At 67.7% G+C, this 112,757-nt stretch carries 97 protein-coding genes, 4 tRNA genes, 1 pseudogene and 1 riboswitch (2 of these 103 only partly in view); of the genes and pseudogenes, 56 read left to right on the top strand and 46 right to left on the bottom strand.

Annotation, left to right across the window (positions count from 1 at the left end; translation table 11 throughout):
- The 4 genes from AC3IMC_RS13540 to AC3IMC_RS13525 form a co-directional block, all read right to left on the bottom strand.
- Positions 1-1,159 carry the 5' portion of a carbon starvation CstA family protein gene (locus tag AC3IMC_RS13540; RefSeq protein WP_490919054.1) on the bottom strand. 1,139 nt of this gene lie to the left of the window's left edge, so the window shows 1,159 of its 2,298 coding nt (coding positions 1-1,159); it begins with the start codon at positions 1,157-1,159; the stop codon falls past the left edge of the window.
- 231 nt (positions 1,160-1,390) lie between these two features.
- Complete coding sequence (locus tag AC3IMC_RS13535) at positions 1,391-1,675, bottom strand: DUF1540 domain-containing protein (RefSeq protein WP_490919053.1); 285 nt, start codon at positions 1,673-1,675, stop codon at positions 1,391-1,393.
- A 100-nt stretch (positions 1,676-1,775) separates the two neighbouring features.
- On the bottom strand, positions 1,776-2,309 hold the full coding sequence (locus AC3IMC_RS13530) for a PadR family transcriptional regulator (protein ID WP_490919052.1): 534 nt from the start codon (positions 2,307-2,309) through the stop codon (positions 1,776-1,778).
- Positions 2,310-2,420: 111 nt separating this feature from the next.
- Entirely contained in the window at positions 2,421-3,404 is a 984-nt protein-coding gene (locus AC3IMC_RS13525) for an NAD(P)H-quinone oxidoreductase (RefSeq protein WP_490919051.1), read from the bottom strand.
- 111 nt (positions 3,405-3,515) lie between these two features.
- On the opposite strand from AC3IMC_RS13525, the gene AC3IMC_RS13520 reads away from it, so the two are divergent.
- Positions 3,516-3,603 (top strand) — tRNA-Ser (locus AC3IMC_RS13520).
- Between the two features lie 146 nt (positions 3,604-3,749).
- Entirely contained in the window at positions 3,750-4,538 is a 789-nt protein-coding gene (locus tag AC3IMC_RS13515; RefSeq protein WP_490919050.1) for a VOC family protein, read from the top strand.
- 82 nt (positions 4,539-4,620) lie between these two features.
- On the opposite strand, the gene AC3IMC_RS13510 is transcribed toward AC3IMC_RS13515, so the two are convergent.
- Complete coding sequence (locus tag AC3IMC_RS13510; RefSeq protein WP_490919049.1) at positions 4,621-6,561, bottom strand: FAD/NAD(P)-binding protein; 1,941 nt, start codon at positions 6,559-6,561, stop codon at positions 4,621-4,623.
- A gap of 84 nt (positions 6,562-6,645) precedes the next feature.
- Here AC3IMC_RS13510 and AC3IMC_RS13505 point away from each other — a divergent pair, with 84 nt between their 5' ends.
- The 4 genes from AC3IMC_RS13505 to AC3IMC_RS13490 all read left to right on the top strand — a co-directional run bounded on the left by AC3IMC_RS13505 (position 6,646) and on the right by AC3IMC_RS13490 (position 11,559).
- The gene (locus AC3IMC_RS13505; protein WP_490919048.1) at positions 6,646-8,913 is read left to right on the top strand and encodes a prolyl oligopeptidase family serine peptidase; all 2,268 of its coding nucleotides are present in this window, start codon (positions 6,646-6,648) and stop codon (positions 8,911-8,913) included.
- 101 nt (positions 8,914-9,014) lie between these two features.
- Complete coding sequence (locus AC3IMC_RS13500; protein WP_490919047.1) at positions 9,015-9,449, top strand: GNAT family N-acetyltransferase; 435 nt, start codon at positions 9,015-9,017, stop codon at positions 9,447-9,449.
- A 100-nt stretch (positions 9,450-9,549) separates the two neighbouring features.
- Positions 9,550-9,638, top strand: a tRNA-Ser gene (locus tag AC3IMC_RS13495).
- A gap of 274 nt (positions 9,639-9,912) precedes the next feature.
- Positions 9,913-11,559: an MFS transporter gene (locus tag AC3IMC_RS13490; protein ID WP_490919046.1), complete on the top strand. Its 1,647-nt coding sequence runs from the start codon at positions 9,913-9,915 to the stop codon at positions 11,557-11,559.
- Here the strand turns inward: AC3IMC_RS13490 and AC3IMC_RS13485 are convergent.
- Positions 11,483-13,687 (bottom strand): RecQ family ATP-dependent DNA helicase, encoded by a 2,205-nt coding sequence (locus tag AC3IMC_RS13485; RefSeq protein WP_490919045.1) that lies wholly within the window; start codon positions 13,685-13,687, stop codon positions 11,483-11,485. The genes AC3IMC_RS13490 and AC3IMC_RS13485 overlap by 77 nt on opposite strands.
- A gap of 164 nt (positions 13,688-13,851) precedes the next feature.
- Between AC3IMC_RS13485 and AC3IMC_RS13480 the strand changes: the two genes are divergently transcribed.
- From AC3IMC_RS13480 to AC3IMC_RS13465, 4 genes are all read left to right on the top strand, one after another.
- Positions 13,852-15,270: a phosphomannomutase/phosphoglucomutase gene (locus tag AC3IMC_RS13480; RefSeq protein WP_490919044.1), complete on the top strand. Its 1,419-nt coding sequence runs from the start codon at positions 13,852-13,854 to the stop codon at positions 15,268-15,270.
- A 6-nt stretch (positions 15,271-15,276) separates the two neighbouring features.
- Entirely contained in the window at positions 15,277-15,771 is a 495-nt protein-coding gene (locus tag AC3IMC_RS13475; RefSeq protein ID WP_490919043.1) for a hypothetical protein, read from the top strand.
- A 13-nt stretch (positions 15,772-15,784) separates the two neighbouring features.
- Positions 15,785-16,234: an RrF2 family transcriptional regulator gene (locus AC3IMC_RS13470; RefSeq protein WP_490919042.1), complete on the top strand. Its 450-nt coding sequence runs from the start codon at positions 15,785-15,787 to the stop codon at positions 16,232-16,234.
- 140 nt (positions 16,235-16,374) lie between these two features.
- The gene (locus AC3IMC_RS13465) at positions 16,375-17,535 is read left to right on the top strand and encodes a globin domain-containing protein (protein WP_490919041.1); all 1,161 of its coding nucleotides are present in this window, start codon (positions 16,375-16,377) and stop codon (positions 17,533-17,535) included.
- A gap of 84 nt (positions 17,536-17,619) precedes the next feature.
- On the opposite strand, the gene AC3IMC_RS13460 is transcribed toward AC3IMC_RS13465, so the two are convergent.
- Positions 17,620-19,452 (bottom strand): phosphoenolpyruvate carboxykinase (GTP), encoded by a 1,833-nt coding sequence (locus tag AC3IMC_RS13460; protein ID WP_490919040.1) that lies wholly within the window; start codon positions 19,450-19,452, stop codon positions 17,620-17,622.
- 277 nt (positions 19,453-19,729) lie between these two features.
- Here AC3IMC_RS13460 and AC3IMC_RS13455 point away from each other — a divergent pair.
- The 5 genes from AC3IMC_RS13455 to AC3IMC_RS13435 all read left to right on the top strand — a co-directional run bounded on the left by AC3IMC_RS13455 (position 19,730) and on the right by AC3IMC_RS13435 (position 24,828).
- Positions 19,730-19,806 (top strand) — tRNA-Arg (locus AC3IMC_RS13455).
- 74 nt (positions 19,807-19,880) lie between these two features.
- Positions 19,881-21,335, top strand: coding sequence for a dihydrolipoyl dehydrogenase family protein (locus AC3IMC_RS13450; RefSeq protein ID WP_490919039.1), 1,455 nt, complete (start codon positions 19,881-19,883; stop codon positions 21,333-21,335).
- A 66-nt stretch (positions 21,336-21,401) separates the two neighbouring features.
- Positions 21,402-22,133, top strand: coding sequence for an ABC transporter ATP-binding protein (locus tag AC3IMC_RS13445; protein WP_490919038.1), 732 nt, complete (start codon positions 21,402-21,404; stop codon positions 22,131-22,133).
- Positions 22,130-24,166, top strand: coding sequence for a YhgE/Pip family protein (locus AC3IMC_RS13440; protein WP_490919037.1), 2,037 nt, complete (start codon positions 22,130-22,132; stop codon positions 24,164-24,166). Before AC3IMC_RS13445 ends, AC3IMC_RS13440 begins: the two co-directional genes overlap by 4 nt.
- Positions 24,163-24,828, top strand: coding sequence for a TetR/AcrR family transcriptional regulator (locus AC3IMC_RS13435; protein ID WP_490919036.1), 666 nt, complete (start codon positions 24,163-24,165; stop codon positions 24,826-24,828). Before AC3IMC_RS13440 ends, AC3IMC_RS13435 begins: the two co-directional genes overlap by 4 nt.
- Before the next feature lie 586 nt (positions 24,829-25,414).
- Here AC3IMC_RS13435 and AC3IMC_RS13430 read toward each other — a convergent pair.
- On the bottom strand, positions 25,415-26,434 hold the full coding sequence (locus AC3IMC_RS13430) for an EamA family transporter (RefSeq protein ID WP_490919035.1): 1,020 nt from the start codon (positions 26,432-26,434) through the stop codon (positions 25,415-25,417).
- A 69-nt stretch (positions 26,435-26,503) separates the two neighbouring features.
- Here AC3IMC_RS13430 and AC3IMC_RS13425 point away from each other — a divergent pair.
- Positions 26,504-26,828, top strand: a pseudogene (locus AC3IMC_RS13425) (LysR substrate-binding domain-containing protein); the annotation flags it as partial.
- On the opposite strand, the gene AC3IMC_RS13420 reads toward AC3IMC_RS13425, so the two are convergent.
- The 3 genes from AC3IMC_RS13420 to AC3IMC_RS13410 form a co-directional block, all read right to left on the bottom strand.
- Positions 26,806-27,333 (bottom strand): SixA phosphatase family protein, encoded by a 528-nt coding sequence (locus tag AC3IMC_RS13420; protein ID WP_221385536.1) that lies wholly within the window; start codon positions 27,331-27,333, stop codon positions 26,806-26,808. The pseudogene AC3IMC_RS13425 and the gene AC3IMC_RS13420 sit on opposite strands and share 23 nt — an antisense overlap.
- Before the next feature lie 89 nt (positions 27,334-27,422).
- Positions 27,423-28,289 (bottom strand): winged helix-turn-helix domain-containing protein, encoded by an 867-nt coding sequence (locus tag AC3IMC_RS13415; protein WP_454484955.1) that lies wholly within the window; start codon positions 28,287-28,289, stop codon positions 27,423-27,425.
- Positions 28,290-28,899: 610 nt separating this feature from the next.
- Positions 28,900-29,691, bottom strand: coding sequence for a hypothetical protein (locus tag AC3IMC_RS13410; RefSeq protein WP_490919034.1), 792 nt, complete (start codon positions 29,689-29,691; stop codon positions 28,900-28,902).
- Positions 29,692-29,915: 224 nt separating this feature from the next.
- On the opposite strand from AC3IMC_RS13410, the gene AC3IMC_RS13405 reads away from it, so the two are divergent.
- The 5 genes from AC3IMC_RS13405 to AC3IMC_RS13385 all read left to right on the top strand — a co-directional run bounded on the left by AC3IMC_RS13405 (position 29,916) and on the right by AC3IMC_RS13385 (position 36,766).
- Positions 29,916-30,656 (top strand): response regulator transcription factor, encoded by a 741-nt coding sequence (locus AC3IMC_RS13405; RefSeq protein WP_490919033.1) that lies wholly within the window; start codon positions 29,916-29,918, stop codon positions 30,654-30,656.
- A gap of 12 nt (positions 30,657-30,668) precedes the next feature.
- A complete protein-coding gene (locus AC3IMC_RS13400) occupies positions 30,669-32,162 on the top strand; it encodes a sensor histidine kinase (RefSeq protein ID WP_490919032.1) in 1,494 nt (497 codons plus the stop codon).
- A 140-nt stretch (positions 32,163-32,302) separates the two neighbouring features.
- Complete coding sequence (locus AC3IMC_RS13395) at positions 32,303-33,649, top strand: bifunctional glycosyltransferase family 2/GtrA family protein (protein ID WP_490919031.1); 1,347 nt, start codon at positions 32,303-32,305, stop codon at positions 33,647-33,649.
- Entirely contained in the window at positions 33,646-35,733 is a 2,088-nt protein-coding gene (locus tag AC3IMC_RS13390) for a glycosyltransferase family 39 protein (RefSeq protein ID WP_490919030.1), read from the top strand. Before AC3IMC_RS13395 ends, AC3IMC_RS13390 begins: the two co-directional genes overlap by 4 nt.
- 163 nt (positions 35,734-35,896) lie before the next feature.
- Positions 35,897-36,056, top strand: a riboswitch (cyclic di-AMP (ydaO/yuaA leader).
- 5 nt (positions 36,057-36,061) lie between these two features.
- Positions 36,062-36,766 (top strand): aggregation-promoting factor C-terminal-like domain-containing protein, encoded by a 705-nt coding sequence (locus AC3IMC_RS13385; protein ID WP_490919029.1) that lies wholly within the window; start codon positions 36,062-36,064, stop codon positions 36,764-36,766.
- Between the two features lie 78 nt (positions 36,767-36,844).
- Here AC3IMC_RS13385 and AC3IMC_RS13380 read toward each other — a convergent pair whose 3' ends face one another.
- Genes AC3IMC_RS13380 through AC3IMC_RS13370 form a run of 3 tightly spaced genes read right to left on the bottom strand, consistent with a single transcriptional unit; the run spans position 36,845 to position 38,749 of the window.
- Positions 36,845-37,252: a glyoxalase superfamily protein gene (locus AC3IMC_RS13380; protein WP_490919028.1), complete on the bottom strand. Its 408-nt coding sequence runs from the start codon at positions 37,250-37,252 to the stop codon at positions 36,845-36,847.
- Positions 37,253-37,297: 45 nt separating this feature from the next.
- Positions 37,298-37,933, bottom strand: a complete 636-nt coding sequence (gene upp / locus AC3IMC_RS13375) for a uracil phosphoribosyltransferase (protein WP_221385530.1) — start codon at positions 37,931-37,933, stop codon at positions 37,298-37,300.
- Between the two features lie 12 nt (positions 37,934-37,945).
- Positions 37,946-38,749 carry a phosphatase PAP2 family protein gene (locus AC3IMC_RS13370; protein ID WP_490919027.1) on the bottom strand — a complete coding sequence of 268 codons (804 nt, stop codon included), beginning with the start codon at positions 38,747-38,749 and terminating at the stop codon, positions 37,946-37,948.
- A gap of 55 nt (positions 38,750-38,804) precedes the next feature.
- Here AC3IMC_RS13370 and AC3IMC_RS13365 point away from each other — a divergent pair, with 55 nt between their 5' ends.
- A complete protein-coding gene (locus tag AC3IMC_RS13365; protein ID WP_490919026.1) occupies positions 38,805-39,311 on the top strand; it encodes a nucleoside deaminase in 507 nt (168 codons plus the stop codon).
- Here AC3IMC_RS13365 and AC3IMC_RS13360 read toward each other — a convergent pair.
- The 4 genes from AC3IMC_RS13360 to AC3IMC_RS13345 form a co-directional block, all read right to left on the bottom strand.
- The gene (locus tag AC3IMC_RS13360) at positions 39,308-40,399 is read right to left on the bottom strand and encodes a glycosyltransferase family 4 protein (RefSeq protein ID WP_490919025.1); all 1,092 of its coding nucleotides are present in this window, start codon (positions 40,397-40,399) and stop codon (positions 39,308-39,310) included. The two genes, AC3IMC_RS13365 and AC3IMC_RS13360, sit on opposite strands and share 4 nt — an antisense overlap.
- A 2-nt stretch (positions 40,400-40,401) precedes the next feature.
- Positions 40,402-40,797: a 6-pyruvoyl trahydropterin synthase family protein gene (locus AC3IMC_RS13355; RefSeq protein WP_490919024.1), complete on the bottom strand. Its 396-nt coding sequence runs from the start codon at positions 40,795-40,797 to the stop codon at positions 40,402-40,404.
- Between the two features lie 2 nt (positions 40,798-40,799).
- Positions 40,800-41,846, bottom strand: coding sequence for a zinc-dependent alcohol dehydrogenase (locus AC3IMC_RS13350; RefSeq protein WP_490919023.1), 1,047 nt, complete (start codon positions 41,844-41,846; stop codon positions 40,800-40,802).
- Positions 41,847-42,021: 175 nt separating this feature from the next.
- The gene (locus AC3IMC_RS13345) at positions 42,022-43,602 is read right to left on the bottom strand and encodes an HNH endonuclease signature motif containing protein (protein ID WP_490919022.1); all 1,581 of its coding nucleotides are present in this window, start codon (positions 43,600-43,602) and stop codon (positions 42,022-42,024) included.
- Positions 43,603-43,699: 97 nt separating this feature from the next.
- Here AC3IMC_RS13345 and AC3IMC_RS13340 point away from each other — a divergent pair.
- Positions 43,700-43,789, top strand: a tRNA-Ser gene (locus AC3IMC_RS13340).
- Between the two features lie 721 nt (positions 43,790-44,510).
- Here AC3IMC_RS13340 and AC3IMC_RS13335 read toward each other — a convergent pair.
- Positions 44,511-44,687: an SOS response-associated peptidase family protein gene (locus AC3IMC_RS13335; RefSeq protein ID WP_490919021.1), complete on the bottom strand. Its 177-nt coding sequence runs from the start codon at positions 44,685-44,687 to the stop codon at positions 44,511-44,513.
- Positions 44,688-44,951: 264 nt separating this feature from the next.
- Between AC3IMC_RS13335 and AC3IMC_RS13330 the strand changes: the two genes are divergently transcribed.
- The 3 genes from AC3IMC_RS13330 (at position 44,952) to AC3IMC_RS13320 (ending at position 47,061) form a co-directional block, all read left to right on the top strand.
- Positions 44,952-45,293, top strand: coding sequence for a YciI family protein (locus AC3IMC_RS13330; RefSeq protein ID WP_490919086.1), 342 nt, complete (start codon positions 44,952-44,954; stop codon positions 45,291-45,293).
- Between the two features lie 128 nt (positions 45,294-45,421).
- Complete coding sequence (locus tag AC3IMC_RS13325) at positions 45,422-46,297, top strand: CPBP family intramembrane glutamic endopeptidase (RefSeq protein ID WP_490919020.1); 876 nt, start codon at positions 45,422-45,424, stop codon at positions 46,295-46,297.
- Positions 46,298-46,440: 143 nt separating this feature from the next.
- Entirely contained in the window at positions 46,441-47,061 is a 621-nt protein-coding gene (locus AC3IMC_RS13320; RefSeq protein ID WP_490919019.1) for a Rho termination factor N-terminal domain-containing protein, read from the top strand.
- Between the two features lie 71 nt (positions 47,062-47,132).
- Here AC3IMC_RS13320 and AC3IMC_RS13315 read toward each other — a convergent pair whose 3' ends face one another.
- Genes AC3IMC_RS13315 through AC3IMC_RS13270 form a run of 10 tightly spaced genes read right to left on the bottom strand, consistent with a single transcriptional unit; the run spans position 47,133 to position 59,781 of the window.
- The gene (locus AC3IMC_RS13315) at positions 47,133-49,427 is read right to left on the bottom strand and encodes a gluconokinase, GntK/IdnK-type (RefSeq protein WP_490919018.1); all 2,295 of its coding nucleotides are present in this window, start codon (positions 49,425-49,427) and stop codon (positions 47,133-47,135) included.
- Positions 49,428-49,473: 46 nt separating this feature from the next.
- Positions 49,474-50,703, bottom strand: a complete 1,230-nt coding sequence (gene manD / locus AC3IMC_RS13310; protein WP_454486551.1) for a D-mannonate dehydratase ManD — start codon at positions 50,701-50,703, stop codon at positions 49,474-49,476.
- A 36-nt stretch (positions 50,704-50,739) separates the two neighbouring features.
- Positions 50,740-52,158, bottom strand: a complete 1,419-nt coding sequence (locus tag AC3IMC_RS13305; protein ID WP_490919017.1) for a mannitol dehydrogenase family protein — start codon at positions 52,156-52,158, stop codon at positions 50,740-50,742.
- A complete protein-coding gene (gene uxaC / locus AC3IMC_RS13300; RefSeq protein WP_490919016.1) occupies positions 52,155-53,558 on the bottom strand; it encodes a glucuronate isomerase in 1,404 nt (467 codons plus the stop codon). The genes AC3IMC_RS13305 and uxaC overlap by 4 nt, the downstream gene beginning before the upstream one ends.
- 3 nt (positions 53,559-53,561) lie before the next feature.
- Entirely contained in the window at positions 53,562-54,467 is a 906-nt protein-coding gene (locus AC3IMC_RS13295) for a sugar phosphate isomerase/epimerase family protein (protein ID WP_490919015.1), read from the bottom strand.
- A 4-nt stretch (positions 54,468-54,471) separates the two neighbouring features.
- Positions 54,472-55,635 carry a Gfo/Idh/MocA family protein gene (locus AC3IMC_RS13290; protein WP_490919014.1) on the bottom strand — a complete coding sequence of 388 codons (1,164 nt, stop codon included), beginning with the start codon at positions 55,633-55,635 and terminating at the stop codon, positions 54,472-54,474.
- The gene (locus AC3IMC_RS13285) at positions 55,632-56,480 is read right to left on the bottom strand and encodes a sugar phosphate isomerase/epimerase family protein (RefSeq protein ID WP_490919013.1); all 849 of its coding nucleotides are present in this window, start codon (positions 56,478-56,480) and stop codon (positions 55,632-55,634) included. Before AC3IMC_RS13285 ends, AC3IMC_RS13290 begins: the two co-directional genes overlap by 4 nt.
- Positions 56,481-56,482: 2 nt before the next feature.
- A complete protein-coding gene (locus AC3IMC_RS13280; RefSeq protein ID WP_490919012.1) occupies positions 56,483-57,406 on the bottom strand; it encodes a carbohydrate ABC transporter permease in 924 nt (307 codons plus the stop codon).
- Entirely contained in the window at positions 57,403-58,410 is a 1,008-nt protein-coding gene (locus tag AC3IMC_RS13275) for a carbohydrate ABC transporter permease (protein ID WP_490919011.1), read from the bottom strand. Before AC3IMC_RS13275 ends, AC3IMC_RS13280 begins: the two co-directional genes overlap by 4 nt.
- A 6-nt stretch (positions 58,411-58,416) precedes the next feature.
- The gene (locus AC3IMC_RS13270; RefSeq protein WP_221385513.1) at positions 58,417-59,781 is read right to left on the bottom strand and encodes an ABC transporter substrate-binding protein; all 1,365 of its coding nucleotides are present in this window, start codon (positions 59,779-59,781) and stop codon (positions 58,417-58,419) included.
- 220 nt (positions 59,782-60,001) lie between these two features.
- On the opposite strand from AC3IMC_RS13270, the gene AC3IMC_RS13265 reads away from it, so the two are divergent.
- The 3 genes from AC3IMC_RS13265 (at position 60,002) to AC3IMC_RS13255 (ending at position 62,924) form a co-directional block, all read left to right on the top strand.
- The gene (locus AC3IMC_RS13265; RefSeq protein WP_490919010.1) at positions 60,002-61,057 is read left to right on the top strand and encodes a LacI family DNA-binding transcriptional regulator; all 1,056 of its coding nucleotides are present in this window, start codon (positions 60,002-60,004) and stop codon (positions 61,055-61,057) included.
- 95 nt (positions 61,058-61,152) lie between these two features.
- Positions 61,153-62,586, top strand: coding sequence for a glycosyltransferase family 2 protein (locus AC3IMC_RS13260; RefSeq protein ID WP_490919009.1), 1,434 nt, complete (start codon positions 61,153-61,155; stop codon positions 62,584-62,586).
- Positions 62,583-62,924 (top strand): hypothetical protein, encoded by a 342-nt coding sequence (locus AC3IMC_RS13255; protein WP_490919008.1) that lies wholly within the window; start codon positions 62,583-62,585, stop codon positions 62,922-62,924. Before AC3IMC_RS13260 ends, AC3IMC_RS13255 begins: the two co-directional genes overlap by 4 nt.
- Before the next feature lie 90 nt (positions 62,925-63,014).
- On the opposite strand, the gene AC3IMC_RS13250 is transcribed toward AC3IMC_RS13255, so the two are convergent.
- Positions 63,015-64,274: an FAD-dependent oxidoreductase gene (locus tag AC3IMC_RS13250; protein ID WP_490919007.1), complete on the bottom strand. Its 1,260-nt coding sequence runs from the start codon at positions 64,272-64,274 to the stop codon at positions 63,015-63,017.
- Positions 64,267-65,550: an MFS transporter gene (locus AC3IMC_RS13245; RefSeq protein ID WP_490919006.1), complete on the bottom strand. Its 1,284-nt coding sequence runs from the start codon at positions 65,548-65,550 to the stop codon at positions 64,267-64,269. Before AC3IMC_RS13245 ends, AC3IMC_RS13250 begins: the two co-directional genes overlap by 8 nt.
- A 48-nt stretch (positions 65,551-65,598) precedes the next feature.
- On the opposite strand from AC3IMC_RS13245, the gene AC3IMC_RS13240 reads away from it, so the two are divergent.
- The 11 genes from AC3IMC_RS13240 to AC3IMC_RS13190 all read left to right on the top strand — a co-directional run bounded on the left by AC3IMC_RS13240 (position 65,599) and on the right by AC3IMC_RS13190 (position 78,749).
- The gene (locus AC3IMC_RS13240; protein WP_490919005.1) at positions 65,599-66,414 is read left to right on the top strand and encodes an IclR family transcriptional regulator; all 816 of its coding nucleotides are present in this window, start codon (positions 65,599-65,601) and stop codon (positions 66,412-66,414) included.
- Between the two features lie 102 nt (positions 66,415-66,516).
- Positions 66,517-67,647 (top strand): cupin domain-containing protein, encoded by a 1,131-nt coding sequence (locus AC3IMC_RS13235; protein WP_490919004.1) that lies wholly within the window; start codon positions 66,517-66,519, stop codon positions 67,645-67,647.
- Positions 67,647-68,489: a fumarylacetoacetate hydrolase family protein gene (locus AC3IMC_RS13230; RefSeq protein ID WP_490919003.1), complete on the top strand. Its 843-nt coding sequence runs from the start codon at positions 67,647-67,649 to the stop codon at positions 68,487-68,489. Before AC3IMC_RS13235 ends, AC3IMC_RS13230 begins: the two co-directional genes overlap by 1 nt.
- Positions 68,489-69,247 (top strand): maleylpyruvate isomerase family mycothiol-dependent enzyme, encoded by a 759-nt coding sequence (locus AC3IMC_RS13225; RefSeq protein WP_490919002.1) that lies wholly within the window; start codon positions 68,489-68,491, stop codon positions 69,245-69,247. The genes AC3IMC_RS13230 and AC3IMC_RS13225 overlap by 1 nt, the downstream gene beginning before the upstream one ends.
- A 171-nt stretch (positions 69,248-69,418) precedes the next feature.
- Positions 69,419-71,011 carry a PucR family transcriptional regulator gene (locus AC3IMC_RS13220; protein WP_490919001.1) on the top strand — a complete coding sequence of 531 codons (1,593 nt, stop codon included), beginning with the start codon at positions 69,419-69,421 and terminating at the stop codon, positions 71,009-71,011.
- Positions 71,008-71,961 carry a glutaminase gene (locus AC3IMC_RS13215; RefSeq protein ID WP_490919000.1) on the top strand — a complete coding sequence of 318 codons (954 nt, stop codon included), beginning with the start codon at positions 71,008-71,010 and terminating at the stop codon, positions 71,959-71,961. The genes AC3IMC_RS13220 and AC3IMC_RS13215 overlap by 4 nt, the downstream gene beginning before the upstream one ends.
- A 42-nt stretch (positions 71,962-72,003) precedes the next feature.
- Positions 72,004-73,752 carry a thiamine pyrophosphate-dependent enzyme gene (locus AC3IMC_RS13210; RefSeq protein WP_490918999.1) on the top strand — a complete coding sequence of 583 codons (1,749 nt, stop codon included), beginning with the start codon at positions 72,004-72,006 and terminating at the stop codon, positions 73,750-73,752.
- Between the two features lie 102 nt (positions 73,753-73,854).
- Positions 73,855-74,613 carry a LamB/YcsF family protein gene (locus AC3IMC_RS13205; RefSeq protein WP_490918998.1) on the top strand — a complete coding sequence of 253 codons (759 nt, stop codon included), beginning with the start codon at positions 73,855-73,857 and terminating at the stop codon, positions 74,611-74,613.
- Entirely contained in the window at positions 74,610-76,250 is a 1,641-nt protein-coding gene (locus AC3IMC_RS13200; protein ID WP_490918997.1) for a 5-oxoprolinase subunit B/C family protein, read from the top strand. The genes AC3IMC_RS13205 and AC3IMC_RS13200 overlap by 4 nt, the downstream gene beginning before the upstream one ends.
- Positions 76,251-76,261: 11 nt before the next feature.
- On the top strand, positions 76,262-78,001 hold the full coding sequence (locus AC3IMC_RS13195; protein WP_490918996.1) for an acetyl/propionyl/methylcrotonyl-CoA carboxylase subunit alpha: 1,740 nt from the start codon (positions 76,262-76,264) through the stop codon (positions 77,999-78,001).
- Positions 78,002-78,062: 61 nt separating this feature from the next.
- Positions 78,063-78,749: a GntR family transcriptional regulator gene (locus AC3IMC_RS13190; RefSeq protein ID WP_490918995.1), complete on the top strand. Its 687-nt coding sequence runs from the start codon at positions 78,063-78,065 to the stop codon at positions 78,747-78,749.
- A gap of 94 nt (positions 78,750-78,843) precedes the next feature.
- Here the strand turns inward: AC3IMC_RS13190 and AC3IMC_RS13185 are convergent, their stop codons facing one another.
- The 3 genes from AC3IMC_RS13185 to AC3IMC_RS13175 all read right to left on the bottom strand — a co-directional run bounded on the left by AC3IMC_RS13185 (position 78,844) and on the right by AC3IMC_RS13175 (position 81,383).
- The gene (locus tag AC3IMC_RS13185) at positions 78,844-79,629 is read right to left on the bottom strand and encodes a putative hydro-lyase (RefSeq protein WP_490918994.1); all 786 of its coding nucleotides are present in this window, start codon (positions 79,627-79,629) and stop codon (positions 78,844-78,846) included.
- Entirely contained in the window at positions 79,626-80,843 is a 1,218-nt protein-coding gene (locus AC3IMC_RS13180) for an NRAMP family divalent metal transporter (protein ID WP_490918993.1), read from the bottom strand. Before AC3IMC_RS13180 ends, AC3IMC_RS13185 begins: the two co-directional genes overlap by 4 nt.
- 195 nt (positions 80,844-81,038) lie before the next feature.
- The gene (locus AC3IMC_RS13175; protein ID WP_221385497.1) at positions 81,039-81,383 is read right to left on the bottom strand and encodes a hypothetical protein; all 345 of its coding nucleotides are present in this window, start codon (positions 81,381-81,383) and stop codon (positions 81,039-81,041) included.
- A 184-nt stretch (positions 81,384-81,567) separates the two neighbouring features.
- Here AC3IMC_RS13175 and AC3IMC_RS13170 point away from each other — a divergent pair, with 184 nt between their 5' ends.
- The 4 genes from AC3IMC_RS13170 to AC3IMC_RS13155 all read left to right on the top strand — a co-directional run bounded on the left by AC3IMC_RS13170 (position 81,568) and on the right by AC3IMC_RS13155 (position 84,189).
- Positions 81,568-81,774: a hypothetical protein gene (locus tag AC3IMC_RS13170; protein ID WP_490919085.1), complete on the top strand. Its 207-nt coding sequence runs from the start codon at positions 81,568-81,570 to the stop codon at positions 81,772-81,774.
- Between the two features lie 155 nt (positions 81,775-81,929).
- On the top strand, positions 81,930-82,556 hold the full coding sequence (locus AC3IMC_RS13165) for a hypothetical protein (RefSeq protein WP_490918992.1): 627 nt from the start codon (positions 81,930-81,932) through the stop codon (positions 82,554-82,556).
- An 87-nt stretch (positions 82,557-82,643) separates the two neighbouring features.
- Entirely contained in the window at positions 82,644-83,435 is a 792-nt protein-coding gene (locus AC3IMC_RS13160; protein ID WP_490918991.1) for a YcnI family copper-binding membrane protein, read from the top strand.
- A 133-nt stretch (positions 83,436-83,568) separates the two neighbouring features.
- On the top strand, positions 83,569-84,189 hold the full coding sequence (locus AC3IMC_RS13155; protein WP_490918990.1) for a DUF4232 domain-containing protein: 621 nt from the start codon (positions 83,569-83,571) through the stop codon (positions 84,187-84,189).
- 129 nt (positions 84,190-84,318) lie between these two features.
- Here AC3IMC_RS13155 and AC3IMC_RS13150 read toward each other — a convergent pair whose 3' ends face one another.
- Positions 84,319-84,777, bottom strand: coding sequence for a DUF4383 domain-containing protein (locus AC3IMC_RS13150; protein WP_490919084.1), 459 nt, complete (start codon positions 84,775-84,777; stop codon positions 84,319-84,321).
- Positions 84,778-84,971: 194 nt separating this feature from the next.
- Between AC3IMC_RS13150 and AC3IMC_RS13145 the strand changes: the two genes are divergently transcribed.
- From AC3IMC_RS13145 to AC3IMC_RS13135, 3 genes are all read left to right on the top strand, one after another.
- Complete coding sequence (locus AC3IMC_RS13145) at positions 84,972-86,522, top strand: FAD-dependent oxidoreductase (RefSeq protein ID WP_490918989.1); 1,551 nt, start codon at positions 84,972-84,974, stop codon at positions 86,520-86,522.
- Between the two features lie 79 nt (positions 86,523-86,601).
- Positions 86,602-91,764 carry an Lhr family helicase gene (locus tag AC3IMC_RS13140; protein ID WP_490918988.1) on the top strand — a complete coding sequence of 1,721 codons (5,163 nt, stop codon included), beginning with the start codon at positions 86,602-86,604 and terminating at the stop codon, positions 91,762-91,764.
- Entirely contained in the window at positions 91,757-92,587 is an 831-nt protein-coding gene (locus tag AC3IMC_RS13135; RefSeq protein WP_490918987.1) for an Fpg/Nei family DNA glycosylase, read from the top strand. Before AC3IMC_RS13140 ends, AC3IMC_RS13135 begins: the two co-directional genes overlap by 8 nt.
- A gap of 24 nt (positions 92,588-92,611) precedes the next feature.
- Here AC3IMC_RS13135 and yczE read toward each other — a convergent pair whose 3' ends face one another.
- Positions 92,612-93,232 carry a membrane protein YczE gene (yczE, locus tag AC3IMC_RS13130; RefSeq protein ID WP_490918986.1) on the bottom strand — a complete coding sequence of 207 codons (621 nt, stop codon included), beginning with the start codon at positions 93,230-93,232 and terminating at the stop codon, positions 92,612-92,614.
- Positions 93,233-93,292: 60 nt separating this feature from the next.
- Between yczE and yczR the strand changes: the two genes are divergently transcribed.
- The gene (gene yczR, locus AC3IMC_RS13125) at positions 93,293-94,801 is read left to right on the top strand and encodes a MocR-like transcription factor YczR (RefSeq protein ID WP_490918985.1); all 1,509 of its coding nucleotides are present in this window, start codon (positions 93,293-93,295) and stop codon (positions 94,799-94,801) included.
- 26 nt (positions 94,802-94,827) lie between these two features.
- On the opposite strand, the gene AC3IMC_RS13120 is transcribed toward yczR, so the two are convergent.
- Both AC3IMC_RS13120 and AC3IMC_RS13115 read right to left on the bottom strand, forming a co-directional pair.
- A complete protein-coding gene (locus tag AC3IMC_RS13120; RefSeq protein WP_490918984.1) occupies positions 94,828-95,520 on the bottom strand; it encodes an SRPBCC family protein in 693 nt (230 codons plus the stop codon).
- On the bottom strand, positions 95,513-96,136 hold the full coding sequence (locus tag AC3IMC_RS13115; protein WP_490918983.1) for a helix-turn-helix domain-containing protein: 624 nt from the start codon (positions 96,134-96,136) through the stop codon (positions 95,513-95,515). Before AC3IMC_RS13115 ends, AC3IMC_RS13120 begins: the two co-directional genes overlap by 8 nt.
- 128 nt (positions 96,137-96,264) lie before the next feature.
- Between AC3IMC_RS13115 and AC3IMC_RS13110 the strand changes: the two genes are divergently transcribed.
- Positions 96,265-97,233 carry an RluA family pseudouridine synthase gene (locus AC3IMC_RS13110; protein WP_490919083.1) on the top strand — a complete coding sequence of 323 codons (969 nt, stop codon included), beginning with the start codon at positions 96,265-96,267 and terminating at the stop codon, positions 97,231-97,233.
- Here AC3IMC_RS13110 and AC3IMC_RS13105 read toward each other — a convergent pair.
- Positions 97,230-97,754 (bottom strand): O-acetyl-ADP-ribose deacetylase, encoded by a 525-nt coding sequence (locus AC3IMC_RS13105; protein WP_490918982.1) that lies wholly within the window; start codon positions 97,752-97,754, stop codon positions 97,230-97,232. The two genes, AC3IMC_RS13110 and AC3IMC_RS13105, sit on opposite strands and share 4 nt — an antisense overlap.
- 70 nt (positions 97,755-97,824) lie before the next feature.
- Here AC3IMC_RS13105 and AC3IMC_RS13100 point away from each other — a divergent pair, with 70 nt between their 5' ends.
- Positions 97,825-98,436: a DedA family protein gene (locus AC3IMC_RS13100; RefSeq protein WP_490918981.1), complete on the top strand. Its 612-nt coding sequence runs from the start codon at positions 97,825-97,827 to the stop codon at positions 98,434-98,436.
- A gap of 21 nt (positions 98,437-98,457) precedes the next feature.
- Here the strand turns inward: AC3IMC_RS13100 and AC3IMC_RS13095 are convergent, their stop codons facing one another.
- Together AC3IMC_RS13095 and ppc are read right to left on the bottom strand one after the other, a co-directional pair.
- Positions 98,458-98,763, bottom strand: coding sequence for a hypothetical protein (locus AC3IMC_RS13095; RefSeq protein WP_490918980.1), 306 nt, complete (start codon positions 98,761-98,763; stop codon positions 98,458-98,460).
- Positions 98,764-98,803: 40 nt separating this feature from the next.
- Positions 98,804-101,620, bottom strand: coding sequence for a phosphoenolpyruvate carboxylase (gene ppc / locus AC3IMC_RS13090; protein WP_490918979.1), 2,817 nt, complete (start codon positions 101,618-101,620; stop codon positions 98,804-98,806).
- A 189-nt stretch (positions 101,621-101,809) separates the two neighbouring features.
- On the opposite strand from ppc, the gene AC3IMC_RS13085 reads away from it, so the two are divergent.
- Positions 101,810-102,631 (top strand): DUF1684 domain-containing protein, encoded by an 822-nt coding sequence (locus AC3IMC_RS13085; RefSeq protein ID WP_490918978.1) that lies wholly within the window; start codon positions 101,810-101,812, stop codon positions 102,629-102,631.
- A 14-nt stretch (positions 102,632-102,645) separates the two neighbouring features.
- On the opposite strand, the gene AC3IMC_RS13080 is transcribed toward AC3IMC_RS13085, so the two are convergent.
- From AC3IMC_RS13080 to AC3IMC_RS13070, 3 genes are all read right to left on the bottom strand, one after another.
- Positions 102,646-104,073: an HNH endonuclease gene (locus AC3IMC_RS13080; RefSeq protein ID WP_490918977.1), complete on the bottom strand. Its 1,428-nt coding sequence runs from the start codon at positions 104,071-104,073 to the stop codon at positions 102,646-102,648.
- Between the two features lie 168 nt (positions 104,074-104,241).
- Positions 104,242-105,447, bottom strand: coding sequence for an acyl-CoA dehydrogenase family protein (locus tag AC3IMC_RS13075; protein ID WP_490918976.1), 1,206 nt, complete (start codon positions 105,445-105,447; stop codon positions 104,242-104,244).
- Positions 105,444-106,238 (bottom strand): 3-hydroxyacyl-CoA dehydrogenase, encoded by a 795-nt coding sequence (locus AC3IMC_RS13070; protein ID WP_490918975.1) that lies wholly within the window; start codon positions 106,236-106,238, stop codon positions 105,444-105,446. Before AC3IMC_RS13070 ends, AC3IMC_RS13075 begins: the two co-directional genes overlap by 4 nt.
- 104 nt (positions 106,239-106,342) lie before the next feature.
- On the opposite strand from AC3IMC_RS13070, the gene AC3IMC_RS13065 reads away from it, so the two are divergent.
- Positions 106,343-107,533: a glycoside hydrolase family 76 protein gene (locus AC3IMC_RS13065; protein ID WP_490918974.1), complete on the top strand. Its 1,191-nt coding sequence runs from the start codon at positions 106,343-106,345 to the stop codon at positions 107,531-107,533.
- A 15-nt stretch (positions 107,534-107,548) separates the two neighbouring features.
- Here the strand turns inward: AC3IMC_RS13065 and AC3IMC_RS13060 are convergent, their stop codons facing one another.
- Together AC3IMC_RS13060 and AC3IMC_RS13055 are read right to left on the bottom strand one after the other, a co-directional pair.
- Complete coding sequence (locus tag AC3IMC_RS13060; RefSeq protein WP_490918973.1) at positions 107,549-109,240, bottom strand: glycoside hydrolase family 32 protein; 1,692 nt, start codon at positions 109,238-109,240, stop codon at positions 107,549-107,551.
- Between the two features lie 122 nt (positions 109,241-109,362).
- The gene (locus tag AC3IMC_RS13055; RefSeq protein WP_490918972.1) at positions 109,363-109,974 is read right to left on the bottom strand and encodes a YdeI/OmpD-associated family protein; all 612 of its coding nucleotides are present in this window, start codon (positions 109,972-109,974) and stop codon (positions 109,363-109,365) included.
- A 108-nt stretch (positions 109,975-110,082) separates the two neighbouring features.
- On the opposite strand from AC3IMC_RS13055, the gene AC3IMC_RS13050 reads away from it, so the two are divergent.
- From AC3IMC_RS13050 to AC3IMC_RS13035, 4 genes are all read left to right on the top strand, one after another.
- Positions 110,083-110,826, top strand: a complete 744-nt coding sequence (locus AC3IMC_RS13050; RefSeq protein WP_490919082.1) for a VOC family protein — start codon at positions 110,083-110,085, stop codon at positions 110,824-110,826.
- A 9-nt stretch (positions 110,827-110,835) separates the two neighbouring features.
- Complete coding sequence (locus AC3IMC_RS13045) at positions 110,836-111,375, top strand: NUDIX hydrolase family protein (protein WP_490918971.1); 540 nt, start codon at positions 110,836-110,838, stop codon at positions 111,373-111,375.
- Positions 111,376-111,463: 88 nt separating this feature from the next.
- Positions 111,464-112,495 (top strand): DUF6707 family protein, encoded by a 1,032-nt coding sequence (locus AC3IMC_RS13040; protein ID WP_490918970.1) that lies wholly within the window; start codon positions 111,464-111,466, stop codon positions 112,493-112,495.
- Between the two features lie 72 nt (positions 112,496-112,567).
- Positions 112,568-112,757 carry the 5' portion of an SRPBCC family protein gene (locus tag AC3IMC_RS13035; protein ID WP_490918969.1) on the top strand. 539 nt of this gene lie beyond the right edge of the window, so only the first 190 of its 729 coding nucleotides appear in the window; its start codon is at positions 112,568-112,570; the stop codon falls past the right edge of the window.

Below are 112,757 nucleotides of genomic sequence, written 5' to 3'. Positions count from 1 at the left end.
AGGAGATCAGGGCGTGGAACCCGGACAGGGCGCCGCAGGCGATGGTGACGAACAGGAACGGGAACAGCGCACCCGAGAACACCGGCCCGTTCTCGCGGCTGGCGAATTCGCTGAAGGCCGGGACGCTGACCTCGGGCCGGACCACGACGATGGCCAGCGCGAGCATGACGATCACGCCAATCTTCATGAAGGTGGAGAGGTAGTCACGCGGTGCCAGCAGCAGCCAGACGGGCAGGATGGCGGCGATGAAGCCATAGATGATCAGGCCCCAGGCGATGGTCACCTTGTCCAGGTGGAACACGGTGGCGCCCCACTCGGTCTGGGCCACCATTCCGCCGCCGATGATGGCTGCCATCAGCAGGACGAAGCCGATGATCGAGACCTCCATGACCTTGCCCGGCCGCAGGAAGCGCAGGTAGACACCCATGAACAGGGCGATGGGGATGGTCATGCCCACCGAGAACACGCCCCACGGGCTTTCCCCCAGGGCATTGACGACGACGAGCGCCAGGATGGCCACGATGATCACCATAATGAGGAGCGTCGCAATGAGAGCGGCGGTGCCGCCGATGACGCCGAGTTCCTCGCGGGCCATCTGGCCCAGGGACCGGCCGCCGCGGCGCATGGAGAAGAACATCACCAGGTAGTCCTGCACAGCGCCGGCAAAGACGACACCCACGATGATCCAGATGGTGCCGGGCAGGTAGCCCATCTGGGCGGCGATGACCGGGCCCACCAGCGGGCCCGCCCCGGCGATGGCGGCGAAGTGGTGGCCGAACAGGACGTTCCGGTCAGTGCGGACGTAGTCCTTGCCGTCCGCCTTGTACTCGGCAGGGGTGGCACGGCGGTCATCAGGCCTGGTGATGTACCGCTCGATCACCTTGGAGTAGAAGCGGTAGCCGATCAGGTAGGTGCAGACCGAGGCGAAGACGAACCAGATGGCGTTGACGGTTTCACCGCGGACGATCGCCAGCATGAACCAGGCGACGCCGCCCAGCAGGGCAATGGCAGCCCACAGGGCGATCTTGCCCGGCGTCCATTTCCGGTCTTCGGCTTCAAGCCTTGCTTCGTCCACGGCGGCCGGGGGAAGGTTCGGGTCTGTGGCCAGCCCGCCCTCCGCCCGGGATCCGTTCTTCCGTTGGTCAGGCACTCCGGCCATGTCTCCTCCTTGAGAGTTTTCCCACTTCTGCTATCCGGCACCCTACCAACGGGTAGCCTTGCGGAAACCCCAAAGGCGGCGTGGCGCCGGGCCCTTGCGGTGAACGGCGGCGGGGCGTCGACGAATGAGGTCGCGGACGGATGTCAATGACGACGGCGGTGGCGGCAAGCGGAAGGCTCCCGTCCGGTGTTCCGAACGGGAGCCTTGGTATCCACCCCAGCCCAGGCGATGTCAGGCGTGGGCGTAGGTGAGGCAGTCCGCGTTGTCGGCGCCCGGCCCAACATGGACCTCGGGCGCATTGCACATCAGGTGGTCGTTGTGGACGCACTCGGCGCGCTGGCAGGCCCCGACGTCGGCCAGCACCTTGGGCAGGCCGCCGTGGATTCCGGTTTCGATAAAGGTGGCGCAGTGCGCGTGGTTCTCGGCGCCGCTCACCGTAATGGCGGCCGCGTTGCAGTTGGTGTGGTCATTGAACGAGCAGTTCGTGACACTGCAGTCAGCAACATGGGTTGTCATGAACGTTCCTCCGTAGGTTCCGCCACCCGGCGGGCGGCTTCTGCACCCACCGTAGGCCTGATCCTGGCCATCAAAAAGACCCAATTTTGTGACGTAATGCCTACCCGGACTGTGCTTGCTGGACCATCCGGGCCTCGCACAGGTCCAGCCAGCGGACCTCCGCCTCAGTCTGGAAAATCAGGGAATCCAGGACCAGCAGCCACGCGGTTTCGGCCGCACGCTGGTTTCCCGCCAAGTCCCTGCGGGCCTTGGTGTAATCCTGCAGGGCCCGGATGGATGCCACGCGCTGCGACTGGATGATGGCCTGGACGTCCGCGCCGGGAATCGTGACGGCGAGCGCGAGCTTGATGGCGAGTTCGTTGCGCGGCGGGTTGTTCCGCTCCACGGGGGCGGCGAACCAATTCTGCACCTCCGCTTTGCCGGCGGCAGTGATGCTGTAGACCACGTGCCCCTCGCCGTCGTCGCCCTTCTTTGCGACAAGGCCGTCCCGCTCCAGCCGGTCCAGCGTGGTGTAGACCTGGCCGATGTTCAGGGGCCAGGTGGCCCCGGTCCGGCTCTCGAACTCGACCCGCAACTGGTAGCCGTATCGCGGCTGGTCCTGCAGCAGGGCGAGGAGGCTGTGGCGAATCGACATATGGCTCCCCCGGGCTTAGCCGTTACCGGCATGCACAGGCACCCAAGACCTGTGCATACCGCGTATGGACAAGCGTAGCCTGCAAGGAAGCAGGACGCCAATACTGAGTATCTACATGACCAGCAGGATCTTGCCCACGTGGTCCCCGCTGTCGAAGTAGCGGTGCGCCGCACGGACCTGGTCCAAGGGAAAAGTCTTGGCCACCAATGGACGGATAGTGCCGTCGGCCACCAACGGCCAGACGCCATCCCGCACCGCAGCCATGATCGCACCCTTTTCCGCCACCGGCCGGGGACGGAGGGCCGTGGCCACTACGGCCGCCCGCTTCTTCAGCAGCAGCCCCAGGTCCAGCTCGCCCTTGGTGCCTCCCTGCAGGCCAATCACCACCAGGCGGCCATACTCGGCCAAAGCATCCACGTTTTGCGGCAGGTACTTGGCCCCCACCACGTCCAGGATCACGTCCGCGCCCTTGCCGCCATTCTGGCGGCGCAAACTTTCGGGGAAGCTCTCCTCGGCATAGTTGATGGCGATGTCCGCCCCCAGGAACGCCTTGGCTGTGCTGACCTTTTCGTCGGAGCCGGCGGTAGCGGCCACCCTGGCACCGAGCGCTTTGGCCAACTGGATGGCCATCGTGCCGATACCGCCCGTGGCCCCATGGATGAGCACGGTCTCGCCGGGCTGCAGCTGGGCAGTCATCACGAGGTTGGAATAGACGGTTGCCGCCACCTCGGGAAGCGATGCCGCCGTCACCAGGTCAACCCCGTCGGGAACCCGCAGCACCTGCTCCGCAGGCACAGCCACCTGCTGGGCGTAACCACCGCCGGCCAGCAGTGCGACAACCTTGTCCCCGATTGAGAAAGGCTTGCTCACACCCGGCCCAAAACCCGCGATCCGCCCGGATACCTCCAGGCCGGGGATTTCGGAGGCGCCCGGCGGGGGCGGATAGAAACCCCGGCGCTGCTGGACGTCGGCGCGGTTCAGGCCTGCCGCCACCACATCAATCAGCACTTCGCCCTGGCCGGGGACCGGGGCGTCAACGTCCCGGACTTCCAGGACTTCCGGGCCGCCCGGCTCTGTTATATAGACGGCTTTCATGGATCTCTCCCGTTCCTGACTCAAACTGCCGGCCTGCAACCAGCGTGTACCGGACACCTTCAGTGGGCCTGTTTTGTTGCAGGCAAGTGCCTATGAAACACTACTAGCTGAGGAAGGTTGTCCGAGCGGCCGAAGGAGCTGGTCTTGAAAACCAGTGTGCGGTAACCCCGTACCAAGAGTTCGAATCTCTTACCTTCCGCGCAGGAAACCCCCGGCAGCCAGCACTTGGCCGCCGGGGGTTTTGTTTTTCCCGCACCCCTTGAAAGTGTCAGACCCGGTCAATAGGGTCAGGGTGTTTCATCCCGAAGGCCACCGCACGCCCGCGCACACTACGAGGAGACTTCCATGCCCAGCCCCGTACCCACTCCCGGCGCACCCTGCTGGATCGACCTCATGACTACGGACGTTGCCGGCGCACGGCGGTTCTACGCCGAGCTGTTCGGCTGGGAGTACGAGACCGGCGACGACGAAAAGTACGGTGGCTACGTCACGGCCACGAAAGACGGGCGCCCTGTCGCCGGGATGATGAAGAAGGACGATTCCCAGGCCGGCGCGCCGGACGCCTGGTCCACCTACCTTCGGGTGGACGACGCCGCGGCCACCGCCAAAGCAGTTGAGGCCAACGGCGGGCAGATCTACGTACCTCCGATGGATGTCCCCGAGCAGGGTCAGATGGCCATCTTCGGCGATGCCACCGGCGCCGCCGTAGGTGTCTGGCAGCCGCGCGAAATGCTCGGCTACGAGCTCGTGGCCGAACCCGGCGCCGCCGCCTGGCACGAACTCCATGCCAGGGACTACGACGCCGCCGTCCGGTTCTACAAGGACGTGTTCGGCTGGGAAACCGAGGTACTGAGCGACACCCCGGAATTCCGTTACACCACCATGGGCTCAGGCATGACGGCACAGGCCGGCATCATGGACGCATCGGGCTACCTGCCGGAAAACATCCCCTCGCACTGGCTGGTCTACTTTGCGGTGGAGGACACGGATGCCACGGTCAAAAGGGCCACGGCCATGGGTGCTGCCCTGCAGGACGGCCCCTCGGACTCGGACTTCGGCCGGGTCGCCCAGCTCGCCGACCCCACCGGTGCCATCTTCAGGATCATCCAGCCTGTGCCCGAACAGGGCAAGTAGGGCGGACGCCTCATTCCCTGGTGCAGCGCACATACCGCGGCGTCAGGGAATGGACGGATTGCGCGTCGGGAAGCGGCCGACGTCACTGGGCGAGAATGGCGGCGGCGATCTCGTCGGCGTCGCGGAGGGTGCGCTGGCCGCTGCGGTACACCGGGCTGCCCGGCTGGATGGCCTCGGCTGCAATGGCGGTCCCCCACTGCGATGAGGACAGCTGCAGTCCCAGCACGTACAGGTTTTCCGTGACAGACCCGTTGCTCCCTACCGGGCGGTACGGGTGGGGCAGCACGTCCAGGCCGGTGGACTGCACGGGGGCACCCTCGGCCGTCATCATGAGCCGCGGCCGCACCAGGCCGTCCGCCAGCAACTGTTCCAGGACGGGAGAATCGTTGGCCGAGACCCGGTTGCCCGGCGCGAGGGCCTCCACCATGGTCCGGGCGGTCACCGGCGGACCGGCAACCCATGGCGAGGACGCTGTAAACATCCTTGCCTTCCGGTCCACGGCGAATTTTGGATCAGGCCCCACAAAGCTGACAACCCCTGCCCGTGCCAGTGCGGCGAGCTGCTCGGAGCGCAGCGCCGGCGGCCCGCTGGCCAGGCCCTCAACGAATGACTCGAACCAGCCACGCAGGCCGGCGACCCATGATTCGTCGGTGATGCCGCCGTCGGCCACTGCCGTCTTGAGGACGGCACGTCCGTGGTGCAGGGCGCCGATGGCCATCTTGACGGGATCATCCTCGCCGAGCGCGGAGCGCCGGGCGTCGTCGAGCAGGAACTCTACTACCGCGGCGTCGTGCTCGCCGCGCGAGGCGAAGGTGCGGCCGGCAAGGGGAGCGGCCAGGCCCGGCAGGTCCAGGCGGTGCCGGGGGCCGACGTGGACGGCCAGGACGCTTTCGACGCCGTCCTCCCAGTTGGCGGCGCTGTGCGCATGCGGGTGCAACGCTTCTTCCAGGGCGGCCAGGAACGCAGGTGCGTCCGGCACCGCTCCAGGCTGCGAGCGCACCAGGGTGGAGTAGTAGGCCCAGAGCGCGTCACGGTGCAGCAGCGGCCACAGGTCGTGGTCGAACGAGGGCCGAATCCCGGCGGTGGCCAGCCGTTCCAGGGCCGCCTCCGTGAGGTATCGCAGGGTGAGCGAAGAAGCGTAGTAGCCAGCTTGTTCCGCCTTGGCCCGGTACGGTGTTCCCCGCCGGGAAGCGGCGACGATGCGGGGCTCCTGGCCGGACGGTTCGTACTCGAGCCGATTGCCCTTGGCGACGAACTTTCCGCCACGGCCCTCCGTCAGCTGCCCCATCGTGTCGAAGAAATTCAGCCCCATTCCCCGGACCAGGACCGGTTCGCCCGCAGGAATCCGGGCCCAGTCCACATCCGCGGGGACTGCAGGGGGAAAGTACTGCAGTCCCAGCTGGCCGCCGGCGGCCTGCAGCTCGCGCTGTTCGGGGTTAAGCCGGGACGGGATGTGGCCCAGGGCGAGCACTACGGAATCGGCGCGGATCGCGGCTCCGGTGGGCAGGCCGACGTCGAACGTTCCGTCCGGGAGCCGGCGCACCGATTCAGCGGTCGTTTCGTGGAAGTCGATGCTGACGCCGTCGGGCGCCTTTTCGAGCAGGTCCGCCAGCGTGGACTGGAGATAGCGGCCGTACAGCGCGCGGCTGGGGAAATCATTGGACTGCAGCACGGCCAGCTCTGCCAGCTCATCGGCAGTGAGGGACGGCAGGGGCTCGCGCTGCTGGCGTTCCCGCCACTGGTCGAACGGGGTGCCGGCAACCGGTGCGGGCAGCGCGGGGTCCTGCGGAACCAGCGTGGGGTAGAAGGACTGGGTGTTCATCAGGAACAGCCTGGATTGCCCGGGCTGCCACACATGCCCGGGACCCGCAGGGTAGGGATCCACGACGTCGACATGGAGAGTGGCCTGCCGGGCAGCGGATGCGTTGGCCGCAGCCATGTGGGCGAGCAGCCGCTCCAGCACGCTGGTGCCGCGGGGGCCGGCGCCGATGATGACGGCCCGGATGCTCTGCGTTAATTCCACGGCATCCAGCGTACGGGCTGGAGGCGGCCGATGCGCCCGGGGCTTGACTTGCCAGCCCCAGGCGGAGTTGTTTGGATGGGGCGCATGACCACCACTGCAGCTGATTCAGCGTCCAGCCCCGTTCCCGGCCAGGACACGTCCGGCACCGCTTCCACCGGGACGGCTCCGGAACCGGTGGATGAGAACGTCTGGCTGGAGGAGATCTACGGCGAAGAGCAGCTGGCCTGGGTCAGGGAACAAAACTCACGCACCGAGGACCTGCTCGTGGACGCCGAGTACGCGGGCCTGGAAAACAGCATCCTCGAGGTGCTGGACTCCACCGACCGGATCGCCATGGTGGGCAAACGCGGCGACTGGTACTACAACTTCTGGAAGGACCGGCAGAACCCCAAGGGCCTGTGGCGCCGGACCACGTGGGAAAGCTACTGCACAGACTCCCCGGAGTGGGACGTCCTGCTGGACGTCGACGCGCTGTCGGCTGAGGAAGGCCAAGAGTGGGTCTTCCACGGGGCCACCTTCCTGCGGCCAGTCGCCGGCGAGCCCTACCGGCGTGCGCTGATTGCCCTCTCCCCCGACGGCGGCGACGCAAACCGTTACCGGGAGTTCGAGGTCGAAGCGCGCGGCTTCGTTGACCCCGCGCAGGGCGGCTTCGACCTGCCGACGGCGAAGGGCAACGTGTCGTGGCTGGATGCGGACACGCTGCTGGTCGCCTCCACCGCCGACGGGCTGCCCAAAACGGCGTCCTCCTACGCCCGCACCGCGGTTACGCTGAAGCGCGGTGAAGCGCTCGCCGGGGCGCCGCTGCTCTTCGAAGTGCCCGAGAACCACATGATGGCCGCGGTGGCACACGACTCCACGCCGGGCTTCGAGCGCACCTTTGCCGTGGACTACATCGACTTCTTCAACCGCACCAACTTCGTCCTCCGCGACGGCTCCTGGGTGGCCATCGACGTCCCCACGGACGTGAACGCCAGCGCCCACCGGGAGTGGCTGCTGTTCCGGCCGCAGCAGGACTGGGCGCTGGACGGCACCACCTACCCTGCAGGGTCACTGCTCGCCGCGAACTTCGAGGACTACCTTGCCGGCAACCGGGACATCAAGGTGCTCTTCACTCCGGACCGCGCCACGTCCTTGCAGTCCTGGAGCTGGACCCGGAACTTCCTGCTGCTGAACCTGCTCAAAGACGTCTCCTCCGAGATCCGCGTCCTGGATCCAGACACCTCCTCCGGCACCCCGGGCGGTTCGGGCAGCGCCTGGGATTCTACTGTCCTGGACGCGTGCCCGCCGCTGCATGATGTGAACGCCTATGCCGTGGACGACGAGGATGAGGCTCCGGCCGATGGCGGCGCGGGTGACGACTTCTGGCTGGTTGCCACAGGCTTCACCACGCCCACCACCCTTATGCGGGGAACCCTCGAGCGGGACGGCCTGCAGCAGGACGGCGCCGGGACGTCCGGCGTGGTGAGCCGGCACGCCGTGGTGAAGACGTCGCCGTCGTTCTTCGCGGACGGCAACTACGAGGTGGAGCAGCACTTCGCCGTTTCCGACGACGGGACCCGGGTCCCGTACTTCCAGATCGCCCCCCGTGGCCTTGCCTTGGACGGCCAGAACCCCACCCAGCTGTCCGGCTACGGCGGGTTCGAAGTCTCCCGGACCCCGGCCTACAGCGGCACCATTGGCAGGGCGTGGCTGGAACGGCGGACCACGTTATCCGATGGCAGCGACGGGAAGGCTCCGCACTCGCGCGGCGGCGTGTACGTGGTGGCGAACATCCGCGGCGGTGGTGAATACGGGCCGGCGTGGCACCGTGCCGCGCTGAAGGAGAACCGGCACAAGGCGTACGAGGACTTCGCGGCTGTGGCCCGCGACCTGATCGCGCGCGGGGTCACGTCGCCGCGGCGGCTGGGCTGCGTGGGCGGATCCAACGGAGGGCTCCTGGTAGGGAACATGCTCACCCGGTATCCGGAACTGTTCAGGGCGGTCTCCTGCGGAGTGCCGCTGCTGGACATGCGCCGCTATACCCGGCTTTCGGCAGGGCACTCGTGGATCGCGGAGTACGGCGACCCCGACGTTCCCGCGGAGTGGGAGTACATCCGGACGTTCTCGCCTTATCACCTGCTGAAGGATGCGGTCGAGTATCCGGAAACGTTCATTTGGACGGCGACCTCCGACGACAGGGTGGGCCCGGTCCAGGCGCGCAAAATGGCAGCCCGGATGCTGGCCATGGGCATCCCGAACGTCTGGTTCCATGAAGCCCTCGAAGGGGGCCATGCGGGGGCATCGGACAACCGGCAGGCGGCGGCGCTGCAGGCCCGCAGCCAGCACTTCCTGTGGAAGGCCCTGGCGGGCTGACGGCGATGGGTTCCCGGCTGGAAATCCGGCGTGCACGGCCGGCGGATGCAGAGGCAGTGGCCCGCGTGCATTACCAGTGCTGGCAGGAGACGTACCGGGGGATGCTGTCAGACGGTTTCCTTGCCGCCGTGGACCCTGCGGATCGGCTGGCGCTTTGGCGCCGGCTGCTGGACGCGCCGCAACCGGCCGAGGCGTGGGTGGCGTGCGACGACGGCGCTCCAGTGGGGTTTGCCGGCGTGCGGCTGCTGCCCGGGCCGGGCTCGCCGGAGGGGCACCCACCGCCGTCGTCAGGAAACGTGGAGCTCTGGGGGCTGTATTTGCTGGCATCGCACCAGGGCCTCGGCCTGGGGCGCCGGCTCCTGGAGGCCGCCCTGGACAACAGTCCGGCGAGTCTGTGGGTGGCTGCCGGCAACAGCAAGGCTATCGATTTCTACCGCCACTTTGGTTTTGTTGCCGACGGCGCCGAGGACGTCCTGGCGGACTGGGAGGGCCTGCCGGTGATCCGCATGGTCCGCGCCGAACAGCAACCCGCGTAGGCCGATCGGACCGCCGGCGCGGGGCTGCGGACTTTTCGGGTGACCGTTTTGCACTGCATGGCCGGATCTGCGTATCCTTGGTGGGCTAGTAATAGCAATTGGAGACGTGCCAGAGCGGCCGAATGGACTTCACTGCTAATGAAGGGTCGGGGTTAAACTCGACCGGGGGTTCAAATCCCCCCGTCTCCGCGTTTGGCCCCGGTCCTTGACCGGGGCCTTTTGCGTTCCCCGCCACCGGCGCCCGTATGCCCCGGAAACGCCCCGCCACCTCCCGCCCGCCGGTGAGGCCTGCATCCTGGTGACGGGACGCACCAAACGGCGCAGGAACTGATGGCGGGGTACAGAAAACACTGCAGGAGCTGATGGCGGGTTATAGAAAAGACCACAGGGCCTGCTTGGAATGCGCTGTCCAGCAAACGGACAGGAAGGGCGTCTGCCCATCCTGCGGTGGCAGGATTAACAAATGGCGGCAAGCAGCAATTTGGACCAACGGGACGGCACCGTGGCGGCGTGGGACCCGCGACTGGCACTCCTGGTAGCGGCAACGTTCTTCATGGAATTCCTGGACGGAACGGTCCTCACCACCGCCATTCCCAGCATTTCCACTGACTTCGCCGTCCCTGCCGCCGACGTCAACGTCACCATGACGGCGTACCTGCTCACTGTGGCCGTCGGCATTCCCCTCAGCGGCTGGCTGGCGGAACGGTTCGGAGCACGCCGGGTCTTTTGCCTGGCCATCGCAGTATTCACGCTCGCTTCCCTGGCCTGCGCGGCCAGCCAGGACCTGGCCACTTTGACCCTCAGCCGCATCGCCCAGGGAGCCGGCGGCGCGATGATGGTTCCCGTGGGAACGCTGGTGGTCCTTCGCGGAACGCCAAAATCCGACCTGCTGCGCGCCACCGCCTTCCTGGTCTGGCCAGGGCTCCTGGCACCTGTCCTCGCGCCCCTTGTGGGCGGCGCACTCACCACGTACCTGTCCTGGCACTGGATCTTCCTGGTCAACGTTCCACTGGGTGCCGCAGCGTTTATCGCCGCACTGCGACTGGTCCCGGTGGCGCCCGGAGACCCCGGGCGGCGGCTGGACTGGCCCGGCATGGTGCTGACCACCCTGGGCGTGGGGGCCCTGGTGGTCGGCCTCGAGCTTGCCAGCAGCCACCCCGACGGCCCCTGGCCAGCCCTCAGCGCAGCGGCAGGCGTGGCCGCGCTGGCCGCTGCTGTGCTCTGGATGCGCCGCACCCCGCATCCATTGTTCAACCTCCAGGTCTTCCGCACCCGCACGTTCCGCGCCATGGCCACCGGCGGGTTCGTTTACCGGGTAACCATCAGTTCCGTCCCGTTCCTGCTGCCCCTGATGCTCCAGGCCGGGTTCGGCTGGTCCCCGCTGCATGCCGGGGTCCTGGTGGCGGCGGTGTTCGTCGGAAACATCGGCATCAAGCCGGCCACCACCCCGCTGATCCGGCGGTTCGGCTTCAAGGCGGTGCTGGTGTTCGCTTCGCTTGCATCGGCGGCAACTTTCGCCCTGTGCGCCTTCCTGACACCAGAGACCCCCGAAGCGCTGATGTTCGTCCTGCTGGTCTGCAGCGGGGCCTTCCGCTCCATTGGTTTTTCGGCCTACGCGTCAGTCCAGTACGCGGACATTCCGCCCGCGCAACTGACCTCTGCCAACACGGTCTCCGCCACACTGGTGCAGCTGGGAACGGGTTCGGGAATCGCCGTGGCGGCCCTGCTGATCCGGAGCTTCGAGACGGTGGCGCCCCTGTCCCAGGATCCTGCCGGGCCCTTCCGCGGCGCGTTCATGGCCATGGCAATCCTGATGCTGGCCAGCACTGCGGACAGCATCCTGCTGCCACGGCACGCGGGTGCAGCAGTCGCCCAAGGCAGCCGAAAGCAGCCGCGCCCCGGCCAGCCGGCCGCCGCGCAGCCTGCGCCCGCAGAGCCTGGCGGCTCCGGGGGTTCGCCCGCGCAGCCCGGCGGCTCCGGGGGTGCGGCCGGCCTGGATGGGAGTCCTGATCGTGTGCGCAGCGAGCCTGGGGTTACCCGGCCTGTGCCAGGACCAAGGGAAGTACCGCTCCCGCGCCCGCCTGGCGGAGGGCGCGCCCCGCAACGGTGAGCGTCCACCGGCTGTCGGCCAGATCGTCGATCAGCATCACTGTCTGGCCCGGGGCCGACTGCAGCGCGGCTTCAAGCTCGGGGCCCACCACCAGCCGGTCCCACACCCCGGCCAGCCGGTAGGCACTGTTGCCGCCGCGGCCGCCCGTGGGCCCGCCATGGGCCAGCTGGAGCTGGCCCAGGTAAGGGATGCGCCCGATCCCGGAGATGCCCTGCGCAAGGGAGTCCACCAGCTGGGGCTTGTTCCGGGACGGAACGCCCACAATGGCGGCCGGCCTGCCCGCGCCGCTCCACCCCGGGTTGCGGCCGTCGCCAGTCCCCCACTCCCGCAGGACCTGAACGCAGGCCTGCAGCATCGCAGGGTCCACGGGCCGGTCCTCCGCCCCGGCGGCAAACAACTCCCGTAACGCCCCGCCCCACCCCAAGTCCGTCAAGCGCGCCAGGACGCGTCCTTCCGCAACGCCCTCGCCCGGCTTGAGTTTCCCCTTCACAGGTACCCCCAGCCGATCCATGCCGCTGGGCCATTGCAGGCGCGGCTCCAGGACGCCGCCAGCCCTGCTGAGGGTCTGGCTGGCCGCAGCGGTAGCGTCTGCAGCCACGTCGGCGGGGAACCAGCGGCCGGCGCAGTTGTCACACCGTCCGCAGGGACTGGCCGTCTCGTCATCAAGGACTGACGTGATGTACTCCATCCGGCAGCCCGCCGTGTCCTGGTAGATCACCATGGAGTCCTGCTCATCCACGCGGGCCTCGGCGATTCGCCGATAGCGCTCCGCGTCATACACCCAGGGCTGGCCCGTCGACCGCCAGCCACCGCCGACCCGCTCCACCGCCCCGTCCACGGACAGGACCTTCAGCAGCAGTTCGAGCGGGGTGCGGCGCAAGTCCACCCTCGCTTCCAGCGCCACCGTTGACAGCGCGCTCCCGGCCTCGGTCAGGGCGGTGAGCACGGCCGCGGCCTTCTCCTCCGAGGGCATCGACGCGGTGGCGAAGTACTGCCAGATTTCACGGTCCTCGGAGCCGGGAAGCAGCAGGACATCGGCGTTTGCCGCACCACGGCCGGCACGTCCCACCTGCTGGTAGTACGCCACGGGCGACGATGGTGCGCCGAGGTGGACCACGAAGCCAAGGTCCGGCTTGTCGAAGCCCATTCCCAGCGCAGAGGTGGCCACCAGCGCCTTGACCTGGTTGTCCTTCAGCAATTGCTCGGCGCGTTCCCGGTCGGCCGGGTCCGTCCGGCCGGTGTAAGCGAGGACGTCATGTCCTGCCTCGGCCAGGAGCCGGGCAGTGTCCTCGGCAGCCGAAACCGTCAGCGTGTAAATGATCCCGCTGCCCGGAAGGTCGGACAGGTGCGTCAGCAGCCAGCCCAGGCGCTGTTTGGAATCGGGCAGGGACAGCACGCCCAGCCTGAGCGAGTCGCGGCCCAGTGAGCCCCGGATGGTCAGGACGCCGGCGCCGAGCTGCTCTTCGATGTCGTGCACCACCCGGGAATTGGCTGTGGCGGTGGTGGCCAGCACCGGGATGGACTCCGGCAGGCGGGAGATGAGGTCTGCGATCCTCCGGTAGTCGGGGCGGAAGTCGTGGCCCCAGTCGGAGATGCAGTGGGCTTCATCGATGACCAGCAGGCCGGTGCGCCTGAGCAGTTCGGGCAGCTGGTTTTCCCGGAAGGCCGGATTGGTGAGCCGTTCCGGGGAGACCAGCAGTACGTCGACTTCGTCGGCGGCCAGCTGTTCCCGGACCGTGTCCCACTCCAGCTGGTTGGCGGAGTTGATGGCAACGGCACGCACCCCCGCACGGGCGGCAGCAGCGACCTGGTCCCGCATCAGGGCAAGCAGCGGCGAGACGATCAGCGTGGGACCATGGCCGCGACGACGCAAAAGGAGGGATGCCACGAAGTACACGGCCGACTTTCCCCAGCCGGTGCGCTGGACCACCAACGCCCGCCGCCCGTCATCGACCAGTGCCTCAATGGCCTCAAACTGCCCGTCATGAAAGACCGCCCCAGGGTGCCCGACCAACCCGCGCAGGACGTCGAGGGCTTCGGCGTGCGTGCCGGTCCCCGCTGCCTCCGGGCGTCCCGGGGCTGCGGCTGCTGTAGCGGTAATCGTGGAAGCGTACTGGTTATCGGCCATTGATTCAGTATCCCAGCACCCTCCGACAGGCTGCACGGCGGGGTGTTGGTATGTGGATAGAGCTGCATGTGGAAAGGCGCAAAGTGCGCCGCAATGCCGCAGCTGTTGCCAATGTGGCGCCAAAACTCCCTGGCCGCTGCCGCCGCCCACGTAAGATAAAGCCCGTGACTAGCGAACAGACAACGACATTTGATCTCTCGGCATCCTTCAAGGCCTACGACGTCCGTGGGATTGTGGGCGAGTCCATCACCGCCGAAATCGTCGAAGCAGTGGGGGCAGCGTTCGTGGATGTCCTTCAGCTCGAAGGCCAGACCATCGTCGTGGGCGGGGACATGCGCCCCTCCTCGCCGGAGTTCACCAAGGCCTTCGCGAACGGTGCTGCAGCCCGCGGCGCCAACGTGGAACTGCTGGACCTGATCTCCACCGATGAACTGTATTTCGCCTGCGGTTTCCTCAACCGCGCGGGCGCCACGTTCACCGCCAGTCACAACCCTGCCGCCTACAACGGGATCAAGATGGCCAAGGCCGGCGCCGTCCCCATCTCCTCCGAAACAGGCCTCAAGGACATCCAGGCGCGCGCGGAGCAGTACCTCAACGAAGGCACCATCCCCGCCGCCGCAACCCGGGGGGCCATCAGCGTCCGGGACGTGCTCAAGGACTACTCGGAGTACCTCCGCAAGCTGGTTGACCTTTCCGCGTCACGCCCGCTGAAGGTGGTAGTGGACGCAGGCAACGGCATGGCCGGCCTGACCACCCCCGCTGTCTTGGGTGACACCCTGCTGCCCAAGCTGCCCTTCGACATCGTTCCGCTGTACTTCGAACTGGACGGCTCCTTCCCCAACCACCCCGCCAACCCGCTGGAGCCGGAAAACCTTCGCGACCTGCAGGCCGCAGTCATCGAACACGGTGCCGACATCGGCCTGGCCTTCGACGGCGACGCCGACCGCTGCTTCGTCATCGATGAAAAGGGCGAGCCCGTGTCGCCGTCTGCCATCACCGGCATGGTGGCACGCCGTGAGATTGCCCGCGCCAAGGCCCAGGGCGAGGAAAAACCCACCATCATCCACAACCTGCTCACGTCCCGCGCCGTCGCCGAACTGGTGGAGCACGACGGCGGACGCGCCGTGCGCACGCGCGTAGGCCACTCCTTCATCAAGGCAGTCATGGCTGAGGAAGGTGCGGTGTTTGGCGGTGAGCACTCCGCCCACTTCTACTTCCGCGACTTCTGGAACGCTGACACCGGCATGCTGGCCGCCATGCACGTCCTGGCAGCGCTCGGCGAGCAGTCCGGCCCGCTGTCCGAACTGGCCCGCGAATACGAGCCCTACGTCAGCTCCGGCGAAATCAACTCCGAGGTGGAGGACAAGCCGGCAGCGGTGGAGCGCGTGCGCCAGGCCTTCTCCGATGAGGACCTCGCCATCGACACCCTGGACGGCAGCACGTTCACGGCCAACGATGGCAGCTACTGGTTCAACCTGCGCCCCTCCAACACCGAGCCGTTCCTGCGGCTCAACGCCGAGGCCACGGACCGCGCCACCATGGAGCGCATCCGCGACCGCGTCCTCGAACTCGTACGGGCCTAGCACGGGATGGCTGGTGAGGCACGGACCCCGGACGGGAGCGGCGGGCAGGAGGGCTGGCGCGACTCCGTAGCGGAAGGCACGGCAACGGACCTGGAAAACCTCCTGGGCACAGGCGTCAGCGCCGCCCAGGAGCAGCTCCAGCGCAACGGCGGGTTCCTGCCCTTTGCGCTGACCGTGCAGAACGACGGCGAGGTGCGGCTGGTTGCCGTCTCCCCGGCGGATGCCGAAGAGGGCACCGACGGCGACTTTGATGCCGACGCCATGATCCGGGACCTGCATGCCCTTCTGCGGCAGAACCGGGACGATTTCCGCGCGGCGGCAGTGGTCTGCGACATCCTGCTGGTTGAGGAAGACTCGGACGCCATCCACGTGGCGGCCGAGCACCGCGACGGGTCCCTTTTCGCGGCGGTCCTGCCTTATGCGGCCAACGCAACCACCCAGACCTGGGAGTTTGGCGAGCTGGGTGCCGATGCCAGCGAGCCCGCCATCTGGGTGGACTAGACCGGGCAGCCCGATGAAAATCAACGCCTTCGCCGATGTCAGCCTGCGCGCGCTCATGGTCCTTGCGGCGGTTCCGGGGGGCACGCTGCTCACCACGCAGAGCATCGCCGACTCAGTCGGGACTCCCTACAACCATGTCAGCAAGGCCATGGCGCGGCTGCGGAGCATGGGGCTGATCGAGGTGGTCCGTGGCCGCGCGGGCGGGTCGCGGCTCAGCCCCGCCGGGCGCAAGGCCACGGTAGGGCAGATCCTGCGGGAGCTCGATACGCGCTCCGATCCCGCCGACTGCGTGGCTCCGGCCGGCAACTGCCCGCTGATCAACGAGTGCAAGCTCCGCGGCGCCCTGGCCCGGGCGCGCGAGGCGTTCTACGCCGAACTCGATTCCGTGGTGATCGCGGACCTGCCTGGAACACGCCAGATGGCACCGGTCTTCCAGATGATCGGCCTTCGCCCCGGGCTGTAGACAGCCCTTATCCGGGCGCTTACTCCCGGTTTGATTTCAAACTTCTACAAGGTGTAGAACTGAGGCAGAAATACTTGTATTTCAAATATGAGTTTTCCTCCGGCCGGACGAAGGCCCCGGCCATAACCTCAGGAGTACAGATGCTCTCGGACAAGTCCCGCCCCGTCATTGAGGCCACCCTGCCGCTGGTCGGTTCCCGGATCGGATCCATCACCCCCAAGTTCTACGCCCGCCTCTTCGCAGCGCACCCTGAACTGATGGATGGCCTGTTCAGCCGCTCCAACCAGCGCTCCGGCGACCAGCAGCAGGCCCTCGCCGGGAGCATCGCCGCGTTCGCCACCCACCTTGTGAACAACCCCGGCACGCTGCCCGAGACGGTCCTTTCACGCATCGCCCACCGGCACGCCTCCCTGGGCATCACGGAGCCTCAGTACAAGGTGGTCTACGAGCACCTGTTCGCAGCCATCGCCGAGGACCTTGCCGAAGTCATCACGCCGGAAATCGCCGAAGCCTGGACCGAGGTGTACTGGCTCATGGCGGACGCCCTGATCAAGCTCGAAAAGGGCCTGTACGCAGCCCAGGCCAACGGCAAGATGTGGATGCCGTGGCGCGTAGCGGCCAAGGCCCCCGCCGGAACCGGATCCATGACCTTCACCCTGGAGCCCGCCGACGACACCCCGGTGACCGAGGCACTCCCCGGACAGTACATCAGCGTTAAGGTGACGCTGCCGGACGGGCTGCGCCAGGTGCGCCAATACTCCCTCTCCGGCGATGCGGGCACCAGCCGCAGCTTCACCACCAAGCTGGACGACGGCGGCGAGGTTTCCCCCGTCCTGCACAACACGGTCCAGGTGGGCGACATCCTGGACATCTCCAACCCCTACGGCGAAATCACCCTCAAGGACGGCGAAGGCCCCGTGGTCCTGGCCTCCGCCGGCATCGGCTGCACCCCCACCGCTTCCATCCTGCGCTCGCTCGCTGACAGCGGCTCCGACCGCCAGGTGCTGGTGCTGCATGCCGAAAGCACCCTGGACAGCTGGGCGCTGCGCGGCCAGATGACGGACGACGTCGAGCGCCTGGACGGCGCCGAGCTGCAGCTCTGGCTGGAGAAGCCGGCGGCCGGGGCCAAGGAAGGCTTTATGTCCCTGCGGGAAGTGGACCTGCCCGCCGACGCGTCCCTGTACCTGTGCGGGCCCCTGCCGTTCATGAAGAACATCCGGAATGAGGCCATCAACGCCGGCATCCCGGCCACCCGGATCCACTACGAGGTCTTCGGCCCGGACATCTGGCTGGCCAGCTGATCCCACCGCCTCACCTGCAATACGACGGCGGCCCCGCACCTTTTCGAAAGGGTGCGGGGCCGCCGTCGTTGGAACGTTTGCCGGCTAGTGCGCGGACATCCGTTCCTTCAGGGAGTCCAGCTCGGCGCGCAGGGCGTCCGGCAGTGAGTCGCCGAACTTCGCGTACCACTCCTCGATGGAGGCGAGCTCCGCGTCCCACTCCTCGCGGTCGACGCGGACGGCGTCCTCAACATGGGCGTGGGTCATGTCCAGGCCGGTGAGGTCCAGGGAGTGGCCTGCAGGGACGTATCCGATGGGGGTCTCAACGGCGTCAGCCTTGCCCTCGATGCGCTCGATGGCCCACTTGAGGACGCGGGCGTTGTCGCCGAATCCGGGCCATGCAAAGCCTCCGTCGGCGGTGCGGCGGAACCAGTTAACCAGGAAGATGTGCGGCAGCCGTTCCGGGTTGGCTTTGCCCGAGACGCTGATCCAGTGCTTCAGGTAGTCACCGGCGTCGTAGCCGATGAACGGCAGCATGGCCATGGGGTCGCGGCGGAGTACGCCGACCTGGCCGGCGGCCGCGGCGGTGGTTTCGGAGGACAGCGTGGAGCCCATGAAGATGCCGTTGGTCCAGCTGCGGGCCTGGGTGACCAGCGGAACGGTGGTCTTGCGGCGTCCGCCGAAGAGAATGGCGGAAAGTTCCACGCCCTCCGGGCTGTAGTACTCCTCGGCAAGCATGTCGATCTGCGCGATCGGCGTGCAGAAGCGGGAGTTCGGGTGTGCGGCGGGCTTGTCCGAGTCGGGGGTCCAGGAGTTGCCCTGCCAGTCGGTCAGGTGCGCCGGAACCTCGTCCGTCATGCCTTCCCACCACACGCCGCCGTCATCGGTGAGGGCAACGTTGGTGAAAATGCTGTGGCCCTTGGCGATGGCGCGCATGGCGTTGGGGTTGGTACCCCAGCCAGTGCCGGGGGCTACGCCAAAGAGGCCGGCTTCCGGGTTGGTGGCGCGCAGTTCGCCTTCCTTGCCGATCCGCATCCAGGTGATGTCGTCACCCAGGGTCTCAACTTCCCAGCCCTCGATGGTCGGGTCCAGCAGGGCGAGGTTGGTCTTTCCACACGCCGATGGGAAGGCCGCGGAAACGTAGTAGTTCTTCTTCTCGGGGGACGTCAGCTTAAGGATGAGCATGTGCTCGGCGAGCCAGCCCTCATCCCGCGCCATCACGGAGGCGATGCGCAGGGCGTAGCACTTCTTGCCCAGCAGCGCGTTGCCGCCGTAGCCCGAACCAAAGGACCAGATGGAGCGCTCTTCGGGGAAGTGGACGATCCACTTGTCCGGGTTGCACGGCCAGGAGACGTCATCCTGGCCCGGTTCCAGCGGAGCACCGACGGAGTGCAGGGCCGGGACGAAGAAGGCATTGGTGCGCGTGATCTTATCCAGCACGGCCGTGCCGATGTTGGCCATGATCCGCATGGAGGCAACGACGTAGGCGCTGTCAGTGATCTCCACACCGAATTTGGGGTCCTCGGCGTCGAGGTGGCCCATCACGAACGGGATGACGTACATGGTGCGGCCGCGCATGGAACCGGCGAAGAGCCCGCGCAGCTTGTCCTTCATCTCGCGGGGGTCCATCCAGTTATTGGTGAAGCCCGCATCGCGCTTGTTCTCGGAGCAGATGAAGGTCTGCTCTTCGACACGGGCGACGTCCGCAGGATCGGAGAACGCGGCGAAGGAATTCGGGAACAGGTCCTGGTTCAGCCGGGTGAGGGTTCCGGCAGCGACCAGTTCGTCGGTGAGACGGGTGTTTTCCTCTTCGGACCCGTCAACCCAGTAGATGCGGTCCGGCTGCGTAAGCTCAGCAACCTCTTCGACCCATGCCAGCAGGCCGGCATGTGTGGTGGGTGCTTTCTCAAGCAGCGGCTTCTGCGCCAGATCGCCCATTGCAGTTCCCTTCCTCGGGTTCATCGGTGTGTCCTAAATGCTATGGTCCGGACCACTGGGCTTTTCGGGGAGCTTGACTGACAAATCCGGCCACCGAAAGTGAATTCCGCGGAAATTCAGGGAATTGTTGCCTGCAAAGCAGCGATTAAGTGACGAAGGTCACCTATACCGGTATAGTCGCGCACATTACACGCCTTCCGATTTGGAACTGCGCCCGGACTCGCGTAAAGTAATTCGAGGTTCGGGGAGAGCGGTTCTTCTCCCAGGAACACGAGATGCGCCCATAGCTCAGCTGGATAGAGCGTCTGTCTACGGAACAGAAGGTCAGGGGTTCGAATCCCTTTGGGCGCACCAACGAGGTCCGCACCGGTTCGCCGGTGCGGACCTTTTTTGTGCCCGCCCGCGCAATCCCCGGCTAGGCTGTCCACATGAAGCCCGATGCCCTGGAGCGCGAATTCGACGTTGTTGTTATCGGCGCAGGCGCCGCAGGCGAGAACGTGGCCGACCGGGTGGTCCAGGGCGGCCTTTCTGCCGCGCTCGTGGAAGCGGAACTGGTGGGCGGCGAGTGCTCATACTGGGCCTGCATGCCCTCCAAAGCGCTCCTGAGGCCTGGAACAGCCCTGCACGGAGCCCAGACCTCACCAGGTGCCAAGGAAGCGGTGACCCTGACCCTCGATGCAGCTGCCGTCCTGCGGCACAGGAACTACTTCACATCCAACTGGCAGGACGACAGCCAGGTTGATTGGGTCAAGGAGGCGGGCATCGAGCTGGTTCGTGGCCATGCCTGGCTGACCGGCACCAGGGAAGTTGAAGTTGCCGGCACGGACGGCACGCGGCACCGGCTCCAGGCAAGGCATGCCGTCGTGCTCGCCACGGGCTCCACCCCCAACATGCCCCCCATCGAGGGCCTGCAGCACGTCCAGGTATGGGGCACGCGGGAAGCGACTTCCGCGGACGAGGTTCCGGAACGGCTGGCGGTGCTGGGCGGCGGCGTTGCCGGGGCTGAGCTTGCCCAGGCCTTCGCCCGGCTGGGGTCGGCAGTAACCCTGGTTGCGCGCAGCGGGCTGCTGGGCAATTTTCCAGCGGAGGCCGCCGCGCTGGTTGCGGCCGGGCTGCGGGCTGACGGCGTTGAGCTGCGGCTTCATACGGCAACAGAACGCATCAGCGAAAACGACGACGGAACCCTCACCTTGGCACTTGGCGACGGCAGCATTGTTACGGCCGAGAAAGTCTTGGTCTCAACCGGCCGGCACCCTGCCCTCGAGGGCCTGGGCCTGGAGAGCGTCGGCGTCCGCACGAACGGGTCGGGGCACCTGTCCCTCACTACCGACACAACGGGACTGGTCCAGGAAGTGGCCGGCGACGAACCATGGCTTTACGCCGTGGGGGACGCAGCCGGCAGGAACCTGTACACCCACCAGGGAAAATACGAAGCCCGCGCCACCGGGGACGCCATCGCCGCGCGGGCCAAGGGCGAACTCAAGGGACGCCCTGCGGACTGGACCCGCTACGCCCAGACCGCCAACCAGCACGCGGTTCCCGGCGTCGTCTTCACCGATCCCGAACTGGCGAGCGTCGGCCGCACCCTGCAGGCCGCGCGGAAGGAAGGCTACAACGCTTCCTCCGTTGAACTCCCCATCCAAGTGGCCGGGTCATCCCTTCACTCGGAGAACTATGAGGGATGGGCCCAGCTTGTGGTGGACGAGGACCGCAAAGTCCTTCTGGGCGCAACCTTCGCCGGCCCGGATGTGTCCGAGCTGCTGCACGCGGCAACAGTCGCCGTCGTGGGGGAAGTGCCGCTGGATCGGCTCTGGCACGCGGTCCCCTCGTACCCGACCATCAGCGAGGTCTGGCTCCGACTCCTGGAAAAGTACGGCCTTTAGCTTCTATTTGAACTGACCAGTCAGTTCGGTTAGCCTTAATGCAGCACCTCCTGCGAAAGGCCCTTCTTGCTTTCAGCACACCAGCTCCACGCCAAAGGACGCCGGGACCCGCTGCTTCCACACACCACCCTTGCCGTTGCCCGCGGCGAACTGATGCTCGTCGCCGGCGACCGCCAGGACCAGCGCACCGCACTTGCCTTGCTGCTCAGCGGCCGGATGAAGCCCACGGCCGGACGGGTCACCTGGGACAACAGCGCGCGGACCAAGCAGCTTCGCCTGGCGTCGGCGCTGGTGGACTCCCCCGGCGTCAATGAGCCCGAGGAACACCTGAGCGTCCGCGACCTGGTGACAGAGGACCTCGCGCTGATCCCCCGCCGCTACCGGGGCGCCCTGCTCAGCGGCCCGTGGCTGAAGGTGAACCGCTTTGAGGACCTCGCAGCCCTGTGGACCGAGCAGCTGGAGCCCGGGCGCCGGCTGGAACTGCTGACCGCCCTGGCCTTGGCCAACCCGCGGACGGACCTGCTGGTGGTGGATTCCCCGGACCGGCACAGCGCGGACCATGCCACCTGGCTGCCCAGGCTCCAGGAGTTGGCGTCCGACGCCGGGCGGCCGCTCGCCGTCGTGGCGGCAGTCAGCGCCGTCCCCGCGTCGTGGGACGGGCCGGTGGCGGTGATCGGCAACGCGGAACCCGCAGCGGGACCGGCGGAGGCGGAGCCGGCAGAAACCGGGCAGGACCCGGAAGACCAGGAATCCACGCAAAACCAGGAATCCACACTCGAAACCGAGGTTGCCAAGTGACTGTCCTGCGGCTGGCCCGCTCCGAACTCAAGCGCATGACCGGCGGGCTGCTGCCCAAGCTGACGATCCTGGCGTTGACCATGGTTCCACTGCTCTACGGAGCGGTCTACCTCTACGCGAACTGGGACCCCTACGGGCATCTCAACAACCTCGACGCCGCCCTGGTGGTGGAGGATTCGGGCGCAACCGCAGCTGACGGTACCCGCCTGGACGCCGGGCATAAGGTGGCCGACAGCCTCGTGGAAAGCAACATCTTCCACTGGGTTCCGGTGGCCAGCTCAACGGAAGCGGATGCGGGAGTCAGCAGCGGCCAATACGCCTTTGCGCTGAAGATCCCCCGGGATTTCTCGGCCAACCTGGTCTCCCCCGGCAGCTTCGATTCGGCGAGCCAGGCCATGCTGAATGTCACCACGAATGACGCCAACAACTACCTCCTCAGCACCATCGTGGACAAGCTGACTACCGCCGTTCACACCACGGTGGCCAAGGAAGTCGGCGAGGAAACAGCAAACCAGCTGCTCACGGGTTTTGGCACCATCCATAACCGGATGGTCCAGGCAGCGGGCGGCGCTTCCCAGCTTGCCGACGGCGTCGCCACCCTGCGGGACGGAACGGTCACCCTCCATGAAGGAACGTCGGCGCTGAGCAGCGGCGCCGACCAGCTGTACGCCGGCCAGCTCAAGCTGCGGGACGGCGCCAACCAGCTGACCGACGGCGCTGGCCAGCTGAGCAGTGGCCTGTCCGTCCTCAAGGACAAGACCGCCACGCTGCCCACCGACACCCAAACGCTCGCAACCGGGGCCGCACAGGTGGCCGCGGGGAACGCCCAGCTCAACGCCAAGGTGCAGGACGTGGCAGCCCAGCTGGAGGCCGCCGACCAGGGCATGAGGACCCGCGTAGCGGATTCCAACGCCAGGCTGGTCGCGTCGGGCGTGCTCACGCAGGAGCAGGCGGACAGGATCCTCGCCGATTTCGACGCCACCGCTGCGTCCAGCCCCGTTGCCGCGGCGAAGACCAAGATCCAGACGGACGCCGAACAGGTGCAGCAGCTGGCCAACGGATCGGAGGCCGTCAGCGTGGGCGCCTCCCAGCTGGCCGCCGGCACGCCGGCACTGAAGGAAGGCATCGCGCAGGCATCGGCCGGTGCAGACCAGTTGCACACGGGCGCGGCCACCCTGGCCACCGGTGAGCAGACCGCCGTCGACGGTGCAGCAGGGCTCGTGGACGGGGCACGGAGGGTCGACGCCGGTGCAGCGCAGGTAGCGGACGGTGCAGGCCAGGCCGCCACCGGATCCCGTACGCTCGCGGACGAGATCGGAAAGGGCGCGGGCCAGGTGCCCAACCCGGACGACGCCCAGAAGAACAACCTGTCCCAGGTAATGGCTGATCCCGTGGCCGTCAGCAACGTTTCGCAGGCGAAGGCGGGGTCCTACGGAGCCGGGCTGGCACCGTTCTTCCTGACGCTTGCCTTGTGGATCGGGATCTTCATGCTGGTCCAGGCCATGCGGCCCATCACCCAGCGGGCGCTGGCGTCCAACGCTCCCTCGTGGAAGATCGCCCTGGGCGGCTGGCTTCCGTTCCTGCTGGTCTCCGTGGCCCAGGCCTCGCTCCTGACCCTGGTGGTCGATGTGGGGCTGGGCCTCAACCCCGCACATCCGGTCCTCATGTGGCTTTTGATGCTCGCCGCCGCCATGGCCTTCAGCGCCCTCATCCAGGGCATCGTGGCGTTGCTGGGCTCCCCCGGGAAACTGGTGGTGCTGATCCTCCTGGTCCTGCAATTGGTGTCCTCAGGCGGGACATTCCCGTGGCAGACAACCCCGGAACCGCTCCACGTGGTGCACCAGATCCTGCCCATGGGCTACGTGGTGACAGGCATGCGGCACCTGATCTACGGCGCCGACCTGTCGATGATCGTCCCCACGCTGGCCGGCCTCCTGGGCTACACGGTGCTGGGCGCGGCCATGTCAACGCTCGCCGTCCGCAAGAACAAGTACTGGACACTGAAGAGCCTCAAACCGGAGATTGCCGTATGACCGTGGAAGGGCCGCCCGCTGCCAGAGGGCTCCGGCCGGCACGGACCACGGCCACCCGCCAGAAGCTTTTCGATGCCTCCATGGAGCTGATCGGCGAGCGCGGCGCCGCCAGCGTGACCGTGGATGAGATTGCTGCTGCTGCCGGGGTTTCCAAGGGCACGGTGTATTACAACTTCGGCAGCAAGTCCGAGTTGATCGCGCAGCTCCTGCGCCATGGCGTGGACATCCTCAAGGCCCGGCTGCTGGCGGCCGCCGATGCGGCCGGAACACCGGAGCACGGCACAGACGCCCGCGATCCCTTGCTGGCCATGGAGTCGATGATCGGCCAGGCCATGGATTTCATGGCGGAGTACCCGTCCTTCGCACGTCTGTGGGTCAGTGAGAACTGGCGGATTCCCAGTGAGTGGCAGGGCACCTTCGCGGTGCTGCGCGGAGAACTGCTCGAAGTCATTGGGCGGGCGGTGGACAATGTTGCCCGCGCCTATCCGGTGGATGGATCGGTGTCCCGCGGCAGCCTGGAGACGGCGATCTTCGGGGCTTGCTTTGTGGTGGGCCTGGACCGGCAGACGTACAACCCTGAGCGGAGCCGTGACCAAAGTGTTGCAGCAATCATGGCGATCATGCGCGGCTACGTCCTGAAGGGCCCCTCAGCTCGGGGATGATGGAGCCTATGCGGCACATGGGGAAGAGCGGAAAGTTCGCGGTCATCTGCGGCGTTGTTGCGGCGGGGCTGCTGGTGCTCACCGGGATGACCCTCGCAGAGCCGGTGTTTATCGCGTTCCTCGGCGTCCTGGCCCTGGCATACCTGGCCGCAGTCGCCGAGGTGATGCACCGGCGCCGCCGCCTGGCCCTGCTGGCCACCGGTGCCGGTACGGCCCTCGCCCTCGGCTTTTCCCTGGCGTTCCTCAGTACGTGGGAGCTGGCCTTCGACGGGCAGTCCTCTTTCCTGGGCACCCCGCTGCCCACGCACGACCCCGACAACTACTTCCTCGGCGCCGCCTGCGCGGCCGTGGCCACTTTTGCGGTCCTCTTCCTAGGTGCGATGTGGCCGGGCAGGAAACGGGCGACGGCGGCCCGCAGGCCAGCAGTACGGCCGGCGGCGCAGCGCGCCCCAGCGCGGCGCCCGGCAACGGATCCCGCCACATCACAACGGACAGGCACGACGGCGGCGCGCAGCTCCCGGGCTGGGGCGCGGACTCGTGGCCAGGCACCCGGCGGCCAGGGTTCCCCCGCACAGACGGCCGGCGTTCAGCGGACGTCGGCTTCTCGCGCCCCTGCCCGTGGGACGTCTCCAGCCAGCCGCCCGCCGTCGTCCGCTTCTGCACGGTCCGCTTCAGCCCCATCCGCACCCAGGCAGGCGCCCGGCCCGGGAAGCGGCTCGGCGCCCCGGCGCTGAGGCCGCCTGCCGCCCGTAAGCACCGCCGTCGCCACACCGCCCAGCAGGATCAGCCCGCCCGCCAGTTCCGTGGGCGTTGGCACCTCCCCGAGGGCCAGCCAGGCCGCGCTCATGCCCACCACCGGGACCAGCAGCGTGAAGGGAACCACGGCCGACGACGGGTGGCCGGCGAGGAGCCGGTTCCAGATTCCGTAGCCCACCAGGGAGGCAAAGATTGCGGTGTACAGCGCGCTGAGGATGGTGGGCCCCTGGAGGTTCCACAATGAAGCCCAGACTGTGTCCGGCCCATCCACCAGCACCGACAGCGTCCCTAGAGGCAGCGGCACCACGGCTCCGGACCAGACCACCATCCCCAGCCCTGAGGCTGCCTTCGCCCTGCGGACGATGACGTTCCCGGTGGCCCAGGACAGCGCCGCAGCCAGGACGATGAGCAGCGGCAGGAGGGGTGCCACTGCACTGCGTCCCACGGCCACCACAGCGAGGCCCGCCACCCCCAGCACAACGCCCGCCATCTGCCGGCGGCTGGGCCGCTCCCCCAGGACACCGGCGGCGAGCAGGACGGTCAGCAGCACCTGGGCCTGTAGGACCAGCGAGGCAAGCCCTGCCGGCATGCCCAGCGCCATGGCCAGGTAGAGAAGGCCGAACTGACCGGCGCTCATGAAGAGTCCGACGCCGATGATCGCTTTCCAGCTGACCTCCGGCTTCCGGATGAAGAAGATCCAGGGCACAACCACCAGGACGAAGCGCATGGCAACAAACAGGAGCGGGGGGAAGTCCTGGCCCCCGGCGTGCAGTCCGATGTCGATGGCCACGAAGTTCAGGCCCCACAGCAGGGCCACGAGGACGGCAAGGAGGGAGTCGCGGAGGTTCACGCTCCCACTTTGGCAGAGGTACGGATGAAGCACCCAACTCGAAGAACTGCAGTCCACACTGCTGGCGGGATTTTCGCGGATCTCGGGCGGGTCCCGGATATCCGTGTCTACGACCCCGATTTCGCGACGCACATCGCCCTGGTGGAACAGGGGGTCGCGGTGGCGCTTGTCCCCCGGCTGGGGAGGGCCGGCGTTGCCGCCCGACGTCGTTGCGGTTCCGGTGGCCAACCCGGTCCAGGCCCGGCAGGTCGGGCTCGTGCACCGGAGGACCATGACGGCGAGCCCGGGCATCCGGCACGTGGCGGGGATGCTGCGCGAGATCACCTCCAGCGGGTTTGCCGCCGGCGGATCTGACCCGGGCGGGCTGGACTTTAGTGAGCGCGGGGAACCTTGAACTTGGTGATCCTGGCGTCCTGCCCGTCCAATTCTGCCCAAGGCTTTTCGGTTTCGAGGACCGTGAGCGCATTGGTGGGGAACCTGGTGGCAGCGTCCATGTAGGCGTCATGGTCGGAGTCGCGGGAGGCAAGGTGCATGGCCAGGTCCTGCACGCCGGGCAGGTGCGCGATCAGCATCAGTGTGGTCACGGTGTCCGGTACATGGTTGACGACGGTCAGCATCCGGAGGGCGGAGGCAGCATACAGGCCGTCCTCGAGTTTAGGCGTAGGCGCTTTGTCCCCCAGTTCTGAGCAGACCCACGTGCAGGTCTGGCGGGTGCGCAGGGCGCTGGAACACAGGATGAAGTCCGGGACGATATTGTGCTTGAGCAACCAGCGGCCGGCCAGCGGCGCTTCCCGGTGTCCGCGCTCCTCCAGCGGCCGCTCATGGTCAGCCACACCGCCGGGCCAGTCAGCCTTGGCATGGCGCATGATCACAAGGCGTCGGACATGGTGCGAACTCATGGCTAAAGCCTAGCGCCAGGCGGTTCAGTCCACAGTGGCAGCGGAACGCGAAAGCGCCCGCCCAGTTGGGCAGGCGCTTTAGCGTGAAACTAAATCGAGTATTCCGGAGCGGCCCAGACGATGACCTCCGGGTGCTCGTAGAACCGGTAGCCCTGGCCGCGGACCGTGCGGACAGTGTTGGCGAGGCGGCCCAGCTTGGAGCGGAGGCGGCGGATGTGGACGTCGATGGTGCGCTCGTTGGGCACTTCCTCGGCGTTGCGCCACAGGCCTTCGAGAAGTTCGTCGCGGCCCACGGTGCGGGTGCCGTTTTCGACGAGGTAGTTGAGGAGCTCGAATTCCTTGAACGTGAGGTTCAGGGACTCGCCGTCGAGGTGGACCTCGCGGCGGGCCAGGTCGATCAGGACGCCGGATGGGCGCGGTTCCTGCGGCTGGGCGGGCCGTGGGGCCTCGGTGCGCTGGCGGGAGTTGACCGTCGGGTCGCCAAAGGTGGAACGGACGACGTCGAGCGCGGAACCGGGGGTGCCGGCGGGGGCTACGGCGACTGCAGCGTAACTTTCGGCGCCGGATACCAGTGACTGGGCGTAGGCGCGGATCTCCTGGGCGAGCTTGGCGATGGAGGTGCCTGCTGCGGCAGCCGTCTCCTCGTCAATGCCCATGTAGAGGACGAACCCGCGGGCCACATTGTCGTTGGCTACCGGACGTACCGGGTTTGAACCTGCCACCACAGGGGTAGGAGCCGTGATGGGGGCGGACTCGGCCGGCTGGACGGCGCGGAGCTGGCCGTAGGAATTGGGGTTGTAGCCCTGGGGAGCGTAACCCGGGGCCGGGAAGCTGCTTCCGGAGGACGAAGGAGCCAAGGAGGGGCGCGGCCCGAATCCGGGACGCAGGCCGGAAGCCTGGCCTGCCTTGGCGGCGTTACGGACAGAGATGTGGACGTATCCGGATGCAACTGACATGGAATGCTTACCTCAATGTGAATGGCCGCCTTCGCGGCTCGAATGCTGTCTTCCCCGTCTCACGGACCGGGAGGGGCGCCCGACGCTGGGCTGGGTGGGCGAATGCCTAAGAACTTCGGAGGGTGGGAAGGTCAGGCGTGCATTCGACAACAGCGCATGTCGGCAGCAGCGGATGTGCTGGGCCAATATTCTGCGGCTGCAGGTGCTGTTGAGTTCTTGTTCACATTGGAAGTGTGCCGCGTAACAATGACAACTTGCAAGTAACAATGGACCGAATCGTCCGCATTGTGAGACAAATCCAGAAATTGTGTTGCAGATCACGATTCTGTGTGGACCAAAGAATAACGTTCGTTATCCGGGGCGCCGCCCACGAAAGCGCCCGATGCAGAATTTCGTTCGAGAATGTGGCCGTTCAGCGAATCCTCGCAAATTTCACGCGCTTGACATAGAATCCCTAACCCCGACCCCCGCTTGTCCAGTCCGCGCCCTGCCCTCGGCGAAGAATTTTTCCCTCCCTCCGGCTGCTGAAGGCAGGAGGCAGCGCTTACGCAGTGGCCTTGGTGGATTGCAGCATGGGCGGTCGTCGCGCGCATGTCCGGGCAGGCTGCGCCTAGTTGGCAGTAGTACCCGAACCCTGGGCCGCAGTGGTTCCCGTAGCCGACAGCTGGATGGACTGTGCCGTGTACGTATCGCCTTCCTTGAGGGCGGTGACCCGGACCGTCGCCCCGGAGGCCACGTTGGAGAGACTGAGCGCACTGCCGGTTGTCCCGCCCCGCAGGCGCATGCCTTCTGACACCTGAACATCGGAGCCCACCGCGTAGGTCCGGGTAAAGCCGTCCTCGCTCTTCACCGTCAGCGAGTCGGTGGAAACGCTGCTTACGGTGCCCATCTGTCCGGCCATGGTGACATAGCCGGAATCCTGCAGGACCACGTATTCGGAGTGGACGGCAGCATTCAGGCCCGCCATGCCCATCCCCGGTCCGCCGGGGCCGCCGCCCGGGCCGCCGCCGCCCGGGCCGCCACCGTCCATGCGGCCACCGTCCATCCCGCCCATTCCGGCGCTCATGCCGCCCTGGTTACCGGTCCCCGGCTGGCCCGCCACTCCGGCGCCCAGGGCACTGCCGGTGGCGGCACCCGTGCCGCTGTTTCCTGCAGCGTAAGCGCCGACTCCCGCGGCCGCGGCCACGGCCACCACCGCCCCGCCGACCAGCAGGCCCTTCCTGCCGGTCCACTTGAACGGCCGCCCACCGGAGGAATCGGGGGATGGGTACGGCTGCGGGACGCCCCACCCATGGGCCGGTTGGCCGGGTGTGCCTTGGTTCTGTGCACCCTGGTGCTGCGCGCCCTGTTCATCCTGCGCACCTTCCCACACCGGCGAGGGCTGTCCCTTCTGCTGATCCATTGCTCTCTCCCATGAAGTCGAAACTGCTGTCGTTCCAACAGGCTCTTCCGCGTTGCTGTGCATGGGCTGTGCGGCAGGCCAAGCCTGGCTGTGACCTCAACCAACAGTTAATCGCCATGTTCGGCCTCATCCAGCGGCAACAGCCAGGTGGCTAGGCTTGGGCTCACAGCTGCAACACAGGAACCGCAAAGCATCGGCAAACCGACAGGACGGAGAGTTGTCCCATGGCATCCCCGCACTCCATGACCAACCACCTTCCCCAGCTCACCCACCCGGACGGTTCCCCCATCCGCGCCCTGGTGGTGGACGATGAGCCGAGCCTGTCAGAACTGATGAGCATGGGCCTGCGCATGGCGGGCTGGTCGGTTGCCGTCGCCGCCGACGGACCAGGCGCGGTGAAGCTTGCCAAGGACTTCCACCCCGATGTCCTGGTGCTGGACGTCATGCTTCCAGGGTTCGACGGTGTGGAGCTGCTGGGCAGGATCCGCGCCTTCGCACCCGAGGTGCCCGCACTCTTCCTCACCGCCAAGGACGACGTCCAGGACCGCATCGTGGGCCTGGCCGCCGGCGGGGACGACTACGTCACCAAGCCCTTCAGCATGGAGGAAGTCCTGCTGCGCCTGCACCGCCTGGTACAGCGTTCCGGAGTCGCGGCCATGGACACCGCCGAGCTGGTGGTGGGCGACCTGGTCCTGAACGTTGACACCCGCGAGGTCACCCGCGCCGGGCAGGACATCCAGCTGACCGCCACCCAGTTCGAGCTGCTCCGCTACCTGATGGAAAACCCCAAGCGAGTGGTCAGCAAGGCCCAGATCCTGGACCACGTATGGGACTACGATTTCGGCGGCCAGGCCAACATCGTGGAACTGTACATTTCCTACCTGCGCAAGAAGATCGAAGCCAACCACCCGCCGATGATCCACACCGTGCGCGGAGCAGGCTACGTCATCAAGCCTGCAGACTAGCCAAGGAAGAGCATGTCATCGCTTTCCGGTGTCCCCCGTCCTGCGGGCCGGTCCTGGTTCAACCCTTCCACCTGGCATCTGCGCACCCGCCTGATCCTGCTCTCCATGGCACTCCTGGTGGCCATCTCGAGCGCCATCGGCGTGGTCAGTTACGCCTCCATGGATGTGGTCCTTACCAACCAGCTGGACGCGCAACTGAAGCTGGCATCCCGCGGCCGGCCGCCGGAAGGCAACCCCTCCGGCCGGCCCGATCCCCTCGACGCGCGGGGGCAAAGCGTCGGAACACTTAACGCGCGGGTGGTGAACGGGCAGGTCAGCAGGGAGGCAGGCTTCCTTTCCTCTGACGCCACCCGCCTCCCGCTCACCTCCCGGGACGTCGCCACCCTGCAGGCACTCCCCCACGATGGCGTTCCGGTGGACCGCGAACTGTCCAACGGCGACTACCGGCTCATGGCCACCACAACCCCATATGGCGATGTTGTGATCACCGGGCTGCCCCTCGCAACGAAGCAAAGCACCGAGGCCTCGCTGATATTGACCATGGTGCTGGTCTCGCTGGGTGGCCTGGTCCTGATCGGTTTGGCCGGTACCGCTTTGATCCGCAGGACGATGCGGCCGCTGGAACAGTTGTCCGATGTAGCCACCAAGGTTTCCAAGCTGCCCCTGGACGCGGGCGAGGTGGCGCTGGCCGTCCGTGTCCCTCCCGGCGCCGCACACCCCGGAACGGAAGTGGGAAGTGTCGGCCACGCCCTGAACCTGATGCTGGACAACGTCTCCAACGCGCTGCAGGCGCGGCAGCGCAGTGAAATGAAGGTGCGCCAGTTCGTGGCCGACGCGTCCCATGAACTCCGAACTCCGCTAACCGCAATCCGCGGCTATACCGAACTGCTGCGCATGACCGAACCCCTCACCGAGGACGGCCGGAAGTCGCTGGCACGGGTGCAAAGCCAGTCCGAGCGGATGACGGCGCTGGTGGAGGACCTTCTGCTCCTGGCCCGTCTGGACGAGGGCAAGGCGCCCGAAACCACCGATGTGGACCTGACCCAGCTGGTGATCGAAACGGTCAGCGACGAGAAGGTGATGGCCCCCGACCACATCTGGCAGTTGCGGTTGCCTGATGAACCCATCACCGTCCGCGGTGATGCCACCCAACTGCATCAGGTGCTGGCCAACCTGCTCTCCAATGCCCGGAAGCACACCCCCGCCGGCACTACCGTGACCACCGGGGTGATGCGCTCGGCCGACGGCAGCGCGGTGGTCACCGTCACCGATGACGGGCCGGGGATTCCTGCCGAGTTCCAGGGCAGGATCTTCTCCCGTTTCACCCGGGCCGACGCCGCCCGTTCCGGCACGGAAGAAGGCTCAGCGGGCGAAGGGTCCTCCGGGTTGGGGCTTTCCATCGTGGAGTCGATCGTCAAAGCCCATGGGGGCACAGTGGAACTGGTCTCCCGGCCCGGCAGGACAGAGTTCGCCGTCCACCTTCCAGGGGCCACACCCGCCTCCTGACCCGGCCGCCTTGCCCGTCGGCGGAGACGTTCTGGACACGTGCAACTTACGTCCCGTGCAACTTAGGTCCGGGCAACTTACACAGGCACGTCACAGGCTTTGCCTAAAGCCCTCAAATGCGCTGGCGCCACTCTTGATGCATGACGCTCGCCGACTCCACTTCAGGAACCCTGCAGGACGCCTCGGTGGTGCCGCCGGGCCTTCCTTCCCGGGCACACGCCGTGCGGCGCGCGCCCGTGGACACCCGCACCCCGGTCCCCGTCCTGGACGTCACCATCCCGGTGTACAACGAGGAACGTGACCTCGAGGAATGCCTGCGCAGGCTCCACGGGCACCTTCGCGAGTCCTTTCCGCACAGCTTCCGCATCACCGTGGCGGACAACGCGAGCACGGACGGCACGTTGAAGATCGCCGAACGGCTGGCCCGGGAATTTAGCGAGCTCACCGTGGTCCATCTCCAGGAGAAAGGCCGCGGCAACGCCCTGCGCAAGGTGTGGCTGGCGTCGCCGTCGCCCGTCCTGGCCTACATGGACGTGGACCTCTCCACCGATCTCGCCGCCCTGGCTCCCCTGTTGGCGCCCCTGATGTCCGGGCACTCGGACCTGGCGATCGGCACCCGGCTGACCCGGAACTCGCGCGTTGTCCGCGGGCCCAAGCGCGAATTCATCTCGCGCGGCTACAACCTGATGCTGCACTCCTTGATGGGTGCCAGGTTCAGCGATGCCCAGTGCGGCTTCAAGGCCATCAGGGCCGACGTCGCCCAGCAGATCCTGCCGCATACCGTGGACAGCTCATGGTTCTTCGACACCGAGCTTCTGGTCCTCGCCGAGCGCTGCGGCCTGCGGGTCCACGAAGTCCCGGTGGACTGGATCGACGATCCCGATTCCAGCGTCGACGTGCTCCGGACGGCGCTGGCGGACGTCCGCGGCATGGCCCGGCTGAGCCGGGACCTGGTCTACGGGCGCATCCCGGTGCCGGAACTGCGCGCGGCCCTCGCACGCGGACCGTTGCCTGCCTTGTCCCGGACCGGGGAGCAGACCCCCGGCAGCAGCCTGTTCGGCCAGCTGGTCCGGTTCGCTGCCATCGGCGCCGCCTCCACCCTGGCCTACCTGCTGATCTTCGTGTTCTGCCGCGCTTTGATGGACGCGCAGCTTGCCAACTTCCTGGCGCTGATTACCACCGCCGTGGCCAACACCGGTGCCAACCGCCGCTTCACGTTCGGCATCCAGGGCGGCAATCCCATGCGCCACCATCTCGAAGGTTTGATCGTGTTCGGCATCGGCCTGCTGCTCACCTCCGGTTCCCTTGTCGTCGTGCACAGTACGACGACGCCGGACCGGTGGGCGGAAGTCCTCACCGTCATCGCGGCGAACCTGGCCGCCACCGCAATCCGCTTCCTGTTGTTCCGGCTCTGGGTCTTCCGGGAAAGAGGCAGCAACACGACCGGCGCAGACGCCACCACTTCCACAGAAACGGCAGCATCATGACCTCGACCACCTCCCCTGCGGGCTCCGGTTCCACGCCAGCCGCGCAGTCCACAGCAGCCCCCCAGGCCACGACAGATCTGCCCGCACCATCCGGCGGCTCCGTACCCGCGGCCGCAGCCAGCCCGGGGCGCTGGACCCGTTACGCGTTCGGCAACCAGCCCCGCTGGGTACGGCCCTCCGCCGCCGGCCTCCTGCTGGCCACAGCCGTCCTGTACCTCTGGAACCTCGCGGCCACCGGCTACGGCAACTCCTTCTACGCCGCCGCCATCCAGGCCGGCACGAAGGACTGGACCGCTTTCCTTTTTGGCTCGCTCGATGCCGGCAACGCGATCACCGTGGACAAGCCGCCCGCCGCACTGTGGATCCCGGCCCTCGCGGGCCGCATCTCCGGATTCTCCCCACTGAGCATGCTGGTTCCGCAGGCACTCATGGGGGTTGCCGCCGTCGGTTTCCTCTACCTGGCCGTCAAGCGCGCCTCGGGACCGGCAGCGGGCCTGCTGGCCGGCGGCGCCCTCGCGCTGACGCCCGTGGCAACGCTGATGTTCAAGTTCAACAACCCGGATGCCCTGCTCACCCTGTGCCTGGTGCTGGCGGCGTACTTCACCATCCGCGCCGTCGAGCGGGCGGGCTGGAAATGGCTCGCCGCGGCCGGTGCCGTGATCGGCCTGGCGTTCCTGACCAAGATGCTGCAGGGCTTCCTGGTTGTTCCGGCGCTGGGCCTCGCCTACCTCTGGGCGGCCCCCACCACACTCGGACGCCGGATGGTGCACCTGCTGGGCGCACTCGGCGGAATTGTCGTGGTGGCTGGCAGCTATGTGGCGCTTTTCCAGCTGACGCCGGCCTCGGCGCGGCCCTACATGGCCGGGTCCACCACCAACAGCTTCCTGGAACTCACGTTCGGCTACAACGGCCTGGCCCGCATCACCGGGTCGGGTGAAGGCATGCCCGGCGGCGGCGCGGGCTTAGGCGGAGGTGCGGGCTTAGGCGGAGGTGCGGGCGCGCCGGGAGGGACGGAGGGCTTCGGCGGCGGCAACACCGGATTCGGCGGCGCCGCCGGCCTTCTGCGGATGTTCGGGACCAGCTTCGGCGGCGAGGTGTCCTGGCTGCTGCCCGCCGCCCTGATCCTGCTGGCCGCGGGGCTATGGTTCACCCGACGCGAGGCCCGTACCTCCCTGAGCCGGGCATCCCTGATCCTGTGGGGCGGCTGGCTCCTGGTGACGGCGGGCGTCTTCAGCTTCATGAGCGGCATCGTCCACCCGTACTACTCCGTGGCCCTGGCCCCGGCGATCGCGGCCCTGGCGGGCATTGGAGCCATTGAACTATGGCGCGGGCGGGCGTACTGGCCCGCCCGGATCGTGCTGGCCGTCGCCGTGCTCTCCACGGCAATGTGGTCAGCGGTGCTGCTGGTCCGGGATGCGTCCTGGCTCCCGTGGCTGGGCATCACCGCCATTGTCCTCGGCGTCCTGGCGACGGCCGCGATCCTGCTCCGCGTTGACGGCATGGGGACTGCCGGCCGGTTCCGCCATGCCGGACCCGCCGCCGTCGTCGTGGTGTCCCTGCTGGCAGGAGGCCTCGGAACGGGCGCATGGACGCTGGCAACCGCTGCCACGGCGCACTCCGGTTCCATCCCGACGTCGGGCCCTGCCGGTGCTGCCGGCCTGGCCCGTTTCGGTGACCCCGCCGGCGGTGGTACCGCCCGCGGTGGTATGGCCGGCGGTGGTATGGCTGGCGGGCCCGGCGAAGGAACGCCGGACACCGCGCTGACCGCCCTCCTGTCCGCCACCACCACGAAGTGGTCCGCTATCGTCTCCGGCGCATCCCAGGCAGCAAACCTGGAACTGGCCTCCAACACGAGCGTGATCGCCTTGGGCGGCTGGAACGGCGGGGACCCCTACCCCACGCTCGCGCAGTTCCAGGACATGGTGGCCAAGGGTGAGATCAGCTACTTCATCGAAGGCGGGGCCCGTGGCATGGGCGGCGGCTTAGGCGGCCGGGGCGGCACCTCAGAGGTGGCCGCGTGGGTCCAAGCCAACTTCCAGTCCCGGACCGTGGGCAACTCCACGGTCTATGCGCTGACAAAGTAGCAGGCCCAGAGGCACCACGGATAAGGACGGCTGATAACGGCTGGCAACGCGACGCGCCATTCATCGTGACTTCCGTTACCTAAATGTGACTTAAGCGCAGGCTTCCTGTACCGTCGATTAAGTGCGGCCCGCGTTCGGACCGCAATCCCGGGTTGACGCCAAGCTCTGCCACTTCCCGGATTCCGCTTGAGCAACGGCAGAGGCGGGGGACCCACCGTCCCGGGCATTGACTGCCCTTGGGGTTAAGCAGCATGTGATCATTCCGTGCTGCCGGATGCCCTCATCCGAACCCGACAGCTAACTCCGCAGGTGTGAGAGGCGATCAACCATGTCCAAAAACACGGCAGAACCCTGCCTGCAGTCCAAGGCAAAACACCGGGCCAAGGCCCAGGCGGCCAAGAAGAGCACACTCGGCCGGCGGGCCGCCATCCTTGCGGCATCCTGCGCCGTGCTGGTTGGCGTAGGCGCCGCGGGCCAGGCGACCAGCAGCATCGTCCCGGTGTCGGCCACCGAGGCCCACTCTTCCACAGCCGCTTCCGACGCCCAAATGAGCATCGAGAAGAGCGAGATCCGGTCAAATCCGGCAGCAACCCCCGCTCCTGCGCCGATCAGCGTGGCACCCCAGGCGGCCGAACCGGCACCTGCCCCGGCCCCGTCCACTCCCCCCGTTGAGGCGGCACCCGCTCCGGCCCCCGCACCCGAGCCTGCTCCCGCCGTCGCGGTCAACGATCCTGCCGGCGCCCAGGCCTACGCGGCCAGCCAGCTGGCATCCTTTGGCTGGAGTGCTGACCAGATGCAGTGCCTGAAGACCCTGTGGACCAAGGAATCGGACTGGACCACCACCGCCACCAATGCCAGCAGCGGGGCCTACGGCATCGTGCAGTCCCTGCCGGCCGAAAAGATGGCAAGCGCCGGCGCGGACTACCTCACCAACTACCGCACCCAGATCAACTGGGGCCTGGACTACATCAAGAAGAGCTACGACTCTCCCTGTGGCGCCCTGAACTTCCACCTGGCCCACAACTGGTACTAGGAATCCCGCACCTGTGAGCAGGTGCGAAACCCGGCACCGGCAGCAGCCCGCATCCACGGATGCGGGCTGCTCTCCGCGTTAATCAGCCCGCGTTGATTCAGCTGCCGGCTGCCCCGCGTTCCGCCACGGGATGTACTGGACAGACCACTTGTTGCCGTCGGGATCGGAGAAGTACACGAAGTGGCCCCAGGGCAGCACTTCGATATCACTGACATCCACCCCGTTGTTCTGCAGGTGGTCGTGCGCTTCCTGGATGTCGTCAACCACCATCTGAAGGGTGGTTCCTGTGCCGGCAGGGGCGTCCAGAAGCCCCTCGCCCATGCAGATGGAGCAGGCAGAGCCGGGCGGCGTCAGCTGTACAAAGCGGATGTCGTCCGAGGGCCGCTCGTCATAGTCGGCGTTGAAGCCCACCTGGTTGACGTAGAAATCCTTGGCGCGGTCCACGTCGGACACGGGGACGTAGACAAGTTCAAGTTTCCAGTCCATCCGCACAGGCTAGCGGCGGGACCCTGTTTGGAAAAGGGTTGCAGCCTACCCGGCAATGCCGTAGAGGCGGTCCCCGGCGTCGCCGAGGCCGGGAACGATGTACGACTTGTCGTTGAGCTTCTCGTCGATGGATGCCAAGACAATGTGCACGTTGGCGCCCGACAGCTCTTCCTCCAGCCGGGCGAGGCCTTCGGGTGCCGCCAGCAGGCAGATGCAGGTGACATCGGACGCGCCACGCTTGAACAGGAACTTGATGGCCTCGCGCAGGGTTCCGCCGGTGGCCAGCATGGGGTCCAGGACGAAGACCTGCCGACCGGTCAGGTCCTCCGGAAGGCGCTCCGCATAGGTGATGATGTCCAGGGTTTCCTCATCCCGGGCCATTCCCAGGAAGCCCACCTCGGCGGTGGGAACCAGCTTGGTCATGCCCTCGAGCATCCCCAGGCCGGCCCGGAGGATGGGGACCACCAAAGGCGTGGGCTTCGTGAAGGCCGTGCCGACGGTGGTGCTGACGGGAGTCTGGATGGTGACGGGCTCGGTGCGGACCTCGCGGGTAGCCTCGTAGGCCAGCAGGGTGACCAGCTCCTCCGTCAACTGGCGGAAGACCGGTGACGGCGTGTTCTTGTCCCTCAGGACGGTGAGCTTGTGGGCAACCAGCGGGTGGTCAACAACGAGAGTGCGCATCCACCAAAACTATCACCCGCCGGTACTCTGCCCGGGGCCGGAAGTACCGCCGTCGTGCAGTTCCTGGGCCACCACGTCGCGGACCACGGGACGGTCGAACGACGGCGGCGCACCGGCATGCTCCCGGCGCCGGACCAAGTGGAACAGCCTGTGCGCCAGGATCACTATGGCCACCCAGGCGAACCCCAGGATCCAGCCGGCCATGACGTCGGTCAGCCAGTGGTGACCGAGGAACACCCGGCTCAGGCCCATGGCGATGATGAAGAGGGTCCCAGCAGTGATCGCCGTGACGCGGGTCCACATCACGTTGAACTGGAGGCAAATGAGGTAGACGATCAGGCTGATCACCACAGTGGTGTTCAGGGTATGGCCGCTGGGGAACGAGGGTGAATCCTCATACGGCGGCACTGCGTCGGCGTGGTCCGGCCGGGTGCGGCCCACGAGCTTCTTTCCGAATGTGGTGGCCGCGATGGACGCTGCGGCCGCGCCCCCAACGAGGATAAGGGGGCGCCAGTTGCGGCTAAGGAAGGTCAGCCAGGCGGTGAGGATGCTGGCAAGGATCGGCATGCCGACGCCGCCGCCAATATTCGTAAAGCCGGTGACTGTGGCATTGAGGCCGGGGTTCCTCAGGGTTTCCGCGTATGCCAGGGCAGGTTTGTCCAGGTTGGCCAGTCCTGCAGAGTCCACCACGTCGTCGTAGACCTCGGCGCCGAGCAGCGCCAGGGACACGATGATCACGCCGCCCACGAGGATGGGAAGGACCAGCGCCGCGTACGGCTTGAACCACGTACCCAAACGGTCCCGAAGAGTGTCCATGGTGCCTCCCGGCATCGGTAAGTAACCTGAGTATCCCCGAAACTATCATTGAGCCATGCCGTTGCCCGAAAAGAAACACCACGCCTGGATGGGGCTCGCCCTGGCGGAGGCCCGCCGGGCGCTCAGCACCGATGATGTACCGATCGGGGCCGTGGTGATAGGGCCCGACGGCGATGTGCTGGGTTCCGGACGCAACCAGCGCGAGGAACTGGGAGACCCCACGGCCCACGCCGAGGTTGTTGCCATCAGGGAGGCGGCCGAGCGGCTCCGGGAGCGGGCCAGGGCCGGCGGCGGCAGCAGTGACGGCTGGCGGCTTTCCGACTGCACGCTGGTTGTCACCCTGGAGCCCTGCGCCATGTGCGCGGGCGCGGTTGTCCTGGCCCGGATTCCCCGGGTGGTCTTCGGCGCCTGGGATGAGAAGGCCGGCGCCGCCGGATCGGTGTTCGACATCCTGCGCGAGCGCCGCCTCAATCATTGGGTCGAGGTCTATCCGGGAGTCCGCGAGGACGAATGCGCCGTGCTGCTGCGGGAGTTCTTCGCCGCGCACCGGACCGGGCTCTAGCCTTTCCCTTCGGGGCCCGCCAGCAACTGCAGCACGGTCTCTGCCGTCCTGTTCCAGTCCGGAAGCCTGGTCCGCGCATCCAAAGCAGCCGCCTGCCAGGTCCGCCGGGTTTCGGGATCCCCAAGCCAGCGCCGCAGGACACCGGCCAAGAGCCGGGGGCTTTCCTGTGCCCCTTCCGGAAGTGCCACCGCAGCCCCCGGAAGCCTGGGACCGCCGTCGGCCGCGGCCAATTTTGCAAGGCTGAGCGCCTCCACCGCGCCAGTGCCCTCGCGCACCAGTACAGGGATGCCGTGGGCCAAAGATTCGGTGACCGCCATGCCGAACGCCTCGTTACGGGAAACCAGCAGGCTCAAATCAGTGCGCGCCCATTCGGTTTCCAACGCCTCGCCGGTGACTTCACCGGTCAACTGCACCTGGTGTTCCAATCCCAAGTCCGCGATGGCGGCCTTGACCTTGCCGGCATAGTCGGGGTCCGCCTGGTCGGAGCCCACCAGCGCCGCCGTCCACTCCATATCCTGGATCCCGGCCAGGGCTTCCACGGCGAGAAGTTGGTCCTTGTTGGGCAACAGGGCGGCGATGATGGCCAGGTGAGGTGGGTTGGAACCGTTGGCTTCCGGCGCGGGCTCGACCCCCGGAAGGGCAACGCCGCTGCCGGTGATTCCCCGCTCCGCCAGCTTGGTTGCGGCCCAGGTGCTGGTGCAGATCACCCCGGTGGCGGCGTGGAGTGCCCGGGCCTCGCGCTCCAGGCTGGCCGGGTCCGAAGTTTCCGGCAAGGGCATATGCTCCAGGACCCATGTTTCCCGGCCGGCCCTTGCCGCAAACTCCAGTTCGTCCGGGGCACCCACGGCGACCAGCCCGTCCACGATGACCACCGCCGGCCCGCGTCCCGCTGCCGGCTCCCCGGCCCCGAGCAGTCCGCCCAGCCGGCGTCGTTCCTTGGCACTGGGAGTTGGCCAGCCGCCCTCGACGGCGACCACCTCCACCTCCTCCCCAAGCGCTTTCAATCCCGCAACCAGCCGGGCGTTGTAGATATTGCCGCCTGAGCTGTGCTGGATGTTGCCGGGGACCAGCAGCCGGATGGGGCGCATGGTCAGGCGGAGAGGTCCAGGGAGTAGGTGGCCCAGGCGTCAGGGTTCTCGCGCAGGGTGACGTCGATTCCCGCAAGCTCGGGGCCGTCCTCGGTGTCCTTGATCTTGGTACACACTGCTTGGGCGATGTACTCGGCCAGTGCTTCCGTGGTGGTGAGCTTGCCGGCGAAGTCGGGGTGCTCGTCCAGGTTGCGATAGTTCAGGCCGGCGAGCACTTCCTCAATGATGGTTCCGGCAGCACCGATGTCCAGGACGATGGCGTCGGAGTTCAGCGCGCGACGGCGGAAGGCCACCTCGGCCACGAAGGTGGCCCCGTGCAGGGCCTGTGCGGGGCCGAAAGCTTCCCGGGGAAGGCTGTGGGCGATCATGAAATGCCGGCGGACGGTCAGGCTGAACATATTTACCTCGGGTCTTCGGGAGCGGAATCGTTGCTGGCTTGGTTTTCGGCGACGCTGTCTGCGGAGTAGTCGATGACGTGGCACAGGGCTTCCAGGGTGCCGTGGGACAGGCTTTGCACCACGTCCGGCAGGTCCTGGAACGCAGATGAACCGGTCAGGAAGGCATCGAAGACGGGATCCTTGAGCAGTGAAACGGCCAGGTCCAGGCGGTCGGCGTTGGTCCGGCGGTGGCGGCGGGCGCGCGCCACCATTCCCACCTGGCTCGCCCTGATGGACAGGCGCCGGGCATGGAAGTCCTCGCCCAGCGGCACGGTGACCTCCCGGTTGGCGTACCAGGACATTTCGATGACATCGCCTTCGTCGCCCACGAGCTGCAGGCTGCGCTCCAGGCCCTCCTGGGATGCTGAGCAGTGGAAGACGATGTCGCAGTTGGCAAGGGCGTCGGCCGGCAGGGCGAAGTCCACGCCCAGGGTGTCCGCCAACTGCTTCCGCCCGGGATCGAGGTCCACCAGTTGGAGGCGGGCCAGCGGAAACGTGCGCAGCAGCGTGGCCACCATGCCGCCCACCAGGCCGGCGCCGACGACGGCGATCCGGTCGCCCAGGCGCGGCCCGGCTTCCCACAGCGCATTCACCGCCGTTTCGACGGTGCCGGTGAGGACGGCCCGGCGGGACGGAACGTCGTATGGAATCCTAGTCAGGGAGTCGACCGGAACCACGTAACGGTCCTGGTGCGGGTTCAGGCAGAAGACGCGCTGGCCTTTCCAGCCCTCAGGCCCTTCCTCCACAACGCCCACGGAAAGGTACCCGAACTTCACCGGGCCCGGGAATTGCCCTTCCTGGCGCGGCGCCCGCATTTCCTCCGCGACACGTGGCGGGACGGAACCGGCGTGGACCACCATCTCGGTGCCCTTGCTGATGCCCGAGTAGAGGGCACGGACCAGGGCTTCCCCCGGGCCGGGGGCAGGCACTTCCTCGGACCGGAGCTCGCCGTGCTCCTTGGCGGTGGTCCAGTATGCGGTTGCGTGGATCGGAGTCTGTGGATTCGTCATCTTGCTGATGAATCTAGCCGGATGCGCAGGCAAGGGGAAAGTCCGACGACGGGTGTCGGGATTTCGTGGACCGCTCACGGTGGAGGCGGGGGAAGACGCGCGCACCCCCGCAGGGCCGGGCGGACGCAGGTGACCAACCGCTTGGCGGGACAGACCTGCGCGGATCGGGGCAGAGCTAACACGTCAACAGGGCAAATGGTTTTGTGAAGAATTCCGCCCAGAGTGGGTCGTCGGGTGACAAGTCGCCGGGGTCGATGAGTGTGTCGTCCTCCGGTTCCCACTGCGGGACGTCCCCGGGGCTGGCATCTTCAGCTGGGCCGGCGGCGAACATCATCCAATCGGACATCATCCAATAAGGCCAGTTGGTTGGTTCGGGGTCGTGTTGTTCCGCTGGGTAGGTGCGGCCGGTGGGTGAGGTCCAGCCTGGTGGCTCCTTGGTGGTGGCGGGGGTGGGGGTCCAGCCGCTGTTGTGTTTGAGGCGGTGATGCTTCGGGCAGAGTTGTCCCAGGTTGGACGCGCCGGTGGTGCCGCCGTGTTGCCAGGCGGTGAGGTGGTCGGTGTCGTTGTCCAGGGTGCGGTTGCTGCAGCCGGGAAAGGTGCACTTTCCATCCCGCATCCTGATCCAGCGTTTGATGGCCTCCGTGAGCCGGTAGCTCTTCCGCCCGATCTCCAGCGGTGCCCCGTCCCTGGGGTCGACGAGGACACGGTAGAACGAGTCGGCGCCGTCAGCGAGAAGTTTGCGGGCCATCGAGGCGGGAATCGGTCCGTGGCCGTCGAGGATCGCGGGTTCGTCGGTGACGCCGAGGGCGGAGAACACCGGAACCATCACCAGCACATCGGCCCGGGGTGTGGGCACGTTGCCGAGGTCCTGGTTGCCGGGCTCCACGGCGTTTCCCGCGCCGAGGAGCACGCTGGCGGCGATGTCGGGGCGGAGTTGGGTGATGGTGCGGGGTTCGTCGGGGCTTTGGAGGCCGCGGGCGATGGCGGTGGTGCGGTTCCAGATCGCGCTGGCGGTGTCGCCGGGCAGATGGAGCGTGATCCGGGCCATGCCGTCCCGGTCGGGCCGGTACTCCATCCGCCGGTCCGCGGCGCCTTTGGCGTGCCGCTTCTCCAAAGACTCGGGGTGGTGGCGTTCGCGCCAGGCGCGGGCTTTGGCCCGGAACCGTGACGGGACCAGCTTCCCGGGGGCCGCGCCGCGGGCCGGGTTCGGAGCGTCGGGGTCGAAAAAGTGCTCCACCAGCTCCCTTGCGCCGGCAGGACTGAGGCCGTCGCTTTCATCCACGACCACTTTCGCGTGCTGCCACGACACCGTCCCGGCAGCCAGCGCTTCCACGATCGGCGGAAGCGCACAGACCTGCTGCGCCTGGTGAACGAAAGCAGCCGCCGCCGCGGAGCTGATGGTCAGGACCCCCGCGATCTCCTCCACCACGGACATCTCGGCGTACGTGCGCTCCGGCACGGACGCGTCCGGCGGGGTCATCGCCTGCTGGATCGCGATGCACTCGGCCGCGTCCTGCGCCTGCCCGGCCTTGAGCTGCGCTTCCAGCCGGGACCTCAGCTCCAGCCGCTCCAGCCGGATCTCATACTGCCGCTGCAACACATCCACTCCAGCACCAGCACCAGCACCAGCGGCAGAACCATCAGCAGAAGCAAGCGCAGCCTCCTCCAGGAACAGCGCATCAAGGGCAGCAACAGAGGCACGAACACCCTCCATCCCCGACCCCGAACCGCTCACTGAACCGCCGCTGATTCCCATACGAACATCATCCATCGACCCACTGACATTCAAAGCTGGAGCCCAGGCTAGCCGCGTTTTGGGGATGTAGGCCTCGCTCCGGTACCCTATTGAGGTTGGTGACGTGTCCGAGCGGCCGAAGGTGCAACACTCGAAATGTTGTTTGGTGTAACAGCCAACGTGGGTTCAAATCCCACCGTCACCGCCATATAGAAAGGCTCTGCTTCCCTCGTGAATGAAGGGAAGCAGAGCCTTTTCTTTGCCCAGAGAGATCCAGCGGTAACACCGCAGTACACATTTCTGCAGAGCCCCGTCTCGGAAGCACCCACACCACGGAATCTAAACCGCATGCTTGCTCCAATCCCTGCTCAGCCGGGACCAAGGCCGCTAATCGCGTTTGGTCACGGACTGCAGGATTGGGGAGACGCCGGAGGCACCGGAAACTTTAATCAAGGGAGGGCGAGCATGAAACCACTACGCAGTTTGGCGGCGGCGGCCGTCACATGCGGACTTTTGCTGACGGGGGTGCCCGCCAATGCGGCAGACCGAGGCTTTACTGTTGACGACGCCCCGTATCTGAACGCTTGCTCTGGCCAGATTCTGAGTGCCTCATACACGGGGACGATCTCATTAACCGGCGCAGGCGCAATACTAAGGTTCAGAGGAACAGCGACGGATTTGGAAAGTGGAGAGGTTTATCAGCTCAGCGCACGCTCCACGTCAACCAGCCCACCCGGTGGTGCGGTGGTCGAGTCGTTCAACGTTATCTCGGTCTTGCAGGATGGGCCGAACACCGCCGTTTCCATGGGTATAGCGCACATCCATTACGTCAATGGGGAACGAGTGGAGGTAGAGTACCGCAACCTTGTCTGCGCTGGCAGTGGATCTACGCTGGATAGGCCGTAAGCAGTTTCACTCGGCCGGTTCGATCAGTTCCGGCCGTTGTTGCATCCGCTGTTGACCTGGGAGTTGACGGCGCGCGGGACCAGCGTTGGCTCCGGCAGGGAGTCAAGCAGGTCCTGGATCTGAGCCTTGTCGGTTGTTTCCGGGTCCAGCCACTCACCGAATCTGTCCCTCGGGACGAGAACAGGCGACCTGTCGTGCACGCTCCCCAACTCCTCCTGCGCGGTCTAAGCAGTGACGCAGCGGTAACAGAAAATCTGCGACAGGAGGTTTGTGTGCGTGAGCAATGTGGGGAAATCCGCCAATTCGCAGGGATCTATGGACTTCACCGCCTGGTGCAGCGGGTGTCCATATGAGTTCAAATCCCACCGTCACCGCCACGTAGAAAGGCGCACGGCATGATTGCCGGACAGAACGGCATCCGCGAGGATGAACGCATTCCCCCCGAGCTGCAAGGAGTCGAAGCGATGACCAAGTATTTGATTTCGTTCCCGAGCGCCGCCATGGTCGTTACAAGCGAGGAATTGCCAGCCGTTTCGGATGCTGCGCATGCTGTGGTCCAGGAGGCCAAGGACGCCGGCGTCTGGGTGTTCGGCGGAGGTATTGATGAGAGCATCCCGCCAGTTATGGTCGAGGGCGATGGGACTGTAACTGAGGGCACGTACCCACAGACGGCGCGGCTCGAAGGCGGGTATTCGGTGCTGGAGCTGCCGTCCTACGACTCAGCCCTGGAATGGGCCGCCAAGATCGCCACCGCCTGCCGGTGCGCCCAGGAGGTGCGCGCCTTCCAGTTCGACCCCGCCAGTTGAATCCCGCCAGCTGGATCCTGCCAAAAGCCCCTACTTGCCGGGACAGGCCGCGACCATGCTGGGATGAGGGCTTTCTACTGGCTCACGACGCGGTGAATGCGACCAACGGGAAGGGCAGGAGGATTCACATGAGGACGACGCGGCAGCCTGGCATGCCGCTTGTTCCGGGCGCCGCCGACAACGGCTTTGCAGCATTCATCAGGCGCCATCCCGTGCCTGCCTACTATGTGCTGACCTTCATCATCTCGTGGGGCGCCGTGGCCGCCATCCTGGGCGTGGGGCCGGTCCCAATGGCGGTTGCTGTGACAGTGGGACCGCTGGGTCCGGCTGCCGCATGCCTCTTGCTGACCAGGATCCTGTACGGGAGAGCAGGCCTCCGCGATATGGGAAGGCGACTACGTCGATGGCACGTCGGCCCGCGTTGGTATGCGGTAGCGCTCCTGACCGGCCCTGCCACCATGGGTGCAACTGCAGCCGCAGTCTCGTACACATTTCCGGGCTATTACGCGCCCTTCCGGACGGCGGGCGAGCTGATAGCCATCGTCGCAGCCGGACTCCTCGTGGGAGTCATGGTCGGCATCCTCGAGGAGCTGGGATGGACAGGCTTCGCCACGCCGAAGCTTCGGCAGCGTTACGGCGCCCTGCCCACCGGATTGCTGATGGGCCTGCTGTGGGGCGCCTGGCATTACCCCATGTTCGCAGCCAGCGCTGATCCTTCAGGGGCCCTGCCTGCCGCCCTCGTCGTCGGCGTCTACCTCTTTGCGTGGCTCCCCCCGTACCGGGTGCTGATGGTATGGGTTTACGACCGGACCGGAAGCCTCCCGCTGGCAATGCTCATGCACGCAGTCCTCTCCGCTGGTGCGTTCATCAATTCCTTCATGGCGGCCTCCGGGCACGCAGCAGGAATCGCCGTGCTGATGCCATCCCTTACGTGGGGCGCGGCGTTCTGGCTCGCCGCCGCCGTCGTCCTTCTGGTCAGACGCAAACGCCCAAGGTTGGCTTGACCCTGCCAGCTGGATCCAAGTCGTGAAGCGGGTCAGGCGGGACGAGCCCCGCGCAAATCCGCGCAACGCTTGACGCCACCTGTAGCCACAGGTAGAAAAGTAAGCAACCTTATTATTTATGGCCAGCAAAAGGAGGACATTCCATGAGTGAAAAGCCGGGTAACCAGACGCCGAACACTCCCGACGTGAGTGAAACCGAACTGCGCAGCATGAAAGTGGACGAACTCCGCCGGGAAGCCAGGGACGAACACATCTCCGGTGCCTCCGGCATGCGCAAGGAGGAATTGGTGAAGGAGGTCGCCGCCGCCCGGCAGGAAGGCCACGACGGCGACCGGAACCAAAGTTCCCGCTCTGACGCGCAGGACCAGGAAGACTTGGGCGCCGGCCCCGACGGCGGTAAGGTCCGCTACGGCGATGAATCGTCCAAGTCGTTGAAGTACTCGCAGGAAATCACCTCCACGGAGGAGGAACCGGAGCGCGAAGGCCGCAGCCTGGCAACCACGCACCACGAAGTGATCCGGCAGTGGGCAGAGGAACGTGGCGGCGTTCCGGCCACGGTCGACGGCACTGAACACGGCGACCATTTGGGCGTCCTGCGCATCGATTTCCGCGACAAGGACGCCAACCTGCGCGAGGTCAGCTGGGAGGAATGGTTCAAGACCTTCGACGCCCGCCGCCTCAACTTCATCTACCAGGAGCAGCGGACCGACGGCAGCCAGTCCAACTTCTTCCGGCTGGAGAACCCGGACCGGGAAGACGCCTAAAAACCCCGGAAGCACATCATGCAGGAGGCGCCACCGCTGTCGCGGTGGCGCCTCCCGTCCGTAAAAGCTCCCTAAATGCGGGTATCGAAGGACCCGCAGAACACGTTGTCGTTGAACGTTCCCCGGAATTCGGATTTGCCCTGGATCTTGTCCACTGCAGCCCGAATGGCCTCCCGCGTTCCCGCATGCGCGTGGATGGCGGTTTTGACCATGGGCACGTCGATCAAGTGGTTAGGCTGGTTCAGGGACACGAACACGGTGGGCACCTCGGTGACGTACCAGGGGATCTCCGCTGCCATCGGTGAGGACCACTTGATCCGGATGGCTGCCTCCTGCGCGAAACCCTTGACGTTGGCGAAGACGAACGCAGCGTCGTACCTCTCCGCGTAGTCGCCGGTGGCTTCCTCTGCCAGGACCTGCAGAAAGTTCATCCCGGCCTCCCCCGCCGCTTCACGCTGCTCCGCCGTGCGGAACAGGTGCACGTCGAAGCCGGCAGTCTCCAGCTCCTCCTTCACCACTTCCAGGTACGCCAGCGGATCGGCGCGGGTAAAGTCGGCCCCGCCCGAAATCCCGTACAGCCGGACGCGCGGGTGGGTGGCCGGAGTAATGGGCAGGTTCCCGGCAGTGTCCTTGACCAGCGTCACCGTCTTGTCCGCGATGTCGGCAGCAATGGCCCGGTGCCCGGCGGACCCGATGACGGAAAGCGCCGAGGCAGGCGGCACCAACTCCTCAGCAGACTTAATGTGCAGCCCCAGCGATGCCTTGAGCCCGAGGATCCGCCGCAGTGCATCGTGCAGCCGCTGCTCGGTGATGACCCCGGACTTGTACCCGTCCAGCATGTACTGGAAGTCCTCGGCAGGGTTCCGGAAGAACAGGAACATGTCACACCCTGCGGCGATCGTGGCAGGCACCAGGTCCTTGCGCTTCATCGCCTGCGTGAGCCCCACCATCTGCGAGGCATCCGTCAGGACCAGCCCGTTGAACCCCAGCTCCCCGCGCAGCAGGTCCTGCAGCAGTTCCGGGGACAACGTGGCCGGCAGGATTTCCGCGTCGGTGAGGCCGGGCCGGAAATGCCGGGACACCTCCGGTGCGCCGATGTGCCCCACCATGATGGACTGCACGCCGTGCGCGATCATCTCCCGGTACACGCGCCCGTACGTCCGGTCCCACTCCTCATAGGAGAAAGTGTTGTAGGACGTCACCACGTGCTGGTCCCGCTCATCCACGCCATCGCCGGGGAAATGCTTGATGGCGCAAGCGGTGGCGGACTCGCTGATCCCGTCGAAATACTCCTTCGCCCGTTCCACCACGACGTCCGGCGTATTGCCGAAGGAACGCGTGGAAATGACCGTGTTCCGCCAGTTGTAGTGGATGTCCACGACCGGCGCGAACGCCCAGTTGCAGCCGAGGGCCGCCGTCTCCACGCCGGCCACCTGCCCCATCCGGCGGGCGATGTTCCTGTCCGGGTGCGAGCCTGCCTGCAGGTGCGTGCACACGAACGTCCCGTCGTCGCAGCTTCCCGCGCCGCCCATTTCCGGGTTGGAAGCGATCAGCAGCGGAATCCGCGACTTGGACTGGGCGTAGCGGATATGCTCCTGCACCGCGGCGGAGGGCCCCGGGCGGTACCGCATGCCGCCCACGTGGTAGTTCTCCAGCACGTCATCGAGGTACTCGGGTGAGTAGTCGTTGTTGTGGTTGATGAACAGCTGCCCGATCTTTTCCTCGAGCGTCATGGCACCAATGGTGCCCTCCACCCAGGCGATGGCGCCGCCGTCGAGGTTGAACGGCGGCGCGGCAAGGTCGACGTCGAACTGCCGGGCGCGGGTGCGCTGCCCACGCGAGGCGGCGGCACTTCCGGCCGAACTTACGACGGCGGCAATCCCCTTGAGTGCCCCGACCACGACATCCGCGACGGGCGCGGCGATGTCCACCACCACGCCTCGTTCGTCTTCCTGCAGCGGTTCGAGGGTGGCGAGCTGTGATTCCAGCAGCGCGGGCGGCATGAAATGCCCGGTCCGTCCTTCCGTGCGTGCCTTCAGGACCTCCTTGCTGCCGTTCAGGTGCAGGAAGATGGTGTCCGGCGCCTGCTCGCGGATGGCATCCCGGTAGGTGCGGCGCAGCGCGGAGCAAGCAAGCACCATCCCGCCGTCCCCGGCGGCAGCCAGTTCACGGCCGACGATCGCAAGCCAGGGCCAGCGGTCCTCGTCCGTCAGGGGCGTGCCGGCAGCCATCTTGGCCACGTTCTCCACCGGGTGGAGCGCGTCGCCGTCAATGAACGGGACCCCGAGTTCGCGGGCTACAAGGTCGCCGATGGTGGTCTTGCCGCAGCCGGAGACCCCCATGACGATGATGCGGTGCTTTGTCATAGCCTGTTCCTCACCAGTCGTGCCTGCTTCACCAGTCGTGCCTGCTTCACCAGTCGTGCACAGTGCCGTCGACCAGGCGGTTGTAGGGCAGGTAGGCCTGCTGGTACGGGTAGGCCGCGGCGGCTTCTTCGTTGAATTCGACGCCGATGCCCGGGTTGTTGCCAGGGTGCAGGTAGCCGTCCACAAAGGTCATGGACTGCTGGAAGACTTCGTTGGTCTTGTCGGAGTGCTGCATGTATTCCTGGATGCCGTAGTTGTGGATGGCCAGGCCCACATGCAGCTGCGCCGCGAAACCGACGGGGGAGATGTCGGTGGGGCCGTGGAAGCCGGACTTGATCTGGTACTGCGCCGCGAAGTCCATGACCTTCTTCAACGGGCTGATGCCGCCGAAGTGCGTGGACGCTGCCCGGACGTAGTCGATCAGCTGTTCCTTGATCAGGGTCTGGTAGTCGTACACGGTGTTGAAGATCTCCCCGATCGCCAGCGGGGTGGTGGTGTGCTGGCGGACCAGGCGCAGGCCTTCCTGGTTCTCCGCCGGGGTGCAGTCCTCCAGCCAGAACAGGTCGTACGGCTCCAGCGCCTTGCCCAGCTTCGCGGCCTGGATCGGGGTCATCCGGTGGTGCCCGTCGTGCAGCAGCGGGATTTCGGGGCCGAACTCGTTCCGGACCGCCTCGAACACGGTGGGCAGGTGCCGCAGGTACGCCCTGGTGTCCCAGTCCTCTTCCACCGGGAACGCACCCCGCCCGGCCGGCTCGTAGTCGTACCGTTCCCCCGACGCCTGGGCCTGCGCCGCTACCCCGTACAGCGCCTTGATCCCCGGCACGGCGGTCTGGATCCGGATCGATTTGTACCCGAGCTCCAGGTGCTCGCGTACGGAATCAAACAGGGACGGGATGTCGGCGCCGGACGCGTGCCCGTATGCCCGCAGTCCGTTCCGGGAGGCACCGCCCAACAGCTGGTACACCGGCATCCCCGCCAGTTTGCCCTTGATGTCCCACAACGCCATGTCCACCGCGGCGATCGCCGCCATGGTCACCGGCCCACGCCGCCAGTACGCGCTGCGGTAGAGGAACTGCCATGTGTCCTCGATCCGGTGCGGGTCCTTGCCGATCAGCAGCTGTGCCACATGCTCCTTCAGGTATGCGGCAACAGCGAGCTCACGGCCATTCAGGGTGGCGTCGCCGATACCCGTCACACCATCCTCGGTGGTGATCCGCAGCGTGACGAAGTTCCGCGACGGGCTGGTGACAAACACATCGGCGGCAATGATTTTCATGGGAGAAACTGTTCCTTCCGGACGTAAAAGCGGGTTCTAAAGATGTGTCGTTGTTGCGGAAACCGCCGTGGGCGCTGCGAAGGATCCGCAGAGCCCTCCGACCATGGAAACGATCCCGGGGTCGTCTGCGAGGCCGGCACTGACCAGGCGGAGCAGGGCTTCCACCCTGCCGTTGCCCTCGAGCGCGTTTGCGGCGTGGATCCCGGCGGCGAGCGGGTCTTGGAAGTCGCTGGCGGCACCAACGTAGTCGATCCAGGCGGCGATCATCAGTGCGCTCCCCGAGCCGCTGCGTCCGTCCGCCCGTTCGGCGGTCAGGGCCGGTACAGCCCGCATCCGCAGCTTGGTGGTTGCGTCCGCCGCGATCTGGGCCAGGCGGTGGGCGATCCGGGCGTTGCCGAAGCGCTCCAGCAGGGCCAGCCGGTATGCAGGGATGTCCAGTTCCTCCCCCGGCAGGTGCCGGGCGGCCTCGTCCCAGAAATCCTCCACGGCTTTGCGGCACGCCGGATCGGCCAGGGCGTCGGCCACCGTGGCGTGGCCACGGAGCTGGCCGGCGTAGGCGAGCATCGAGTGGGCACCGTTGAGCAGCCACAGCTTGCGGTTCTCGTACGGTTCTATGTCGTCAACGACGACGGCGCCCGCCTCCTCCCAGCGCGGCCTCCCGGCCGGAAAGTCCCCGCTGAGGACCCAGTTCCGGAAGGGTTCGGCTACGACGGGCGAGTTGTCGCTGTAGCCGCACTGTTCGGCGACTTCGGCGATGTCCGCCTCGGTGGTGCGCGGCGTGATCCGGTCCACCGAGGTGCTGACGAAGCTGACATTCGTCCCGATCCACTCCGCCAGGTCGTGGCCCCAGGCCGACGCCAGGCCCAGGACGGTGCGGCGCGCCACGTCGCCGTTGGCTGAGAGGTTGTCGCAACTGACGACGGCGACCGGTCCGGCGCCGCTGTCCCTGCGCCGGGCGAGGGCCAGCACCAGCCGCCCCAAAGGCGTGCCGGGCACCCCCGCCTCCCCGGCTGCGGCCGCCGCAAGCGTCCGCAGGTCCTCCGCCACACCCGGCGCCCCGGCGTCGAACGTTCCATCTGCCGCCAGCCCGTAGGCTGCCTCGGTAATGGTCAGCGTAACCACCGCGGTCTCCTTGGCGGCGAGAAGCTCGCACAGCCGGCCCGCGTCCGCGCCGTCCACTGCTTCCACGATGCTGCCGACGACCTCGAAGCTGTCCCCGCCGGCCGAGCGCTCAATGAGTGTGTAGAGGCAGTCCTGGCGGGACAAGGCCTCTGCGGCGTCCGGGCGGCGTCCGGTGAACGCCGCAATCCCCCACTCCGCCGCGTCCGGGGCGTGCTGCGTATACCAGGCCTGATGGGAGCGGTGGAACGCCCCCAGCCCAAGGTGCACGATGCGCACCGGAGGCTTTGGCAGCGGCTTCACGCTGCGGTTGAGTACGGGCGGCACGGCGTTCACAGCTTGAACACCCGCCGCGGGGAGGCGTCGATGATGTCCACGATCACTTCGTGGGCACGCTCCTCGGTGATCCGGTGCTCGGCCACCAGCCGGGCCAGGAAGGAAGCCTCGATCCGCCGGGCGGTATCGTGGCGCGCCGGAATGGAGCAGAACGCCCGGGTGTCATCGATGAAGCCCGAAGAGCGGGAGAATCCTGCCGTCTCCGTGACCGCCGAACGGAAGCGGAGCATGGCGTCCGGCGCGTCCAGGAACCACCAGGGTGCACCGAGGTACACAGAGGGGTAGAAGCCTGCCAGCGGGGCGAGCTCCCGGGAGAACACCGTCTCGTCAAGCGTGAACAGGACCAGGTGGAAGTCCTTGGCCGTTCCGAAGTCCTGCAGGAGCGGGCGGACGGCCTCGGTGTAATTGACCGCCACGGGAATGTCGTGGCCGGTGTCGGCGCCGAACGCCTCGAAGGTGGGCGAATGGTGGTTGCGGAACGAGCCGGGGTGGATGGTCATTACCAAGCCGTCCTCCACGGACATCCGGGCCATCTGGTAGATCATGTGCGCTTCGAAGGCGTCCCGGTCGCCGGCACTTGCCTGCCCCGTCCTGCCGCGCTCGAAAAGACGCTCCGCCTCGGCGTCATCCAGCTTCAGCGTGGTGGGCGTGAACACGCCGTGGTCCGCGGAGACAGCGCCGCGCTCCACAAAGTGGCGCCGGCGCGCCTCCAGGGCCTTGATGTAGCCCGCATAGCCGGACGCGCCGTCCCCGGCGGCACCGATGAGGCGCTCCACGTTGTCCTGCCACGCCGGATGCGCCATGTTCAGGTACTGGTCCGGCCGGAAGGTGGGCAGCACGCGGCCGGCAAAAGCGGGGTCCGAGTGCAGGGCGGCGTGGCTGTCCAGGGAATCCAGGGGGTCATCGGTGGTGGCGAGCACCTCGATGTTGAACTCCTTGAACAGCTCCCGCGGCCGGAAGCCGGGCTCGGACAGCTTGGCCTGCAGGGCATCGTAGAGTTGGTCCGCGTTGTCAGCGGACGGCTCTTCCGACAACCCGAAGACGTGGGCGAACTCCTGCCGGATCCAGTACCCGGACGCAGTTCCTTCAAAGGCGGGCCACGCCTCGCAGAAGTGGCGCCACACCTGCCGCGAACCGGCGGGCTGGCCGCCGAGCCCCAGCTGGTCCATGGGCACCCCGCCGGCATGGATCAACCGGGTGACGTAGTGGTCCGGGGTCACCAGCAGCGCGGCCGGGTCAGGAAAGGGCGTGTTCTTCTCGATGACCGCCGCGTCCACGTGCCCGTGCGGGGAGATGATGGGGAGCCGCTCCACCTTCTCGAAGAGCGAGCGGGCGATCTCCCGGACCCCGGGCTCGGCCGGCAGCAGCCGGTCCGGGTGGTCCGCTATCGGCTTTGCCATGGCTCAACGCCTCCCTGCCGCGACGGAGAGCCCTGCCAGGGCCGCGGTGGAGCGGAGGTAGTCCAGGTTGTCCGCGGTCCGTTCGGCCAGCGGCAGTTCCGTGGAGAAGTCCTCCACCGTCACCCATCCGTCGTAGCCGAAGGCCGCGAGAGCCTTGAAGTACTCCAGCACGCTGCCCTGTCCTGAGCGCAGCGGGGCCCATTCGTTCCGGAAGATGGCCGCACCGGAGTCGTCGGTCTCGCCGCTGTTGACCCACACGGCGTTCTTGACATGAACGTGCGCCAGGTAGTCGCCGAGGAGCTCGAACGCCGGGAGGTAGTCCTCCTGGCCTTCGATCAGCAGGTTGCCCAGGTCGTGGATGACCCCCACGTGCCGGGGATCCAGCCCGTCCAGCAGCCTCAAGGCGGAGGAGGCCGAAGCGGTGATGGTGCGGTGGTGCAGCTCCACCAGGGCCTTCACGCCGTGGTGGGCCGCCCGTTCGGCGATCCACTCAAAGTCGCGGCGTGCTCCCTTGAAGAGTTCCGGATACGGCGTGCCGCTGGCCGGTTCGTTGCCCCAAGCAGCCGTGCCCAGCGGTGGGGTGGTTACCCGGACCTGGCCAGCGCCCAGCGCTGCTGTGGCCGCCAGCATCCGGTCCACGTCCGCGTGGTTGTCACACCGTGCGTACCCGCCGACGCCGGAGAACTCCAGGCCGGCGTCGCGGGTGATGGCGGCGATGCGCTGCAGGTTGTCTTCCATGCCGGTGAGCGGGACGGTGGCCCTGTTGCCGGCCCAGAAGCCCGGCTCGGCGGCGTCGGCCTGGTCGGTGATGCGCCATTCGACGCCGTCCCAGCCCTGGTCTGCCAGGTGCTTGACGGCTTCTTCGGGTGTCCACTCGGGGGTTGATGCCGTAAATACTGAAAACTTCATGGCCTCAGGCGCTTTCTGCCGCGGTGCTGCCGGTGCGGACTTCAAGGTCGTTGTACTTGCCGGCCAGGACATCCTCAAAGAGGACGGGCTGGCCGAGGGTGGCTGAGACGTAAACGGAACGCACAGCGGCGAGGGCGTTGACGGCGTCGCTGACGGTGACGCCGGGCTGTGTTCCGCCGGCGACGGCTGCGAGGATGTCCCGGTACTGCCTGACGTGCCCGGCGGGGTACACGGTGGGATCGGCTGCCTGGTAGTCCTCCTCCGGGTACTTGGCCAGTTCCTCTTCCGCCTGGTTGCCCCCGCCCTGGAGGCCCATGTCCGCCGATTCGCCGCCGGCGTCGCTGCTGTGGAAGTACTGCAGGCGGTCGTTGTCCACCACCGCCGAACCTTCGGAACCCATCAGCTGAACGCGTACGGTCAGGCCCGGGTAGGCGGCGGTGGTGGCGTGCAGGACCGCCACGCCGCCGTTTTCGAAGGTGACGGTGGCTACGGCCGTGTCCTCCACCTCGATCCGTTCGTGGGCGAGCCGTGCCGTGTGCGCAAAGATTTCCACGGGGCGGCCCATGAACCACAGGAGGAGGTCCACGGTGTGGACGCCCTGGTTCATGAGCGCGCCGCCACCGTCCATGGCCCAGGTGCCGCGCCAGTCGCCGGAGTCGTAGTACCCCTGGCTGCGCCACCAGGCAACGGAGGCGATGGCCGACGTCAGCTTGCCGAAGCGGCCGTTGGCGATGGCCGTGGAGACGGCGACGCTGGCCTGGTCGAACCGGTGCTGGCTGATGACCGAGGCGACGATGCCCTTCGCGGCTGCCTCCTTGGCGGCGGCTTCGATTTCCTGGGCGCGGCTGAGGTCGACGTCGAGGGGCTTTTCGATCACCACGTGCTTGCCGGCGGCGAGGACCTCCAGGCTCTGCTGGATGTGCAGGCCGCTGGGGGTGGCCAGGGCCACGAGGTGGATGTCCTCGGCGGCGAAGGCCTCCGCCTGCGTAGTGTAAAGGGCTGGCCGCTCGCCGCCCTGCTTCTCGATGAAGTCGGCGAGCGCTTCGGCCGCCGCGGGAATGGCATCCACCAGGGCCACGATGCGGACGTCCGGGAACTCCCGCAGGGCAACGGCGTGCGTACGGCCGATGGTTCCGCATCCGGTGATGGCTACGTTAAGGGTGCTCATGCGGTCTGGACTCCTGCTTCTGCGGTGACTTTTGCGAAGGCGCGTGCTGCGATGCCGAAGGCGGTGGGGCCGGAGAATCCGCCCAGCCCGTGGGCTCCGGCGAGGTGCGGTTCAAGGGAGGCGAATCCTTGGTAGCCGTCGTTCTTGAGGGCCTCCACGGTCCTGAGCACGTCTCCGTCGCCTTCACCGGCGGGCTTCACGTGGCCATTGGAAAAGAGGGCGTCCTTGACCTGGAGGTACTCCAGGTGCGGGCGGAGTTTCGCGTAGCCTTCGTCGAAGGGCTTCACGCCCACCTGGACGAAGTTCGCGGCATCCCAGGCCACCTTCAAGGCGGGCGAGTTGACGGTCTCGATGATGTCCAGGACGCGGTCGGGGGTGTCCCCGAAGATGTCCTTCTCGTTCTCATGCAGCAGGATCACGCCGGCTTCCTCGGCAACATCGGCCAGGGCCCGCATGCGTTCCATGACGTCGTCCCGGATGCTCTCCACCTGCACTGATTCCCCGTAATAGAAGGAGAAGATGCGGATGTACTTGGCGCCCAGCACCTTGGCGGCATTGACCGCCCGGCGCAGCCGCTCAACCTCGTGTTCCACGGGGAGGCTGACGTCCACCTTCCCGATGGGCGAAGCGATGGCCGAGACTTTCATCCCCTTCTCCGCCAGCAGGGACGCCAGGGCCTGGAGTTGTTCGTCGCTGAGGTCCACGATGTTGGTGCCCCAGGCGCTGCGGACTTCGATGTGGTTGGCGCCGAGGGCCTGCAGCACTGCGATCTGGACTGCGGGGTCGTCGTCGATCTCATCGCCGAAGCCTGACAGCTGCCAGGTGACCGAGGTGGTCGAAACCATGGTTATTTAACTCCTCCGGCGGTCAGCCCGCCTACTAGGTAACGCTGGAAAATCAGGTAAAGAATGACCACGGGAGCGGCGCACACCAGGGCCGCCGCCATCATCTGGCCGTAGTACGGGATCGCGCCGCCTTCCTGCGAAGCGCCGAAGATTTGGAGCGCGACGGCGGCGGTCTGGCTTTCGGGGCGCGTCATCACCGAGGCGAACAGCACGTCGTTCCAGCCGAGCAGGAACGCGAAGATGCCGGAGACAACGATCCCGGGCCAGCTCAGCGGCAGGATGATGCGGAAGAGCACTCCCAGGTTGGACGCGCCGTCGATCCTTGCCGCCTCTTCGAGTTCCTTGGGGAGCCCGCGGAGGTAGGTGACCATCACCCAGGTGGAGAACGGCATGGCGAAGGTCAGGTAGGTGACGAACAGGCCCCATTGGGTTCCGATGACCTGGATGCCGAGGTACGTCGCGGCCGAGGAGAACAGGACGAACACGGGCAGCACCATCAGGGTGCCCGGAACGGACTGCAGTGCCAGGAGGCCCCGCAGGATGGTCAGCCTGCCGCGGAAGGTGTAGCGGACCAGCACGAAGGCGGTGGAGACTGACATCGCGGCGGAGACCACAGCGGTTGCGCCCGCCACCAGCACGCTGTTGGTGAGGCCGGTGGCCAGGCCTACGCTGGTCCATATCTTCGAGTAGTTCTCGAACGTGACCGTGGACGGCCAGAACTCGCCGTTGGCTACGCCGATGTCCGAGTTCACGGAGGCCAGGAAGATGTAAAGCAACGGGATCAGGACCATGGCGCCCAGGAACAACAGGACGAAGATCAGCAGCGGGTTGGGGAGCAGCCGCAGCACCTCGTGCTGGCGGTGTGAACCCGGACGCGGAATGTCCGTCGTGGGTGCACGGTGCCGGGTGGCTGTCGTGGTGCTCATTTCTTGGCTCCTGGTGTTTCGGCGTCGTCAAGCTTCACGGCGCGGAGGTAGACGAACAGCGGGATGGCGATGAGCACCAGGGAGATGAAGGCCATCGCCGCGCTCAGCCCGAAGCGGAAGCTCTGGAAGCTGGTCACATAGGTCAGGATGGGCAGGACTTCGACGTCGGCCGGGGCCGGGACGCCGAACAGCACGAACGGCAGGGTGAAGTTGTTGATGTGGTGCAGCATGCCGATCAGGAAGGCCAGCGCCAGGGGGCCCTTCAGGTAGGGGAAGATCACGTACCGCAGCTTGTTCCACCACAGCGCCCCATCCAGCGCCGAGGCTTCGTGCACTTCATGGTCAACGGACTGGAGCCCGGAGAGGGCCAGGAGGTAGATGAAAGGCCAGGAGGCCCAGATCTGGACCAGGACCAGCGTCCAGAAGGTCTGGGGGCCGTTCAGCCACAGCCCAACGTGGATCCCCACGGTGGCAAGGGCCTCGTCCACGATTCCGCCCGGCTGGAGCATGGTCCGCCAGACGGTTGCCACCACGAAGGACGGGAGGACATACGGGATGAGGAAGACCGAGCGGATCAATGCCCGGCCCTTGAATGCGTTCTGGGTGGCCACCGCGGCGGCGATGCCCAGGGGCAGCGTCACCACCATGGCGAGCAGCGAATAGCTGACGCTCAGCCAGACGGCGTGCAGCAGTGGGGAATCGGTGACCGCTTCGACGAAGTTTTCCACGCCGATGAACGGCGAGCTGATCCACTTCCGGAGGGTGTACTGGTCCAGGTTGAGGGCGGACATGTAGATGCCCAGCAGGAGGGGGACCACGATGATGATGATCATCAAGGCCCCGCCGGGGATGAGCATCCAGAGCGGGCGGTTGCGTTCGCTCAGGCCCTTGCGGCGGAGTCCGCCCTTGTGGCCCGGCTGCTGCCCGGCGTCGTCGTTCCGGGGCGCCCGGCCTGCGGCGGTATCCGCCGCAAGCCGGACTTCATGTGAGGCGTCGGTTGACATCGGAACTTATCCCTTGGAGGCCCGGTCCAAGGAAGCCTGGCCCTTGTTCTGGGCGTCCTTGATCCTTGATTCGAGGGCGGACTCGTCCACCTTTCCGGCCGCCAGGTCCGGGACGGACTGGACGGTGACGTTGAGGAGGGCAAGCTGGATGTCGCCCCAGGCACCGGTGAACGGCGTGGCCTTGGACTTGGCGGCGGCGTCAGCCATCGGCTTGAGCTTGGGGTCGGTCAGGCTGGCGAGGGCTTCGGCGTTGGCCGGCAGGTCACCGAAGGTCTTCTGGTAGTTCAGCTGCTCTTCCTTGGAGGTGATCAGCTTGATGTAGGCGAAGGCCAGGTCCTTCTGCTTGGAGTAGTCCGCGACCACCAGGTTGTCGCCCGAGAGGATGCTGGCTGCCTCGGAGTCGGACTTGGACTGCGTCTCACCGGGGGCGATGGTGGGCATCAGGGTGTACTCGTATTTGCCGGCAATGGCGGACTTATCGAGCGTGGGGATAGAGGTGGCAGTGGTCATCATCAGGTAGCCGGCCTTGCCGCTGGCGAAAGCGGCCACGGCGTTGCTGTTGCTCCAGCCGACAGAGGCAGGGTCAACGACTTTGTCCTCGGTCAGCCACCCGAAGTAGGTCTGGTACGCCTTCTTCACGGCGGGATCGTCCATCTTCAGCTTGTTTCCGTCGACCAGCGGGTTGCCGGCCTGCACGGACATGGCCCAGATGAACTTCCAGGGATCGTAGTTGTCCTTGTAGCCGGTGGCGATGCCGTAGGTGTCGCCGTTGGTCATTTTCTTGGCCTGCGCCGCCAGTTCGTCCCAGCTGGTGGCAGGCTTGTCGATGCCGGCAGCGGCCAGGATGTCCTTGTTGTAGGCCATCACGAACGGACGGCTGACGAAGGGGATGCCTGCCTGGTGGTCCTTGTCCGGGCCGGAAATGCCGAGCGCGGCCTGGTTGAAGCGGTCCTTGCCGCCCACTTTCTTCCAGTCGTCCTCGGAGAGGGTGACGAAGGCCTTGGTGGCATAGGCCGTGGGAGTGAAGGTGGTGCCCAGCCCGTAGATATCCGGGCCCTGGCCTGACACTACAGAAGTCTGGATGCGGGTGAGCTCATCGTTGGCCGATGCGAAGGTTTCAAACTTGACGTCTGCCCCGGTCTCGGCCTTGAACTTCGCGGCGATGTCGCTCTGCCACTGCTTCTGCTGCTCGGGATACTGCGGCAGGACACCCACCAGGACGTTGAGCGTCTTGCCTGTGCCGTCCACTTTCCCGTCGGCGTTGGTTGAACCTCCGCCGCCGGTTCCGGAGCCTCCGGATCCACAACCGGTCAAGGCGAGCGCTGCAGCCGTGACGATCGCCGCAAGCCCAGTAGTCGATTTAAACCTCATTGTTTTTCTCCTCTAGGACACCCACATGGCCACATCCGTCCTGTGGCGGAAATCACTGCAGGCGACTCGAATGCCAGTCTAGGAAGTTGGCAAGCGCGTGGCAAGCGGTTGCCAAAAGTTGCCATAAATGCTCATATTGATGCATCAGGTATCCGTGGCGGGCAGCCCCGGACACCCCATTTGGCCGGCCAAGCCGGTCCGCGAGGAAAGGTCCGCAGCGATGGCAGACCCAGCAACAAAGGCGTCAACCGCTGCCGGGAGTGGTTCGGGCGCCCAGCGGGAGCGCCACCCGACCATCCGGGACGTCGCAGAACTGGCAGGAGTGGCAACGTCCACGGTGTCACGGGCACTTTCGCGCCCGGAGCGGGTCAACGCACGCACAAGGGCGCGGATCGAAGAGGCGGCAGCGGAACTGAACTACGTACCGAGCTCCCAGGCACAGGGACTGAGCTCGGGACGGACCAATGCCGTGGCCGTCCTGGTTCCCGACATCACCAACCCGTTCTACTTCGACATCATCCGCGGCACCCAGCACCAGCTCAAAGCCGCAGGCGTCACCCAGCTCCTGGTGGACACCGAGGAGTCAAGCGAAATGGAACTGGACGCGCTGCACAAGATGCGCAAGTCCGCCGACGGCTTCATCCTTGCCGCCTCACGCCTGACGGACGCACAGCTGGCGGAGGTTTCGCAGTCACAGCCCCTGGTGACGTTCAACCGGGCGTCCACCAGCGCCCCCACGGTCATGATCGATACGCCCTCCGCCATCATCCAGGCCCTGGAGCATCTGGCCTCCCTGGGTCATCACAAGGTCTGCTACGTCGCCGGGCCGCCCACGTCGTGGTCCAACCAGATGCGGTGGAAGGTCTTCGAGGAGGATGCGACCAAGCGCGGGATGGAGGTCCACCGGATCGGCCCGTACACTCCCAAGACCACGTCGGGAGCCGCCGCGGCCGACGCCGCCGTGCGGACGGGTGCCACAGCCTGCATTGTGTTCAACGATCTGCTGGCCATTGGCATGCTCCAGCGCCTGAAGGCCCGCGGCCTCCGGGTCCCTGACGACATGAGCATCATCGGATCGGACGACATCTTCGGTGCCGATTTCTGCAATCCCCCGCTGACCACGATCTCCAGCCCGATAGAACAGGCAGGCAGGGTGGCGGTGTCCATGCTGCTGGCCCAGCTCAACCCGCTCTCCGGAAACGCCAGCCGGCAGTTGGCCGTCATGCCCACCCACCTGACCATCAGGGAGTCCACCGGTCCCGCGCCCACCGGTTGACCAATTCTTGAGCGTTCTTTACCGGTTCCCCACCCCGTTCCTTGATGATCCGTCCGCATAGTGGTGCCAACCACCGCTGACCAAAGGACGGATCCATGGACAACAACCCGGCAGACGCTGCCTTGGCCATCCTGGGGCCTGCCCTGTTCGTGGGCGTGAGCATCATCGGCCTCCGCATGGTGGCGTATTGGTGGAGCTTCCTGTTCCACTGGAGGCGGTACCGGCGCCCGGAGCCCGTCTCCACGCCGGACCTCGCCGCAGTGGACGTACCCTTCGTCAAGATCCAGATCACCACCAGGGGCTCCGCGGGCAGCACGGAGGTGATCACCCGCGGAATCCGCAACGTCATGGACCTCGCCCGGGAAGCGCCCGGCTTCTACTCCCGCTTCCTCTCGGTGGAGGTGGTGACTGAAACGGCGGAGCAGCGGTGGCCGCTGGAACGTACCTTCCAGGGCTCGCCGGTGCCTGTGGACGTCCTTGCATTGCCGGGCGGCTACGCAACACCAAACGGCACGGGGCTGAAGGCACGCGGGCTGCACTACGCCGTCGAACAGCGCCGGCAAGGGTGGAACAGGAAACCAGGCCGGACCTTCATCGTGCACTACGACGAGGAAAGCGTCATGGTGCCGGCTGAACTCCGCAAGCTCATCGACTGCCTCGCCACAACGCGCAAGAAAGTCCTGGAAGGGCCCATCTACTATCCCCTGGACTACCTCCGGTCTTCCCCTCTATGCCGCGCCATGGAAGCGAACCGGCCCATCGTCTGTTACGAATGCCGGCATGTGATGGAGTCCGGCACGCCCTTTCACCTGCACGGCTCCAACCTGGCGATCGACGAGGAACTAGAAAACGAGATCGGCTGGGACATCGGCTGCCTGGACGGGCAGCCCTTCATCGCCGAGGACTACGTCTTCGGGATGAAAGCTTTCGCCACCTATGGGCGGGACATCTTCGGCTGGCACGGGTGCCTGATGCTGGAACAGGCCCCCTTCTCGGTCCGCAGTGCCTTCAGGCAGCGCTACCGCTGGATCTTCGGCGTCCTTCAGGGAATGGCCGACCTGCCCAGCAACCGCCACTTCATGTCCCTGCCGTGGAGGACCCGGGCGGGCCTGGTCTGGGGCACGCGTTACCGCATCGCCACCTTCGCCCTGGGCTCGCTGGTGGGCGTCCTTAGCATGGCGGCCCTGCCCCTGTTCCTCTTCCAGTCCCTGCAGGCCCTACTCCTGGGCAGGGACGCTCCGGGCACAGGCCCGGAAGGCGCATGGCTGGCCGCGGTGGGCGCCATGTGGCTCGGCTCGGTCTTCATTGGCGCCTGGCATAACGTCACCGATTCCGCCCTCCACCCCCTGCAGAAAAACACCGAGATCGCCCGGTCGGTGCTGCTCGCACCCATCGCCGGGCTGGTCGAGAGCTCCGCGGCCCTCCGCGCGGTCCTCGACTGGTGGCGCGGAAAACGGCAGGTGCACTGGGTGCCCACTCCCAAGACAAAAGAAGCGGACCTCGTCAGCACAAGGAGAAGCAGGCAATGAAAGATCCCTACGCAGTTGACGGCGGGGGCGTCCTCCGGGCCGCAAGCCCCGCCCCGCGCAATGCCGGCGCCCTTCCCGGCCTTGGACTTTCCCGCGCCCTTGGCCGGCCCGGACGGCTCGATCTCCTGGGCGGTTTCGAATTTGCCGTACTGGCCCTCGGCGCCCTCCTGGTCGCCGGCGCCTACATCCTGGTTCCGCTGGTGACTGCGCTGTACTCGCTGCTCGCCACAGCCTTCGCGGCCCTGACGCTCGGGATTGCCATCATCACCCAGCTCGCGCTGCTGGTCACGTACGTCATCCGCAGGACGGAGGCACCGCAGAAGGCCACCGGCAGCTGAGGGCCGCCAGCGTCCTGGCCCGCACCACAAAAGGCGGGCGTACGACGGCGGGAGCCACCCGCCGTCGTACGACCGCCTGGGGTGTGGCGCCTAGGCGCCGACGAGGCTTCCCTTGGCCGCAGCGCCGGCCGGAACCTCGGCGGGAACGCCGGGCTCCCCGCGGCCGTACAGCCAGTCGTTGTACTGGAAGTTGTTGTCGCCGCGGCTCTTGAAGAGCATGTTCCGCAGGACGCGTGCCACGCCGTCCACGTGCCAAGACTCGCCCCAGATCCGGGCGGTGCGCTGGACCTTGGCAGTGCGGGCGGCGCGGGCCTCGTTGAACTCCTGGAAGGCGGCTTCCCAGGCCCCCGGGTTAACGCCCTCGTCCGTGAACACCAGTCCCTGGGTGGCGTCCTGGAGCACGGCGGCGTCCTCGAGCGCCTGGCATGCGCCCTGCGCCAGGTACTGCAGCATCGGGTGGGCGGCGTCGCCGATCAGGGCCATCCGTCCGGCAACCCAGTTTTCGATGGGGTCGCGGTCGTACATGGGCCAGCGGATGCCGGTGGCCAGGTTCTTTAGGGCCTCCTGCACGGCCGGGACGCAGCCGGCGTAGGCAGCCTCAAGCTCGTCAACGCCGCCGTACTGCTCCTCGCCGCGCTCGAAGGACGCGGACTTGAAGACGGCCACGGTGTTCAGCAGCTGGCCCTTGCGCAGCGGGTACTGGACCAGGTGGCAGTTCGGGCCAAGGTAGACAATGACGTCCTCCAGGTCCGCGGCGGGGGTCTCCTCCGTGATCGGCACGGTGCCCCGGTAGGCCACGTAGGCGGAGGAGACGGGACCGTCATTGGCGACGGCGGCACGCAGGGTGGACTTCAAACCGTCGGCGGCCAGGACGGCGTCGGCCTCGAACACCTCGCCCTTGGCGGTGTAGGCCCGCGCCTTGTCCCCCTCGGTCTCGACCTTCTGGACCAGGACGTCGTTCACCAGGGTGACCCCGGCCGCCTGGCAGGCCTCAAGCAGGATCCGGTGCAGGTCGCTGCGGTGGATCACCACGTACGGGGCACCGTAGCGCTCCTCGAACTCGCCGCCGAGGGTCTGGCGGGTCAGTTCCTCCCCCGTGACCGCGTCGCGGAACACCAGGTGCTTGGGCTGGACGCCGATTTCCAGGGCTTTCTCGAGCAGGCCCCAGCGCTTGAGGACGCGGGAGGCGTTGGGCGCCATCTGCAGGCCGGCCCCCACTTCGCCGAAGGCCGGTGCCACCTCAACGAGCGTGACGTCGGCGCCGTTTTCGCGCAGTGCCAGCGCTCCGGCCAGCCCGGCCATGCCGCCACCCACCACGAGGACATCGGTGGACTCTTTGACGTTAGACATTGGAAACTCCTACTGCTGTCGATTTCTTGATTTTGGTGCCGATGGCCGCGAGCAGGACTGCTGCTGCGCCGGCGGCTCCGGCAAATGCCAGGAAGTTGGAATTGACGCCCAATCCGGCGGCAAGGAGGAGGCCGCCGGCCTGCGGGGCGGCCACGGCGCCGATCCGGCCGACGCCAAGCGCCCAGCCGAGTGCGGTGCCGCGCAGGTGCGCCGGGTAGTGGCTTGCGACGGCGGCGATGATGAGGCATTGCGTACCGTGCGTTCCCACGCCGGCGAGCACCAGCATGAGGTAGACGACGGCGACGGGCGGCCCGGTCACCAGGACCACCAGGGCGGCGGCGGCCACAGCCGCTGCCGCGATCGCGGTCGGGACCGGCCCGAACCTGGTGCCCGCCCAGGCGGTCAGCACGGACCCGGCCACGGCGCCCAGGTTGAGGGCGAGGGCGAACGTCAGGGCGGAGCCCAGGTTGTAGCCGGCCAGCTGCATGAGGTTGGGCAGCCAGGTTCCCAACCCGTACCAGGCGAAGAGGGTTACCAGGGTGGCGATGGCGAACAGGACACTGGCACCCACGAACGGTGCCCGGAGCAGGGACCCAAAACCCGCGGGCTCCTTGGCCGCGGCACCGGAGCGTTCGGATGGCAGGGTCTCGGGAAGATAGCGAAGGCCCAGCGGGACCACCACCACCAGGGCCAGCACGGCCACCAGGAACATCACGGGCCAGCCGAATGCCGGAATGAGCGGGATGCCAACCAGTGCCGCGATGGAGCCGCCGATGGGAACGCCGGACATCATGAGCGTGGCGATGGTGGACCGCCATTTTTCCGGAACCAGTTCGGCAACGAGGGCATTGGCGGACGGCACCAGGCCGCCCAGGCCGATGCCGGCCAGCAGCCTCAGGACGCCGAAGACCGGCGCGCTGGGGGCGAACGCGCAGAGGATGGTGAAGACAGAGAAGACGACGGCGCAGCCGATGATGGTGCGGCGGCGGCCCCAGGTGTCGGACATCCTGCCCGCGAAGACTGCACCGATCATCATGCCGACGAATGCCATCGACCCGATGGTTCCGGCCGTGGCCTTGGTCAGGCCCCAGCCGGTATCGCTGATGAGTGAAGCCTGGACTGTGCCGTAGACAATCAGGTCATAACCGTCGAACACGACCAGCAGCCAGCACACCAGGACGGCGAGCACGGAACGCCGGTGGAACCCGGAACGGCCCGCGCCCGGAGTGGGGGCGGCCGCGCGCTGCGGCGCTGCAGCGGAAGTTGTGTGATTCATGCCACCACTCTGCTGGCGCGGTACCCGCCGCGCCCATAAGATTCTGGCATGCAGAATCTTCCGGCGCGGCGGAAGCCCACCTACTCCATTGAGGCCGTGGACAACGCCCTGCAGCTCCTCCAGCTCCTGCGGGACGTTGGCAGCCTGCGACTGAAGGACGCTGCGGAGGAACTCGGCGTGGCTCCTTCCACCGCCCACCGGCTCCTGGCCATGCTGGTGTACCGCGGCTTTGCGGTGCAGGATGAAACGCGCCGTTACGTTCCCGGTCCGGCGATGGGTGCGGGTCCGGCGGGCTTCAGCTGGACCAGGCAGCTGCGGGACCTGGCGCGCCCGCACATGGAACTGCTGTGCGCCCGCACCAACGAGACCGTCAACCTCATGATCCGGGTGGGCACCAAGGTCCGGTTCCTGGACACCGTGGAAAGCACCAACATCCTTCGGGTGGGCGACCGGCAGGGCACGCTGCTGCCCGCGCACAAGGCATCCGGCGGCAAAGCCATCCTGGCCGAGCTCGACCCCGCCGTGCTGGAGCAGCTGTTCCGCAGCCCGAACGCAGAACTCGCCGGGGACTACATTCCCGACGACGAGTACCCGGCGTTCCTGCGCGAGCTCGAATCTATCCGCGCGAACGGGTTTGCCGCCAATTTCGAGGGCACGGAGGAAGGCATCAGCGCCTTCGGGATGGCGCTGCACAACGGCAAGGGCATGGTGGTGGGGGCGCTGAGCGTGGCCACTCCGGTGGCCAGGTTCCGGAAGCTGTTCGACGCGGGGCTGGTGGGCGTCATGATGGAAACCCGGCGGCAGCTGGAGATCGACATCGCCGCGAATCCGGTGGACGGCAACGGGACATCAAAGCCGGAGTGAGCGGGCCTCTTTTCTGCTCTACAGAATATGCTCGGGATCACAGCCCCACCTCCTTAGTGTCGGATGCACGTCGCAGTCAGTCCGCATGCAAGGAGAAGGCCAGTGTCGATCAGCGCTGAAAACCAAACGCACCAGTCAGTGGCGCAGGAACACCACGTTCCCGAGCCCACCCCTGAGGAGGCTGTCCAGCTGGAGCAGCTGTACCGGGACTTTGACAAAGAGAACCTGATTCCGTTGTGGACGGAGATCGCGGACCTGATGCCGATGGTCCCGTCGCCCAAGGCCGTGCCCCATGTGTGGCGGTGGGATGACCTGTACCCGCTGGCCGCCCGGGCAGGAGACCTGGTGCCGGTGGGCCGCGGCGGGGAGCGCCGGGCGATCGCGCTGGCCAACCCGGGCTTGGGCGGCACTCCGTATGCCACCCCCACCCTCTGGGCTGCCATCCAGTACCTGGGCGGCCGCGAAACCGCCCCGGAACATCGCCACTCCCAAAATGCCTTCCGCTTCGTCGTCGAAGGCGAGGGCGTGTGGACCGTGGTGAACGGCGATCCCGTGCGGATGTCCCGCGGCGACTTCCTGCTCACCCCTGGCTGGAACTTCCACGGCCACCACAACGACACCGACGAGCCGATGGCCTGGATCGACGGCCTGGACATCCCGTTCGTGCACTACGCCGACGCGGGGTTCTTCGAGTTCGGCACGGAGCGCGTCACCGACGAGGCCACCCCCGACATCTCCCGCTCCGAGCGGCTCTGGGCCCACCCCGGCCTGCGTCCGCTCTCCGGCCTTGAGAACACCACCAACTCCCCCATCGCTGCCTACCGGTGGAAGTACACCGACGCCGCCCTGCGCGAACAACTACTGCTGGAGGACGAGGGCCATCCGGCCACGGTTTCCCAAGGCCATGCCGCCATCCGCTACACCAACCCCACCACCGGCGGGGACGTGATGCCCACCATCCGCGCCGAGTTCCACCGCCTCCGCGCCGGCGCCTGGACCGAAACCGTCCGCGAGGTCGGCTCCAGCGTCTGGCAGGTCTTCGACGGCACGGGCACCGTCACCCTCAACGGCGAAACCCGGGTCCTGGCCAAGGGCGACCTCTTCGTCGTCCCCTCCTGGGCCGCCTGGTCCCTGCAGGCGGAATCGGAATTTGATCTGTTCCGGTTCTCCGACGCCCCCATCTTTGAGCGCCTGAACTTCAACCGCACCTACATCGAAGGACGCACCAAGTAATGAAACTCCTCACCCTCCGCCTCGACAACGGCAGCACCGGCACTGGCAACACCGTGGCGGTCCGCCAGGACGGCGACACCCTCACCGAGATCCCGGGCTTCTCCGACGTCGGGGCCCTGCTGAAGGACCCCGCCTGGGAAGCCACGGCGAAGGCGGCCAGTGGTGCAACGCACCCCTTGGATGGCGCAGACCTTGCCGCCGTCGTGCCCGCCCCGGGCAAGATCATTTGCGTGGGCCACAACTACCGCAACCACATCAAGGAGATGGGCCGCGAAGTCCCGGCCCACCCCACCCTGTTCGCCAAGTACGCAGAGTCCCTGATCGGGCCGAACGACGACCTGGCCCTGCCCCAGGAATCGGACACCGTGGACTGGGAAGCCGAACTCGCCGTCGTCATTGGCAAGGCCGGTCGCCGGATCCCCGAAGCCGAAGCCGCCCAGCACATTGCCGGGTACGCCGTGCTCAACGACATTTCCATGCGCGACTACCAGTTCCGCACCGTCCAGTGGCTGCAGGGCAAGACCTGGGAAAAGTCCACCCCCTTCGGCCCCGCCCTGGTCACCAAGGACGAATTCACCCCCGGCCCGCTGATGACCTCCGCGGTGGATGGCGACATCCAGCAGAGCACGCCGACCTCGGACCTGGTGTTCACCCCCGAATTCCTGGTCTCGTACATCTCCACGATCATCACGCTGAACCCGGGCGACGTGATCGCCACGGGCACCCCCGGCGGCGTGGGCCACGCCCAGGACCCCAAGCGCTACCTGCAGGAAGGCCAGGTCCTGGTGACCACCATCGAGGGCCTGGGCCAGCTGACCAACCGCGTGGTCAAGGAAGCCTGATGGTCGCCCGGCACGACCAGGCCACCGATCCCGTCCTGCTCGACGGGCTGCTGCAAGCCCGGCGCGGCACCGCGTTCTTCGCCCGCAAGCTCAATGAGCTTTCCGACGCGGACCTGGACGGGGACTCGCTGCTGCCGGGCTGGACCCGCCGCCACGTTGTAGCCCACGTGGGCTATAACGCGCGGGCCATCGCACGGCTAGTCGAATGGGCAGCCACCGGGGTGGAGACACCCATGTATCCGTCGGTGGAGGTCCGCAACCACGAGATCGACTTCGGCGCCACCCTTTCCCCCATCGCCCTGCGGAACCTGTTCGACCACTCCGCGGTGCACCTGAACGTCGAATGGCGCGACCTGCCCGCCGACAACTGGCACCACAAGGTCAAAACCGTCCAGGGCCGGACCGTCCCGGCTGAAGAAACCGTGTGGATGCGCACCCGCGAGGTCTGGGTGCACGCCGTGGACCTGGACAACGGCGCCACCTTCAAGGACATCCCCGGACCCGTCCTGGCCCGGCTCCTCACGGACATCACCGGCGCCTGGCACGCCCGCGGCACGGACAAGGACCTTGTGGTCGAGGTCACCGGCCAGCCCTCCGCGATGGTCTTCGGCGACACGGCAGCCGCCTCGCCCACCGTCGTCTCCGGCTCCCTCGCCGCCGTAGCCCAGTGGGCCACCGGCAGGGGCACGGACGGAACCACCGCAACCCACGGCGACGGGCCGCTGGAGCAGGTACCCGCCGCCCCTGCCTGGATCTAGCGTGAAGGCGGGCCAGGGGCTGGGTTAACCGGGTCCTGGCCCGCCTCAGGCCGGGAACCAAAAAACCGCCGTAAAGGTTGGACGGCGATCCATATTTCGGGGACTTTGCGCTGGATACCATGAGGTGACCGGACAGAGCCGTCCGGCGGGATCGACGCAAAAGGAACCCCCATGTCCGTGGTTACGGTGGATGACATCCTCTCGGACCTGCCCCTTGGTTTCGCCAGCCTCATCCTGCGGCCCGGCCCGTCGGCGCGTGCCATCGAACGCTTCCTGATCGTCGACGCCGACGACGAGGCAGTCGACGCCCGCGGCGCCTTTGTCCTGCTGATCGGCGTCCGGGGACGGTCGGCCCTGCCTGCCCTGCGGCGGCTCCTCAAGGACCCGCCGCCCGTCGTCGCCGTCAAAGGCAGCCGGGCGGACCTTGCCGAAGCCGAGGAACTCCTGCTCTCCGCCGGAGCCGGCCTCCTGCTCGTGGACCCCGCCGCCGACTGGGACCGCCTGCTCTCCATCGCCAAGGACCGGATCCAGCCGCGGAGCTACCAAAGCGAAGTCCTGACCCTGCTGGAAGAAGACCTGTTCGCCATCGCGCAGACCACGGCACGGCTGACGTCCAGCCATGTGGTGATCGAGGACGCGGCGAACAAGGTCCTTGCCTACTCCACCGTCACCAACGACATCGACGAACTGCGCAAGGCATCCATCCTGGCCCGCCGCGGCCCACGGAAATACGAACTGCTGCTCAAGGACCTCGGCGCGTACCGGGAACTCCACCGCACCCGCAAACCTGTCCGGGTGCCGGCCCGCCCCCAGGACGGGCTGCGCGAACGGGTGGCCATCGCACTGTTCGCCGGCGAGCGCATCATGGGCTACATCTGGCTCCAGGAGACCGGCGAGGGTTTCGGTGACGACGTGGAATACGTCCTCACCGGCTCCGCCGCGCGGGCTTCCGCCGAATTGATCCGCTACCGCAACCAGCAGTCCGTGCATATGCGGGAGGACCGGATCGTCCGACTCCTGTCCGGTCCCGCGGAGGCCGCCGCCAGCGCCCACAGCGGGAAGATACCGGCGGAACGCCCGGCGGCCCTGATCCTGCTCGGCATGTCGGACGCCGACTCCCGCGCCGATGACGCCGCTCTCAAGCACGGAGAACTGGCCAACCTCGCCTCCATCCACGCCGCCGCCTACAAGCCCTCCGCCGTCGTCGGCCAGTTCAATGGCGACACCGCCGTGATCGTGCCGGACCTGCACTCAAGCACCGCTGAACAGGGACTGCGGTCCCTGGCCGATGCCATAGTGCGGGATGCCGGGAAACACCTCGGCATCACCGCTGTCGCCGCGGTGGGCCCCATGGTTCCGGACCTGCTGTCCCTCCACACGGCCACCCGGATCACCGAAGCCCTGCTGGCCTGCATGGGAGGCTCCGGAACACGCGTGGCCGGCGTGGGCGATTTCGAAGCGGAAATCCCCTACCGCGAGGCGGTCCGGAACTTCTCCACCTCCCCGTTCCGCCACCGCAGCCTGGCCGCGCTGCTCCAGGAGGACGCCGAACTCGCCGAAACCCTCCGCGCCTACTTCGATGCCTCCTTTGACGTGGCCGAGTGCGCACGACGGATGAAACTGCATAAAAACACGGTCTACTACCGGGTGGGCAAGGCCGCCCGGGTGACCGGACTCGACTTCGGCAACCCGCGCGATTCCCTGGTGGCACTGCTCCACATCCAGGAATGGGCCGCCGCCAACCACCCAGCAGGCAGGAAATGACGACAACACTGGACACCGCACCCCTGGACGCGCTCATCGACGACATCGTCCGGGACCACCGGCCCCGCCGGGAGACGGGCACCGTCCCCCGCAACATCCCCTTCCTGGCAGACGTTCCCTACGACCGCTTCGGCATCGCCATCGCCACCACCTCCGGCGACGTCTTCAGCTCGGGCGACGCGGACGTCCCTTTCTCCATCCAGAGCATCTCCAAGGTCTTCACCCTGGCCATGGCGCTGCAGGGCACCCGGGCCGGCCGGCTCTGGTCCCGCGTCCTGCGCGAGCCCTCCGGCACGTCCTTCAACTCCCTGGTCCAGCTCGAAGCCGAACACGGCATCCCGCGCAATCCCTTCATCAACGCCGGCGCCCTGGTGGTCACCGACCACCTGATGGAAGAAACGCCCGACGCCGCCACGCAGCTTCTGCGGTTCCTCACCGAACAGGCGGGAAACCAACAGCCGGGGCCGGGGAGGCAGGTTCCTTTCATTGACGAGGCGGCCGCAGCCGGCGAACTGGCCAGCAGCAGCCGCAACCTCGCCCTGGCGCACTTTTTGAAGGACTTCGGCAACCTGACCCAGCCAGCCGGCGCAGTGGTGGAAAACTACGTCCGCCAATGCTCGATCATGATGAGCTGCGTCCAGCTGGCCAAGGCCGGTCTCTTCCTGGCCCGGGACGGCCAGGGCTGCAACGGAACAGTCCTCTCCCGGAATGAAGCGAAGCGCGTGGGCTCCATCATGCTGACCTGCGGCATGTATGACGCCGCCGGCGAATTCGCCTACCGCGTGGGACTTCCCGGCAAAAGCGGCGTGGGAGGCGGCATCCTGGCCATCGTCCCCGGCCAGTGCGCCATCTGTGTCTGGAGCCCGCGCCTGGACGCCAAGGGCAACTCCCTCGCCGGCACCGCAGCCCTGGCCGACCTCTCGGACCGCACCGGCTGGTCGGTCTTCTAAAGTTTCCGCCGCATAACCCTGCCCATCCAACAGAGAAAGAACATGACACCAGAGCCGCAGTCCGCCCTGACCACCCACCCGCCACGTGCCGCCGCACAGCTGCCGGCCGCCGTCGAACGCCGTGACCGCCAGCCCGGCCAAGCGGATCCCGCACAGCACGCACTGAAGTCCGCCGGACACGTCATCGTCGATTCCCTGGCGGCGCACGGCGTGGAGCGCAGCTACGTGGTTCCCGGCGAAAGCTTCCTGGACGTGCTCGATGGCCTGCACAACTCCAGTATCGAGACCGTCGTCTGCCGCCACGAAGGCGGAGCCGCGTACATGGCCGAGGCCGACGGCAAGATGAACCAGCGCCCCGGCGTGGCCATGGTGACCCGCGGTCCCGGCGCCGCGAACGCCCACGTGGGGCTGCATACCGCCTGGCAGGACTCCACCCCGCTGCTGCTGTTCGTTGGCCTTATTCCCTTCGCCCACCGGGACCGCGAGGCGTTCCAGGAGTTCGACATCAAGTCCTGGTTCGACACCGGGGCCAAGCGCGTCATGGTGCTGGACCACCCGGAACGCGCGTCCGAGATCGTGGCGGAGGCCATGTTCGCTGCGATGAGCGGACGGCCGGGACCCGTGGTGGTGGGCCTGCCCGAGGACGTCATCAGGCAGCAGGTCCCCGCCCGGCTGCACCCGCCGATCCCGGTAGCCGCCGGAGGCATGGGCAGCGCCGACGCCGAGGCGCTGGCGGCCGCGCTCGCCGCATCCAGCAAGCCGCTCTTCGTCACCGGCGGCAACGACTGGACCCAGGATGCCGCAGACCGGCTCACGGCGTGGCTGGAACGGCACCGCATCCCCGCCGCGGCTGAGTGGCGCACCCAGGGGACGGTCCCCTTCGACTCGCCCTCCTACGTGGGGCCTATCGGGTACGGCCGGCCCCGCCCCACCTACGACCTGCTGGAAGAGACCGATCTGCTGGTGTTCGTCGGGACCGTCCCGGGCGACGTCATCACGGACGGTTTCGTCTGCCGGCAGGACTGGGACAAGGAAAATTTCCTGGTCACGGTGGACCCCTCGCTGCGGGGACGGTCGGGCCCGGTGTCCCGGCAGATCCTGGCCAAGCCGGACGCGTTCGTCCGCGGCCTCGAAGGAATCACCCTGCCGGTAAAGGAGGAGTGGAAAGCGTGGACGGGCAGGATGCGTGCCGAGCAGGAACGCTTCGCCGCGCTGCCGCCGGCTGCTCCCGCGTCAGGAAAGGCCCGGATGGACACCCTGATGGCCAACCTCGTCCCCAGGTTGCCGGAGGATGCGGTGGTGACGTTCGGGGCCGGCGAACACACGAACTGGGCGCACCGGTACTTCCCCACCCGCCGCTACGCCTCCATGCTCAGCGCCCGCAACGGCTCGATGGGATATTCCATCCCCTCCGCGGTTGCGGCCTCGCTGGCAGAACCACGACGGCGGGTTGTCACCATCGCCGGGGACGGCGAGTTCCTCATGAACGGACAGGAGCTGGCCACCGCCGCCCAGTACGGCGCCACGCCCCTGGTGATCGTCATGGACAACCAGGAGTACGGCACCATCCGCAGCCACCAGGAACGGCACTACCCGGAACGGATTTCGGGCACGCAGCTGAAGAACCCGGACTTCGGGCTGATGGCCAGGGCTTTTGGAGGTTTCGGCGTCACCGTCACCGCAGACCGGGGCATTCCGGCCGCCCTCGATGCCGCTTTCACGGCCATCGACAAGGACGGCGTTTTCGCCCTGGTCCACTTGGTGGTGGAGCAGCGCGTCAAAGCGTATTGAGGGCCTGTTCAACAATTTCATGAACTAAAGCCGCCGAATTGTTGAACAATCCAAGATTCTCGTGCATCCTGAAGTAACCACTTAAAGGAGACGGGAATCACTATGGCCTTCATTGACCTCAACAGCGACGTAGGGGAATCCTTCGGGAACTGGACGATGGGCGACGACGCCGCGATCTTCCGCTCGGTCTCCAGCGCCAATGTGGCCTGCGGCTTCCATGCCGGAGACCCCACCACCATCGCGCAGACATGCCGCGACGCCGTGGCCGCCGGGGTCACCATCGGCGCCCACGTGGGCTACCGGGACCTGGCCGGCTTCGGCCGGCGCTTCCTGGACTGCTCCCCCACGGAGCTCGCCGACGATGTCCTGTACCAGCTGGGCGCCCTGGATGCGCTTGCCCGCTCAGCGGGCGGGCGCATCCAGTACGTGAAGCCGCACGGCGCGCTGTACAACACCATCGTCACGCACTGGGCCCACGCCCAGGCGGTGGTGGACGCCGTGAAGGCATTCGGCGGGGACCTGCCCCTGCTCCTGCTCCCCGGCTCCGCCGCCCTCACGGCGGCCGAGGCTGCCGGCCTGCGGGGCGTCGCCGAAGCCTTCGCGGACCGCGCCTACAACCCCGACGGCACCCTGGTCTCGCGCCGCGAGAAGGGCGCCGTCCTGCATGACCAGGACATCGTGGCCGCCAACATGGTCCGCCTGGCCACCGAGGGGACCATCACCGCCCATGACGGCACGGTCATCAGGACCAGCGCGGAGAGCATCTGCCTCCACGGCGACACCGAGGGTGCGGTGGCCATGTCCGCCGCCGTCCGCCGCGAACTGGAGGCCGCCGGCGTGGGCATCAGGAGTTTCGTGTGAGCTCCCCCGCCATCCGCTGGGCCGGCCCGCGGGCCCTGCTCATCGAGCTCGATTCCCTGCCTGACGTCCTGGCCCTGCACGCCCAGCTGCTGCAGAATCCGCCGGCAGGCCAGGTGGACGTCCTGGCCGCGGCGCGGACCGTCATGGCGGTCTTCGACTCCACTGCCAGTGCGCGGGCAGCGCGGGACGGCATCACCTTCGCGGATCCCGGCGCGTCCAACGGACCGGCTGCCGACGGGGAGCCCGTGCGGATCGAGGTGGTCTACGACGGCGAGGACCTCGCCGAAGTGGCGGCCCATACCAGCCTCAGCACCGACGGCGTGGTGGCCGCCCACACCGGGCAGCTATGGACGGCGGCCTTCGGCGGCTTCGCCCCGGGCTTCGCCTACCTGGTGGGCGAGAATGAGGCCCTCAACGTTCCCCGGCGGACCACGCCGCGCACGGCGGTGCCCGCAGGTTCGGTGGCGATGGCCGGCAACTTCTCCGCCGTCTACCCCCGCAGTTCACCGGGCGGCTGGCAGTTGATCGGCCGCACCGCCGCCCGGATGTGGGACCTGGACCGCGACCAGCCGGCGCTGGTGCGCCCCGGCCAGCGGGTCCAGTACGTGGCCGTGCGGGAACTGGTGGAGGTTCGCGGCGGGACTGAAGAAGCACCCGATGCCCAGCACGCCCAGGCCCAGCCGGCGGGGACCGGCCCCGCCCTGGAAGTCATCACCCCCGGCCCCCAGTCCCTGATCCAGGACCTGGGCAGGGCCGGGTACCGCGATCTCGGCGTCTCCGCCGCGGGCGCCGCGGACACCGCCAGTGCCCGGCAGGCCAACCGGCTGGCAGGAAACCCGCCCGGCGACGCGGTGGTGGAGAATGTCCTCGGCGGCCTGGCCGTCCGGGCCAGCGGCGAACTGACCGCGGCCCTCAGCGGGGCGCCCGTCACGGCCAGCATCGACGGGCCGCACGGCTCCCGCCGGGCCCCCATGTACGGACCCTTCGCACTGCACGACGGCGATACCCTGAGCCTGGACCAGCCCTCCGCCGGCCTGCGCACCTACCTGGCCGTCCGGGGCGGAATCGACGTTCCACCCGTCCTGGGAAGCCGTTCAACAGACCTGATGTCCGGCATTGGACCGGCACCGCTGGCGGCCGGAACCGTGCTTCCGGTTGGCGCTGTGGACCGTGGACGGATCGTGGGCGACCCGGAACCGTCCACGCTGCCACCCGACGTGGCCGCCGGAACCGCCGACCGGCCCGTGATCCTGCGCATCACCCCCGGCCCCCGCCAGGACTGGTTCACCGCTGAATCCCGCGCCGCCCTCACCAATCAGACGTGGACCGTGACCGCGGAGTCCAACCGCATCGGAGTGCGGCTGGACACCACCGGAAGCGGCACCGCGCTGGAACGGGCACGGACCGAAGAACTCCCCAGCGAAGGCGTGGTGGCCGGCTCGCTGCAGGTGCCGCCGTCGGGCCTTCCCGTCCTGTTCCTTGCCGACCACCCGGTGACGGGCGGCTACCCCGTGATTGGCGCCGTCATCCCCGAGGATCTGCCGGCGGCAGCGCAGCTCCCGCCCGGCACTCCGCTCCGGTTCACCGCCGTGGACCCGGAAACACTGCGGCCCCTGACCTCCACCCCGAGCCTGTGAAAGAAGCCACCATGAAGAAAGTCCTGATCGCCAACCGCGGCGAAATCGCCGTCCGGATCGCCCGTGCCTGCACTGACGCGGGGCTGGCATCCGTTGCCGTCTACTCCGACCCCGACGCCGACGCCCTGCACGTGCGCCTCAGTGACGAGGCCTACCCGCTGGAAGGCTCGGCCAGTTCCGACACCTACCTCAACATCGGAAAGCTCCTGGCCGTCGCGGCCCGTGCCGGCGCAGACGCGGTCCACCCCGGCTACGGCTTCCTGTCCGAAAACGCGGACTTCGCCCAGGCTGTGCTCGACGCCGGACTCACCTGGGTGGGCCCCTCACCGGAAGCGATCCGCAGCCTGGGCAACAAGGTCACCGCCCGCGAGATCGCCGTGCGCGCCGGCGCTCCGCTGGTGCCCGGCTCCGACGGTCCGGTGGCCGACGCCGCCGAGGTGCGCGCGTTCGCGGAGCAGTACGGTGTTCCGGTGGCCATCAAGGCGGCCTTCGGCGGCGGCGGACGCGGCCTGAAGATCGCGTACCGGCTCGAAGACATCGATGACGCCTTCGACTCCGCCGTCCGGGAAGCCACCGTGGCCTTCGGCCGGGGCGAGTGCTTCGTGGAACGGTTCCTGGACAAGCCCCGCCACGTCGAAGCCCAGGTGCTGGCGGACACCCACGGCAACGTGGTGGTGGTGGGCACCCGCGACTGCTCCCTGCAGCGCCGCAACCAGAAGCTGGTGGAGGAAGCCCCCGCGCCGTTCCTCACCGCCGACCAGCGCAGCCGCATCCATGAGTCAGCCCGGGCCATCTGCCGCGAAGCCGGCTACACCGGCGCCGGGACGGTCGAATACCTGGTGGCGCCGGACGGCGTGATCTCCTTCCTGGAGGTCAACACCCGCCTCCAGGTGGAGCACCCGGTCACCGAGGAAACGTCCGGGATGGACCTGGTGCGCGAACAGTTCCGCATCGCGGCAGGGCTCCCGGTCTCCGTCACGTCGGACCCGGAGCCGGTGGGCCATGCCATCGAGTTCCGGCTGAACGCCGAGGACGCCGGCCGCGGCTTCCTGCCCTCCCCCGGCCCCGTGGATGTCTTCGAAGCCCCCACCGGCGCGGGCATCCGGGTGGATTCCGGAGTGCGCTCGGGCTCCGTGGTGCCGTCGGAATACGACTCCCTGATGGCCAAACTGATCGTCCACGGGGCGGACCGGGCACAGGCCCTGCGGCGTGCCCGCGCTGCCCTGGACGAGTTGCGGATCGAAGGTGTGCCCACCGTGGTTCCCTTCCACCGCGCCGTGGTGCGCGACCCGGATTTCACCGCGGAGGACCGGCTGGGCGTGTACACCACCTGGATTGAGTCCGCTTTCGCGGGCCGGCTGGAGTCCGCCCTGGACAGCTTTGCCGCCGGCCCGGTGGCACGGCGGGAGACGCTGACCGTGGAGATCGATGGCAAGGCGGTCCAGCTCGGCCTCCCTGCAACAGTCTTCAACGCGCTGATGCACGGTGGCGGCGGACCCGCCGCGCCGTCCGCGTCCGCCGCCGATGCGCCTGCTGCGAACGGCCACGTCACGGCCCCCATGGGCGGAAATCTGGTCAAGTGGCTGGCCGATGACGGTGCGGAGCTCGGCGCCGGACAGCCCGTTGCGGTCTTGGAGGCCATGAAGATGGAAACGGTGGTTTCGGTGGAAGAGGCGGGGACGTTCCGGCGGGGCGCGCAGGTGCCCGGCACTGCCGTGGCGCGGGGCGAGGTGCTGGGCACGGTCGCCTGAAACCGTCGCCTGGAAACCGTCGCCTAGACTGGTTGTCCACGCTATTGGGGGGGAATGCGGCATGAATGCTGTGTCTGGAGAGGATAGGTCCGACGGCGCTGCCGAACACGCGCACACCACCGCCTGGATCGCGTCAAGGATCCGCCACGGCATCGCCGGCGGTGAGCTGACCCCGGGAACCAAACTCTCAGAGCAGTCCCTGTCCGCGGCCCTTGGGGTGTCCCGCAACACGCTCCGGCAGGCTTTTACTGCCCTGGCGGAGGAATCCATAGTCCGCCGCATCCCCAACCGCGGCGTCTTCGTGGCCTCTCCGGGCCCGGAGGACGTCCGGGAGATCTACCGCGTGCGCAGGGCCATCGAGCCGGCGGCGGTGCTTTGGGGAGAGGTTACTCCGCAGAAGCTGGACACCATGGAAGCCGTAGTCCGGCGCGCACAGGCTGCGCGGGACGCAGGCTCCGTGGCTGACATGGCCGATGCCAACCAGGCCTTCCACAGAGAAGTCGTGGGCCTTACCGGCAGCGGAACCCTGGGCCGGATGATGGACCGCGTGCTGGCCGAGATGCGCCTGGTCTTCTACGCCATGTCTTCGGCCCCGGACTTCCACAGCCATTACGTGGACCGCAACGTGCTGTTGGTCAGGCGGCTCCGGGCGGGCGAAAACGAAAAGGCCGCGGCCGAACTTCGCGAGTACCTCGATGCAGCGGAAGCAGAACTGCTGTGCCACCTGGCGGGGTCCGCCGCCTTATGAGACCAGGGGCCGGAAACACGAGAGTCCAAAAACCGCCAAGGCCGGTGCCGCCCACTGAGGGCGGCACCGGCCTTTCGGTAGTACGGGACGGGCGTTACGGGATCAGGTAGTCGCTGTCCCGGGCGTCGGTGATCAGCATGTGCCCGGGTGCGTGGCCGATGGCCAGGGGCGGGCGGGACTCCATGACGGCAGCCTGCGGAGTGACGCCGCAGGCCCAGAAGACGGGGATATGTCCGTCCGGGATCACTACAGGGTCCCCGAAGTCCGGGCGCGACAGGTCGGCGATGCCCAGCTCCTCCGGGTTGCCGACGTGGACAGGGGCACCGTGCACCGATGGGTACCGCGAGGTGATGCGCACGGCATCCGACACCTGGGCTGCGGGGATCGGGCGCATGGAGACGACCATGGGACCGGACATCCGGCCGGCCGGCGCGCACTGGCGGTTGATGCTGTACATCGGTACGTTCACGCCCTGGTCGATGTGGGCGATGGCGATTCCGCCGTCCTGCAGGGCGGCCTCGAACGTGAAGGAACAGCCAATCAGGAAGGTCACCAGGTCATCGCGCCAGTAGCCGCTGATATCGGTGGGCTCGTCCACTTTCACGCCGTCGCGGTACACCGTGTACCGGGGCACGTCGGTACGGATGTCACCTCCGGCCAGCAGCGGACCTGTGGTCTCACCGGCCTCCAGCACTCCCAGGATGGGGCACGGCTTCGGGTTCCGCTGCGCGAACAGCAGGAAGTCGAAGGCGTACTCGCGTGGGATGGACAGGACGTTCGCCTGGGCGTATCCGCGGGACCAGCCCGCCGTCGGCTCGACAAGGCCGTCGCGGAATGCCTCGCGGGCGGCGGAGGGCAGCATGGAGGGCCGGTTGATCATGCCCACAGCTTCGCCAGGCCGAGCATCGAGTTCCAGCCGAGGAACAGGGTGATCAGCCAGGTGGCCACGCCCAGCAGGAGGAGCCACTTGGGGTAGGCGTAACCGTGCATCAGGTCCCGGCGGCGCCACGCCACCCACAGGAGGACACCGAAGCCCACGGGCAGGATCAGACCGTTGAAGGCACCTGCAAAGATCAGCAGCTGCTGGGGAGCCTGCCCGAGGAAGAAGTACACCAGGGCGCAGCCGGCGATGAAGGCCACCGTGATGAGGTTCCGCTTGCGCTCGGGGGTCCGGGAGGAGGTGATGAAGGAGACGGAGGTGAAGGCCGCACCGATGACGGAGGTGATGGCGGCGGCCCACAGGACAATGCCGAACATGCGCAGGCCGATTTCGCCGGCAGCGGCGCCGAAGGCCTCGGCTGCCATGTTGTTGCTGGTCAGGACGGTTCCGCCGGCAACGACACCCAGGATGGCCAGGAAGAGCAGCACACGCATGACCCCGGTGACGATGATGCCGAGGATGGAGCTGCGGGTGATCTGCTGGACATGCCTGATCCCGGTGGCGCCGGAGTCCAGCATCCGGTGGGCCCCGGCGTAAGTGATGTAGCCGCCCACCGTGCCCCCGACCAGTGTGGTGATGATGAGGAAATCCACAGTGTCGGGCAGGAAGGTGTTCTTCAGCGCCTCACCCAGCGGCGGGGCGGCGACGACGGCCACATAGATCATCAGCAGGATCATGACGGCACCCAGGAGCACCACGATCCGGTCCAGGGCCATGCCGGCCTTCTTGCTGAGGAACACCAGGATGGCGACGACGGCGGAGACGGTTCCGCCGAGCTTCGGGTCAACGCCGAGCATTGCGTTCGCGCCCAGGCCGGTTCCGGCGATGTTGCCGATGTTGAAGACCACGCCGCCAAGGAAGACCAGTCCCGAAAGCAGCCAGCCGACGCCGGGAAGCACCTTGTTGCCGAGTTCCTGGGCCCGCAGGCCCGTGACGCCGATGACGCGCCAGACGTTCATCTGGACCGCCATGTCAATCAGGATGGACGCCAGGATGGCGAAAGCGAAGGCGGCGCCAATCTGCGCCGTGAAAACGGTGGTCTGGGTGATGAAGCCCGGCCCGATGGCGCTTGTGGCCATCAGGAACATAGCCCCCAGGAGGGCTGTGCGCCGGGCAGAGGAGCTCAGTTTCAGTTTCGTGCCGGTATCTGCCATGGTCCATCCATTGTTCGGGGTGACTGGAGTCACAGTGGTCGTCCCGAACGACGATACAGGTTGTTGAACAATTCCCGCAAGGCATTGTTCAACAAATTTCGTCCGGGGCTGGCAGGCCCGGACAGCAGGAAGGCCGGCCCCACAGCAAAATGCGCCGGGCGCCGGCCTTCCCTTTCAGCGATACCGCAGGCCGCGCTACAGGCGGTCCGTCCGGTCCTCCCCCTTGTGGCCAGCGCCGCGGAGGTTTTCCTGGACCTTGCCGAACAGGTCCTTGATGGTGGACTCCGCGTTGGAAATAACGTCCACCGGAACGTAGACCTCGTGCGTCACGGGCAGGTCGTATTCGTCCTTCAGGTGCGTGCCGTTGCCCACGCCCGTCAGGGACAGGTAGACCATGGCCTCAGTCCGCGCGATTCCGGCGAGCTTGCCGAACACGACCGTGAACTCGTTCGGCTGGAAACTGATGGTCTGCCCAATATGGCTGCGGCCCAGATCACCGGCGGGAACCGCCTTTTCGGACTGGCTTCCGGTGTAGTCCATGAACTTCTCCTTCGATCGCCAACACTTACGCAGGCAGTCTAGCGCTGGAGCGCTGCACAAAGGGCGGGCAGGCGGCGTGGTCACTGCTCCATTGTTCAAGGCAGCGCTGCGGCTGTTTGATGAAATCAGCCGCTGCAATGGCCGCAGCCCCCTGCAACCATCCAAAGGACATGCCGTGACTTCAATGACGAGCCGCGTAAGAGCCCCCCGCTGGGATGACGTCGAGATTGGCGACAGCGTCGAACTGCGGAGGAACGGGCGCACCGCCTTCGCCGGACTGGTGGACACCAGGACGGAGGACGGCGACGTCGTCTGGGTGACGGCGGCCGCCGGAGGCCGCCGGCTTTTCCACATCGCCGACGGCTTCGACCTGGTGGGGAGCCCGGCATGAGCGAGTGCCCCGAGGACTGCCATTACTGCTGCGGTCCGGAGACCGACTGACTCAGGGAGCGCCCCGGCACGGATAGAATTGCAGCGGCCGGAACCCGTGCCATGGACCCCCGTTACCGACACAGGCCCCCGCTACCGACACAGGGAGGAGCAGCCGTGACTGGCCGTACTCCCCGCACTCCCTTCCACCTGTTCCGTGCCTCAAGCCTGGCTGCCGGTATCCTGTCCCTGGCGGCCGGCGCCCACGTGGCTGGCGGCGGTCAACTCCCCTCGCCCGGCATCCTGCTGGCCGTCCTGGCGCTGACCGCACTTGCCAGCACAGCCGCAACACGCCTCCGCCTCTCCTTTCCCGCCGTGGGCGCCCTCCTGGCCGGTGGCCAACTGGCGCTGCACGAACTGCTGACGGCATTCAGCGCCCCCGTCCCCGCCGCCGGGCCCCCTGCACGCCACGTGCACGGCACAACCCTGGCCGGCTTCCCGGGGCTTGCTCCCTTCGCGGAGCACGTGAGCCCTGCGGACCCGGGGCTGGCCCCACTGATGCTGGCAGCGCACGCCGCGGCCACCCTTGGCTGTGCCCTCCTCCTTGCCAGGGGCGAGGCCGCACTGTGGGCCCTCGCCGGGTGGCTGCGCCCCCTGGCCGGCCTCCCGCGGCCGGTGGCCCCCGTGCCCACACCCCGCTTCTCCGGGCCGTTCGGGCCCCTTCCGCTGCCGCGGCAGCCGTGGCGCAACCTCCGGCAAGACAGTCGACGCGGCCCGCCTTCCGCCGTCGTGCCCTCTTCCTAATCCCCCGCATCTGGCATTCCGGCCGGCGTCGGGGGACCCATTTTCCTGCACCCCGGAACCCGGGCGTGCGCCAGAAAGGCAAATCCCATGACAACCTCCATGCTTCGCCGTGCCCTGACCACCACCGCAGCCACCGGGGGCGCCGCGGCGCTGCTGCTGGCAGCGGCAGGCGGCGCCTCAGCCCACGTGGGCGTGACACCCGACAAAACCGACGCGGGCTCCTACGCCCTGCTGACCTTCGGCATACCGCACGGTTGCGACTCGTCCCCCACCACCAAGGTGGCGATCACCCTTCCCCCGGAACTCAATGACGCCCAGCCCACCGTCAACCCCAACTGGACCGTGGAAAAGGTGACGGAGACGTTCGCCGAGCCCAGGAAACTGGCGGACGGCTCGAGCATCACCGAGCGAACCAGCCAGATCGTCTATACCGCAAGGGCTCCACTGAACCCGGAACTCCGCGATGCGCTGGTCCTTTCCGTGCACTTGCCCGATGCCGCCGGAACCACGTTGAACTTCCCCACGCTGCAGACCTGCGAGAGCGGCCAGACCGACTGGTCCGAAACTGCCACGGGCGGCCAGGACCCGCACAGCCTCAAGGCGCCCGCTCCCGCCATGACGATCACCGGGGCCTCCAGCGCCGACGGGCACGGGGAAGCGGCGCACTCAGCCGGGTCCGCGCACTCCGGTGACACGTCCACCGTGCAGGCTGCTGCCGTTACGGACAGCGGCGCGGACGCCCGCAGCTGGGCGGGCCTCGCCGCGGGCCTGGGCGGGCTGGTCCTCGGCGCCGCGGCCCTGCTTCGGAGCGGGGCACGGCGCCCGGCGCCAAGGAATGCGGCCGGGGGCGCCGCAGGCACAGACCAAAGCGGCAAGTAGCCGGCATTTGATGCCCGGATCATCACGATCCGGGCATCAAATGTGCGGTGCAGCCGGTGGCATCGTTGACGCAGGGCACCAGTGCCGCGAAGGTAATGCCATGAGGTCTCACAAAATGTCCCAGGGGTTAGTCATGTCCACGGCAGCAGCAACTGCCCTCCTGCTCACCGGGTGCGGGCCGAGCCAGCCCCAGTCGCAATCCACCACGACCCCGGCCACGGGCCAGGCCAGCCAGTCCGCAAGTCCCACCGCCACCACCACCTCGCCGGCGCCCGCCACCTCAACGCCGTCCCCGTCCTCGCCGCCGTCCTCCGATGCAACGGGTGGCAGCGCCCCTGCCCTGTGCAAGGCGGCCGGCCTCACCGCAGCTACCGACGCCACCGGCGGCGGCGCGGCCGGCAGCGTCTACATGAAGCTCAACCTGACCAACAAGGGTGCGGAACCCTGCCTCCTCAAGGGCTTCCCCGGAGTCTCCCTGGTGGCCGACGCCGCCGGCGCCCCCATTGGCGCGCCGGCCCAGCGCGACGAATCCGCAGGCGTCGTGGACGTCGTCCTGGCCCCGGGCCAGACCGGGACCGCGGTGCTGCGCTACACCCAGGCCGGCAACTACATGGGCTGCACCCTGGTGGACGCCGCAGGCTACCGTGTCTACCCTCCCGAGGACACCGACTCGCTCTTCCTGCCGCAGCCCACCAAGGCCTGCAGCAACGCAGATATCGTCCTGCTCACCATCGGGGCGTTCCAGCCGGCCTGACCGCCGGCCCCGCCCCGGGCATAAGTTCCAGCGGACGGCTGAAGGCGGCCCGGCTATCAAGCCGGGCCGCCTTCAGTGCTTGTGCGCCGCCGTCGAAATCCACGCGGGCGGGCACCACGTTCCGGGGTTCTACCTCGTGGCGGTGGTGGTGCGGCCCGCCATGCCGCGCGACAGGGCCACGCCCAGGCCGATCATGGCAACGCCCAGGATGAAGTGCAGCCAGTTGTCCGCGGTATTGACCGGAACGAAATTGGCAGCGCTGTCGTGGCCGATGAGCAGGCCGTAGAGCCAGAGCACCAGATAAATGGCCCCGCCAACCACAAGGTAGTTCCTCGAGGCGGCGGCGGTGCGGGCCATGGCGATGCCGGCCGCACCAAACAGCAGGTGGACGATGTTGTGCAGGATCGAGACCTGGAAAAGGCCCAGGAGCATGGCGCCGGAGCCGTGCCCGGCAAAGCCCAGTGAGTCGTAGTTGGTGGTGATGCCTGGGATGAACCCCAGGATTCCCACCAGGAGGAAGACCACGCCTACGGCAAGGGTGGCGTTTTGGATGTTGGTCCGGCCCACGGTGCGACCGCCGGAATTCATGTTCGTCATGATGTCTCCTGCTCGTGTCGTTCTGATGGCTGCCGGGCGATGCGTGACCGTAATGCCTGACCATGGACTTAAACCCCGACATCGTAAGTATACTTATCAAAACCACGGCGGACAGGATGCGCCCGTAACGGAGCCATCACAAAAGCGGCCCGCAGGGCCATGGACCGGAGGCAGGTTGGACTGGCATGACGTCACTTTGGCTGGACCGCGCGCAGACCTTTACATCTGATCCCTTCGAACCGGACACCAGGTATGACACCGTGGTTGCCGGAGCCGGGCTGACCGGACTGGTGGCCGCGCTGCTGCTGGCGCGCTCGGGACAGAACGTGCTGGTGCTCGAAGCCCGTTACCCGGGGGCGGTGACCACCGGCAACACCACCGCGAAAGTAACCCTGCTCCAGGGCACGTTCCTGTCCCAGCTGGCTCGGCAGTATTCACCGAAGCAGGTGCAGGCCTATGTGGACGGAAACCGGGAAGGGCAGGCGTGGCTGCTGCGCTACCTGGACGAACAAAAGGTGCCCTACCAGCGCCGGGACGCGTACACCTACGCAGCCTCTGCCCAGGGCACCGAGAAGCTACGCGAGGAGATCAGTGCCGCCAGCACCGCGGGGCTGGACGTGGAGTACGTGCGCGACGCCGGGCTGCCGTTCCCCGTCCATGGCGCCGTCCGGATGCGGGAGCAGGCGCAGATCAACCCGCTCGAGGTCATCGACGCACTGATCGCCGATATCCGCGGCCGCGGCGGGCACGTTGTCAGCGGGGTCCGCCTGCAGGACGTCACCGGCGACACACCCGCCGCCGTGCGCACCAACCGGGGCAGCGTCCGGGCGGACCGGGTGGTGCTGGCCACCGGCATCCCCGTCCTGGACCGGGGCCTGTACTTCGCAAAGCTGACGCCAAGCCGTTCCTACGCCGCCGCGCTGGACCTGCAGGAAGGCCAGGCACCTCCGCCGGGCATGTACATCTCCGTGGAGCAGCCCACCCACTCCCTGCGGGACTACGAGGCGGATGGCAGGAAACTGCTGCTGGTGGGCGGCCACGGGCACCATGTTGGCCGGACGCCGTCGGAGAAAGCGCACCTTGCCGGCCTGCTCGACTGGGCCGGCCAACACTACCCCGGCGCTGTGGCCACGCACACGTGGTCCGCGCAGGATTACATGCCCACCAACCTCATGCCGTTCTTCGGCAAGCTCCCCCGTGGCAAGGGCCACATCTATTTCGGCACGGGCTACAACAAATGGGGAATGACGAACGCCGTCGCCGCCGCACTGGACATCTCAGCGGACATCCTGGGCGGCCAGGTGCCCTGGGCAAACACCATCCACCACCGGGTGACGTCCCCGGCCGGTGCGTTCTCCGCCGTCGCGTTGAATGCCGGCGTGGCCGCAAGGCTGGCCACCGACTGGGGAAAGGTGACGGCGGAGGGCCGCAGGTTCGACGGCGGCAAGGGGCGCGCGGGGCAGCCGCCGGCGCCCGCGGCGGCAGGCTCGGCAGCGGCCCCCGCCGAGGGCCAGGGCAAGGTCCACCGCGAAGGCAACCGGCCCGTGGCGGTCTCGACCGTGGACGGCACCACCTGCCGGCTCTCGGCCGTCTGCACGCACCTGGGCGGCATCGTGCACTGGAACGACAACGAAAAGACGTGGGACTGCCCCCTGCACGGCTCGCGCTTCACCAATGAGGGCAAGCTGCTGGAAGGGCCGGCCACCAAGGACCTGCCGACGGCGGGCACCGCTTGAGTGGGCGGCCCCGGAGGGCCCGGGCGCGTGTTCCGGCAGCCCCGGCATTACTGTCAGTGCCGTGGGGCATGATGGAGGCATGACCCAGGAGCACGCCCCGGCCGGTAAGAGCAGGCCCGGCGGGAAGGAGCCGGCTGCCGCTGCGCCCATGGGCCAGTTCAGCAGGCCCACACGTGAGTGGTTCCTGGGCGCGTTTTCTGAACCCACGCCGGCGCAGGCAGGCGCCTGGAACGCCATCTCCTCCGGCTCGCACGCACTGGTGGTGGCCCCCACCGGTTCCGGAAAGACCCTCGCCGCCTTCCTGTGGGCCCTGGACCGGCTCCTCGCCGCGGCACCGGCAGCACCTGCGGACGCCGCCACTGAGGCCCCCGCCACGAAGGCCCCCGCCAAGGGAAGACGGACGCGGGCGCCCAAGCGCAAAACCCGGGTCCTGTATATCTCGCCGCTCAAGGCATTGGGCGTCGACGTGGAGCGGAACCTGCGCTCCCCGCTGATCGGCATCACGCAGACGGCAAAGCGGCTCGGGCTTCCGGCGCCGCTGATCACCGTCGGCGTCCGCTCCGGGGATACACCTGCTGCGGACCGCCGCGCGCTGCTGAGCAGCCCGCCGGACATCCTGATCACCACCCCGGAATCGCTGTTCCTCATGCTCACGTCAAAGGCCCGGGAAACCCTCACCGAGGTGGACACCATCATCATCGATGAGGTCCATGCCGTGGCCGGGACCAAACGCGGCGCACACCTGGCTGTCTCATTGGAGCGGCTGGACGCGCTGCTGCCCAAACCCGCCCAGCGCATCGGGCTCTCCGCCACCGTGGAGCCCCGCGAACTCGTGGCCCAGTTCCTGGCCGGCTCCGCTCCGGTGGAGATCGTGGCCCCGCCTGCCCGGAAGACCTGGGACCTGACGGTATCCGTACCGGTGGAGGACATGTCGGACCTGCAGGGCGCCGCGGGTGCCTTCGACTCGGGCCCGGCGTCGGGGCTGCAGCCGCAGGCCTCCATCTGGCCGCACGTCGAAGAGAAGATCGTGGACCTGGTCCTGGCCAACCAGTCCACCATCGTCTTCGCCAACTCCCGCCGCCTGGCCGAGCGCCTGACGGCCCGGCTCAACGAAATTTACGCCGAGCGCCAGCTGGTTGCGGTGGGCGGCGGCTGGGATGATCCGGCTCCGGAAGGGCATGACGGCGCTGCGGACCCGTGGGCGGGACCGGCGTCGGGTGTTCCTGCCTCGACGGCCACGCCAGCCCATATGATGGCGCAGGCGGGGGCTACGTCGGGCGCTGACCCGGTCCTGGCGCGCGCCCACCACGGCTCGGTGTCCAAGGACCAGCGCGCACTGATTGAGGACGACCTGAAATCGGGGCGGCTGCGGTGCGTCGTGGCCACGTCGTCCCTGGAACTCGGCATCGATATGGGTGCCGTGGACCTGGTGGTGCAGGTGGAGTCCCCTCCGTCGGTGGCCAGCGGGCTGCAGCGGGTGGGCCGCGCCGGGCACCAGGTGGGTGAGATCTCCCAGGGCGTCCTGTTCCCGAAGCACCGCGCGGACCTGGTCCACACCGCCATCACCGTCGAACGGATGCTGGACGGCAAGATCGAGCGGCTCAGCATCCCGGCCAATCCGCTGGACATCCTGGCGCAGCAGACCGTGGCCGCCACCGCGCTGGGCAGCATCGACGTCGAGGAATGGTTCGGTACCGTGCGCCGCTCCGCCCCGTTCGCCTCGCTCCCCCGCTCCGCCTTCGAAGCCACCCTGGACCTGCTGGCCGGCCGGTACCCGTCAGACGAATTCGCCGAGCTCCGTCCCCGCATCGTGTGGGACCGGAACGCGGGGACCATCGAGGGCCGGCCCGGCGCCCAGCGGCTGGCCGTCACGTCCGGCGGCACCATCCCGGACCGCGGCCTGTTCGGCGTCTACATCATCGGCACCGAGGCCGAGGGCGCCGCCTCCCCCGCCGAGGACGGCAAGCCGGCGCGCGCGCCCCGCGGCGGCCGGCGCGTCGGCGAGCTCGATGAAGAGATGGTGTATGAGTCCCGCGTGGGCGACGTCTTTGCCCTGGGCGCCACCAGCTGGAAGATCGAGGACATCACCCACGACCGCGTGCTGGTCTCCCCGGCGTTCGGCCAGCCAGGGAAGCTGCCGTTCTGGAAGGGCGATTCCCTGGGCCGGCCAGTGGACCTGGGCCGTGCCCTGGGCGCGTTCGTCCGGGAACTGTCGGCCTCCGACGCCGGCCCCGCCGCTGAGCGGTGCAAGGCCAGCGGCCTGGATGACTTCGCGGCCAACAACCTCATCCAGTACCTCAACGAGCAGAAGCAGGCCACCGAGGTGGTTCCCAGCGACACCACGCTGGTGGTGGAGAGGTTCCATGACGAACTGGGCGACTGGCGGGTGATCCTGCACAGCCCGTTCGGAATGCCGGTGCACGCGCCATGGGCCCTCGCTGTGGGTCAGCGGCTCCACCAGCGGTACGGGCTCGACGGTTCGGCGATGGCGGCCGACGACGGCATCGTCCTGCGGGTGCCGATGATGGAGGACGAGCCGCCCGGCGCCGAGCTCTTCCTGTTCGACCCCGAGGAACTGGAGCAGATCGTCACCGCCGAGGTGGGCGGAAGCGCCCTGTTCGCCTCCCGGTTCCGGGAGTGCGCCGCCCGGGCGCTGCTCCTTCCACGGCAGACCCCGGGCAAGCGGCAGCCGTTGTGGCAGCAGCGCCAGCGGTCAGCGCAGCTGCTTGATGTGGCCCGGAAGTACCCCACCTTCCCCATCGTGCTCGAAACGGTGCGCGAGTGCCTGCAGGACGTTTACGACCTCCCGGCCCTGAAGGACATCGCCGCGTCCGTGGAACGGCGGGAGCTGCGGATCGTGCAGACCACCACGCAGCAGCCCTCACCGTTCGCCAAGTCCTTGCTCTTTGGCTACGTGGCCCAGTTCCTGTACGAAGGCGATTCGCCCCTGGCCGAGCGGCGCGCGGCCGCCCTGGCCCTGGATTCCACCCTGCTCAACGAACTGCTGGGCCGCGTGGAGCTGCGGGAGCTCCTTGACGCCAAAGTCATCGAGGCCACCGAGCGCGAACTGCAGCGCCTGGCTCCGGACCGCCGCGCGCGCGGCATGGAAGGGGTGGCGGACCTGTTGCGGCTGCTGGGCCCCCTGACGCCGGAGGAAACGGCAGAACGGCTGGAAGGCACGCCCGTGGCCAACGCTGCCGAGGCCGGGGAGCCGGTGGTGGAGCCGGGCGGGCCCGAACCTGCCGAGACCAGGCCTGCCGAAACCGAAGCCCTTGAAGCCCGTCCCGCCCAAGCCAGTGGAACGGTCCCGGAGGCTGCTGCGCATCTGGCCGCCCTGCAGCGCGCCAACCGGGCGATCAGGGTCAACATCGGCGGTGTGGAACGCTACGCGGCGGTGGAGGACGCGGCCCGCCTCCGCGACGCCATCGGCGTGCCGTTGCCCATGGGGGTCCCGCTCGCGTTCATCGAGCCGGTGGCGGATCCTTTGGGTGACCTTGTATCGCGGTACGCCCGCACGCACGGACCGTTCACGGCCGCGGAAGCCGCCGCCCGGCTGGGTCTTGGAGTTGCAGTGGTGGGCACCGCCCTGAAACGGCTCGCGGCCGATGGCCGCGTGGTCGAGGGGGAATTCCGGCCGCACGTGACACCGCCCGGCGCCGGAACGCCGGAGGCAGCGCGTCCTGAAGACGCACCACATGGGGCCGCGCTGGACACCGGAAGCCAGCTGACTGATGATGCGGAAGGGCCTCCCGGGCATGCGCCTGCACCCGACATTCCGCACGCTATCCAGAGCGAATGGTGTGACGCCGAAGTCCTCCGCAAGCTCCGCCGTCGTTCCCTGGCTGCGCTACGCGCCGAGGTGGAGCCGGTGGACGCTGCCGCCTATGGGCGATTCCTCCCCGCGTGGCAGCATGTCCGGACACCCGGCGGCGGGCGCGGCCAGCCCTCGCTGCGGGGACTGGACGGCATCATCACCGCCATCGACCAGCTCTCCGGCGTGCCGGTCCCGGCCTCGGCGTGGGAGCCGCTGGTCCTGGCCAGCCGGGTGTCCAACTACCAGCCAGCCATGCTGGACGAATTGATGGCCGCCGGCGAGGTCCTCTGGTCCGGGGCGGGAGCGCTGCCCGGGAACGACGGCTGGATCAGCCTGCACCTTGCCGATTCCGTGGAACTGACCCTCAACCCTGCCCCCGACTTTGAAGCGGGCGACGCCGGCCGGCGGCTCCTGGACCACCTGCGCACCAACGGCGGCGGCTACTTCTTCCGGCAGCTCACCGAAGTGGCCGGCGGCATGGACGCCGTCCTCACCGACCAGGAGGTGGTCACGGCACTGTGGGACCTTGCCTGGGCAGGCAGGATCACCGGGGACACCTTCGCCCCGGTCAGGTCACTGATCGCCGGCGGCCACACCGCCCACCGCCAGGTGGCCCGGGCACCCCGGGCCAGGGCACCGCGCCTGAGCAGGCTGGGCCGTTCCCACGGCACCGGGCTGATGGGCTCCCCCGGGCTGTCCGGTGGGCGCTACGGCGACGGACGCTACGGTTCAGCCGGGGCCGCCACGCCGCCCACTGCGGCCGGCCGCTGGTCCGCCCTTCCGGAGCCGGAACTCGATCCCACCATCCATGCCCGGGCCACCGCTGAGCTCCTGCTCGACCGCTACGGGGTGGTCACCAGGGGCTCGGTCATGGCCGAGCAGATCCTGGGCGGCTTCGGCCTGATGTACAAGGTGCTGGCACGGCTGGAGGAGGCCGGCCGCTGCCGCCGCGGGTACTTCATCGAACACCTGGGCGCCGCCCAGTTTGCCGTTCCCGCCACCGTGGACCGGCTGCGCTCGTACAGTGAGGACACCCAGCTGGCCAAGGCGGAGCCTGTGGCCTTGGCGCTTGCCGCCAGCGATCCCGCCAACCCCTACGGGGCTGCCCTGCCCTGGCCGGCGGTCCAGGACGACGCCGGCACCGGCCACCGGCCCGGCCGCAAAGCGGGTGCGCTGGTGGTCCTGGTGGACGGCGCACTGGTCCTGTACGTGGAACGCGGCGGCAAGACGCTGCTGGCTTTCAGCTCTGACAATGACGTCCTGGCGGCGGCCGGTGCCGCGCTGGTGGGTGTCGTGACCCGCGGGGCGGTGGACAAGCTGATCATGGAAAAGGTGAACGGCCACGGGATCCTGGACACCCCGGTGGCTGCCGCCCTCAGCGCAGCCGGCGCCTATTCAACCCCTAAGGGACTGAGGATCCGTGCCTGAGGGCGACTCGGTTTGGCGGGCCGCCCACCAGCTGCACCAGGCCCTCGCGGGGCAAAAGCTGCTGGCCTCGGACTTCCGCGTCCCGCGCTTTGCCACGCTGAACCTGGCTGGCTGGACCGTTGCCGAGGTAGTTCCCCGCGGCAAGCACCTCCTGATGCGGGTTGTCAGCCCGGAGGACAAGAAGCTCACCATCCACTCACATCTGAAGATGGAGGGAACGTGGCAGGTCTATCCTCCCGGCGGCAGGTGGCGGAAACCCGGCTTCACGGCACGGTGCGTGCTGCGCACGGCGGCCGCTGACGCCGTCGGGTTCTCCCTGGGCCTGCTCGAAGTGGTGGCAACGGACAACGAGGATTCGATCGTGGGATTCCTCGGCCCGGACCTCCTGGGCCCGGACTGGGACCTCGATGAAGCCGAGCGCAGGGTCAGGTCACGGCCGGACGTTCCGGTAGGCGTGGCGCTGCTGGACCAGCGCAACCTTGCGGGCATCGGCAACATCTACCGCTGCGAGGCATGCTTCCTCTCCGGCGTGCATCCTGCAACGCCGGTCTCCGAGGTACCGGACATCCGCACCATGATGACCGACGCCAAGCAGCTCCTGGAGGTCAACCTGGGCCCCGGACGCCGCGTCACCATCCTCAACACGCGCGGCATGCCCGTCGGCAGGATGGCCGGCCGCCCCGGCTACTGGGTCTACGGCCGGGAACGCCAGCCGTGCCTCAAATGCGGTACACCCATCCGGCGCGGCCTCCTGGGAAAGCCGAACGGCGAGGAGGAACGCGATATTTACTTCTGCCCGAAATGCCAGCCCGTTCCCGCATGACGACGAACCGCAGGCAGCTGGTCTTCAGCAGTTGGCGGGAGCGGGCTCGCCGGCGGACTGCGGTGCTGCGGCAGGAACCATGAAGCGGGGCAGCAGGAGCTGGACCAGGGGGCCGATGGCCAGGGCGTACACCACCGTGCCCACGCCCACGGAACCGCCGAGAACCCAGCCGATGGCCAAAACCGTTACCTCGATCAGGGTGCGCGACAACCGGACGGACCAGCCCGTGCGCCGGGCCAGCCCGGTCATGAGTCCGTCGCGCGCTCCCGGGCCGAAGCGGGCACCGATGTAGCAGGCGGAGGCGATCCCGTTCAGCAGGACCGCCCCGGCAAGGAGCCCGGCCTGCCCGGCCAGGTGGGACACGGCAGGCATGAAGGCCAGGCCGACGTCGGCGAACACACCCACCAGGACGGCGTTGCAGAGCGTACCGAAGCCGGGCATCTGCCGCAGCGGAATCCAGAGCAGCAGCACCAGGAAGCTCACCGCGATCACCACCACGCCGATGCTCAGCCCGCTCCGGTTGGCCAGCCCCTGGTGGAAGACGTCCCAGGGGTCCAGGCCCAGCCCGGCGCGGATGAACATGGCCAGTGAGATGCCATACATGGCGAGGCCGGTAAACAGCTGGACGAGTCTGCGGGTCATCATGGAACCATGCTCGCAACTGACTGGCATTGAATAACATAGCCAGTCTGAAATACTGGCTACATGCCTGCTGCCCTCACCGCTTCCGCGTTGTCCCGCCTCCTTGGCACGTGGAACCACGGGACGGGCCCGGCATACCGGGAGTTGGCGGATGTAGTACGGCTGCTCGTCCTGGACGGCCGCGTTCCGCTTGATACGGCACTGCCCAGCGAGCGCTCCCTGTGCGCGGCACTGGGGGTCAGCCGGACCACCGTCACGGCGGCCTATGCGACCCTCCGGGACCAGGGCTTCCTGAGCAGCGGCCAGGGCAGCCGCGGCAGGACCCGCATCCCCGAACACACGTCCTTCGGCCCGGCGCTCCTCGGTCCGCGGCCGCCAGCGGGCCAACAGCGCGCTCCCGGCCTCAGTGCCCCCGGCTTCACCGCTCCCGGCCTCAGTGCCCCCGAGGGCCTGATCGACCTCGCCTATTCGGCTTTGCCGGCCAGCGGGGAGGTGGTGCACCGGGCGTTCGCGGCGGCGCTGACCGAGCTCCCCGCCCTGCTGCCGGGGTTCGGGTACGACGCCCTGGGACTGCTGCCGCTGCGCCAGGCCATAGCGGACCGGTACTCGGCCGCCGGAGTGCCAACGCAGCCGGGGCAGGTCATGGTTACCTCGGGGGCCCAGCATGCCCTGACCATCGTCATCCGCACCCTGGCGGACCGGCAGGACCGCATCCTGGTGGAGCACCCCAGCTATCCCCACGCGCTCGATGCCGTCCGGGCCGCCCGCTGCCGTCCCGTACCGGTCGCCTTTGCCGAGTCCGGCTGGGACTTGGCGGCCCTGGAATCGGCCATGGCGCAGCAGCAGCCCAGGCTCGCCTATATGGTGCCGGACTTCCACAACCCCACCGGCATGATCATGCCGGATCCCCAGCGCCGCCGGCTGGTCCGTGCGGCCGCCGCGGCCGGAACCGTGCTGGTGGCTGACGAAACACTCCGCGAGCTGAACCTCGACGGCGTTGCCACCACACCCCTGGCCGGTTTCAGCAGCGCCGTGGTGTCCATCGGATCACTGAGCAAGTCGCACTGGGGCGGCCTGCGGACCGGGTGGATCCGGGCGTCCGAGCCCATGATCCAGCGGTTTGCCGCCGCACGCACCACCCTGGACCTGGGCGGCCCCGTCATGGAGCAGCTGGCCGCCGCCCATCTGGTGCGGGCTCTGGACGAACCCCTGCCTGCGCTGCTGGAGACGCTGCGCGGGAACCGGGGAGCCCTGCTCGGCCTCCTCGCGGAGCACCTGCCCGCGTGGCAGCCGACGCGCCCCGCCGGCGGCCTCTCCGTCTGGTGCCGACTGCCCGCGCCCGTCAGCACTGCGCTGACAGTCCTCGCCCCGGATTTCGGCATCAGACTGGCGGCCGGACCCCGGTTCGGGGTTGGCGGCGCGTTCGAACGCTACCTGCGGCTTCCCTTCACCCTCCCGCCGGACAAGCTGGAGGCGGCGGTGCTGGCACTGCGGGCGGCGCAGGGCAGGCTCGACGCCGCACCCCAGCTGCGGCGGTCGCTCACCCACGCCCCCGCCGTCGCCATCGCCTGACCCGGGCCCCGAATGAGGCGCCCGCGCTACGCGTACACGCGCTCCAGGAAGCCACCCCAGGCCTTTGCCGTGGTTTCGGAATCACCGGCGCCGCTGAAATCGTGCACCGTCATTCCCACCGGGGCACCGAAGGCGTTACGGCCAAAGAACCGGAACAGCGCGTCAGGGGTGCGGATGCCCAGGAAGTGCTCGTTCGAGAAGTCGACTTCACCCGCCAGCCGGCCCACGCCGTCGAGCTCAACATCCACGGCAGACCCTTGCCCGGCCGACTCGACGCCAAGTGCCCTGCGCAACCGCACGAAGCCATCGGAAGCCTGTGATGCCGCGGGAGCCTGGATGTCGGTAAAGACCACGGGGCGGCCGTCAAAGTACTGCAGGTACTGGCCCAGGGTGTGCAGGTAGAACTCGGTGTGCCGGCTGGCCCCGTCATACTGCTGGTCCCAGTCGTCGGCAAAGATGCCGCTGTGGACGTAGTGCAGCCGGGCGCGGCCGCCGTCGAGCGGTTCCAGGACATGCTCCAGCTGGTTGAACCAGCCGTCCGGTCCCTCCATCCGGGAGACCAGGTGGGTGGGGTACTCGTTGACGGTCTTGACGTCGGGCCACTGGTCCGTGGGAAACATCCAGGCCGGCGTTCCGTTGGTGACGGCTTCCCACACACGCTCCGGTGTACCGGGAAGTTCTGTGTCGTAAACAATTTCGAAGTCGCGCTTGTCAGTCATTGCCCTGCTCCTTGTGTGTAGTGGTCTGATCGGAAGTTTTTAGTGCCGGATGCAGCGCGACCACCAGCCGGTGCCGCCGGCCACCTGCGGACGCGCCGCCGTCGTGGTATTTGTCCACCAGGCGTGCGACCTCCACGCCCAGTTCCTCCGCGAAGGCGGCACGGTCAGCCGCGCTGCGGAAGGTGATGTCGCCGTCGATCGCGAAGGTGGCCAGTTTTTGCCGGGCGGCCGCGGCGCCGGTGATCAGCTTCCCCATCTCCTGCACCATCCTTCCGGCGAGCGCCAGCAGCCAGAAGGCCGAGAAGCGGTCGGAGAAGCGGTGCGGATCCGGGGAAACGGCAGCCAGTGCTGTGGGCGAGATCAGGTAGGACGCGGCGCTGGCCTGCAGGACCCGTTCAGTGACGTTGCCCTTGCGCCGCTCCTCCACCAACTCCACCAGGCCGTGCCGCTCCAGCGCCTTGAGATGGTAGTTCACCTTCTGCCGCGGCAGGCCCACCCGGACCGCCAGCTGCGTAGCCGACCCCGGCTGGACCAGTTCCCGCAGGATGGTGGTACGGATCGGGTCCAGCGACACCTCGGCCGCTGCGGGATCTTCGATGACTGCTATGTCCTGCATGCGTCCAGTATGCAAACCGACAACTTTTCTTGTCAAGAACTTTTTTATCGTCGGAAGGAGTGTGGGGCGGACGGACCGACCGGGCCGCCAGCAAGGCACCACTCCTCCGCCGATAGAATGGACCGGTGATGCAATCCCCCCTCCCCGTGCGCGACGGCGTGAACGCCACCCGCTTGCGGCTTCCGGAGGAGGGCCCGTGGGACACCGCGATGGACTACATGATGCACCGCTGGGGGCACATCGACCCGCAGGGCATCGAGGACCGGTTCGACGCCGGCGAGATCGTCGGCGAGGGCGGCGTCCCCCTCAGCCGGCACACGAAGCTTGAGGACCACACCTTCATCTGGTACTACCGGACGCTGCCGCAGGAGACGCGGCTGCCGGTGGAGATCAGCATCCTGCACCAGGACGAACACCTGCTGGTGGTGGACAAGCCGCATTTCCTGCCCACCACTCCCGGCGGCACCTACATCCAGGAATCCGCGCTGGTCCGCTTGCGGAACCAGCTGGACCTGCCGGACCTGATCCCGATGCACCGGCTGGACCGGATGACCGCCGGGGTGTTGCTCTTCTCCACCAATCCGCAGACCCGCGGCAAGTACCAGGTGCTGTTCGAGAAGCGCCAGGTGCAGAAGGAATACGAGTGCGTGTCAGCGGCCGAACCAGCGCCGGGGCACGCCGCCGTCGACTTCCCCGTGGTGGTCCGGAACCGGATGACGAAGTCGCGCAGCTACCTCCTGGCCGAGGTCGTGGACGGCGAGCCGAACGCGGAAACCAGGATTGAGCGGCTGGAAACGTTCGACGGCGGCACACCGGTGGGTGCACCCGGCACCGCAGCCGACAGGCGCCTCGCCCGTTACCGCCTGGAGCCGCATACCGGCAAGACGCACCAGCTGCGGGTCCACATGGCCTCACTGGGACTGGGAATCGTGAATGACGCCTTCTACCCTGACCTGCTGGACAAGGCACCGGACGACTACACCAATCCGCTTCAGCTCCTGGCCCGGGGCATCCGCTTCGTGGATCCGATCTCAGGAAAGCCCGTCGAGTACCGCAGCGGACTGGAACTCAGCGAAGCGGCCCGGGCACATCCTTAATCCCCGAGCACGTTCCTGAAGACTTCCTCCACCTCCGAACGGAAGAGCACGAACTCCACGAGCTCCAGGCCGGGCGAGGGATGCGACGCCTGGAACCCTGCCAAGGCGTCCGCGGCGGCTTCGGCCACAACCGCCGCCGGCCACCCATACGCTCCGGCGCCCACCGCAGGAAAGGCCATGCCCTGCGCCCCCAGTTCCTCGGCCAGCCGCAGGCTTTCACTAAAGCAGGACACCAGGAGGGCGCGGTTGGTCTGGCCCGCGTGCCGGTTGGGGCCCACCGTGTGGATCACCCAGCGTGCCGGCAGCCGGAACGCAGGCGTTGCCACCGCGGCGCCGGTCTGGAGGCCGTGCGGCAGCCCGCCGGCACGGAGCTCCCGGCAGGCGGCCAGCAGCTCCGGGCCCGCCGCCCGATGCAGCGCCCCGTCCACTCCCCCGCCGCCGAGCAGCGAGGAATTCGCGGCGTTCACCACCGCATCCACCCGCCGCTGGGTAATGTCACCCTGCAGCACGGAAATCCGCATGCCGCCAGTCTCCCACCGCAGCCGCTGCACGTGCATCCGCGTGCCGGCAAAAGTGCGGTAATTTGTGGCAATGGACTTCGGCAGCGCTGACAGCTGGGGAGCCGCCCTCTACTTCTGGGTCATCCCGTTGGTCCTTGGCGACGCTATTTTTCCACCCGTGCCGTCCGAGATGGTGGTGATCACCGGCGGCGCCCTGTCCGCGGACGGCAGGGCCAACGTGTTCCTGGTGCTGGCCCTGGCTGCGCTGGCCTCGTGGATCGGCGACATGGTGGTGTTCCAGCTCTTCCGCCGGCGCCTGAGCCACCTGTTGGACCGCTGGAAGTGGGGGCGGCGCGTGCACAGCGGCATCCACGAAGCGCTGGCGAAGGCCGGCCGGTCCTCCACCTACGGCACCATCATCGGGGCCAGGTTCATCCCGGGCGGACGGCTGGCGACGTCGGCCGCCTCCGGCATTGCCAACGTTTCGGTCCGCGGCTTCAGCCTCTGCGCGGGCCTCGGCGCGGTCCTGTGGGCCTGCTGGCTGGTGGGCCTGGGCTACTTCACCGGTTCGGCCACGAGGCTGCCGTTCTGGGCCAGCTCCCTCATCGGTGTCGCGCTCGGCCTGCTGATCGGCGCCGTCGTCGGCATTATCGTCACCCGGCGGCGCGGCGACCGGTCCCCGGTGGAGGAAACCGGACAATGACGACGCCGGATGCGGTCCGGGCTAGACGGGCAGCCACTTGCCCCGGCTGCGCCGCAGCACGCTGAGCGCACCTGTCAGCGCAACTTGCTCGACGGCGTCGCGCATCATGGCTGCCGATTCCCGCGCCTGCTGGTTCTCCCCGCTGTATTCGCTCGCCTCGACGAGGAAGCGAAGGTTCAGCTGCGGCACTCCCCCGGCGATCTGCAGCTGGTGCGCCTCGACGTGGTGGCGGGTCCCGAGCACCTCCACGGCCGTGTCCATAACGGATTCGGGCGGATTTCCCGGCCGCAGCCCGGTGATCTTGAGTCGGGTCTGGAAGGAAGGCATGTCCTCCAGCCTATCCAAACCCCCGCTCACCTCCTGCGCGCTACCCGGTGTTGCGCAGGCCCGCCGCCACCCCGTTGACGGTGATGAGCATGGCCCGCTGGAGGCGCTCGTCGATCTCTGCCCCGCTGATGCTGTCCCCCTTCGCGGCCTCGCGGACACGGCGCAGCAGTTCCACCTGGAGGTAGCTGATCGGGTCCAGGTACTGGTCCCGGATTTCCAGTGAGCGCTTCAGCGTGGGCTGGGCGTCCAGGAGCAGGTTCTCCCCGGTCAGCTTCTGGATTTCGGAGACCGTGAGTTCGTACTCTTCCCGGATGGTCCGGAACAGGTGGTGCAGCTCTTCGGGGACCAGGGTGGCCACGTAGTAGCCGGCGATGTCCATGTCCGTCTTGGCGAGCGTCATTTCCACGTTGGACAGAACCGAGCGGAAGAAGTGCCACTGGTCCATCATTTCCACCAGCTGCGCGGCGTTGCCGGCTTCCCGGGCGGCCTTGAGGCCTGACCCGACGCCAAACCAGCCCGGCACGATCTGGCGTGACTGGGTCCAGCCGAACACCCATGGAATAGCACGCAGGCCACCCAGTCCGGCGCCCGAGTCGGGGCGCTTGGACGGGCGGGAGCCGATGTTCAGCGACCCCAGCTGCTCCACCGGAGTGGATGCCATGAAGTAGGCGGGCAGGTCCGGGTGGTCAATGAGCTTGCGGTAACGCTCGAACGCGGCATCGGAGATCGTCTCCATGACGTGGCCGTAACGCTCGCGCTGGTCCTCGGAGGTACGCGGGTCCCGGTGCAGGGCCGAACCCTGCAGCACCGCGGCCAGCGACAGCTCGAGGTTTTCGCGGGCCAGCTCGGGCAGCGAGTACTTGTCCGAGATGACCTCACCCTGCTCGGTGAACTTGATTTCGCCTTCGAGGACGCCGTTGGGCTGGGCGAGGATGGCGTCGTAGGTGGGCCCGCCGCCGCGGCCCACGGAACCGCCGCGGCCGTGGAACAGCCGGACGCGGACGCCGTGCTTGGCGGCCACGTCCCGCAGCTTGCGCTGGGTCTTGTGGATCTCCCACTGGCTGGTCATCACGCCGGATTCCTTGTTGGAGTCCGAGTAGCCCAGCATGACTTCCTGGATGTCGCCGCGCAGGCGGACCAGCTCCCGGTACGAGGGATCGGACAGCAGCTGGTCGATGATCTCGGCCGAGGCCCGCAGTTCCTCCACGGTCTCCAGCAGCGGCGCGAAGCCGAGCTTGGCATAGGGCTTGTCACCGAAGAGGTTCACCAGGCCGGCCTCGCGGGCCAGGACGGCCGCGGCCAGGACGTCGTCGGCGCCGCGGGTCATGGAGATGATGTAGGTCTCGATGACATCGGGTCCGTACATGCGCAGGGCGCGGCGGATCTCGCGGAAGACGTCGTACGTGCCGTCCGCGGCGCCGTCGAGCTTGATCGGGTGCCCGGAAAGCGGGCGGCGGGAGGCGAGCTCGGAGCCCAGCACCTCGAAGCGCTCCTCGCGGCTCAGCTCCGCGTAGCGCAGCCCGGGGCCGCCGATCCGGTCCATCAGCTGGCCGACGGCGTCATGGTGGTGGTCCGCGTGCTCACGGATGTCCAGGGTTGCCAGGTGCAGCCCGAAGGAGGCGATGGCGCGGCGCACCCGGGCAAGGGATCCGTCGGCAGCCAGGGCCGCGGAGTGGTTGCGCAGCGACAGTTCCAGCAGGTGCAGGTCCGCCAGGAGTTCTTCGGTTCCGCTGTAGTCCCGGCCGTGCTCGTGGTTCGAGTTGGCCGCCACGCGCTTGCCGGTATTGATGAGCTTGGCCTTGATGCAGGTGAGCTTCAGCCGGTAGGGCTCCTGGGCGTTCAGCTCCAGGACCCGCTTGTCCAGGCCGGGCAGCTTCTTCAGGTCCTCGTCGATGGAGGTGAGCAGCGACTCGTCCGCGCCGGCCAGGGCGGTGGAGTTGGAGAGGATGGAAATCAGCTCGTCGATCATGCCGATGCTGATTCGGATGGCGCTCTGGTTCTGGATCTGCAGGATTTCCCGGGTCACGGAAGCGGTGACGTTCGGGTTGCCGTCGCGGTCACCGCCGATCCAGGAGCCGAACCGGATGGGGGCGTCCTTGGACGCGAGGGTGACGCCGTGCTCGCCCAGGAGCTCGGAGAGTTCGGTCAGCATCTCCGGCATTGCGTCGGTGAGGATGCCGCCCAGGTAGTAGATGGCGTTGCGGGCCTCGTCCACGGGGGTGGGCCGGACCTGGCGCAGTTCGTCGGTCTGCCACATCTGGTCGATGATTTCGGCCAGCTGCCGGTCCTGCCGTCGCCGGGCGGTGGAGCCCTCGGCAGTGGGGTTGGACAGGACGTCGGAGAGCTTGCGGATCTTGTCCAGGACGGAGCGGCGGGATGCCTCGGTGGGGTGTGCCGTGAAGATGGGGCGCACGTCCAGCCCGTTGACCACTTCCTGCAGGACGTCCGGGCCGGCCTGGGCGGCGATCTCGGCCACGGTCTTGGCAAGCCAGCCGTCCTTTTCGGCGCGGGTGCGCAGGCCGCGGACCCGGTGCACCTGCTCGGCGGCGTTGGCCAGGTGGAAGTAGAACGCGAAGGCACGGACCAGGTCGGTGGCCTGCTCGATCGGCAGGGAGCCCAGCAGTTCGCGGACCTGGGCAACGACGTCGTGGGCGCTCCAGGGGCCGGTGGCGTCCGCACCGCCGCGCGCCGCTTCCTTGGACTCCTTGGTCAGGAGGCGGACCTGCTCCACGAGGTCCAGGAGTTCGGGCCCGTGCTGCCGGACCAGGGATTCGCCCAGAAGGGTGGACACGCGCCGGACATCCGCACGCAGTTCGGAGGCGAGATCTGTTTCGGGAGGTGTTGCAGTGTGAGCCATGGAAGCAATCTTTCGAGGGTTTCGGACTTGGCTCGTACACTGCGCTGGATACTGTGAGCCACGTTACTAGCTAAAGATGCTACCCCCGCGGCGGCGCCTCGTTCGAATCCGTCTCAAAAGATGTCACCCCGACGGAATGAACACGCGGCCCGCGCGGTTGTAGCCGGGGCATCCCGAACGGAAGGAACCATGGCCACCACCACAGACGCAAGGCTGGAGCGCTGGCAGCGCTTCCGCACCAACCGGGACAAAGCCCTGGCGGCCCGCCACGGCTGGCTGACCCTCACTTCCTTCCAGTGGCTGGAGGACGCCCCCGCCGCCGTCGACCTCGCCCCGGGATTGTGGTCAACCAAAAGTACGACGGCGTTCCTCACCGCGGCGCCGGCGGATGGGCTCACGCTGGTGGAGACCGGGGAAACGGTGGACGGCACCGTGTCGGCGGCCCTGGCGGATGAAGAGTCCCTGATGTGGGTGCAGTTCGGCGGGCAGGCCGGGGACCAGGTGGTGGTGGAGCTGGCCATGCGCGCGGGCCGTTACGCCATCCGCACCCGAGACTCCGTTTCTCCCGTGCTGACCGGGTTCGACGGCGTTCCCACCTACCCCTACAACCCGGAATGGGAGGTGGAAGCCCGCTTCGAGCCGTACCCCGGACCCGTGGAGGTCCCCATCAGTACCGCCAACCCCCTGGTGGACGGGGTGCACCGCAGCGTGGGTGAGCTGGTGTTCCGGCTCCCTGGCAGCCCGCACGAATTCCGGCTGCAGGCGGAGGAGGAGAAGCTCGGAGCCCTGACGGTCACGTTCCATGACGAGACCAACGGCGACACCACGGACGACTGGCGGAAATTGTCCACGGCGCGGCCGCGGCCGGACGGGACGGTGGTGCTGGACTTCAACCGGACCATCAATTACCCCAGCGCCTTCACCCCCTACGGCACCTGCCCCATGCCGGTGAAGAACAACAGCCTGGACATCCGGGTGGAGGCCGGCGAAAAGGCGCCTTACCCCGGCTAGTCGCGCGGGTGCTGCTACGGGACGCCGGTCTTTCCGCTCTTGGCGCGCTGCCCAAGCTGCCGGCGCCTACCTGCCCGGCGGGGCACTACCCTCCCCAGTACCTGCACTGTCGGGCTGGGCTGGACACCGCGTGGCCCCGTCGTGCCGGGCAGGGGTGGTGCCGTGGATTGGTAGGAGTGTCCGGTTGGGGTGGTGGTTTCTACAGTGTGGCGCAGCCCCGGAACCGGCTTCGCGGTCCAGCCGGGGGTTTCTTTGGTGTGGTTGCACGCTTCGCAGAGGCCTTGGCCGTTGCCTGCGGTGGTGGGGCCGCCGTTTTGCCAGGACATGATGTGGTCGTGGTGCCGGATCGGGGCGTCGCAGTACGGGGTACGGCAGGTCTCGTCCCTGATCTGCAGGAAGCGTTTCAGGCCGGGCGGGAAGAGCCGGGCCCTGGAGTCCATGGCGACCAGCTCTCCGGTGCCGGGGGCGGTGTAGAGCCGGCGGAGGAAGACATTGAAATCCGGAGTGCCGGCGTCCCCTGCGCCTCCGGTTTTTCCGGTGAGGGCGAGTTCGCGGGCGGTTGCTGCGGGAACAACACCGTAGCCGGGGAGGCGTGCGGGTTCGGCATCGGCCTGCAGCAGGGTGCGGTCGGTCATGACGAACTGGATCTCCACCCCGGACACGCCGCCGGGGGTGCCGGTGACGCGTTCGACCAAGGTGTCGGCCATGACCTGCCCGCGGGACCGGTCATCGCCTGCCGAGCGGGCGGTGTCGGCGTCCCGGGCCAGGGCGGCGTAGGCGGCGACGCCCTGCGCGACCGGCAGCAGCGCGGTCAGGTAGGCCATGGTGTCCGGCGCCGGGCGCAGGCCCACGCACCGCTCACCCACCGCCCGGGTCGCACGCTTCGTGACAGAGGCAGGGTCCCGCCGGCACGCGGCGGCACGGACCGCGGCGATGATGGCGCGGTCGCCGGCACCGTCGAGGGTGCCGGTGTCGGCGGCGAGTTCCTCGTCCACCGCGGCACGGTCGCCGGCGGACAGGCAGATGGTTTCCTTCACGACCAGGGTGGCCCGCCACTCACTCAACAATCCGCTCCGGAACGCGGCGAACGTGTGCGGCATCCCGGTCAGCGCGTTGGCCAGGCCCAGCAGCCGCGAACCCTTCGCCGGTGACTCCCGCCGCGCCAGCGCAATCTGCGCCGCAACCCCCGCACCCTGTTCATCGGCCGGTACCCCGGCCGCGGCCTGCTCGCGCCGCTGGCACAGGTCAAAAGCAACAGCGGCCTCGGCCTGCTTCGCCCCCGCCAGGCACTTCAGCTCCTCCAGCCCGCGGATCTGGTCGATAAACCCCGGACCATCCGCCGCCAACGGAACGGAGCCAAGCAGGGCCAGGACATCAGCAACGGTAGGGGACGCAGGCCGTACCGCCCTTTCCGTCTCCGCCAGTCCCCACACCGCTTCCATAACCAAAGTCTTCCACCGGGGCGTGACATTCCTAGCCACCCAATGTCCCTATGTGCAAAACGTCCCTATGTGGAAAACGCCGCTCGGCAAGTAGGCACCAAGACGACAAAAGCCAGCCAGCCGCCGTCGTGCTCCATTAGACCGCTGTCTGGTCCCTAAGCTGAAAATCTAGGCGATCGCTGAGATGCCCGTGATGGCGCGGCCCACGATCAAGGTGTTGACCTCGAAGGACCCCTCGTAGGTGTAGATGGCCTCGGCGTCGGCGAAGATCTTGGCCATCCGGTAGTCGGTGATGATGCCGTTGCCTCCCAGGATCGACCGGCCCAGCGCCACGGTCTCGCGCATCCGCGCACTGATGTAGGACTTGGCCAGCGCCACCTTGGGCATGTCCGCGGCGCCCTGGTCCTGCAGCCGGGCCAGCCCGGCCATCATGCCCATGCTCGCCACGGCGTTCCCCAGCATGGTCACCAGCTGCTGCTGGATCAGCTGGAACGCCGCCAGCGGCCGGCCAAACTGGTGGCGTTCGACGGCGTACTGCCGGGCGACGTCGAACGCGGCCAGATGCTGGCCCACGCCCTGCCAGGCCACCATGATGCGGGAGCTGCGGAGCAGTTCCTTGGTGTCCTCGAAGCTGCTGATCCCACCGAAGCGGTCCGCCTCGGCCACCCGGACGTCCTCGAAGACGATGTCCGCGTTCTGGACCGTCCGCAGCGCGATCTTGTTCTCGATCCGGGTGCGCCTGACGCCGGGCAGCGCGGCGTCCACGATGAAGCCCCGGACCGCCCCGTCCGCTTCGTCGCGCGCCCACACCAGCATGTAGTCGCAGAACGTTCCGTTGCCGATCCACCGCTTGGCACCGTTCAGCACCCACGCGTCACCGCCGCTGTCCGGTTCCCCGGTCCTGGATGAGATCCGCCGCGCCCGGGTTTCCATCCCGCCGGCGACGTCGGATCCATGCAGGGGCTCGGTCAGGGCGAAGGCGCCGGTGATGCGCAGGTCCGAGGCGTCCGCCAGGAGCCGCTGCTTTTGGTCTTGGCTGCCGAAGTCGTACAGGGACTGTACGAACAGGTCATGGTGGACCAGGAAGAACGTGGCAATCGAGGTGTCCACCCGGGTCATTTCCGCGATGACCAGCCCGGCGAACAGGTTGCTGTACCCGCGCTGGGATGGCGTGCTCAATTCCAGCGCGGCCAGCTTGGGCAGGAGGTGCGCGGGGAACTCGGCCTTGTTCCACCAATCGCCGGCATACGGTGCGATCTCGGCGGCCAGGAAGTCCCGCAGCTGCGCAAGCTTGTGGCGTTCCGTGTCGTTGAGCAGGGATTCGACGGCGAAAAGGTCCGCCGCGGGCAGCTCTGACAGGTCCAAGCCGCTCATTTCGGTCCCATCCTGATGGCGCCATCCAGCCGGATGGTCTCGCCGTTCAGCATGGCGTTGTCCACGATGTGCGCCACCAGGTTGGCGTACTCCGCCGGCTTCCCCAGCCGGGACGGGTGCGGCACCTGGGCACCCAGCGAGTCCTGCGCCTCCTGCGGCAGGCCCGCCATCATGGGGGTCTCGAAGATGCCCGGGGCGATGGTGACCACCCGCACCAGCGAGCGCGCCAGCTCACGGGCGATGGGCAGCGTCATGGCCGCCACCGCGCCTTTGGATGCGGAGTACGCAGGCTGGCCGATCTGCCCGTCGAACGCCGCCACGGAGGCCGTGTTGATGATGACGCCGCGTTCCGGGCCGCCGAGTTCGGTGGTCACCGGTTCGGTGGCCACCATGGCCTCAGCCGCCAGCCGCAGCACATTGAACGTTCCCACCAGGTTCACCTGGATGACGCGGGTGAAGGTGTCCAGCGGCAGCACGCCTTCGCGTCCCAGCACCTTGCCGGGTGTGGCGATGCCGGCGCAGTTCACCACGATCCGCAGCGGTCCCAGCTCGCTGGCAGTCCCGACGGCGGCCCGCACGTCGCCCTCGCTGGTGACGTCCGCGGGGGCAAAGACGGCGGATTGGCCGGATTGGGCGCGGCCGTTGAGTTCGTCCGCCACTGCCTGCCCGGCTGAGGAGGGAAGGTCCAGCAGCACCACGGAGGCGCCGTCGTCGAACAACCTCCGTGCCGTGGCGGCGCCCAGCCCGGAAGCACCCCCGGTGACAAGTGCCACGCTGCCTCTGCTGTCCATACATCCTCCTTGATGCGCGTCCCCCGGCTGCGGGCCAGCGGTATCAGTTAGTGAATGTTAACTGAAATCCGATTTTCCTGCACCCCGCGGCTAGGGTGGACAGCATGAGCACCAGCAGCCCCGCTTTGACCGACTGGCCCGACCGGGCGAACCACGCCGCCCAATCCGTGACAGCGCTGTTCGGCCGGAAGCTGCTGTTCCTCCCGGGCACGCATCTCGGCGCCGTGCTGTGGCGGGGACGCCGGGCGGCAGGTCCCACTGCTCCCTGGCACTACTGGTGGCAGGCGCACTACGTGGACTGCCTGGTGGACACCGGCCGGCGCGAACTGGGCGGCGGGGCCACCCCGGCAGCGCGGTTCAACGGCCCGCACCGCCCCAGCGCCGGGCGCCTGGCCTCGCGGCTGGTCACGGGCGTCCGGCTGCGCAATGCGCTGACGTTCGTGAACAACTACTACGACGACATGGCGTGGCTTGCCCTGGCCACCCTGCGGCTGGACCGGCTGGCGGAGGACACCCGGCGGCCGGGGCGCCGGCGCAACGCCGCCGTCCGCGCGGCACTGACCCTGCAATTCGATGCGGCGTGCACGGACGATCTGGGCGGCGGTACTTTCTGGAGCAAGAAGCGGGACTTCAAGAACACCCCGGCCACGGCTCCGGTGGCACTGTTCTATGCCCGCACCGGCCAGCAGGCCAAGGCCCAGGCGCTGCTGGACTGGCTGGACGCCACCCTCTTCGACGCCGGCCAGGGCCTTTACCTTGACGGCATCCGGGTGGACCCGTCCGGCGGGACGCTGGTGGAGCGGGCCGTCTACACCTACAACCAGGGCCCCGTGCTGGGCGCGCTCCTGGAGCTGGGCGGGGACGCGAACCTGGCCCGGGCTGCCACCCTGGTGCAGGCGGTGGACAACAAGCTGACACTCCCGGGCAGCGCGGTGCTGCGGTGCGAGGGAACGGGCGACGGCGGCCTGTTCACCGGGATCCTCTGCCGTTACCTTGCGCTGGCGGCAGCGGACGGCCGGCTTCCCGACGCCACCCGCGCGACGGCGGCCCGGCTGGTGACCGCCACGGCCGAGGCCTTCTGGTCGGGCCGCCGGGAGGTGGCTGCTGGGGAGGCGCGGCCTGCGCTCGCAGGCAGGAGCATTTTCTCCGTGCATGCAGCCCAACCGGCGGCCGAAACGTATCCGCCAGGTGCCGCCGTCGAGCTCGCCACCCAGCTGCAGGCGTGGATGACGCTGGAAGCCGCGGCGAAAGTCAGCGCCGCGGCCCTTCCCGCGGACCCGAAGCACGCCGCCTAGCAGAAGCCAGGCCGTCTAGCGGATGCCGGCCAGCGGCGTCACTGCGCCGCCCTTGAGCTGCACCGGACCGTCGGCTTCCAGCCGGACTCCCTTATCGCCCTCCGGGGGGAAGACGAGGGCCGTGAGGGATTGTCCGTCACCAAAGACCTCGACGGACGAGCGGTCCACGTAAACGGTGAGGCGGACGGTGTCCCCGGAGGGCCGGACGTCCACGGACTGGGGCTGGCGGTAGGCGGCATCCACCGCGGGGCGCTCCGGCTGACCCTGGGCAGGCTGTCCTTGGGCAGGCTGTCCTTGGGCAGCGGCCACCGCATCGCCGTCCCGGGCCACAAATGCCCGGCCGGCCTTGAAGTCGTAGCCGATGGTGGCGTAGGTGGCGCCCCCGCTTTGCAGGAGGAGCCGGGCCTCGCCGGTGCCGTCGGCTGGCCGAACAAGTTCGACGTCGGCCTTGAACGCGCCGCTGTCCGGCACCGTCAGCGCCCGTCCGTCAGCGAGTCCGCCGCCGGGGATCTGCGCAGGCTCCCCTTCCAGCGACTGAAGGGAAGGGATGGGTGCCGAGACCAGGGCGGGGCGGGCGCCGCGGGACTCCAGGCGGATGTCGCGCACCACCGACGCCGCGCCATACCAGTCCTTGGTGGGCAGCTGCCGGGCATAGGCCCAGTTGTTCATCCAGCCAATGGCGTGCCGGGACGCCTTCCTCTGGGTGTCGGGCAGGCGGGGATCATCAAAGGTGACGGCGGCGTAGAAGTCCGCTCCGCCGTCGAGCCACTGATGGCCGCCCTCCGCCGTGAACGACTTGCCGTCGAAGCTGCCGGTCCAGTACGCCAGGCCGGTGGTGCGGCCCTCTGCCGAGCCGTTGGCACTGGCGGCCAGGACCCAGGTGCGTTTGGCGGGGTCGCCGTCGACGTCCATCTGGAAGAAGTCGGGGCATTCCAGGATCCCCAGCCCGTCCTGCTGGAAGCCGGAGACATAGCTCCACTGCTTCAGGTCCGGGGACGTGTAGAAGCCGATCTTGTGCCCCTCGGCGAGCAGCATCAGCCACTGGTTGTTGGCGTCGTCGCGCACGATCCGCGGGTCCCGCCAGTGCTCGGCGCCGGGGTTCTCCATCACCGGGTTCTGCCCGTAGCCCTGGAAGCTGTAGCCCTGGTCCGTGGAATAGAACAGCGACTGGCGCTGGACGCCGTCGTGCTGCTGGGTGAGGACCGCAATGACGGCCCCCTTGCCGAAGCCGGCAGTCCCCTCCGTGTCCACCACGGCTGATCCGGTCTCGATGTCGCCAAGGCCATTGCGGAACTTGGGGATGGCCACGCCCTCGTTCTTCCAGTGCACCAGGTCCGTGCTGGCGGCGTGGAACCACTCTGTGCCGTTTCCCTCGGGATAGTCGGCGTTGTAAAGGTAGTAGTAGTGCCACACGCCGTCCAGGAGGAAAGGCCGCTGGGGATCGTTCATCCAGCGCTGGTCCGGGGTGAGGTGGTAGCCCGGCCGGTACGGGGAGTCACGCGCCGGAGTGGCCTCCGCCGAAGGCGCGGCGGTGGATGTCCCGGTGCCGGGCCGGCTGTTGTCCGGGGCAGTATTGTCGCGCCCGTTGTTTCCGGCGAGCAGCAGCGATGCCGCCACGGCCAGGGCGGCCACCGCGGCCAGCACGGCCCAGAGGCGGGGGCGGCGCCGAAGGGCGTCCAGGGCTGTTCCGGGAGGTGTGGAGGGCATGGGGTGTCGATCCGTCGCTGAACGCACAAGTGCCGTCCCCCGGGAGCGGGGAACGGCACCAGTGCAATTGAACCGTCAATTTTACCGGCAGGGCCGCCCGGAGCCCAATCCGGAGCGTCATGTTAGCGAGGCTCGGCCGGACCCGAAGGACGCCTCTTCTGCGGATAGGGCGTCTCCCCGCGCGCCAGCATCTCCACGAATCCGGCGATCCGGCGCTCCCGGGTGGCTGCCTGCTTCGCCGAATTGGTCCGGTACACCACGGCGAACAGGTTGGTCTTGGTGAGCACGTCGAACATCGCCTGGGCAGCCGGGTTCGCCGCGATGGCGGCGGCCAGGTCCGGGGGAACTTCGACATCGGCCTGCCCGCCGTAGGCCGCGTCCCAGCGGCCGTCAGCCTTTGCCGCGGCAACCGCGGCCCGGCCAGCGTCAGTCATCTTCCCTTCCTCCTCCAGCCGGGCGACATGCCCCACGTTCCGCGCCGACCAGATGCTCCGCGGGCGCCTCGGCGTCATCCGCTGGAAGGAGCTTTCGCCGTCCCGGCGCCGCAGCTGCCCGTCTATCCAGCCAAAGCACAGGGCCTCGTCCAGGGCCGCCGGGTAATCCAGGCTGGTCACCGTGCCGCCTTTCTTGTGCAGGATCAGCCACACGCCGGGGCTGGTGGCGTGGTTCTCCTCCAGCCAGGCACGCCACGCAGCGGCATCCGGCACCAGCAGTTCCTCGAGGTCATCCGCCATGGCCTAATTCTGCCCGTGAAAAGCCGGGCCACAAGCCCCGTGTGCGCCGGCCCATCAAGTGGCATCATGGCCATACGGCAGCACACCACCCAGCACAAGGACAACGCCATGCTCCGAGTCCGTCCCGTCCACTACACCTCCCGTACCGAGCCCTGGAAACAGTTGCTCACCGCGCTGGGCATGGTCCAGACAGAGGACGACGGCGGGCGGCAGGTCTTCGATTCCGCGTCCGGCCGCCTGGTGCTGCACCCCGAGGCCGCCGGATCCGGTCAGGACGGCCGGACCGTCCTTGCCGTGGAGGTGGGCGACGTGGCCGAGTTCGCCCGCCGCACCAACCTCTCCGCCCAGGAGGATGGCAGTCCGAAGGACGGCATGCCACCGGCTGAGCTGGTCACCGGTGACCATGGCGAGGACTGCCGGATCAGTGCGCCGGACGGGTTCACGTTCGTGGCCAGCAAAGCGGACCATTTCGCCCAGTGCGCCGACGCCGATCCCGCATTGGCCGTCGTCGGCGTCTGGTACACGGCCGACCCGGACGCCGCCGCACGCACGCTGCTGCACGTGGGCGCCCGTCCACGCCCGGTTCCGGACAATGACGAGACCGCAGACTTCACGGCCAAGAACGGCGGCGTCCTCCTGGTGCGCCCCGCGTCGGGGCCGTCCCGCTCGGGCCTGGGCTTCGAGTATGGCGGCGCCCTGGAACCGCTGCGGGAGCGCCTCACCGCCGCCGGTTTCTCGGCCAGCCTCACCGAGGAGGCCTTTGGCAGCACCCTCCACGTGGCAAATCCGGACGCGCCCGGGCCCAACGCGCCCGCCACGGTCTGGGTCTCCGAGCGGCGCCCCATGGGGTAGAAATTAACCATGAACGTGCGCACACCTGACCCGAATCCCGGCTGGCTCTCTGAAGAAGACCTCTTTGAGGCCCGGGGGCGGCTGCCCATGGTGTACGTGGAAGCAGTACCGGTCAGGCTTGATCCCCTGGGTTACGTGAACGAGGTGGGCACGCTGCTGCAGGCGGATGCCGACGGGACCATGGTCCGGTCCCTGGTATCCGGCCGCGTCATCTACCGTGAAACCATCCGCGCCGCGCTGCTGCGGCACATGGAAAAGGACCTCGGCCCCCTGGCGTTCCCGCAGCTGCCGCTCAGCCCGGTTCCGTTCACGGTGGCCGAATATTTTCCGGCACCGTCCCAGACCGGGTTCACCGATGAACGGCAACACGCCGTCTCACTGGCCTACATCATCCCCGTCACGGGCGAGTGCGAGCCCCGCCAGGATGCCTTGGAACTGACCTGGATGACCCCCGAGGAAGTCCTCAGCCCGGACGTCCAGATGGAGTTCACGGGCGGGCGCGGCGGCCTGATCAGGCAGGCCCTGGCGTTTGCAGGCGTGGGCTTCTAAGCACCCCGCCGGGCCGTGGGGGTCCCCGGTTTCAGGTGCCTGCCTTTGTAGACTGTAGGGCGGACCGCAAGAGAACTTAAGGACTCCCATGACCGAAACACCAGCCGCCAGGCACCACCGTGAACAGCAGGCTGGATCTCTGACCACCGGCAGCCACATCCTCCTCCCTGACGGCCGGCGCACTGCCGAAATCGACCAGGTGGAGCTTGAGCACGACGACTTCGGCTCCCCCGCACTGGTGCTGGCCAGCCTCTCCGGCGGAGGGACGCTGCGGGTGGCCATCGGCACCAGGGTCACCGTGGTGGACGGAGCGCACGACGACGTCACCCAGCTTCCGCTGCCGGCAAACCTTCCGGAGCCCGCGGCACCGGTGGAAACCCGCGCACCCAGCGACGGCCCACTGGAGCAGCCCGGCGCCGGGAACGGTCCCACCGCGGTGGCGCCCGCCGTCGTCGTACCTCCCCTGCCTTCCGTGCCACCCGCGGTCACGGGACCCAGCGAGGAGGAACTGGCGCTCATCCCGGCGCCGGACGGCACTCCCGAATCCGTGGTGGAAGCTGTCGCCGGGGCGCACCCCGATGCGGAGGGCGTCCTGCTGCTGGCAGACCGGCTTTCCAAGGGCGTCAACTTCAAGTCCGGAAGCTGCCTGAAGGACCTCAGCGACCTGGCGCACGAACTGTTCGTCACGCTCAAGGACGCAGACAGCGCGCTGTCGGTGGCGGACCTCCTGACGGTGCTGCCCTACGACGGGAACCCCGGCCGGTGGAGTTCGGTGGAGGCAGCCCTTGCCCTGGCCAGTTACATCTGCCGGCAGGACGGCCAGGAAGAACGCGCCGAGGTCTACGAAAAGCTGATCCGCACACCGGAAAACCAGGAAACGGACCCGTTCAAGGCACGCATGGCGGCCAAGGTCCGGCAGCGCTCGCTCAACGAGCCCAACCTGTACGACAAGGAAATCTTCCGCTCCATCGACAACTCCAACCACGACGCCGAGCGCGAATGGCGGCTGCTGCGGCTGGAGTCCCTGCTGTTCCTGCGCGCCCACGGCGGCTCGGAAACCATCGGAATGCCCGAACTGGAGCGGCGCATCAGCAACGAACTGGAGGCCGTCCGCTCCTGAGCTTCGCCACGGCTGCCGGAACCGGGAAATTCCCCCTACCCGGGGCTGTGTCCGGGGCGTACATTCGGGGCTATGACGAACAATCTCAGCGTAGTGATCAACGCCGACGCGCCGCAGGTCTGGACCATGCTGCGTGAACCGTCCAGGGTGGCCCAGTGGCACGGCTGGCAGGCTGAGGACCTGGAGTCCGAGATCAAGGAGATCTACTTCTCGGGCGACGTCCAGGAAGCCGCGGACCACACCAGCCTCACCGTTCATGGCG

It is taken from the genome of Arthrobacter sp. E70 (genome assembly GCF_058266945.1).
This window is presented reverse-complemented; position numbering and strand designations above follow the sequence as displayed.

Bases quoted from the DNA above. Each gene is read 5' to 3' on its own strand.
- AC3IMC_RS13230 (WP_490919003.1), top strand. From the start codon at position 67,647: ATGAAACTCCTCACCCTCCGCCTCGACAACGGCAGCACCGGCACTGGC.
- ppc (WP_490918979.1), bottom strand. From the start codon at position 101,620: ATGGCTCACACTGCAACACCTCCCGAAACAGATCTCGCCTCCGAACTG.
- AC3IMC_RS13405 (WP_490919033.1), top strand. From the start codon at position 29,916: ATGGCATCCCCGCACTCCATGACCAACCACCTTCCCCAGCTCACCCAC.
- AC3IMC_RS13370 (WP_490919027.1), bottom strand. From the start codon at position 38,749: ATGGACACTCTTCGGGACCGTTTGGGTACGTGGTTCAAGCCGTACGCG.
- AC3IMC_RS13045 (WP_490918971.1), top strand. From the start codon at position 110,836: ATGAACGTGCGCACACCTGACCCGAATCCCGGCTGGCTCTCTGAAGAA.
- AC3IMC_RS13075 (WP_490918976.1), bottom strand. From the start codon at position 105,447: ATGAGCGGCTTGGACCTGTCAGAGCTGCCCGCGGCGGACCTTTTCGCC.
- AC3IMC_RS13100 (WP_490918981.1), top strand. From the start codon at position 97,825: ATGGACTTCGGCAGCGCTGACAGCTGGGGAGCCGCCCTCTACTTCTGG.
- AC3IMC_RS13385 (WP_490919029.1), top strand. From the start codon at position 36,062: ATGTCCAAAAACACGGCAGAACCCTGCCTGCAGTCCAAGGCAAAACAC.
- AC3IMC_RS13535 (WP_490919053.1), bottom strand. From the start codon at position 1,675: ATGACAACCCATGTTGCTGACTGCAGTGTCACGAACTGCTCGTTCAAT.
- AC3IMC_RS13060 (WP_490918973.1), bottom strand. From the start codon at position 109,240: ATGCCCTCCACACCTCCCGGAACAGCCCTGGACGCCCTTCGGCGCCGC.
- AC3IMC_RS13210 (WP_490918999.1), top strand. From the start codon at position 72,004: ATGACACCAGAGCCGCAGTCCGCCCTGACCACCCACCCGCCACGTGCC.
- AC3IMC_RS13215 (WP_490919000.1), top strand. From the start codon at position 71,008: ATGACGACAACACTGGACACCGCACCCCTGGACGCGCTCATCGACGAC.
- AC3IMC_RS13355 (WP_490919024.1), bottom strand. From the start codon at position 40,797: ATGTTCAGCCTGACCGTCCGCCGGCATTTCATGATCGCCCACAGCCTT.
- AC3IMC_RS13195 (WP_490918996.1), top strand. From the start codon at position 76,262: ATGAAGAAAGTCCTGATCGCCAACCGCGGCGAAATCGCCGTCCGGATC.
- AC3IMC_RS13460 (WP_490919040.1), bottom strand. From the start codon at position 19,452: ATGGGCGATCTGGCGCAGAAGCCGCTGCTTGAGAAAGCACCCACCACA.
- manD (WP_454486551.1), bottom strand. From the start codon at position 50,703: ATGAAAATCATTGCCGCCGATGTGTTTGTCACCAGCCCGTCGCGGAAC.
- AC3IMC_RS13115 (WP_490918983.1), bottom strand. From the start codon at position 96,136: ATGCAGGACATAGCAGTCATCGAAGATCCCGCAGCGGCCGAGGTGTCG.
- AC3IMC_RS13475 (WP_490919043.1), top strand. From the start codon at position 15,277: ATGGCTGGTGAGGCACGGACCCCGGACGGGAGCGGCGGGCAGGAGGGC.
- AC3IMC_RS13530 (WP_490919052.1), bottom strand. From the start codon at position 2,309: ATGTCGATTCGCCACAGCCTCCTCGCCCTGCTGCAGGACCAGCCGCGA.
- AC3IMC_RS13380 (WP_490919028.1), bottom strand. From the start codon at position 37,252: ATGGACTGGAAACTTGAACTTGTCTACGTCCCCGTGTCCGACGTGGAC.
- AC3IMC_RS13285 (WP_490919013.1), bottom strand. From the start codon at position 56,480: ATGGTTTCGACCACCTCGGTCACCTGGCAGCTGTCAGGCTTCGGCGAT.
- AC3IMC_RS13155 (WP_490918990.1), top strand. From the start codon at position 83,569: ATGTCCACGGCAGCAGCAACTGCCCTCCTGCTCACCGGGTGCGGGCCG.
- AC3IMC_RS13410 (WP_490919034.1), bottom strand. From the start codon at position 29,691: ATGGATCAGCAGAAGGGACAGCCCTCGCCGGTGTGGGAAGGTGCGCAG.
- AC3IMC_RS13150 (WP_490919084.1), bottom strand. From the start codon at position 84,777: ATGAATTCCGGCGGTCGCACCGTGGGCCGGACCAACATCCAAAACGCC.
- AC3IMC_RS13525 (WP_490919051.1), bottom strand. From the start codon at position 3,404: ATGAAAGCCGTCTATATAACAGAGCCGGGCGGCCCGGAAGTCCTGGAA.
- AC3IMC_RS13350 (WP_490919023.1), bottom strand. From the start codon at position 41,846: ATGACGAATCCACAGACTCCGATCCACGCAACCGCATACTGGACCACC.
- AC3IMC_RS13140 (WP_490918988.1), top strand. From the start codon at position 86,602: ATGACCCAGGAGCACGCCCCGGCCGGTAAGAGCAGGCCCGGCGGGAAG.
- yczR (WP_490918985.1), top strand. From the start codon at position 93,293: ATGCCTGCTGCCCTCACCGCTTCCGCGTTGTCCCGCCTCCTTGGCACG.
- AC3IMC_RS13170 (WP_490919085.1), top strand. From the start codon at position 81,568: ATGACGAGCCGCGTAAGAGCCCCCCGCTGGGATGACGTCGAGATTGGC.
- AC3IMC_RS13365 (WP_490919026.1), top strand. From the start codon at position 38,805: ATGCCGTTGCCCGAAAAGAAACACCACGCCTGGATGGGGCTCGCCCTG.
- AC3IMC_RS13290 (WP_490919014.1), bottom strand. From the start codon at position 55,635: ATGAGCACCCTTAACGTAGCCATCACCGGATGCGGAACCATCGGCCGT.
- AC3IMC_RS13395 (WP_490919031.1), top strand. From the start codon at position 32,303: ATGACGCTCGCCGACTCCACTTCAGGAACCCTGCAGGACGCCTCGGTG.
- AC3IMC_RS13120 (WP_490918984.1), bottom strand. From the start codon at position 95,520: ATGACTGACAAGCGCGACTTCGAAATTGTTTACGACACAGAACTTCCC.
- AC3IMC_RS13485 (WP_490919045.1), bottom strand. From the start codon at position 13,687: ATGGCCGATAACCAGTACGCTTCCACGATTACCGCTACAGCAGCCGCA.
- AC3IMC_RS13160 (WP_490918991.1), top strand. From the start codon at position 82,644: ATGACAACCTCCATGCTTCGCCGTGCCCTGACCACCACCGCAGCCACC.
- AC3IMC_RS13225 (WP_490919002.1), top strand. From the start codon at position 68,489: ATGGTCGCCCGGCACGACCAGGCCACCGATCCCGTCCTGCTCGACGGG.
- AC3IMC_RS13435 (WP_490919036.1), top strand. From the start codon at position 24,163: ATGACCGTGGAAGGGCCGCCCGCTGCCAGAGGGCTCCGGCCGGCACGG.
- AC3IMC_RS13515 (WP_490919050.1), top strand. From the start codon at position 3,750: ATGCCCAGCCCCGTACCCACTCCCGGCGCACCCTGCTGGATCGACCTC.
- AC3IMC_RS13265 (WP_490919010.1), top strand. From the start codon at position 60,002: ATGGCAGACCCAGCAACAAAGGCGTCAACCGCTGCCGGGAGTGGTTCG.
- AC3IMC_RS13465 (WP_490919041.1), top strand. From the start codon at position 16,375: ATGCTCTCGGACAAGTCCCGCCCCGTCATTGAGGCCACCCTGCCGCTG.
- AC3IMC_RS13400 (WP_490919032.1), top strand. From the start codon at position 30,669: ATGTCATCGCTTTCCGGTGTCCCCCGTCCTGCGGGCCGGTCCTGGTTC.
- AC3IMC_RS13105 (WP_490918982.1), bottom strand. From the start codon at position 97,754: ATGCGGATTTCCGTGCTGCAGGGTGACATTACCCAGCGGCGGGTGGAT.
- AC3IMC_RS13420 (WP_221385536.1), bottom strand. From the start codon at position 27,333: ATGAGTTCGCACCATGTCCGACGCCTTGTGATCATGCGCCATGCCAAG.
- AC3IMC_RS13280 (WP_490919012.1), bottom strand. From the start codon at position 57,406: ATGAGCACCACGACAGCCACCCGGCACCGTGCACCCACGACGGACATT.
- AC3IMC_RS13275 (WP_490919011.1), bottom strand. From the start codon at position 58,410: ATGTCAACCGACGCCTCACATGAAGTCCGGCTTGCGGCGGATACCGCC.
- AC3IMC_RS13145 (WP_490918989.1), top strand. From the start codon at position 84,972: ATGACGTCACTTTGGCTGGACCGCGCGCAGACCTTTACATCTGATCCC.
- AC3IMC_RS13390 (WP_490919030.1), top strand. From the start codon at position 33,646: ATGACCTCGACCACCTCCCCTGCGGGCTCCGGTTCCACGCCAGCCGCG.
- AC3IMC_RS13085 (WP_490918978.1), top strand. From the start codon at position 101,810: ATGGCCACCACCACAGACGCAAGGCTGGAGCGCTGGCAGCGCTTCCGC.
- AC3IMC_RS13250 (WP_490919007.1), bottom strand. From the start codon at position 64,274: ATGTCTAACGTCAAAGAGTCCACCGATGTCCTCGTGGTGGGTGGCGGC.
- AC3IMC_RS13360 (WP_490919025.1), bottom strand. From the start codon at position 40,399: ATGCGCCCCATCCGGCTGCTGGTCCCCGGCAACATCCAGCACAGCTCA.
- AC3IMC_RS13490 (WP_490919046.1), top strand. From the start codon at position 9,913: ATGGCGGCAAGCAGCAATTTGGACCAACGGGACGGCACCGTGGCGGCG.
- AC3IMC_RS13205 (WP_490918998.1), top strand. From the start codon at position 73,855: ATGGCCTTCATTGACCTCAACAGCGACGTAGGGGAATCCTTCGGGAAC.
- AC3IMC_RS13345 (WP_490919022.1), bottom strand. From the start codon at position 43,602: ATGGGAATCAGCGGCGGTTCAGTGAGCGGTTCGGGGTCGGGGATGGAG.
- AC3IMC_RS13330 (WP_490919086.1), top strand. From the start codon at position 44,952: ATGACCAAGTATTTGATTTCGTTCCCGAGCGCCGCCATGGTCGTTACA.
- AC3IMC_RS13245 (WP_490919006.1), bottom strand. From the start codon at position 65,550: ATGAATCACACAACTTCCGCTGCAGCGCCGCAGCGCGCGGCCGCCCCC.
- AC3IMC_RS13080 (WP_490918977.1), bottom strand. From the start codon at position 104,073: ATGGAAGCGGTGTGGGGACTGGCGGAGACGGAAAGGGCGGTACGGCCT.
- AC3IMC_RS13040 (WP_490918970.1), top strand. From the start codon at position 111,464: ATGACCGAAACACCAGCCGCCAGGCACCACCGTGAACAGCAGGCTGGA.
- AC3IMC_RS13325 (WP_490919020.1), top strand. From the start codon at position 45,422: ATGAGGACGACGCGGCAGCCTGGCATGCCGCTTGTTCCGGGCGCCGCC.
- AC3IMC_RS13175 (WP_221385497.1), bottom strand. From the start codon at position 81,383: ATGGACTACACCGGAAGCCAGTCCGAAAAGGCGGTTCCCGCCGGTGAT.
- uxaC (WP_490919016.1), bottom strand. From the start codon at position 53,558: ATGGCAAAGCCGATAGCGGACCACCCGGACCGGCTGCTGCCGGCCGAG.
- upp (WP_221385530.1), bottom strand. From the start codon at position 37,933: ATGCGCACTCTCGTTGTTGACCACCCGCTGGTTGCCCACAAGCTCACC.
- AC3IMC_RS13180 (WP_490918993.1), bottom strand. From the start codon at position 80,843: ATGGCAGATACCGGCACGAAACTGAAACTGAGCTCCTCTGCCCGGCGC.
- AC3IMC_RS13415 (WP_454484955.1), bottom strand. From the start codon at position 28,289: ATGTCAGTTGCATCCGGATACGTCCACATCTCTGTCCGTAACGCCGCC.
- AC3IMC_RS13220 (WP_490919001.1), top strand. From the start codon at position 69,419: ATGTCCGTGGTTACGGTGGATGACATCCTCTCGGACCTGCCCCTTGGT.
- AC3IMC_RS13315 (WP_490919018.1), bottom strand. From the start codon at position 49,427: ATGACAAAGCACCGCATCATCGTCATGGGGGTCTCCGGCTGCGGCAAG.
- AC3IMC_RS13050 (WP_490919082.1), top strand. From the start codon at position 110,083: ATGCTCCGAGTCCGTCCCGTCCACTACACCTCCCGTACCGAGCCCTGG.
- AC3IMC_RS13505 (WP_490919048.1), top strand. From the start codon at position 6,646: ATGACCACCACTGCAGCTGATTCAGCGTCCAGCCCCGTTCCCGGCCAG.
- AC3IMC_RS13240 (WP_490919005.1), top strand. From the start codon at position 65,599: ATGCAGAATCTTCCGGCGCGGCGGAAGCCCACCTACTCCATTGAGGCC.
- AC3IMC_RS13260 (WP_490919009.1), top strand. From the start codon at position 61,153: ATGGACAACAACCCGGCAGACGCTGCCTTGGCCATCCTGGGGCCTGCC.
- AC3IMC_RS13295 (WP_490919015.1), bottom strand. From the start codon at position 54,467: ATGAAGTTTTCAGTATTTACGGCATCAACCCCCGAGTGGACACCCGAA.
- yczE (WP_490918986.1), bottom strand. From the start codon at position 93,232: ATGATGACCCGCAGACTCGTCCAGCTGTTTACCGGCCTCGCCATGTAT.
- AC3IMC_RS13110 (WP_490919083.1), top strand. From the start codon at position 96,265: ATGCAATCCCCCCTCCCCGTGCGCGACGGCGTGAACGCCACCCGCTTG.
- AC3IMC_RS13095 (WP_490918980.1), bottom strand. From the start codon at position 98,763: ATGCCTTCCTTCCAGACCCGACTCAAGATCACCGGGCTGCGGCCGGGA.
- AC3IMC_RS13320 (WP_490919019.1), top strand. From the start codon at position 46,441: ATGAGTGAAAAGCCGGGTAACCAGACGCCGAACACTCCCGACGTGAGT.
- AC3IMC_RS13065 (WP_490918974.1), top strand. From the start codon at position 106,343: ATGAGCACCAGCAGCCCCGCTTTGACCGACTGGCCCGACCGGGCGAAC.
- AC3IMC_RS13190 (WP_490918995.1), top strand. From the start codon at position 78,063: ATGAATGCTGTGTCTGGAGAGGATAGGTCCGACGGCGCTGCCGAACAC.
- AC3IMC_RS13470 (WP_490919042.1), top strand. From the start codon at position 15,785: ATGAAAATCAACGCCTTCGCCGATGTCAGCCTGCGCGCGCTCATGGTC.
- AC3IMC_RS13185 (WP_490918994.1), bottom strand. From the start codon at position 79,629: ATGATCAACCGGCCCTCCATGCTGCCCTCCGCCGCCCGCGAGGCATTC.
- AC3IMC_RS13055 (WP_490918972.1), bottom strand. From the start codon at position 109,974: ATGGCGGATGACCTCGAGGAACTGCTGGTGCCGGATGCCGCTGCGTGG.
- AC3IMC_RS13500 (WP_490919047.1), top strand. From the start codon at position 9,015: ATGCTGTCAGACGGTTTCCTTGCCGCCGTGGACCCTGCGGATCGGCTG.
- AC3IMC_RS13450 (WP_490919039.1), top strand. From the start codon at position 19,881: ATGAAGCCCGATGCCCTGGAGCGCGAATTCGACGTTGTTGTTATCGGC.
- AC3IMC_RS13270 (WP_221385513.1), bottom strand. From the start codon at position 59,781: ATGAGGTTTAAATCGACTACTGGGCTTGCGGCGATCGTCACGGCTGCA.
- AC3IMC_RS13255 (WP_490919008.1), top strand. From the start codon at position 62,583: ATGAAAGATCCCTACGCAGTTGACGGCGGGGGCGTCCTCCGGGCCGCA.
- AC3IMC_RS13070 (WP_490918975.1), bottom strand. From the start codon at position 106,238: ATGGACAGCAGAGGCAGCGTGGCACTTGTCACCGGGGGTGCTTCCGGG.